Here is a 102900-nt window from a genome sequence, read left to right on the forward strand (position 1 = left end):
CGCTCTGGCCGGTGACGGAACGCTGATGTTTCCGCTGGTGGGACAGGTTGAGGCGGCCGGGCTGACCACGCTGGAACTGTCGCAGATGTTGGAGCTTGAGCTGAGCAGCCAGACCGGCATGGCCGAGCCGCCCAAGGTCGCGCTTGAAGTGATCAGCCATCTTCCGGTCTTTGTTCTTGGAGACGTCAATTCGCCGGGCGCTTATGCCTACCATCCCGGGATGACTGCCCAGCAGGTTCTGGCCCTTGCAGGTGGTCCGATCCGTCCTCCGATCCAGTTTGGGGCAAACAATGATTTTCAGATCATGCGGATGGGCGGCGAAATGCGGCTGCTCTCCACTCAGATCGATGAGTTGGAAGATGAGAGGCAGCGGCTGAAAGCTGACCTTGCGAGCCTGCAGGAAGAAGGGATTGAGACCGGCACCGACGCGGCGCCTGACGCTCCCGGAGGGCTCGAGGGTGAAATCCTCGAGGCGACAATGAACGCCCGCGAGGGTTTGGGTGAACGAATTCGGGATCTGCAGGAGATGCTCAAAGAGCAGATCTCGAGCCTGACCATCCAATTGGAGCTTCGCAAAACCCAGATCGAGAATGTCAGCCGGGAGTTGGAGAACCTGAACCAGCTCAAGGAAAAGGGTCTGACCGTATCGAACCGGGTGACGACCATGACCAATCTTCTGAACGATCTGGAATCCAAGCGTCTGGATCAGGAGGTTGCGCTGATGCTGGCTCGTCAGGAGCTGAACCGCGCCGAGCGCGACGAGTTGGAACTGGATGACAAGGCGCGCTCGGATGCTCTGGTCCAGTTGAACGCGGTCGAACGCGAGTTGGCCTCGCTTCGGACGCGTCTTGATACCGCGGCAAGCCTGCACGGAGAACTGGCTGCCGCTGGTTTGCTCAGCGACGATGATATCGCCAGTGAAGTTGTGATTGACTATATCGTCACACGGGCAGGTGGCACGGCGCCACGCAAGATGGACAGGACCGAGGCGGTTCAGCCCGGGGACACCATAGAAGTCGTACGAAGAACCATTGTCACGTCGAATTGAGTTTTCCGGCGCGGGGTTTGCCGGGTTTGTTTTTAATAGTCTGTTCGCAAGGTCACGAGTATTCCCATGTCTCTCCCTGACGGTCGTCCGGTCGACTTTCTGATTTTCGGTGCCGCGAAATGTGCAACCACCTGGTTGCAAAAGTCGCTGATGCAGACGCCGGCCATCCATATGCCGGGGCCCGAGTTGCATTTCTTTTCTCGGAATTATGCAAACGGATTGGACTGGTATCGTGACCAGTTCGGAGACTGCGATGGCGCAGATCTGATCGGTGAAAAATCGAATTCGTACCTGACTGAACCCCTGGCTGCGCAACGCATTCGGGAGCATTTCCCTGAAACTCGGTTGATCCTGCAGATGCGGGACCCGGTTCAGCGCGCCTATTCCGACTATTGCATGTTGTTCCGCCGCGGCGAGGTCTCGGGAAGGATCGAAGATTATCTGGATCCGGCGGTCGCGGCCGACCAGCGTTTTCTGTCCGATGGGCGATATGGCCACCATCTGAAGCGGTTCTACGACTTGTTCCCAGAGGACCAGATCCTGCTGTTGGCCTATGAGGATGTCCGCGTGAACCCTCATGGGAACCTGAAGAAGGTGGCCGGCCATATTGGATATGACGGACAGCTGGAGCCGCCGGTGCAGCAGAAAGTCAAAGATAAGAATACACCCATGGTGCCACTGTCGCTGCGTCGTATGCTGAAGCCGGTTCGAGCTGTTCTGGACCCTGTACGTCACACCTGGCCGGTACAGTCCATCCGAAACGCTGTCGCTCGAAAGGTGACCTACCCGGCCCTGTCGCCCGAGTTAGAGGCGAAGATGGCCGAGTTCTATGCGGCCGACGTGGAATGGCTTGCCCGCCGCAATCCGGGACTCTGCCGGAATTGGACGGTTTCGGATGCAGTTCACAGAAGCGAATCGCAGGCTATGTCATGATCGCAGGCGAAATTTGGTTTCCATTCAGGAAACAAAAGCACCTTAGGGCTTTGTGCGTGCACGATGAACCGAGGCTATCGGGCCCTGAGGATACAACAATTGAAACTGCGACGGCGGTCGTCTGCTGCAAAAAAAGGCATTTCTGTGATTTTATGGTGTCCAAGTGGTGGAAAGGGGATTTTGATACCCTTGTTGGTGTGGTAGCGTTGAAGACGTAGGTTCTTGGTCGGGACCGTGTGATGGGCCAGACCACGCGTAGTGTAACGAGTTGACGAGTTAACAGGGGGTTTAGTTCAGGGCGGAGGTTTCTAGGCGCCCGGAATCACGTGGGGGACTTTTAGCGAAGCAATGTGTTTTCCGGCCGGCGCCATGTGGTGTCGATCGGGAATTGAGGCTTTTTAGTGGTGGAGCGGGTGTGTTTGGCCCGTCTCATTTCAGTCGAGTGGTAAGTGGCAATTTTTGCCGGGGGTTCTTATGAGTATGTACGAGCAAGAGTTGGTTAAGCTCAAAAGTGGACCGGATGCAGACAGCACGATCGAACAGGATCGCGCCTTTGGAGACGTCCAGTCGAAGCTGCGACAGAAGCTGACCGAAATGAGCGCCAACCGGCGCTTGCTGATCGGAGATGTATTCGCATCCGCCGGAGCCGTGGCCGTGGCTGTCGTTCTGGCCAATGGTGGCATCGTTCCTGAACAGTTCGGGTCCGTTCTGTTGCCGTTGGTGGTGATGACCTGCCTAGTGGCATTGGCGGTTTTGCCGCTTTCCGGCATCTACAAACGCCACACGCGGTCGACTTCGCTGCGCGATGTCACGTTGATCGTCCGGGCTGCGGGTCTGTCGGTTGTTTTGCTTGCATTGCTGGGCGCTGCCCTGCCGGTTACCGCGCAAGTGCCGCTGGCGGTCTATGTCATTCAGTTCCTGCTGCTGGTGCCCGCCTTTGGTACCCTGCGCGTTCTGGCGCGCAGCACCGAGTTGACGAGCGATCCGGCGCGCCGTTGCCCGGATGCGTCCAACGGGAAAATCCCGGTTATTCTGGTCGGTACCGGCGCCAGCTGCGACCTGTTCGTGCGGTCTTTGCACAATCAGGAATCCAAGTATGAACCCGTCGGCATCATCGATGATGCGCGGAACACGCAAGGCCTGTATTTCCACGATGTGAAGATCATCGGATCACTGTTGGATGCAGACGCCGTCATCGAGCGTCTGAAGTACTATGACCAACTGCCGCAGCGCGTTCTATTGACCGAGCCCGTTACCCATTTTGAAAGTGATGGCATTCGCAAGCTGACTCGTTGGGCTGAAGCCAACAGCATTCCGGTATCGCGTCTGGCGGGACTCGAAGAACTTGGCACCGACAGCAACGGCATCCGGACCGTCAATCCTGAAGACATCCTGGACCGTCCGCAGAAAGCGGTCGAACGTTCGATGCTGCGCGAGATGTTCAAGGGCCGCCGCGTCCTGATCACCGGCGCCGGAGGGTCGATCGGTAGCGAGCTGACACGCCAGATCGCCTCGTTCGAGCCGGCCGAGCTGGTGATGATCGAGAACACGGAATACAACGCCTATTCCATTGACATGGATCTGGGTCAAAACTTCCCGGATGTCGCACGCCGGATCTACGTGGCCGACATTCGCAATGCGTCCCGCGTGAACGCGATCTTTGAACGTCATCGCCCCGAGTTGGTCTTCAATGCTGCTGCGCTGAAGCATGTGCCGATGGTTGAGCTGAACCCTTGCGAAGGCGTTCTGACCAACGTGATCGGAACCCGGAATGTTGCGGACGCGGCCCGCAATGTGGGTGCAATCGCCATGGTGCAAGTCTCGACGGACAAGGCCGTGAACAGCACCAGCGTCATGGGTGCAACCAAGCGCGTGGCCGAGTTCTACGTTCAGGCGCAGGACCGTGTGACAAACGAAACCGATGAGAAGACCCGGTTCTTCTCGGTTCGGTTCGGTAACGTGCTGGGGTCGTCCGGTTCGCTGATCCCGCTGTTCCAGCGCCAGATCTCGGAAGGTGGCCCGCTGACGGTGACTGATTCGAAGATGGAGCGGTACTTCATGACCATCCGTGAAGCCGTGCAGCTGACACTGGTTGCCGCCGCGCGGGGTCTGAACCTTGAAGACAGCCACGGCGAGATTTTCGTTCTGGATATGGGTCGGCCGGTCAAGATCGTGGACCTGGCCGAGCGCATGATCCGTCTGGCCGGCCTCGAGCCCTATCAGGACATCGACATCAAATTCATCGGTATCCGTCAGGGTGAAAAGCTGTACGAAGAGCTGTTCGACGTGACCGAAGAGCGTCGCGAAAGCGGTATTCCTGGCGTTTCCTCTGCAATTCCCGAAGGCGTCTCTGCCGCGCGTTTGCGGGCGCTGATCCTCAAGCTGGAACAGGCTGCTCAGGACGGCAATGATCTTGGGGTCAAAAAGCTGCTCAAGGATCTGGTGCCGGGTTACGGTGCAAACGGTCTGCGCCCGATCGATGGCAAAGAGCTGGCCGCGCGTACCGGCAAGCCGCAAATCAAACCTGTGCCGACGCCCAAGCGGATTGCAAACTTCGCACCGCAGAAAAACCTGGAGACGATTAACGCCGGTCGCTAAAATTTTGTCAAAAGTACATTTAAGTAAGCGGCATTTTCAACCGCGGGTTACGATTTCAAAAGGGCTCTTCGGAGCATATCGTTGATGTTTATTTGCGACCTTGGCGGGCCCGTCCCAACGGGCAAAGCGAGAGGGATATGACGGCTGAGGCCGAACATATGCGTGACCGGGCCGTTTCTCAGGCCGGGTCTGGTCGTCGTCGCGCGGTGCTGTGGCTCTTGTTTGGGGGGCTGCTGGCCGTGATGTTGGCGGCTCTGTTCGGCCGGATCATGTCGTTTGGTTTGCGTCGGGACGAACTGATGTTCGTGGCACCGGCAGAATTGTTGGGCCAATGGCGCCTGTACCAGGACTTCTTCTACAATCACGTTCCGGATTCGGCGTGGTATTTCCGCGGTCTCTATTTGATCACGGGTCAGGAGGGTCTGCTGGGCTCAGCGCGCCTTGGTGTGTTTCTTGGCTGGATTGCGTTGATCGGCGGTACCGGTTGGGTGACCTGGCGCCTGTCCGGATCGGCTCTGCTTGCGGCATTCTTCATCACGGTCTTGATGGTTGACGGAACACTTCTGGCCCAGGCCGGAATGGCCGCAAGCAACAACCTGCTACCATTGCCCTTCGTCGTATGGGGTGTCGGGGGTTTTCTGCTGGAAACCCAGCGCGACCATCCGCGGCCAGTTGTTTTTGTACTGATTGGAGTCTGCCTGTCGATCGCCGCGGGGATGAAAGTCAGCGCGGTGGTTTTCATTCCGCCCGTCGCGATTGCCACTTTTCTGATGCCGGGGCATATGGCGTTTGCAGAACGTGTTCGACGGGTGACCCTGCCGATGCTGGCGGGTGGGCTGCTGGGGGCCTTGCCGCTGTTCTGGTACATGGCCGTTGATCCCGCGGTTTTCATCGCGCATGTCCTCAAGTTCCATACGGGTCCGCACGTGGCCTACTGGCAGGCCAACGCCGCCTCTGAACCCGATCTGGCTCTGGGCCTTGGGGGCAAAGTTCAGTTGGCCTATTCGGTCTGGTTGGGTGGAGCGGCACTGGTTTGCCTGTTCGTTGTTGCCTATCTGACAGTTTTGGCCAGATCGGGCGGCATGCTGCTCTCCGAGCTCGGCGCGGTTCTGTTGGTTTTGGTTCTGATCGCCGTGACAGCCGCGTTCAGCTTTGTACCTTCGCCCGGGTTTCCGCAGTACTACATTCAGCCCTTGGTCATGATCCCTCTGCTGGGCGCATTGGTCTTCCGAAAGGTCGGGTCAGAGCAGCGCTCGCAGGTCACCCCGGTCCTTGCGGCCGGTTTCGTTCTGCTGGCAGTGCTTGGCGCGCCGCGCCTCGTTCCTGGTCTGGCAGCAGTGAGCGATCCCAGCGGCTTCACGACCACCCGAGTGGCGCAGGGTGCCGAGGCTTTGAAGACCGCACTTGCCGAGAGTGCCCATCCGGACGGACCCGTAGCGACGATCATGCCGATCTATCCGCTTGAAGCGCAACTGCCGGTCTATCCCGAACTGTCTACTGGCCCCTTTGCCTATCGGATCGCGCCTTACACGGAACCTGACTTGGCCTCGAAATACGTGATGGCGGATGCGGCCGGGTTGCAGGCAGTGTTTGATTCCAATCCTCCCTCCGCTTTCCTGCTGGGATATGATCCGGCTCTTGAGCAGCCATTGTTGCGCTATGCGGAAACAAACGGCTACCAGCCCGTGGAAATTTCGGGATTGGGCAACCGCTACGGGCAAGGTGTGGTATACTTGAAGCCATCGGGAGCAACGGAATGAGCCCAATTCGATCCGCGGTCTCTGGTGGTCGGTTCGTCAAGCGGCCGGTGTGAGGCCCACGCAGACATGCAGATTTTAGTAACAAGTATTTTGAGGGAGTGGCACGAATGAAAACGATACTGCTTGCTGGCGGTCTGGGGTCTCGGCTGGCCGAGGAAACAGTCTCGATCCCCAAGCCGATGGTCGAAATCGGCGGCCGGCCGATCATCGCGCGCGTCATGGATATCTACAGCCATTTCGGGCACCGCGATTTCGTCGTAGCCGCCGGATACAAGGCGCTTTTGCTCAAGCAGTTCTTCGCGAATTACCACCTCATCGCCAACAATATCTCGGTCGCTCTGGATACGGGCGAGCTCAAGCTGGTGCCTTCGGCGCCCGGCGGTTGGAACGTATCGGTGGTCGATACCGGGGCTCATACCATGACAAGCGGGCGCATCCGGCGTCTGAAGGAATGGCTGGATCCGGGCGAGACCTTCATGTGCACTTATTCTGATGGCCTGGGGAGCATCGACATCAACGCGCTGATCGATTTTCACAAGTCGCACGGCAAGCTGGCGACTGTCACGGCGGTTCAGCCGCCAGCGCGTTTCGGCAACATCGAGTTAAAGGGCGACCGCGTGGATGCGTTCACCGAAAAGGTGCGCCGCCGCGAAACCTGGATCAACGGTGGGTATTTCGTATTCGAGCCGGGGGTCATGGATTACATGGTCGACGATATGGAGCCGCTGGAACAGTCGCCGCTGTCTCAGATGGCCCGCGACGGTGAACTGATGGCCTATCGCCACGAGGGTTTCTGGCATCCGATGGATACGATCCGTGACCGCAACGCGTTGGAGGCCCTCTGCGAGGATGATACGCCGCCTTGGCTGCAATTTGATGCCAAGCCCTCCTCTGATTACCCCGCCATAGCGATCTGAGGAACCAATGACTGGTCAGTCCGATCAGATCTTCGGCGGTCAATTCACCGGCCGCCGGGTGCTTGTGACAGGGCATAGCGGGTTCAAGGGCGGGTGGATTTCGACCTGGCTGAACCGGCTGGGTGCGCAGGTCACAGGCATTGCCTTGCCGCCCGAGCCCGGGCCTTCCTTCTATCAGGCGTGCGGACTTGATCGGACCGTGGACAGCCGCTTTGCCGATATCCGCGATCCGGCGGCCTTGGCACGGGCGACCGAGGGTCTGGATCCCGAAGTGGTGTTTCACATGGCTGCGCAACCTCTGGTGCGCAAATCCTACCGCGAACCGGCCGAGACATTTGCGACCAATGTCCAAGGTACGGTCAACGTTCTGGAGGCCGTGCGTCGAATGCCATCGCTGAAGGCCGTGGTCGTGATCACCAGCGACAAGTGTTATGACAATCGGGAATGGCTGTGGGGTTATCGCGAAAACGACCCTTTGGGCGGGAAGGATCCGTACAGTGCCTCCAAGGCGGCAACCGAGCTTGTGGCTCAGTCCTATGCGCATTCTTTCTTTTCTGACGCGAATGGCCCTCAGCTTTCGACGGTTCGGGCGGGAAATGTCTTTGGCGGAGGAGACTGGGGCGAAGACCGGTTGATACCGGACATCATTCGAGCATGGAATGATGGCCAGCCGGTGACCATCAGAAACCCGGATAGCGTTCGGCCATGGCAGCATGTGCTGGAGCCGGTCGCAGGGTATTTGCTGCTGGCCCAGAAGATTCTGAGCGACGGACAGCGTTTTGCCGGGGCATGGAATTTCGGGCCAAACGTTTCGGGCACCGTCAATGTCCGGGATCTGGCGGATATGATGTGGCGCGCCTGGGGGGCAGGCGCGCCCGGGTTCCGGTTCCCGGATGAGTCCGCAACGGCGCCCCACGAAGCTGGCATACTTCGGTTGGACAGCACCAAGGCGCAGACCCGTTTGGGCTGGCGGCCTCGGCTTGAACTGTCTCAAGCCGTTGAACTGACAACCGACTGGTACAAGGCCCACGCAACGGGCGACGACATGGGTAAGGTCACCCAGTCGCAGATCGCCGCGTACCAAGACCTCATGTCCGGCACGGGTTGCGACCAAACCGGGCTGGCCGCACAGTAGATTTTCAGGAGATTATTTGATGAGAGTGAATTACGGACAGACAGTCCACGGCCAGGACGAGATCGACGCCGTCGTCGAGGTTCTGAAAACATCCACCCAAATGGGACCCAAAGTCCGGGAGATGCAGCAGAAAGTTGCCGCGCTGTTTTCGAAGGCACATGGGATCATGGTCAATTCCGGGTCCTCGGCGAACTATCTGGCCGTCGAAATCCTGGATCTTCCCAAAGGATCCGAGGTGATCACCCCGGCATTGACGTTTGCCACCACGGTCGCTCCGCTGGTGCGGCAAGGGCTTGTGCCCGCATTCGTTGATGCGGCCGAGGGAACCTACAACATAGATGTCGAACAGATCGAGCGGATGATTTCGCCCAAGACCTCGGCGATGATGATCCCCTCGTTGATTGGCAACCTCCCGGACTGGCGTCGGATCCGGGAACTGGCCGACGCACATGGCCTGAAGGTCATCGAAGACAGCGCCGACACATTGGGTGCCACGATCGACGGTACCAGCACGGGCGTCTGGTCGGATGTTTCGACCACCAGCTTCTACGGCAGCCATGTCATCAACGGCGCAGGAAATGGCGGAATGCTGTGCGTCAATGATGACGAGTTGGCACGCAAGGCATTGCTGATGCGGTCGTGGGGCCGCAGCTCGTCGCTGTTCGTCGAATCCGAGGCAATCGAGAACCGCTTCAACGTTCAGCTGGATGGGATCGAATATGATGCCAAGTTCCTGTTTGAGGCGCTCGGCTACAATCTTGAACCGTCCGAGATCAGCGCCGCTTTCGGCCTGGTGCAACTGGGCAAGCTTGAGAACAACATTCGGGTCCGCGAGGAAGCCTTTGCAGCCCATCGCGCGTTCTTTGCGCAATATGAGGAATGGTTCATTCTGCCCGAACAGCTGCCGGGCGCACGCACCGGATGGCTGGCGTTTCCGCTGACTCTGCGAGAAGGCGCTCCGTTTACCCGTCGCGAGATGCAGATTTTCCTGGAGAAGGCGGACATCCAGACCCGGCCGGTCTTTACCGGCAACATTTTGCGCCAGCCGGCCATGAAAGATGTTGAGTATCGTGCGGATACCGCAGGTTATCCCGTGTCCGATGCCGTGATGCGCGGCGGCATTCTGTTGGCATGCCATCACGGGCTGACTCAGGCTCATATCGACTATATGCATGAAAAGACGCAGGAATTCCTCAAGCCGTATATGACCGGGATGCCGCGCAAGGCGTCTTGATCCGAGGTCTTCCAGTGGCCGCTTTCCGTCTGCGGTTGGTGGGTGCGGAGTGATCGGTGTTGGCGCAACTATCCCAATGGTCCCAAATTCCATAGTATCGAAGGGACCGGCCAGGGCGCAGGAATGAAACTGATGACAACTGATCATGATACGGGTGACCCGCAAAGCGCGGTTTTCACCAATCCGGCCCAGAACATGGCCGGGGGCGGTTTGTCATGACGAGGCGCGTTCTGATCACCGGGGCCGGAGGGTTCATCGGACAGCATCTGCTCCGAGCCTGTTTGGACAGGGGGCATCAGGTCGTGGCCTTGGTCCGACCCGGATTCCTCTCTGATGGAATGCCCGATGTCGAACTGCAGCGTGTCGACCTGAGCGACAGGGATGCTTTGCGCCGCGTGTTTGACATGTCCCGGCCAGAGGTTGTGTTTCATGCGGCGGCAAACACCCGGGTTGTAACGCGCCCCGGCCTCAAAGATGCCGAAGCCAGCGTGAGCGACAATCTTGTGCCATTGATGGCTGTGTTGGGCGCCGCTGCGACCTGCGACGCACCGCCGGATGTATTCATCCGTCTTGGAACCATTGCCGAATACGGTGAGGTTCCTTCTCCCTACACTGAAACCCAATGCGAAATGCCGCGCGACAGCTATGGGGCATCTATGCTGGCAGGGACCAAGTACTTGACCATGCTTCGGCCGCGCCTGCCATTCAAGGCTATGACGGCACGGCTTTCGCTGACTTATGGTCCGGGTCAGACCGGGCCCCAGTTGGTCCCGTATCTGATCCGCACGTTGCTGAACGGGGATGCCGCGCGCATCGGACGCCCCGATGATATCCGGGATTTTCTGCATGTCGGCGATGCCGTGCGTGCCCTTCTGATGTTGGCCGATGCACCGCGGGATGACGTTCCGCTGGTGAATGTCAGTACCGGAGTGGCTACTCGAGTCCGTGACGCGGCCGCGATCCTGGCTGAGCTGACCGGTTCCGGACCCGGTCAGCTCGACTATGCCGACCCGCCAAGTGAGCCGATGCACCTGGTCAACGATCCCGGACTTATCCATTCCCTTTATCCCTGGACCGCGCGGATCGGGTTGGAGGACGGCCTGCGGGATACAGTCGATTGGGCCATCTCTTTGGATGCGCGGAAGAACATGGCAGGACAAAACGCATGACGGTCATTTCCATTCTGATCCCCGCCTACAACGAGGAAGACAACGTCCGTATGGCCTATGAGCGCGTGCTGGCGGTGTTCGACAAACTGGATGGGTACGAGCCTGAAATCATCTTCACCGACAACCATTCCGAGGATCGGACGTTTGAAATCCTGTCCGAAATCGCGGGGGAGGATCCTCGGGTCCGTGTGATCCGCTTTGCGCGGAACATGGGGTACCAGGCTTCGGTTCTGACAGCATACAGGTCGGCGACCGGGGCCTGCGCGGTGCAGCTCGATTGCGATATGCAGGACCCGCCCGAGTTGATCCCTCAGATGTTGGATCTGTGGCGGCAGGGGAATCAGGTCGTCTATGGTATTCGCCGCAGCCTGCCCGATGGCCCTGTCGTTGCCGCTGCACGGCGGGGGTTCTATGCACTGATCGACTTGATCAGCAACGATAATCTGCCGCGAAACGCGGGTGAGTTTCGTCTGACTGACAGGCGGATATTGGACGAATTGCGCCGGGTTGATGACCGCTCGCCCTATGTTCGTGGACTGATCAGCGGCATGGGGTTTTCGCAGGTCGGATTCGAATATGATCGCGCGGCCCGGACAGCGGGTGAATCCAAGTTTCCGGTCCGGGCGATGTTGGCGCTGGCTGTGGACGGGTTGATCAACCATTCCCTGCTCCCGCTGCGCCTGGCTTCGCTGATCAGCCTTACAGTAGGGCTGTCGATGTTCCTGTTGATGATCGGCTACCTTGTCGGCAAGCTGTTCTTTGGCCAGGATTGGCCCGCAGGTTTTGCAACCACGACAATCCTGCTGCTCTTGTCGATGACCCTGAATGCGATGTTCCTTGGCATCCTTGGGGAATATGTCGGCCGGATTTTTCTGCAGGCCAAAAACCTTAACCAGCCCGTGGTCGAAACCGAGTTGAATGGCCCGGTGGAACAATTGAACACGTCTGGGAAACAGAACCGTGCCGACAGCACGCAAATGGTGGAGCGGGCGCAGTGAAGATACTGATCGTTCAGGGTGGGTTCGGAGCTGGCGGTGCCGAAAAGATCGTCTCGGTTCTTGCAGCCCATCGGATCGGCCTTGGCGATCAGGTCTCGGTTGCGGGCATGACCATGCCCGAGGACGGGTCGTATTTTTCTTTCCCTGACGGCGTCAGCCTGCTGGTAGCCGAAGGCGGAAACGACGGGTTCAGGGGGCTGAAACAGCTGGCCCGCCTGCGCCGGATTCGTCGCTTCATCCGGGACGAGAACCCCGACGTGGTGGTATCCTTTCTGACTAAAATCAATGTCCTGACGCTCGCTGCAGCCCTGGGGCGGGATGTTCCGGTGATCGTTTCAGAGCGGAACAACCCGATCGTGCAAAACGCCAACCCTGTCTGGCGCCACGCTCAAAACATCCTTGGACATCGAGCCAGCACCGTGGTCATGCAGACTGAGCGGGTGCGCCAGGACCTGCCGCCATCATTGCGGAGCAAGGCGCGGGTCATTCCAAATCCCTGTGCGCCAATCGATGGTGCAGCCACGCTCCTTGGCTCGGGTGGCAATCGGCTGGTCGCGGTGGGGCGATTGGATCCGCAAAAGGGGTTCGATCTGTTGATCGACGCAATGTCGGAAATCATCCAGAACAACCCGGACGCGCGCCTGACGATTTTCGGGGAAGGCCCGGAACGTGCCGCGCTCGAGGCGCAGAGGGACCGGTTGGGTCTGCAGGACGTCATCTCCCTGCCGGGCGCAAGCGACACACCCGGAGCGTGGATGGATGGCGCAGACATACTGGTGTTTTCCTCCCGCTTCGAGGGGTTTCCCAATGTGGTGGCAGAGGCGACCGTCGCAGGCTTGCCGGTTGTGTCTTTTGATTGCCCCTACGGACCACGAGAATTGATCCGACACGGTGAGAATGGATTGCTTGTTGCGCCTGAAGACACGGAGGAACTGGCCCGCGCAGTGCTGCAGCTGAGCGACGATCCGGAATTGCTGGACAAGATGCGTCAAGGATACCAACACAACAGGGACTGGCTGGCTCCCGGCAGTATTCTTGAGAAATGGGACCGGATCATTGCCGATGCCGCTCATCGCAGGGTTGGAGCGGGGGTCGAACATGGCCATAGCAGCTGCCGCCGGGAAAGTTGAACCAAACCAGGCGGGCCGCAGCGCCTGCTCTGCCATCAGGAGTTGGCATTGTTGCAAAAGTTGAAACCGCAGGTCTCCCTCCCCACGCGGGCGCGACCACGGATCGTGGTTGTCGCCAATCTGACTGCGTCTTTGCTGAATTTTCGCTATGACCTGCTGAAGGAGTTGTCGGAGCGGGCTGAGGTCGTCGCCTGCGGTCCCGAGCGCCATGAAGCGACGGAAACTGCGCTCGCAGAAATCGGTGTGGAGTTCGTGCAGTTTCCGCTGTCACGTGCCGGGATGAACCCGGTTGAGGACATGCGCACGCTGCGTGCTCTTGTGCGCGTTTTTAAGGAATTCAAACCCGACATTGTCTTTGCCTACACCATGAAGCCAATCATCTATGGTTGCCTGGCTGCAAAATGGGCGGGAGTGGACCGGATCTATGCCATGAACACCGGGTTGGGCTATGTCTACAGCACCCATGGCCTGACTTTTCGGAGGCGTGCGGTTCGCGCTGTGTCATCGGTTCTGTATCGTATTGCGCTGAAAGGTGTGGACGAGGTGCTGGTCTACAACCGCGCAGATGCCGAAGAGTTCCGAGAAAGGCGCCTTGTTGCACCAGATGCCAAGCTCAGCATCGTGCCCGGGTCTGGTGTAAATCTGGATCGCTACGGATTTACCGATCCGCCAGCTGGGCCGCCTGTATTTCTGATGATCTCGCGCCTGCTGCGCGAGAAGGGCGTGTTTGATTTCGTTCAGGCTGCCCGTTTACTGAAAGAAACGCACCCCCAAGCAAGATGCCAATTGCTTGGTCCGATGGACGCCAACCCGGATTCCATCGGCCAAAGCGAGATCGACGAATGGACGCGCGAAGGCGTGATCGAATACTTGGGAGAAACTTCGGACGTCCGGCCCTATCTGACGGCGTGTTCGGTCTTTGTGCTGCCGTCGGCCTACCGCGAAGGGGTACCGCGCACGATTCTCGAGGCGATGTCCGCGGGGCGGGCTGTCATCACGTCGGATGCGCCGGGTTGCGCTGATCCGGTCATCAGCGGCGAGACTGGCTACGTCGTGCCGGTCCGGAACCCCGAGGCCCTGAGCCGCGCCATGGCCTCGTTTGTCGAGAGTCCTGATCTGGTGGCCCGAATGGGTCAGGCATCGCGGAAACGTGCCGAGGATTCGTTCGACGTCCGTCGGATCAATTCGATCCTTCTCGGCAAGATGGGATTTTCGGCCAATACCCGAGAGGATAAGGCAAATTGAGGGTTGGGTGGCTCTGCCAAGCATTTGTTATTTAATGATAAACGGGAATATTTGAGAGAATTCGCAGAAACTACGGGAAACCCCTAATTCCCAGGCCGCCTGAGACTGGCTAACCTTATTTCAACAACGAAATTCGACCGGTGGGGCCGTCGGCCCGACCACTCACTCGACAAATGACCAGCATATGGGGTGCTGGTCATTTTGTTTTTTTGGGGGGCAGAAAAGCGCAGTTCAGACTGCGGTTATGGTCGAAGGCAGCTGATACCCGAACTGACCTAAATCGAGGCCAGTCAAGGATTGGAGTTCAGCGTTGGAGTCAGCAAAGGCACCGTCAAATCGGGACTGAATTTTGCCGATCAGCCGGTTTTTGAGCATCTGATCCAGCTTGTCGGGAAAGATGCGCCCGATCGGTCGGTTCAATTTTCCGAATCTGCGCGTTGCGTTCGGAAATGGCAACAATGCGCCCTTGCTCAGTTGGTTGTCGCTGAGTGTGAAATTAACAAATCGCTGCAGAATCTGAAAACACTCCGATCTCTTCTCGTTCGTGACTTCAAATTCGCGCTTCTTGTGCTCGACGCCGACGAAATTGCACAGGGTTTCCACAAAAGAATCCGGCTCGGAAATGAACTGTTCGTAGGCCAATCCAAGCACACGATCCTTGCCGAACTTGTCCTGGTAGAATTTGAACAAGCGGTGGTACCGGTAGAACTCCTCCGAGAACATCGGCGCGCGTCGCAGGTTCGGTTCAGGTTCGGACAGATATGTCTTCAGCGATCCGTGGCCGCCATCGGTGATGTACTGGCTGTACATCGACAGGATCGACGACAGTTGCTCGCGGAATACGACCAGGATGTAGGCGTCGGGAAAAGTGCGTTTCAGACGGTCGGCAATGATGGTGCTGTCGAACCCGCCGCTGGCGGGGTAACCCGAGAATCTCTCGTGAGAGAACACCGGAACCTGCCCGTTATCCTGCGATTTTTTCAGGAAACTCTCGTACATCTCGCGAGTTTCTCCGGGATCATAGGTCATCGGCTGCGGCAGTACGATCCGGTTTGAAAGAATGTATTTGCGATCGCCATGCGGAGTCGCGAACGGTGCGTCCGGCGCCGAGAACAGCTGCTGTTGCAGGGACGACGTAGCGGTTTTGTGATAGCCGATATGGACAAGAACGGGTGCACGGGTCATGACGGGGTATTCAGCCTTCGGACCGAGTATTTTCGGTCTGGCTTCGGGCGCGGTCGGCATCCGAGCCGGACCGGTTGGCACACCGACAGGTGTTCCGAACAAGAATTGGTTTCTGTCGCAACTTCAAAAGCCCTTTCAACAATCAGTACTGGATTCAATCGGCAAACTGCGCTTTCGTAAAACGATATAATCCAAGACAACTAAATGATAGGAACGGAAACAACCGGAAACATGACTTAACCCGCCACAAATTTTGGAAACGTATTGAATTGTACCGAGTGCATGGGTGAATTGATGACCCGCTTCCTGAACACTGCGTGGATAGCGCCGCGTGGTTTCGCGTGAACCGATGAGTGAGCCAAGCTCGAAGCCGCTGTTGAAGCGGCTGGCCAAGAACATGTCATGGATGTTTTTGTCGCAGATTTTGGTTGGTCTGTTCGGTTTGGCCAGCCTCATCTTTACGGCTCGCGCAATCGGGCCGGCTGCGGTTGGGATTCTGGCGCTGGTGGACGCGTACATTCAGGTGATGGACAGGTTGTTCCGGCTCGAGCCATGGCAGGCAACCATCAAGTACGGCAGCGAGGCTCTGATCGAAGAGGATCCGAACAGATTCCGACAATTGATCAAGATGTCTGTGGTGACCGATTGCCTTGGCGGGTTGCTGGCTGGTTTGGTGGCGATAATGCTGGCGCCAAAGTTTGCTCCGTTCATCGGGCTGTCTGAACCTGAAGGCGCGTCCTATATCACGCTTGTTGCCTTTGGGTTGTTTCTATCGCTCCGACCAACCGGCATTGGAGTTCTTCGAATTTTCGACCGGTTCGACGTGCTGGCGATCTCGGACATGGTAATCGCCGGCCTTCGGCTTGTCGGAGTCATCATCGCCTTTCTGCTGGACTTGGGCATCTGGGCATTTGTGGCTTTGTTGCTGATGCATCAGATCCTGACCGGGCTGGTTGCGTTCTTTCTGGCTTTGGCCGAATTAAAGAAACGCAACTTGCACAGGTTTTTGTCCCAGCCGCTGCGGCAGGCTTTTGCCCATAATCCCGGGTATCTGCGGTTCCTTTGGAACTCGAATTTCAACGTGATCCTGCGGCAATCGACTCAGCGGCTGGACATTCTTGTCGTCGGCGCCTTGCTGGACGTGACATCGGTGGGCTTCTATCAGGTGGGCAAGCGCATCATGGCCAATGTTGTTCGGATTGGCGGCCCCGTCAGGCAAGTCCTGTACCCCGAGATGACCCGCCTATGGGCCGTCGGCGATTTCGGCCGGTTCTGGCGTCTTGTACGGCTGGTGTCGCTCTCGGTTTGCGGGGTGTCGATCCTGGTCTCCATTCCGTTGGCGCTGAAGATGCCAGAGTTGGCCGTTCTGCTGTTCGGGCCAGAGTTCCGTGGCGCAGCGCCCGTCATGACGATCTTGATGTATGCCGCGATCGTGTATCTGGGGGGCTTGGTGTTGAACCCCGCCTTGCTGAGCATGGGGCTGGACAGCGCGCTTGTGCGCACGACGATTGTTGCGACGGTGATCTTTACGGCCTCATTTCTGCCGTTGCTGTATTGGATGGGGATCGAGGGGATTGCCCTGGCCCATTTGTTGTTCAATGTGATCTGGACGGTGGGCTGCATATTCGCCATCCGGTCTTATCTGGCCAGAAAACACGAAACATGATGGGTTGGTGATCTTCCGGCCCTGTCCCTAAATTCCTTGAGTCACGAGTATTTTGAGACCATCCATGCCAAGACGTATTCTATTTCCCTTCGAAGGTGACACCGTTATTGGCGGCAGTCACGTGTCAGCCTTGAAACTTGCGGCGGCGTTGGACCGGTCGAAGTATGTGCCCCATATCCTGGTCCACTACGAGGCCGGCCCGGCGGCGGAGTATGCCCGATCGCTGGGATTGGACGTCGAAATCCTGCACGATCCCAGCCTAATGTCTCCGGGCGGGCTCAGCTATCCGCGCGATTGTGGCCCGGGGCGATACCTGACTTCTAGCGCATGGAGGCTGGCAAGTGTCCTAAAGCGCATCGATGCCGACATCGTTCACACAAACGAAGGTCGGATGCATGCCAACTGGGTGCTGCCGGCCCGTCTGGCGGGCAGGAAACACATCTGGCACCACCGGCAGGATCCGACCGCGTTCGGGATCAACAAACTGGCGCCGCTATTTTCCGACCACATTATCAGCGTTTCGCATTTTTCGAAGCCCAGCAACCCGGTGCGGTCGGTCGACAAGAAGTTCACCGTGATCCGCAGCCCATTTGATTTCAACCCTGACCCACCGGATAGGTCCGAAGCCCGAGCAGCCGTAATCGCCGAGATGGGATTGCCCGATGACGCGCTGCTTCTCGGGTATTTCGGAAACTTCGTCACGCGCAAGCGTCCCGACCATTTTGTAAGGGTCATCGCGGCTGTGCAAAATGCGATGCCCGACACTCCGGTGCATGGTCTTCTGTTCGGCAGCGCGGCCGAGCGGGACGAACCGTTGCGCCAGACCTGCCTTCGCATCGCAAATGAGGCGGGGATCAGCGAGCATATCCATATGATGGGTTTCCGACAGCCGATCGATGGGTACATGGCTGCAATGGATGCCAATCTGGTGACCGCTCTGGACGAACCGTTTGGCCGTACGTTGATCGAAGCGATGTATTTGGGAACTCCAGTCATCGCGACCCGTCACGGCGGCAACATCGAAGCGATCACGGACTGGGAAACCGGTGTGCTGGTCGACCCGGACGACCCTCAGGCATTCGTGGAACCTGTGCGCAAGTTGCATCAGGACAGAGCGTTGTTCGAGGAGATTTCACAAGCGTCAAAGAACTATGCCCGTGCAAATTTCGGCTTGGATATTCATGTGAACGGGGTTTGCGAGATCTATGATCGGTTGCTCGCTTGATAGCTTGTTCGGTCAACAGCGCGGGTTGTCGAATGTGTAATAGGTATTGCCCGCGACGAATCCATCCAACCCGACGTGGCGGGCATAATGTGCCAGATCCCGAGTTGTATTAATGAAGCCGGAGTTCTTGAAATTGAGCGAGGTGTTGCAGAGCACGCCCACCCCCGACACCGCCTTGAACGCGGCCAGAAGGTCGTAAAAATAGGGGTTCTGGTTGCGGTTGACTGTCTGTACCCGCGCCGAACCGTCGACATGGGTTACTGCGGCCAGGTCCGGATTGGTAACGCGGTAAAAGTCCATCATGTATGGCGAGGGCGCGCTGATGTCGAAGTGCAGTGCAGCATCCTCTTCCAGGCAAGACGGCGCCACTGGACTGTTGCTGGCCCGTCCCTTGATCCGGTTCAGTCGCGTACGTGTCTCCGGGGAAAACGGCGCGGTTAGGATCGACCGGTTTCCCAAAGCGCGCGGCCCAATCTCGCAATTGCCGCGGGTCCAGCCAATGATCTTTCCGTCCAGCAGGTCTTTGGCGATCGTGTTTAGGTTCAGTTCGGTTGCGGTCATGCCCTGCGTGTCGATGCGGTCGTCGCAGAAGGACTGGCCGGAATAGACCGACCATTCCAGTTTGGCTTGGCCGGTATAGTGGCGCATCGCGTCCACGGCGGTTCCGATAGCACATCCCGAGTCGCCGGTCGTCGGCGGTACGAAGACCTCACGGAACAGCCCGCTTTGCTTCCACGCGGTATTCCAGTGTCCATTCAGGCCACACCCGCCGGCGATCAGCAGCGGATGCTTTTCAGGCAGGTTCTGTTCCGCATAGTCGCGAAACTTCTGGAATATCGCTTTGGACAACTTGGTGGCCATGTTCTTCAGCTTTTGGCTGTCCGTTCCAATGTTGAAGAAGGGTGAATTCACATAATCGCTTTTGCGAAGTGCGTCGCCGCCCAGGTCCGAGGAAAGCACCCGGTTGATCAGTTCCGTCTCATCCGCATCTGGTGGACCGTCTTCGCCAAATGCGCAGGCTGCCATCAGGCGGCCGGGATCCTGTGGCCGGGGTGAGTTGCCCGTGACCGGAAAGTCGGGGTCGGCGAGGGCATTGAGAAACGCAAAGCGTGTGCCTGGGGCCGTCATCACCTGCCCTCGGTGATGAATGGTCAGGTCGCTGTCGATCTCGTAGAAATCTCCCAATGCGCCTTCCCACAGAAGTACATAACAGGGCTCGCCCTGACGAAAGGGGGAGATGGCATAGCTGCACCAGATATGCGCCCGTTCGTGAGTTGAAGAGTAATAATCGACCGACTTGCCAAAAAAGGTTCGTTTGCCAACTGTTTCAGACCCCGCGCCGATGCCGAAGTATCCGGCCCCCGAAGTTGTAACGTGGTCGGCCCCGTTGCTTGACCACCCGCTGAGGGCCAGAACATCAGGCAAATCTTTGAACCATAGACCCGCGTCAATGAACGTGTCGGGCGTAACCGGCGTAAACCGGGGGAAGCTGTTCTTTTCCGCCTCGTAGGAAAACAGCAGACGCCCGTCGGTGCTATCGACACCCGCAACTGTGCCGTCATGTCCAGATTTGAAAGACAGGATTTTCATGAATAGCCCTTCCTTCGACACATCACGGTCCAAAGACCAGGTGCCTCGCAAACAGATGTGACAGTCCGTCGGGTCAAAAATGCCGGGGCGCTGACGGATCGAATTAACCGCAAATCCATTCCACGAATACCAAAACAAATGCCACGATTAAGCCTAGCAGAAGCTCGGTGTTTGGGGGAACCCAAGTTCGCAACCGGCTGCCGTCGGGCTTAACGCAGTGGCTATTCGTGAACGAAAGAGCACTTTTGGCACGATTGTTCACTGGGTGGGTGTTGCGTACCCTGCGCAGTGCCCGGCACCAGACCTTTGCAACAGGCTGACAAGTCCGGTGAATCACACTTGCATGGCTTCCGGGTGGCCGTGAAAGGCTGAAATTTGATCGAGCAGCACCTTCATCCGGGTTGCACCTACCAGCCTCTGACCGTTAACGTGGCCGCGTTATCAGGCAAGTTTTTTGGCCAAGGGTGTTTTAGGTTATGTCAGTAATTTTGGGTTTGGCTACAATGAGCAACAGCGCCGCTGCGCTGTTCAAGGACGGCAAGCTGGTTGCCGCAATCGAAGAAGAGCGGCTGACGCGGGTCAAGAATGACGGGGCATTTCCCCATCAGTCGATCGCCGAAGTTCTGCGCATTGCCGGGCTGAAGTTCTCGGACATCGACGAGGTTGCGGTCTATTGGCAGCCGTGGCGTATGGTCGGCCGAGGTATGGGCACGATGCGCAAGATTTTGCAGCGACCCTCAGCCGCCAAAAGCGTAACGGCGCGGATCGGGGCACTGTTCGTGTCAGATGCCTCGTCGGACGAGTCACAGGACAGCGGCTGGATGGACCTGTTCCGCATCCGCAAGATCCTGACGGCTGTGCATGGTCCGGCTGATTTCAAGTTGCACTACATCAACCACCATCTGACCCATCAACTGTACGCCGAGGCGATGCGTGACTGGGACAGCTTCGTTTCCCTGTCCTATGACGGTGGAGGCGAGGAAAGCTCGACCATCGTGTCAGTTGTGCGGAACGGCAAGCGGGAAGGTCTGGCGGATCATCGCTGGCCAAACTCGCTGGGTCATTTCTACTCGACCTTCACCGGTTTTCTTGGCTTCAAGATGCTGGAAGGTGAATACAAGATGATGGGCTTGGCGCCGTATGGCAAACCCATCTATCGCGACGCCATCCTGCGCGAAATTCTGATCCTGGACGAAGACGGCGGTTACCGCGTGAACACCGCGCTGTGCGACTATCACTCAGCCCTGCGCGGTGAGTTCCATCCACGTATGGAAGAACTGTTCGGCACCCGGCGCGAGCCTGGCACTGCGCCGAACGAACGCCACGTGGACCTGGCGGCATCCGTGCAAGCAGCGTTCGAGGCAGCCCTGCACCATATTTTGGAACCGGTCCGCAAAGCCAATCCGGACCTGCGCAAATTGGTAATTTCCGGCGGCTGCGCGTTGAATGTCACGGCGAATGGAACGCTGATCGCGGATGGCACGTTTGACGAGGTCATCATTCCACCGGCTCCACATGATGCTGGCTGTGCAGTTGGCGCAGCGCTGGCCTGCATTCCGAGCGAGCAGGTCGATTTGCCCTCGGTCCGCAGCCCTTATCAGGGTGCCGATTGGGCGGATGCCGACATCACCGCTGCCTTGGATCAGTTTTGTGCGGAACCGCAGCAGGCCCTGCCTGTCGATCAGTTTCTGGACCGTGTGTCCGACCTGCTGGCCGAGGGCAAGATCATCGCCTGGTTCCAGGGGCGGGCAGAGTTTGGCCCGCGTGCCCTGGGTGCCCGATCCTTCCTTGCAGACCCACGCAAGGACAGCATTCGCGACGATCTGAACGTCAAGATCAAGAAACGTGAGCATTTCCGGCCCTTTGCGCCCAGCGTTGCAGAGGAGGCGGCCTCGACCTTTTTCGAGATCGATCAGACCAGCCCATACATGAACATCGTTGCTCGTGTGCGTGATGATCGGGCGGCAGACATTCCGGCGATCACCCATACTGACCAAACGGCACGCGTACATACGGTGTCGCAGTCGGCGAACCCGCTGTACCACGCCTTGTTGACCCGGTTTGGCGAAAAGACCGGAGTGCCTGTGTTGTTGAACACCTCGTTCAATATCCAGGAGCCCATCGTCTATTCGCCTCTGGATGCTTGCGCGACATTTGCGGCATCCGGAGTGGATGCGTTGGTGATCGGTGACTACGTCGTGCTGCGCGAAGCGCTGAAGGATGACAGCGCCCGGGCCCAAGCTGTCGCGTGACCCGGCTGTTTCTCAGCGTCGATTTCGAAGACTTTGCGCATGATCTGAAACGACTTCTGGGGGTCTGGGAAACCGGACCCCTCAGAGTTGAAGAGCTGTGGCAAAGCTTTGAAACCATTGATGGCTTCCTTCGCTCACATGGCGGATCGACGAGTTGCGCCGCAACGTTCTTCTGCACGGGGGTCGTGGCACGCGACGCGCCTGATCTGGTGGCCGAAATCGCAAAACGGGGCCACGAGGTTGCCTGCCATTACTATTTTCATGACAGCATGGACCTGCAGTCTGCGGAAACCATAGATCGTATGCTGGGTCAGGCGCGGCATGCTTTGGAAGAGGCCGGGAACACCTCTGTTCGAGGGTTTCGCGCCCCGCGCTTTCGATTGAACCGCGCAACGCCTGAACAGTACCGCCTGATTGAACGTCATTTCGACTACGACTGTTCGTCATTCTTCGCCTCGGCGCAGGAATGTGATCGGTTTTCCCGGGAAATGGGGCTGACCACGCTCCGGATCTTGCCGTTGTTCATGACGCCATTGGCGGTCAAGGGGCCGATGGTGCGTCTGGGAGGCAGCTATCTGAAGTTCATGACTTCGGATCTGGCGAGGAAACTGATCGAACGGTCCGAACAGGCCAGCATCCCGCCGCAAGTCTATCTGCATCCCTACGAGATCGTGGAACCTCAGTCATTCATGGTTTCAAGGGACGAGCTCGCGGCCTTGGGATCTGCCAAAGCCGCTTACTGGGCGTTGCGGCAGTCACAGTGGCTGAACTTTGGCGGCGCGCGACTTCTGCGCAAGGTCGAGGGTTTGATACCCGCAGGCGGCCTTGCGGGTCGGCTGGATCAGTTGATCGGAGAATAAAAAAGGGGCCGGTCAGTCGACCAGCCCCAGTCATTCGCGGAACCGAGGGATCAGTTCGACGCGGCCATCAGTTTGTCGTTGTGCTCGCGCAGCGAGTCCGAAACGATCGCGTACCATTCGCCGGATTCACGCATTTCGTTCAGGCCCTTGTTCAGCATGGCCAGGTACTGCTTGCCGAACGGGTTCGAACGGTGCGCAATGAAACGCAGCGACGACAGCGAGGTCACGAAGGGGTTCTCGATCAGGTCGTTCTGGTTCAGACCCATTTCAACCATGGTGTCCGAGAACAGCTGAACCTCGAAGGTTGCAACATCTGCAGTGCCGGTCAGAACGGCATCCAGGCATTCCCGCGCGGTGATAGGCTGCATCAAGGTGATGGTGTCGCCATTGATCAGACCTTGCTGTTCCAGATCGTGGATGAACCAGCCGTCCATGCGGCAGATGGTCGACCCTTTTAGCTCGTCAAAAGTGGTCGCATTGGCAAACTGGCTTTCGGGCAGGGTGTAGAAACCGACCACGATGTCATAGACCGGGACCGACGAGTCGAACTGCGTGCAGCGCACCTCGGTTTCCCAGGACCATTCGTAGCTGCGGTTGGTGCAGTCCGGCATGTTCCATGCCATCGACACGTCGAACGCGCCCAGCGGCAGAAGGGTTTCCAGGTGCGAGTTCCAGTCGTCAACAAAGCTGACCGAATAGTCGCGGGCGTTGCCGCCCCGCTGCAACGAGGTGGTTGCCAGACGCGGGATGATACCACCGCCATTCAGCGATTCATCTGCGAAGGGCGCCCAGCCGTTACCCGTGACCAGTTTGATCGGCGGCTCATAGACGCTCGAGCGTTTCACGCTTGCAGCGCGCTGCTCTTCCGCGGCGATGATTTCCTGCGCGCTGCGGCCATTCGGCAGGCTGCCGTCTTCACAGGGCAGGGCCAGAACGATGCCCGGCTCAAGCGAGTTCGGGTTGGTGATGACGTTGCGGTTTGCGTTGAAGATCGGCTGGTAGTTCGATGTGCCGTAGGCCGCGATGGCGATGGTTGCCATCGTGTCACCGTCCTGAACCGTATAGTTGGTACAGGCCTCCTGAGCGGCGGCGGCGCCGGCGCTGAGGGCGGTTGCTGCGGTGGCTGCCGCCACCAGTTTCTTCAGATTGATTTCAAACATGTCCACTTCCTCCAGACTTTTGTTTTGTCAGACCTTTCCGGCCCTTATCCGTTTTCCATTTGGTACCGCAGGGCGGTCGAGACGATGTCGCGCCATTCGCCCGATTGCTGCATGATCGCCAGACCCTGATTGAGCGTCTCGAGGATCGCTTCCCCATCCGGATTGTCCTTGTGGGTCATGACGTTGAGCGACTTGATCGCCGCCAGGTTGGGGTTTTCGATGATCTTGTGTTCATAGCCCAGCCGACCGATGGCCTCGACGGCCAGATGCGCTTCGATGGCGACCAGGTCAGCCCGCCCGTCCATGACTGCGTGGAAACACTCGTCCGGATCGACGGGGCGCAAGATGGTGATCGCAGGCTCATAAAGACCTACAGCGTCCATGTGCGAGGTTGACCAGCCCTCGGGGCGGCAGATCGTGGTGCCGACGAATTCCGCGTAGCTGAGCGAGGTTTCGTAGCCTGAGCCATCCTTCGCGAAGAACGTATCGACCACTTCATAGAACGGGTTCGAGAAGTTGTAGGTCTCGCACCGGTTCCGGTCGCTTTCCGAAAGTGTCTCGGCTTCTTCGCAATTCGGGCGCGACCAAGGGAACGTGGCATCGAAGGCCAGGGTGGGCATCAGCAGGTCCAGATGCGACGACCAGTCGTTCACGAACTGGATCTTGTAGGCCTGTTCCGGCGCCGCCCGCAGCATCGCGGTTTCGACTAGGTTCGTGTACAGACCGCGATTGGGCAGGGCTTCGTCCGTAAACGGCGCGTAGTTGCCCCCGGTGATCAGCAGCAACTGCCGGTCGCGGATCTCGGGGCGGGTGCCGTCACCGGCGTTGCGGATCAACGCGGCACCTTCTGCGCGGGCGGCCTCGATTTCCTTCTTCGCAGCGGCCTTGGCTTCGATGACAGCCTTGTCGCTGGCCTGCTGGGCCTCCGCAACGCGGGCTTCGGCCTCGGCGATGGCCTTGGCGGCACGTTCTTCCGCGGCCTTGACCAGTTCGGCTGCCATCTCGGCGGCCATGCGCTCGGCCTCGGTTTCCGGTTCAGGCGCGGCGCGGCCGACATCCTCGAGGCAGGGGAAGGTCAGAACGTCGCCGACGCGGATGATGTTGGGGTTGGACCCGATCGTGTCGCGGTTGGCGTCGTAGATGATGCGATAATCTTCGGTCGCATAGACCTTGATGGCCAGTTCACGCAGGCTGTCGCCGCGCTGGATCTCGTAGGTCGAGCATGCCTCTTGCGCCGAGGCTGCCCCCGTTGCTGCCGCCAGGGCAATGCTGGATATGATCAGGTGTGTTCTCATGGGTCCTGTTGCTTTGCTTTTGTTATTGTCGGGCCGTTTTGATGACGGCGATTGAAATGTTGTCCTGATCCGGATCACCTTTGGCGATCAGTGCCTTGAGGAGGCTGTCGGCGATGTCCTGAGAGAGGGCCGAAGCGTTGTCCTGAAGGATGGACTGGATGTCGTGGTTGCCCAAATACTGCAGCCCGTCACTGCCGAGGATGAGGATGTCATCGGTCGTCAGTTCCAGCGCGTCTTCGGGGCAGTCGACCTTGGGGATCGCCGCGCCCATGATGACCGAGGTCAGCTGGTTGCGGTCGGGATGGGACTGCGCTTCGGCTTCGGACAGCTCCCCTCGGGTTACCTGTGCGTCGATGACCGGTGCCATCGAGTGATCTTCGTTGATCTGAGACAGAACGCCGTTGCGGAACAGGTACAAAGGGCTGTCGCCGATCGAGATCCAGAACACTTTGTTGCCCAGCAGCATAACTCCCAGCAGGGTCGAGCCCATGTTGAAGCCTTGGTGCTGGTCGTCGCCATACCCCGCCACGGCCGCGTTGGCCTGCATTGCGGCCATGGGCAGCGCATCCAGCAGCGTATTCTCGGTCAATTCCGGATTTTCCAGAACTGCGTCGAGCACTTCGCACCAGGACTTGACCACCAGATCCGAAGCCACTTCGCCCGCGGCGTGACCGCCCATACCGTCTGCCACCACGACATAACCGGCGTTGGCGGCATCAAAGACCCGCGAGGCAACCGCGTCTTCCTGCGTGTCGCGCTGACCCTGATCCAGGATCAGTGCAATGTCATATGCCGGAGTAGCCAGCATCCGTTATGCGTCCCGCCAGTCGAAGTTTTCGTCACAGAAGGCCACGAACCGCAGCGATGTTTCGCTGATGCGGATCAGGTCGCCGCTGGACAGCGGCACGGTGCTGAGGACGGGTTTGCCGTTCAGGCGCACAAGGTTTGCCTTGCCGCCATGGCCCAGATAGCATTTGCGGTCTTCGGGGTCATAAGCAATGACGGCGTGGTTCGACCGTGAAATCCCGGTGTCGCCAAAATCCAATTGGATCGCCTGGTCATCGTTGCGGCCAATCTGCATCAGCCCTTCGGTCAGCGTGATGCTGGACCCCCGCCCGGGGCCACTGGTTACTGCCAGCCAACCGACCGGGAATGTCGCGCCTGCGGTTTCGCTCTTGGCCACCGGCTCGGCTGTTTCGATCAGTTCCTGCACATGTGTGTCAGGGCGCTCGAACCCGAGGAAGGTGGTCTTGACGCGCGACCGACGATCCGAGGCCGGCGCTTCGGCGACTTCCGGGGCGGCTTCGGGTTCTTCGGGCTCGGTGGCCACAGGTTCGGCATCTGCCGCTGCTTCGTCCGGGGCAGTTTCGATTGCAATGGGTTCCGGCAACTCGAACGGGGTCGGCGCCGAGGCCTCTTCCTCTTGGACTTCCTCCAGATCGGGTTCGGCAGTTTCGGCCATGACCGACTGGATGGTCTCTTCTTCTTCGGTTGCCGCAACGTGCAGCGTCACGACCTGTTCGGCTTCTTCCGGCGCTTCAGGCGCGGCTTCGGCTGTTTCTTCGTTCTCTGTTGCCTCTTCCACCGTCTGTTCGGTCTCGGCGAAATCGGGCATCTTCTCTTCAGGGATCAGCTCGTCGGTTTCCTCGTAGCTGTCCGTGCTCAGGTTTCCACCAGCCAGAGCCTGGCGCAGTGCATTGAAGTCCGCAATCGGCTCGGCCTTGTCTGTCGTTTCGACTTCGGCTTCTTTGGTTTTGCCGGCACCCTCGAGAAGCCGGCTGAGTGGGCTTTTGTATTTGAACATGGTGTCGACACCTTTTGACTACTTGCACGGGCTTAGGTGACCCGTGGGGCTGCTACGAACCTCTGCGCATGGCGCAGCGGCACTTATGAAGTTGGAAACCTGAAACACTCTTACCTTTCGCGGCGGGCCGGCCCCCACCAGGAGGGCCAAAACACGGCATCCTCCTCAGCAAACACAAACTGGCGGATCAAATACGTACCGGTATGATCACTCCTGCGCCAAAGGCATCACGGCGGTTGTTTCCGACCCGTTTCTAAGCACAACCAACCGTGCTTCGGGCTTGTTTTCGGAAACCAACGCGTTCAGCGCGGTATCCAGACTGTCGGCAGCAATCATCTCAGTTCCCGAGACAGTCTCGCGGACAAGAATGTCGCCGGTCTGCAGGCCGCCTGCCGTTGCGGCCGGTGCTCCGGCAACAACCGTCTGCCATTCGGGCAAATCGGCGCCGCGGGCTTCGAACGAGTAACCGTTGGTCAGCCCGAACTCGCGGATTGCGGGCAGGGCCAGGAGGCCGTTCTGCGCGCGGGTCTGTCCGATGGGGCGATACCGCGCCGCGACACGGATATAGCCGTCAGGGTCAACCTGAAGGTTGTCCAGAACCTGCGCGGCAAGCGTCGTTCCGGCGCGCACAGGGTTGCCGTTCAGGGTATAGATCGCCGCGCCTCGCTGCACCCATTCACCGATCGTGGACATGTCCTGGTCGGCGTCCACACCGGTGATGGCGATGATGTTTCCGGTCGAGGCGCGCCGTTGCGAGGTTGAGAACGGGATTTTGACATCCCAATGGGCATAGCTGACTTGGGTCTCGGCCAGATTGACAGGAGCGCTTGGTGCGACCGTCGCCACCTCCGCGGGTTCTTCGGGCCGAGCCACTTCTTCCTGTGTTTCCACCGCCAGCGGTGTAACAGCCGCTGCGGTCTGCTCGACAGGCTGGTCTTCTGCCACCTGCTGTTCTGTTTCGGTTGCTGCTGCGGTTTCTTCTGCCTTGGTTGCTTCGGGCGCGATCACTGGTTCGGCCGTCTGCGTTTCGGCAGGTTCGGCCGTCTCGGTGGGCGTCGCGGTCTGGATCGGTGTCGGGTCCGTCTCGGTCGAGCCGCCGGACATCACGAAGAAGCCACCAGCGGCCAAAATCGCGATTGCGGCGACACCCGCGATCAACTTGCCGTTGCCGCCCGATCCTTTTTGGACAACCGTGTCCACTGCCGCTGCGGGCTCGTCCTTCTGGGCAAAACTTGCCGGTCCGTCGTCGTTTTTTTCGCCATGCCCAAGAGCCAGATCGGAATTGCCGGCCAGCAGGGCTGTTACCACCGCTTCGGCGTTTTCGCTTTCGGCCTTGATGCGGGCCTTTTCGGCCTCTTCGTCCTTGCGGTCCAAGGCCACGATTACCGAAACGGGACGATAGGCAAAGCTGTCGAATTCGACACCGGGGCCGCGGAACATCCGCAACCAGTCCAGTGCGGATTGAAGGCGGTCGGTCGCGTGGACCTCCATGGCCTTGTCGATCGCCTCAAGGAAGCCATCCGGGTAACCCTGGAAGCGACTGGTCAGCGGCTGATAGGGATCTTTCTGGCCGTTGTTGAAGGCATTCAGGCGCGATTGGCCGTCGATCGGGCGCTCGCCGCTGATCGCGTGGTAGAGCGTTGCCGCCAACACATACAAGTCGCTGCTGGGACCCTGCTCCGAGCCGCGCACGTAGAACTCGTGCGGCGAGTACCCGTCTTTGATCACCCGAAGCGTCAACAGGGCCGCCGATTGGTTGGCAGCCTGTTCGCGCGCGGCGCCGAAATCGATCAGGATCGGTTCGCCGTTTTCGTCGATCAGGATGTTGTCGGGCGAAATGTCCCGATGCAGCATCCCGCTTTGGTGGATGAATGAAACCGCGGACAGCATCTTTTCGGTGACTTGGACGATAAAGTCCGGGCCGGTTTCGGTCTTGGGGTCCTCGATGTAATCCAGCAGATCGCATCCACGGATCAGGTCCATTGCGATATACGCAGTATCGTTGTCTTCGAAGACCTGGTGCACGTCGACGATATTGGGGTGGACCAGGCGGGCATGGTTGCGGGCTTCCTGAATGAACAGGTCGATGATCGCGCGCAGGTCGTCCTTGAAGGCCGGATCATTGGGTTCGACCAGGTCACCGTTGCGGCGGCACAAGGCACCCGGATAGCATTCCTTGATGACCACATCGCGTTCCAGGCTGTCACGCGCCAAATACGTGATGCCGAACCCGCCATTGCTGAGGAAGCGAAGAATTTCGTACTGGCCGCGCAGCAGTTTCGCGCCCGGTTGCAGACCTTGAATTTGAGGTTCGTCGTGCGATGCACCGACAGCCTGGTTGTGGTTCATTTCTTCCCGCCCATCATTCCAAAAACTTGCGGCCAAAATAACCGGGCAATCAGCCCGCGAACACACAACCAACACAACCGCAGGACACTTGAGAACGGTTAGACGTTTCAAATTTGACTTTAATGGGGCCGCCTCGTGGCTTCACTGAGAACGGTTTCGGACACAGATCAATATATTGATGCAAGGGCTGATAATGAACATATATGTAGTATCGCCCGGCGAACAAAAAGGATTCAGTCCGGGCGCCAGACGACCCATGGTCCACGGATTCGAAACAATGGAATCATGATTCCAGTGTTAACGATTCGCCGCGCCGCGGCTCAATCTTTGCGGGAATGACTCAGGTTCCGGTCTTCGGAGGGGCCGAAGCGACCGTGCTGCCGGCCCACGCCAAGTTGTCGCTGAGCTGCGCCAGTATGCTGATCGCATCCTTGAGCGGCCCTTCGCCGCTCTCGAATTGAAGCAGCAGAAGCAGGTCGGTTGCCTTTTCGAACTCGCCCGGAATCCAGTCGGCTTCGGGGTCGATCTCGGACCCGTTTTCCAGCCGTTCAGCAAAATCCTCGACAATTTCCTGACAGCTTTGCAGGAAGGCGGCCGGTTCGATGTCCGAACTGTCGCGCAGGTCCTCGTAAATGCTGGCGATCGCCGCCAGCCAGTCTTCTAGGATCGGGTTGTCCAGCGGCGGCAGCGCAGATTCCAGACTGGGCTGTACCGTTCTGGTGTCCGAGGCTGCGGCTTCGCCCGCGCCGGTCAATGTCTCCAAGAACGGCAGGAAGTCAGCGGCAAGGTCCTGCCGCGCGGCCTCCAGATCCGTTCGGCGGCGATGCGACGCAATTTCAAGCACCTTCTCCGCAAGGTTCTGGCCGCCGCAGGTTTCCCACAAGGCGAAGTCCGGTTCCGGCTCTTGCGCCATGGCGCGAACGGCAATCGGTGTCCCGATCGGTACGATCGCGCGGAACATGCCCGACTTCTCCTTCTCCAACCGCGACAGAACGCGATCGAGGGCGTCTCGGACAGGGGGCAGGTCCGTGTGAGTGACGGCCAGCAAGCTGTTGTCGCGCAGGTTTTGCGGGACCTGTGCCCACAAATGGCGCTCGGTTTCACGCCAGGCGTTGGTTCCGTTTGTGCACCAGATGGCGCAATCGACGAATTTCAACAAATCAAGCGTTTGTTTGTAAGTGTCGTCCAGCGCGCCCGAGCCAGGCAGGTCGAACAACGAGATTTCGCGCAGGGCAGGGGTGTTCAGTCCCACCGAAATGAAATCAGGATTGTCGGCCGCAGCCTTTTCCAGCGCGATGCCGGAATAAACCTTTGGCTCGCGATCCCACCACCCAACGGTCGTTTCAGGCGTGTCCGCATAGGTGACAATCACCAAAGGCAATTTCAGATGTTGCGGACCCGTGGGCAGGATGTCAGCTCCGGCGAGCATGTTGGCAAGACTGGACTTCCCGGCGCCGAATTCCCCGGCAAAACCGATTGAGACCGCGTTTGACAAACGCTCGGCGTGGGACTGTGCCCGCGCGCGCATGTCGTCCAGCTCGGGCGTGGACGGAAGGCGTTCGGTTGCGGTCAGAAAACGGTCAAGCTGACGCACTTCCGTCTCGGTTCCGGGAAATTCAATCACTCGGCGGCCTCCGCTTGTCGTTCGTCGCTGTGTTCAGCACCAAAGGTCGATTGCAATTCGTCCACGATCCGGCGTGCGCGGTCGAAATCGACCTGCGCCTGGGTGCGCTCACACGTCTCGCCCGTCGCGGTGCGGTTTTCAAGATGCCCGGCGAGCAGGGCCAGGAAATGGTCCAGAGCGGTGTTCAAGCGCTCCAGCAGGTTCTCGCGTGCGGTATCGATCAGATCATCTCCGATCATTTCGAATTCCTGCACGATCATGCGCTCGGCGCGAGAGACGACGGATTTCCGCGAAATCAGACGCGACAACCAGTTCACCCGCAACTCGACCGTAATCCCCCGGGTCAATGCGGTGGTGTCCGGACGGAACCAGCGCACGGCACTGGTGTTCATACGGCTGTCGGTCGGCTCCTGCCAGCCCGGCAGGGACCGCAGAGACGCGTTGGCCTGCATGTCGATGGAATAGAGTTCGCTGAGCATCCGCTGGCGAATGACCTGAGTCGCACCCTGCACCAGTTCGCGCATGCGTTCGCGCAACGGCGTAAAGTTCAGTTCGGTTGCGCCACCTTTGGCAAGCAACGGGGATTGCCCGTCGGGTCCGCGCACAACCGATACGACGGCTTCGGCCACGGTGTCGTCCATCACACCACGCAAGTTGGCCAGAACATCATCCATGTCGCGGGTGATTTCCGCGGTTTTGTCCGATACCAGCTTGCGCAACTCGGCGAGGGTCTTGTCATTCTCGCCAGCCGCATCGTCCGAAGGTTGGCCATCTTCTTCCAGCGCGCGGAGGCGGGCCTTGCTGCGCTCCAGCTCGCCCTGAGCAAAGCCGTTCAGATGTTGCCACGCCATACGCAGTTGTTCGTTGCGCGGGCCGTCGGTCAGCGCGGTGGTGACATGTCGGCGCAGGTCGGGCAAGCCCGAGGCGATCATCGCAGCATACCGCAGAACCGCCTCGCGACTGATGGGGCCGGGGCCACGTTTTATCTCTTCGACGCCGGCAAGGTACTGCTTCATCTGTTCGGGATGCGCCCGCAGCCAGGCGAGGATGTGATCGTGGTTGACGCCGGTTTCGTCCCCGGTCAGTGCGTAATGCGCCCACTGAGCGCTGCCCATCAGAACGTCGATGCTGGACTTCCCCAGCGCCTTTTCCAACCCGTCCAAAACGTCGGCGCGTACTTTCGCCGCGTCTTCCGCACCGCCGCCCAATTCGTCGACCCGGTTGATGAAAACCACGATCTGACCCAGCTCAAGCGCCTGCATCAGCCGGAACAGTTTCAAATCGGCGCGCGACAGGGCCTGGTGCGCGGACAGAACCACGACGAAAAAGTCGGATTCCTTGAGGTACTGGCGCGAGATTTCTTCGCGGATCAACAGCGGATCATTGACGCCGGGCGTGTCGGTCACGGTCAGCGGGAACGGGAAATGGCCCAGATCAAAATACACCTCGGCCTTGCGGGTGATGTCGCTGTACAAACCCCGGTCCGAGCCCGGATCATGTTCGGCTTCGTCGGTCGGATCATCCCCGGCACAGACATAGCGGGCAAGGTCATCCGACGTCAGTTCTTCGAGGTCGTGATGCTGGCCCATCAGCTGTTCGAAACTGTCACCCAGGCGCAGACGAGCGCGGTTTTTCATCGCCTCGACCTGCTCCTCGATCATCTCGCGCTTATAGCTGTCCTCATCGTCGGGGAACATGTTGCGCAGTTCTTCGCCTTCGGCGATCAGCGCCTGCCATTGGCGGTTGTCGAAGAAATGGAATTCCGCCCCCGATGTGCGCCCGGAGGGATGTCCGAAATGCATGTCGGTGATCACGGTCGTCCACGGGTTCACGTCCGACGGCAGAAATTCTGCCTGTCCCGTAAAGCCGTTGATCAGACGGGACTTCCCGGCCTTGATCTGCCCGACGAATGCAATCGATGGTTTCAGGCCGCTGAGATCGTCAACGATGCGAGAGATGAACTGACAGGTCTCGTCATTGCTCACCTCTTTCATTTCGCTGGCGATCCGGATCAATTCCCGGCGGTTGGTTTCACTCATAACACTACCCTAAAAACTGGTACCCAAGATTTGCTTAAAACTTAACTTCAACTGTCGCGAAAGCGGTGTCATCAGACCGACTCCCGCAGAGATTTCCACAGGTTGACGACGGCACCCAGCTTGCGCGCGTCATGTACGGCGGCGGCTGTATTGCGACCATCCCGGACCAGAGCGACACCCGCGCCCTTGCCACCTGACGGCCGCATGACGATCAGTTGCGGCTGTTCGAGCAGCCCGGTATTGTCCGCATCCCATCCCGCCAGGTCCTGTGCGAACCGGGTCAACAGATCATCCGAAGGGTGAAGAGGCTGGCCATCGGCGCACAGGCCATCGAACTGGTGGGTCGCCCCCTCGGCACTTGTCAGCAGACGTCCCATGGCGAACCGCTCGGCGCCGTCGAAGAAAGCCGCGGCTACACTGAGTTCTGCACTTTCAGCGCTGTCCTGCTCTTTCGTGTCCTCGACGGGATCCGGGACAACCGAAACCCGCGGCTCTGACGGCAGAACGAGCTCGGCACAGGCTTTCTGCATCTCGCTGAAAGTGATGCCGACGTCATCCGCCTCCAGCGGCCCGTCCGGTTTCAGAGACACCACTTCGATCGGAGGGGCGATCGCTGCCAGGTCGGACACGAGCCGCGCCAGCTTTTCGATCAGCGCTTCGCGCGGTTCGGTTTCGAAATCCGGAAGGGCGCCGGTGCTTGCCGAATAAACATCCGTGATCCGTGAGCTGTTCACCTCGATCGCCAGGATCGTTCCGTTCTGGGCGTTGAACTCCAAGCGTCTTGGAAGAACCGTTCCCCGGATCAGGTTCAGTATGCTGGCCCGCCGGGCCTCGGCCGTGTCCCCGGTTAACCGAACGGCCGGCGACAAACGGGGCGTCGCAGACCGCCCGATGTTTTCGAGCATGTCGATTATGTCTGTCGCCATCATGCCGTGACCCCCTCTGGTCCCGTCTAAACTGCGGCCGCTACCGGCCCCAGGCTGAGATGTGATTTCGTAAGCGTCAGCCCGATATTCGCGCTGTCGCGGCAGATGTAGCAGACCACGTGTTCCGGATAGGCCCGGGTCCGCATGAAGATGTGTAGCCGGTCGTTCGAAAACACCGAGATTTCCCCAAATCCCGGGTTCTCCGGATCCTGTAGTCCGGCCGAGGCCAACAGCGCTTCGAATGCTTGAACGCCCCGGCCCTGAAACAGATTTGCCACCGCAATGGCGAGGGTTTCCAAGGCTGCACCATCCTCGGTCCCGGTTGCCGACATGCCCAGAAGCATGCCCGTTTCCATGTCGACATATCCCGCTGCGATGCAGTCGGGAATGGATTCCATGGCGGTGGTCAATGCGGCGTCAATCGTCATCTAAAGCTCTGTTATCCCTTATTAAGCCCAAAGGCGCAGCGGTTCGAAACCGTCGCGCCGCTGAGTAGCATTGCCGTTCGGGATGGGAAACGGTTTACCGTTTCCAACGTGTCCCATGAGGCCCGGTTACAACACATGCCACTCCGCCCTGTCTTTCGGATTTGGCACCGGTTGAATCCTGTCCTGTTCGTCGCGCCCGGTGTGCTCGTGAGCGATCTTGTCGAACTCCTCAAGAAAGGCCTGGAACACGGCGTGCAGCCCGTCCACGTCTTGGGGGATATCTTCACTGGCCGCGATTTCCCGCCACATCGCCGCCGCGCTGAGCGGAGCTCCTGCCGGCACGCTCAAAAGGTGTTCCAGCGAGGTTTCGCCTTCGCCGACCTGCTCACAAGGCACTTCGGGTTCCTGGTCTTCAGGGGTCTGGGCCGAAATCAAGCCGTTCGATTCCGGCTCAGGTTCATAGGTCGTGGCATCGTCACCCTGTTGCTGGGACAACAGCGAAGCAATGGACGAGACCGAGTCTTCGACACTGGGTGCCGGGGTCTCGTCCTGTTCGTCTGCTGCCGGCGCGGGGGACTCGCCAACCAAACGTTCTGACAGCGTGGCCAGCAGGTCTTCGTCCTGGGCACCCTGATCGTTGGTCTGGTCATCGGCGTCTGCGACCAGCATTTCGTCGTCCTCGAAATCGAGCGTATCGTCATCGACCTCGTCAAAGTCTTCGTCGTCCAGCTGAGTCACCGCAGTCGAAGTTGCGGCGACGCTGAGCCGATCCTCATCCTCGTCCCGGAACAAGGCCCGCAAATCGTCATCGGGCACCGGCGTCATTTCGGCGCGCAAGCGGTCGGCGTCATCCGGGTTGATCCGCTCGCGTTCGGTCGACTCGCCGCGGCGCTCCACCCGGGCCGGTCGAACCGGGAAGGTTGCGATCACATCGTCCGAGTTCCGGACCGCCTCGAATCCATCATCCTGATCCAGCGGGTTGGTCAACTTGAAAGGCGCGGGCTCTTCGGCTGCGGTCTGGCGATCGGATCGTTCGGGACGCACCGGTTGAACCGGGGGCGTGCCGGCGAGGCTCTTGTCGATCTGGTAGCGGGCAAGTTTTTCCGCACGGCTGTCCATGATCTGCTCGGTGATCTCAAGAAAGCTGTCGATCATCTTGCCGCCGCCGCTGCGCGACCACAGCTCGGCGTCGCCCGTTTTGTCACGCGCGATGATCGCGTCACGGGCGGAAAACAGGATTGTCCGATTGAACAGGTGCCCCGCTTCGCGGTTGATGCGGCGGAGCACTTTCTGGCGGTCTTTCAGATCCAGTGCGTCCGCGCGCGTGACCAACAGAAGCGAGTTGTGCTGAAGCCGTTCCGGCAACGAAACCCACGTGGCGCGTTCGGTCTCGCGCCAGGCCTGCGTCGAGTGCGTACACCATAGCACCCCGTTGGCTTGACCTACCGCACGGCGCCAGACATCGGCCTGAATTTTGGGGTCCGAAATGCCGGGCGTGTCGATCAGGTCGACGGCCTCGAGAATGTCCGCTTCAAGATAGATGCGGATGAACTGCGCGTCGTTGACGCCCACCTTGTCCAATTCGTCCAAACCAATCGGAGAAGTGGTCCCGTCATGGCGCTGGACGTAAGCCGGTTTGTTGCCCCAACTGAACCAGACCGGCGGCAGCTGGGTGGCCGTCACCTGCGTCGGTAGGGCCTGCTTGCGCAGCAGGAAGTTCATGAGCGTGGACTTTCCGGCGCTGAACTCTCCCATCAGCGCAAAAACCGGTTTGCGGCGGGACCACTGCTCGATGCGTTCCCATGCCCGAGGAGAGACGAAGCGGATTTGTGAATCTTTTGCCATGGCTTTCTTACGCTGCTTCGTTGCTGAGGTCTTTGAGGATGTCGCCGAGGATTTCGTCACGTGACTTCTTCGGCTCGAGCCCGGCCATCAGGTCTGGGGCGGTCCCCGGTGCCTTTTCGGCGGATTGCGAGATGCTCAGAAGGGTTTCCTGCTGCTCGCGCATGAAATCCGACAGGACGGCCCGAACATTTTCCAGAACGGCTGCGATCTGGGTTTCTTCGAGATCCTTGGTGATCGAATTGGCTTCTGATGCGATCAGGCGGGTGTAGTCCGCCGCATAGGCTTCAAACCCTTTCCGGCGTTGCCACCAGCGACGCCACCATGTGCTTTGAAGGTCCAGCGCGATCGTTCTGCCAATGCCCAATGGCGGCGGTACGCGCGGCACAATGGGCGCCTCGATGCTGAATTCGCCCAAGTGGTTACCCAGAAGCTTCTGATACAGGGCCTCGACATCCGCTGCGGCTGCGGAATACAGCGCGCCGGCATCCTTGCGCATTGCGCGGGCAAAGCTGAAATAGGCGGCCTTCTGAAGGGTACGAAGCCCGGCCGGGTCGTATTGCCAGGTGCCCTGTTCGCCGTTCTGCTCGAGATGCGCGATCAACGAGTCCGTTGCACGTTTGACGAAGTTTGCCTCGGCCGAAGCCAGACGTTCCAACACCTTGTCGCGCAGGGAAGTCGTCAGGGCGGCAGCTTTCTTGTCATATTCGGCCGCGACGGTGGCGATCGCATCTTCGGGTGACACGCCGTCAAGATCGCGAACAACGCCGTCTCCGCCCGACAGGCTCTTGGCGACCGAGGTGGCGCGAATCTGACTTGCGATGTTGCGGGCGCGGTGACGGACACGGTCCAAAAGACGCGTTCCTGCGCCTTGGGCGATACGTTCGTTCATGGCCAACAGCAGGTCAGGCAGACCAGAAAGGGCCCAGATCTTGTCCAGCGATGCGGCCTGATCTCCAAAGCCGGCGGCCAGATAGAACGTGTTGAGGGCCTGGCGGGAATCGTCGGTGAGAATGTCCGGGTTGCCGGTCAGCGCGGCCTCGGCCCACAACGCACTGCCGAAAACAACGCTGGTGCTTGTGTCGATTCCGTTTTGCTTGAGTGTATCCTGAATTCGGTCGCGAATTTCGGGGACTTGCTTGACCGGGTCGGTCAGCTCGTCGATCCGGTTGACGAACAGGACGATCTGCCGGTTCTCGAACTGCGCGATGATCCGCATCAGCGCCATGTCCATAGTGGTCAGCGCCTGGCTTGCCGCCAGAACCACGACGCAGACCTCCGATCCGCGCAGGCTGCGCAGAGTGATCTGTTCGCGCACCATGAACGTGTCGTTGACGCCCGGCGTGTCGCACAATTTCAGCGCGATCGGGTACTGCGGAATGTCCATGTACAATTCCGCGGCTTTGGTCACGTCGGCGAACCGGCCCGTTTTCGGGTTGATGTCCGGATCGTCTTCGTCACCCAGGCAGACATAGCGCTGGATCAGCTCTTCGTCGAAGTAATCGTATTGGTGGCTTTGGCCCAGGATCAGGTCAAAATGCTTGCCAAGGCGTTCCTCGGACTTGGCCTTCATCTGCGCGATCTGACGGCGGATGTCCTCCATCTCGTCGTCGGCGCCTGCGCGATTGGCCAGTTCGCCCAAACGGCCACCGCCGACCATAAGATTGTCCCATTCTTCCTGCTCGAAGAAGGTGAACTTGGATCTGTATTCACCGGGCATGCGGGTGTTGATGTTCAGCGTGGTCACAACCGAGGTCCACGGGTTCACATCCGACGGCAGCAGACCGGGCCGACCGGCCAGAATGTTGACGATCGAAGATTTGCCCGCCTTCACCTGGCCGACGAAAGTGACGCTGGCGGTGAAGTTTTCCATACGGGTCTTGAGCGTGGCCAGCCGCGCAGTCGAGCGCGCATCCGCCACCTCTGTCAGTTGGTCGATCTGTGTCGTCAGTGCGGACATGGCTTCCGACATCGGCGCCAATGCCTCGTTTCCTACGGACAAAAGGTGGTCGTTGCGGGCCATGTTCAGCCTCCGGTTCCGGTTGCAGCGATTTGGGTATGCCCGGATTCCGTCAAACTGGCAGGCGCCATGCCTGAAAAGCTGTCGATCCGGGCGATCAGTTCGAGAGCGTTGCCCAGCATCTCGGCCTCGGTTCCGGGCGAGATGGTATCGAAGGCGCGCGAATCGGCCAGCACTTCGATCGAGCTGAACCGGGTTCCATTGTCCAGGCGCGCGACCCGACGTCCGGTCGGAAATCCATTTGATTTGGCCGATGGAAGGGGCATTCGCGCATTTGCCAACAGGTATTCGTTGCCCTCATGCGTCTTCAGGGCAATGCCGAAACCTGTGTTCGGGAATTGCTGGTTGAGGTTTTTGAGCTCGCCGACAAAGCTTTCTCTTGCAAGAAAGACGACGTCTTGCTCGGTGGCAGCGGAGTTGATCTGTTCGGTCACGACTGAGACCCTTGTACTGGAGTTGAGCAAAAAACTCGTACGGTGCCGAAAAGGCGAAAAAGACTCATTAACTCCTTGGTAGACAGAATTACCTTCATCGCGGTGTTATTTTGACGTGATTGAGATATTTTGGCGTTTGAAATGTGGCGCAATTATGGTGACCGTTGCATGACAATGCCGCAACTTCAGGATGTAATAATCAAAATGGGTAAGGCCGCGGGGTCTGAATTCGGGACAAGTTAACGCGTGCGATTTGGTTTTTTGTGATGTCCTCGAATGATAGGTAGAGGTCTGTAAAGTAAACGGAAATAAGGAAGCGGGACTGGAGGTTGAGCGTGTGTCTCGGGAGAAGGCGAGGGGACCGCATTGCTTTGGGTGCAGGGTGGGGTTGATAACGGTGGTCTAGGCGCCCCGATGTGATCCACAACGTCAGCGAGAATTTTGTTTTTTTCGAATAATTGTGAATGTGTCCAAAAACAGAACAATTATGGCGTTTTGTTTCGTTCCGAAAACGACGGGTTTCTGCGTTAAGAATTCCATTTGGCGATAAAAATAAACCGGGAAGCCGGATGCCGCACATTCTGGCGCCGTTGCGCGGGTCGATCTCCCCCTCGCCTAGTTCATTTCCATTGTTTCCGAACGGGGGTCAATATTCCGCCGCAGACGGCAAGATTTCCTCTCGCGCTTGTCCAAAAGGTTTGTTATCAGCCCTTCCATTCGGCGCGTCGGCGCCGTGTTGCGGGTGTGGCGAAATTGGTAGACGCACCAGATTTAGGTTCTGGCGCCGCAAGGCGTGGGGGTTCAAGTCCCTCCACCCGCACCATTTTCTTTCTTACCGATCATGCTGCGTGGGCGGATGCTGAGGCGCTACAAAGACGCCGCCGCGCGGCTGGCCTGGTCATAGTGGCCGGACAGGGCCCGCAGGTCGCGGGCCAGGTCCCTCAGATCCGGGCCCGACAGGTCTGTGGCTGACAGCCCCTCCAACAGGCATTGCTGGCGAACTTTCCGGTAGGCGTCGCATAGCTCTACGCCCTCGGGCGAGGTGCGGTAGAACACCTCTTTGCCACGCTTCTCCGACGTCAGCAGCCCGGCCTTTAGCAGTTTCCGCAGGGCGTAGTTCACGGTGTGGCTGTCCTCGATGTTCAGAAGAAAGCAGATGTCGGTCAGACGCTTGTCGCGTCCGCGGTGATTGACATTGTGCAGGATCAGGATGTCGAGCGGTCCCAGATCGGCCTGCCCGGCTGCGGCCATACAGCGGGTCATCCAGCGTGAGAACGCATTGTAGACAATGATCAGGCCGAATTCGAGTTCGGAAAGTTCCCAACCTTCGCCCTCGGCCAGGTGGCGAGAGGAAACGATGCGGCGTGTGTCGGGGGAAGAATCGATCATATTGCGGCCTTTTGATCTGCAAAACGCTGAGAAATTATCAGTGTTTTGGCATGAAGCGCGTGTGTTTTCAACGTGCTGACCTTTGGACTCTGCAGTGTTGTGGTTAAAACGATAACAAAACGTTGACAAATCGCTAACGTTGAGTCAGCTTCTGCGCCAGTACTCAAGCAGGGAGAGCCAAAATGAAACTGATGAAGATTGCCGGTGGCGCGGTTGCCGCGCTGGCCGGGTTGGCCATGCAGGTGCAGGCCGAGACCTGGGACATGCCGACGCCCTATCCGGACGCCACCTTCCATACCGTGAACATCCACGACTTCGCCAAGGACGTGACCGCGGCCACCGACGGCGCCCTTGAAATCAAGGTCCATTCCGCAGGTTCGCTGTTCAAGCACCCCGAGATCAGCAAGGCAGTCCGCAGCGGCCAGGTGCCCGTGGGAGAGTTTTTCCTGTCGTTGCTGGCCAACGACAACCCGGCCTTCGGCGCGGACTCGCTGCCGTTCCTGGCCACCAACTATGACGACGCCCAAAAGCTGTGGGCGGCACAGAAAGACGTGATAAACGCTTTGCTGGACGAGCAAGGCATGATGGTGCTGTACGCCGTGCCGTGGCCGCCGCAGGGCCTGTACACGACCAAGGAAATCAACAGCGTGGATGACCTGGCGGGCCTGAAGTTCCGCACCTACAACGCCACGCTGGAAGAATTCGCCAACCTGGCGGGCGCCGCGCCCACGCAGGTCGAGGTTCCGGACATTCCGCAGGCCTTCAGCACCGGCCGGGTCGAAGCTATGATCACCTCGCCCTCGACCGGGGTGAACTCGAAGGCGTGGGACTTCCTGACCCACTACACCGACATCCAGGCGTGGATTCCCAAAAACGTCGTCGTGGTGAACAAGCGTGCTTTCCGCCGTCTGGATGACGCGACCCAGGCCGCCGTGTTGGAGGCCGCCGCCGCCGCCGAAGCCCGCGGCTGGGAAATGAGCCAGGCCGAGACCGCCAAGCAGACCGCGGTTCTGCAGGAAAACGGCATCACCGTAGTGCAGCCGTCCGAAGAACTGATGGCTGGCCTGCGCGCGATCGGTGCGCAGATGCTCGAGAACTGGACCGCCGAGGCCGGTGACTCGGGCGCTGCGTTGCTGCAGGCCTATCAGCAGTAAACGATCCGATCCGGCCGGGTGCGACACGTCCGGCCGGGTTTGACAAAAAGGGGAGGGGATGGCGATGCTGCGGCGCAGTCTTGATTTCATCTATCGTGCGGCCGGTGGATTGGCGGCGCTGTTCATTCTGGCCATCGTCGTGCTGGTCTTTGCGCAGGTTGGGTTGAACCTGGCCGACAAGATCTGGGCCGCGTTGACCGGGCAGGGCGTGGGCCTGACCATCCCGTCCTATGCCGATTTCACCGGATTCTTTCTGGCCGCATCCAGCTTTCTGGCGCTGGCCTATGCGCTGCGCGCCGGCGGGCATATCCGGGTGACGCTTCTGATCGGGCGAATGCCCAAGGGACCGCGCCGCCTGACCGAGATCTGCGTGGTCACGATTGCCCTGGCCATGAGTGCCTATGCCACCTGGTATCTGGGCCTGCTGGTTCTGGAGTCGCTGGAATATGGCGACCGCAGCCCGGGCATGGTCTCGGTGCCGTTGTGGATCGTGCAGATGCCGGTCCTGCTGGGGCTGGCCATCCTGACTCTTGCCCTGTTCGACGAACTTGTCGGCCTGCTGGCGGGCCGCGCGCCCAGCTGGGACGGCAAGGGCGAAAACCTTCTGAGCGAATAGGGTCAGCAGATGTCGATTGCCACGCTTTCCATCATTCTTCTTGTTCTGCTGTTCGCCTTTCTGGGGTCGGGGCTGTGGGTGGCGTTTTCGCTGCTGGGGGTCGGGATCGCGGCGATGGCGCTGTTCTCAGATGCGCCGCTGGGGCTGGTTATGGCCACCACCTTGTGGGGGCACAGCAATTCCTGGGCGTTGGCGGCACTGCCGTTGTTCATCTGGATGGGCGAGATCCTGTTCCGCTCGCGCCTGTCCGAAGACATGTTCACCGGCCTGTCGCCCTGGATGAACCGGCTGCCGGGGCAGTTGCTGCATGTGAACGTCTTTGCCTGCGGGATCTTTGCGGCTGTGTCGGGGTCGTCTGCGGCCACCGCGGCCACGATCGGCAAGCTGTCGATTCCGGAACTCTCGCGCCGCGGCTATCCCGAGAAGATGATCATCGGTACGCTGGCCGGCTCGGCCACGCTGGGCCTGCTGATCCCGCCGTCGATCATCCTGATCGTCTATGGCGTGGCGACCGAGCAATCCATCGCCCGTCTGTTCGTGGCCGGAGTTCTGCCGGGACTGCTGCTGGTGGGGCTGTTCGTGGGCTATGTCGCAATCTGGGCGCTGATCAACCGCGCCAACCTGCCCACCGAGGACATCCAGGCGAGTTTCGCGGAAAAACTGCGTCGCTCGCGCCGACTGGTGCCGGTGATCCTGCTGATCGTCGGTGTGATCGGCTCGATCTATGCCGGGATCGCCTCGCCCACCGATGCGGCCGCCGTGGGCGTGGTGCTGGCGCTGCTTCTGTCCTGGCGCGAGGGCACGTTGACCCGGGCCAGCTTCGTCGACGGGTTGATGGGGGCCACCGTGACCTCGTGCATGATCGCCTTCATTCTTGCAGGAGCCTCGTTCCTGACCGTGGCGATGGGCTTTACCGGCATCCCGCGCGTTCTTGCGGAATGGATCGGGTCGCTGGGCCTGTCCACCTTCACGCTGCTGGCAGCGCTGACAGTGTTCTTCGTGATCATGGGATGCTTTCTGGACGGGATCTCGGTCGTGGTGCTGACGGCTTCGGTCATCATGCCGATGGTGATGCAGGCGGGGATCGACCCGCTGTGGTTCGGCATCTTCCTGGTGATCGTGGTCGAGATGTCGCAGATCACCCCGCCCGTTGGCTTCAACCTGTTCGTGCTGCAATCGCTGACCGGGCGCGACATCCTGCGGGTGGCGCATGCGGCGCTGCCGTTCTTCTTCCTAATGATCGTGGCGCTGGTGATCATCGTGGTTTTTCCCGGCATCGTGACCTATCTGCCGAACCAGATGTGACGGGGGCGATGCAGGATTTTCCAATCATACGTACCGCCGGCGTGGACGGGCTGTTGATCAGCTTTGCCGCCGCACTCAGCGAACCGGCCAACCGCGCAGCGCTCGCCTTTCGCGCCGCGCTCGAGGCGGAGGGCTGGGCGGGGGTCGAGGAAACCTCGTCCTCGCTGGTCTCGGCCTTCGTCCGGTTCGATCCGCTGCGCCTGACACACGCCACGTTGCACCGGCAGGTGCAGACGCTGTTGGACCAGCGCGACTGGTACGCTGCCGACCTGCCCGGCGGGCGCAGGTTCTGGTGGGTGCCCACCGTCTTTGGCACGGATCTGGCGCCGCAGCTGGGGCAGGCGGCGCAGGCGGCGGGCCTGTCCGAGGCCGAGGCGGTCCGGTCGCTGTCCGAGGCGCGGGTACGGGTGCAGACCATCGGCTTTGCTCCCGGTCAGCCATATCTGGGTGAGTTGCCGCCCGCCTGGGACATCCCCCGGCAAAAGGAGTTGACCCCGCGCGTACCCGAAGGCGCGCTGGTGGTGGCGCTGCGGCAGCTTGTGCTGTTTTCGGTCACCACGCCGACCGGATGGCAACATGTGGGCCAGACCGCCATCCGTTTGTTCCAGCCTGATATGCCCCAACCCTTCCTGCTGCGCCCCGGGGATGAGGTGCAGTTCACCCCCACCGACCCGGAAACGCTGGCGCGGATGCGCAGCGATCCGCGCGGCGGCGCCAGTTGCGAGCCGTTGGCATGAGCGCGCATCTGACCATATTGCGCGCGGGGCCCGGCCTGACGGTGCAGGACATGGGGCGACCCGGGTATCTGGACATGGGCCTGTCGCGCGGTGGTGCGATGGACCGGCTTGCATTGGCCGAAGGCGCAGCGCTGCTGGGACAGGCCGACAGTCTTGCCGCCCTGGAAATGGCCGGTATGGGCGGCGAATTTCAGGCTGATCAGGACCTGCGCATCGCCCTGACTGGCGCGCGGATGCGGGCGCAGATCGACGGCGCGACCGCAGTCTGGAACGCCTCGCACCTCCTGCCTGCGGGCGCCCGGCTCAGCATTGGGCCGGCCGTAGCCGGCAGCTATGGATACCTCAGCATCGGCGGCGGGGTGCAGGGCGACCCGGTTCTTGGCGCCCGTTCGGCGCATCTGACGGCTGGGATCGGAGCCGTGCTGAAGGCGGGGGACCGGCTGGCGATCGGCCTGGACGCGGGCGGTGCAACCGGCATGACCTTTGACCCCGAGGACCGGTTCTCGGGCGGGGAAATCCGCATCGTGGCCAGTTTCCAGACCGACCTGTTCGCCGGCGACGTTCTGGAGCGGCTGCAAACCACTACGTTCCGCCGGGACGCGCGCGCCAACCGCATGGGCGTGCGGCTGGAAAGCGACGGACCAGGCTTTCATGTCTCGGGCGGGCGCAGCGTGCTGTCGGAAACCATCGTGCCGGGTGACATCCAGGTCACCGGCGACGGCACGCCCTTCGTGCTGTTGGCCGAGTGCCAGACTACCGGCGGTTATCCCCGCATCGGCACCGTTCTGCCCTGCGACCTGCCCAAGGTGGCGCAGGCCCCGGCCGGGGCCGACCTGCGGTTCCGCTTCGTGCCGCTGGACGAGGCGGTGGCCGCCGAGCGCGCCGCCGCCCAGGCTCGCGCCGCGCTGCCCCGGGCGCTGCGCCTGCTGATCCGCGATCCGCGCAGCATGTCCGACCTGCTATCCTATCAACTGATCAGCGGCGCCATCGCCCGCGAAGAGGACGTTTTGTAGATAAGGAGCTTGTGCAATGGCACATCAAGTCGATCTGAACGCCGATATGGGCGAAAGCTTTGGCCCCTGGAAAATGGGCGATGACGCGGCGCTGCTGAAGATCGTGACGTCGGCCAACGTGGCCTGTGGGTTTCATGCGGGCGACTGGGACGTGATGGCCACGACGATGGCGCAGGCGGTCGAAAACGGCGTGGGCATCGGCGCGCATCCCGGCTTTGCCGATCTGCACGGCTTTGGGCGTCAGCGGATGCACTATCCCCTGCCGTCGCTGCAGAACCTGATCCGCTATCAGGTCGGCGCGGCGCAGGCGATGGCGCGGGCGGCCGGCGGACAGGTGCGCCATCTGAAATTGCACGGCGCGCTGGCCAACATGGCGTCCGAGGATCAGGCGATGGCACGTGCCTGCTACGAGGCGGCGCTGTCGGTGGCTCCGGATCTTATCATCATGGTTCTGGCCGGAACCGCCCAGCAACGCGCCGCGCGCGAACTGGGCTGTCCGGTGGCCTGCGAGATCTTTGCCGATCGCGCCTACAACGACGACGCCACGCTGGTTGATCGCAGTCTGCCCGGCGCGGTGATCCATGACCCCGACCGCGCCGCCGCCCGCATGGTCGAGATGGTCAAGGCCGGGGCGATCATCACCGAAAGCGGCAAGCATATTCCCACTCGGATCGACACGATCTGCCTGCATGGAGACACGCCCACGGCGGTGTCGATTGCGGCCGGTGTCCGCCATGCCCTGCAGAAGAGCGGGGTGGAGCTCAAGCAGTTCGCCGGTGGCCCTGCCTAGGCTTCTCGATCGACGCGGCTGTTCAATGCGTCTCGCGTTCGATGACGCTGGGGTCCAAAAAGATACTCTCTTCGGGACGTCCGGGATCGACGAGCCTACGCTCCAGCAACGCGATGATCGCGTCAACGGCGGCGTCGATGGGGTTCCGGACTGTCGTCAGGCGGAATGTCGGCCATTTCGCCATGGCGATGTCGTCGAAACCAACAATCGCCAAATCGCCCGGTACGTTCAGAGACAGATCGCGCGCAGCCGATAGCGCCCCGATCGCCGTGGCGTCATTGGCGCAGACAAGCGCATCCAGAGAGGCGCGGGACAACAGACTGCGCGCGGCGCCGTATCCGCTGTCGACCGAGTAATCAGTCGGGTGTTCGGCCACGAGGTCAAGCCCCGCCCGATCCAGCGCCTGGAGGACCCCGGCGCGTCGCCGTGAAGACGAATAGAACTCCTCGGGTCCGCTGAGAAACCCGAACCGGCGCCGCCCCCGGCTGATCAGCAAGTCGGTGATCATGGTCATGCCATCGGCATTGCGGCAGCAGACATTGTCGACACGGGGCCCTTGAACGGGACGGCCTGACGAGATCATCGGGATGCCGAACCGCGCACATCTGTCCACGATCTCTTCGGACATGCTGCCGCCGCGCAGAATCAATGCGTCCAACGGATAGCGCAGCAGCTCTCGCAGCGCCTGATCCGTGTTGGCGCCGGTTCGGTCGATCAGAATGGGCCATTTCTTCAACCCGCTCAGGGCCTGGGCCAGTTCACCTACAAAGGCCGAGTCGTAGGGGCTGCGCATGTTGCCGACGAAGACGGCGACCAAATTTGATTGCCCGGCCTTGAGGCCAGCGGCCAGGGCATTCGGCTGATACCCGGTATCGGCTGCGATCTTGAGGATCCGTCTACGCTTCTCGGAATCGACATAGGCACCGGGCGTGAAAGCGCGCGAAACAGCTGAACGCGAGACGCCCGCAAGGTCCGCAACGGTCTGGGCCGTTGCGCGCCGGGGGCGTTTTGCGTCCTTGTTTCTCTCGCTACACATGCGGTTTGCGTTTCGCCTGTTCTGAGGGTTTCAACATTCTTGCAATGAATCGAATCTTTCATCAAACTGTCACGGTTGGAAGCTAGTGAACACGTGTGCACATTTTGCGAAAGGTGTCAGCCTTTTTCTGGATGTGAAATATGTCATCGGGGAAAATACCCCATAGTTTCCAGGGCTTTGGCCCGCCCGTAGGGGCGCAACATGAATCGGAGGAACTACATGATAAACGTCAAAACAGGTGCTGCTGCTGCCGCGTTCGCGATGATAGCGAATACGGTCTCGGCCGAAGTCGAGATTACGTGGTGGCACGCCATGGGAGGAGCCCTGGGTGACACCGTCAACCAGATTGCCGAGGATTTCAACGCGTCCCAGGACGACTACAAGATCACGCCGGTTTTCAAGGGCACATATGAAGAGACCCTGACCGCCGGCATCGCCGCATTCCGTGCGGGTGAACAGCCCAACGTTCTGCAGGTATTCGACGCCGGCGCCGCCACCGTGATTGGCGCTAAGGGCGCGACCGTTCCGGTTCAGGACCTGCTGGAGCAGAACGGCGTTGCGTTCGACATCGAGGACTATATCTCGGGCGTTCGCTACTTCTATGCCGACAGCGACGGCAAGATGATCGGGATGCCGTTCAACTCGTCCTCGCCCATCATGTATTACAACGTCGATGCGCTGGAAAAAGCGGGTGTGACGCCGCCGAAAACCTGGGAAGAGTTCCAGACCGTGACGGCGCCGGCGCTGAAAGAGGCCGGTTATATCGGCCTGTCGCAGTCGCATCTGCCCTGGATCTTCACCGAGAACTTCCATTCGCGCCACGACCTGCCGTTTGCCACCAACGACAACGGCTATGAAGGCGCTGACGGCACCAAGATTCTTGTCAACAACGAGGCGATCAAGGCACACTTCACCGCCGTCAAAGACTGGAAGGACAACGGGTTCTTCGAATGGTACGGCACCGGCTGGAGCGACAACCAGACTCCGTTCGAAGAAGGCAAGGTTGCCATCTGGCTGGGCTCGTCCGGTTCGTTCGGCGGCCTGTCCAAGAAGGACCTGCCGTTCGAGTTTTCGGCCACCTTCCTGCCCTATTGGGAAGCTGTGACCAAAGAACCCAAGCAGACCTTCATCGGTGGCGCGGCCCTGTTCGCGATGGCCGGCAAGAGCGACGAGGAAAACAAGGCCACCGCGGCGTTCTTCGAGTTCCTGACCAAGCCCGAAACCCAGTACATGTGGCACCGCGAGACCGGCTATGTTCCGATCACCACCGCCGCCTATGAAATGGCGAAGGGCGATGGTCACTATGACCGTGCTCCGGCCGCCGAAGTCGGCATCAAGCAGCTGTCGCTGCCTGCTGGTGAAAACACCAAGGGCTATCGCATGGGCTTCTACGTCCAGATCCGCGACGTGATGAACCGCGAATATGGCCGCATCCTGACGGGTGAAACCTCGGTCGAGGACGCCTTCAAGGCAATCGAGGACGAAGCCAACGGTCTGCTCGAGCGTTTCGCAAAGACCCAGAGCTGATCCCACTCGCCAAGAAACGGGCGGTCGCAGAAGTGCGACCGTCCTCCCTTTTTCGGAGTTTTTATGAAACGCGCTGGTTTTTCCACTCGCTGGCTGCCGGTTCTTCTGCTGTTGCCGCAGCTGTTGATCATCGCGGTCTTTTTCTACTGGCCTGCCGCTCACGCGGTGCAGTCTTCGTTCTTCCTGCAGGATCCGTTCGGGTTTGGGTCGACCTTCGTCGGGCTGGACAACTACAGCGACCTTGCCGGGAATTCCGAGTATCTCAGCATTGCCTGGTTCACGGTGATCTTCACCGTTTTGGTCACGTTCTTTTCGCTGTCGATCGCGTTGTTGCTGGCCGTGAAGGCCGACAATGTGCTGCGCGGCGCCAAGACCTATCGCACGCTGCTGATGTGGGTTTACGCCGTGGCGCCGCCGGTGGCGGGGTTCATCGGCCTGATCCTGTTCAACCAGAGCTGGGGGCCATTGACCGAACTGGCGCGCTCGATCGGGTGGGATTTCAAACTGGGCGTGAATTTCAATGACACCGCCACCGCGATGGTTATCGTTTCGGTCTGGAAACAGGTTCCGGTGAACTTCATCTTCTTTCTGTCTGGCCTGCAATCGATCCCGCGATCGGTGCGTGAGGCGGCTTTGATCGACAACCGCTCATCCACGGGTCGGTTCTGGGACGTGACTTTCCCCCTGCTGGCGCCGACCGGGTTTTTCCTGCTGATCATCAATATCACCTACGCATTGTTTGATACTTTCGGTGTGATCGACACGATGGTGAAGGGTGAGCCGGGCAACAACCCGATGACGTTGGTCTACAAGGTCTATGTGGACGGCTTCCGCGGCAACGACCTGGGTGGCAGCTCGGCGCAGTCGGTCGTTCTGATGGTTCTGGTTCTGGCCCTGACGGTGTTCCAGTTCCGGCTGGTCGAGCGCCGCATCCACTACACGTAAGGAGGGCAGACAATGACCGAAGCACATACCCCTGCGATGGCGTCCGCCACTTCACCCACCCAAACACGAAAGCGCGGCATCCGACTGTCCACGATCCTTGATCACACGATCCTGATCGTCGGATCGTTGTTCATGATGCTGCCGCTGCTGATGATCTTCCAGATGACGACCGTTCCGGATGTCGAGGTGATCAAAACCGGACCCAGCCTGACGATCGGGGACGAACTTGGCCCCAACTTCCAGAAGGCAATGTTCGAGGCCTCGGGCTTTTCCGGCCAGAACACGGGCATGAACATGCTCAAAAACTCGTTCATCCTGGGCATCGGTTTTGCCCTCGGCAAGATCATCATCGGCATGATGGCGGCCTATGCGATCGTCTATTTCCGGCTGCGCTTTGCCACGCTGGCTTTCTGGGTGATCTTCACCACGTTGTTGCTGCCGCTCGAGGTGCGCATTCTGCCTTCGTACGAAGTGGTGCAGAAACTGGGGATGCTGAACACCTATCAGGGCCTCATCATCCCGCTGATCGCCTCGGCCACGGCCACGTTCTTCTTCCGGCAATTCTTCCGCTCGGTCCCCGAAGAACTGGTCGAGGCCGCGCGTATCGATGGCGCCGGCCCGGTGAAATTCTTCATCGACATCCTGGTGCCGCTGTCGCGTACCATGATTGCGGCGATGTTCATCATCATGTTCGTGTTCGGGTGGAACCAGTACCTGTGGCCCACCATGATCACCACCGAAGAGGACATGTTCACCCTGGTGCGCGGGATCAAGCAGATCACGCAGGTGCTGGAGGGCAACCGCATTCCCGAATACGGCCGGGCCAATCTGCTGGCGATCATCGCCATCATCCCCCCGGTCATGGTCGTCATCTTTTTCCAAAGCTGGTTCGTCAAGGGCCTGACGGAATCCGACAAGTAAGGCAGAATCAATGGCTCAGGTATCCCTGAAGAACATCCGAAAAATCTATCCCAACGGCGCCGAGGCGCTGACCCCGTCCAGTTTCGACATCGGTGACGGCGAGTTCGTGGTTCTTGTCGGCCCGTCGGGCTGCGGCAAGTCCACACTGCTGCGCATGGTGGCCGGGCTGGAAGAAATCACCGAAGGCGAATTGACGATCAATGGCCGCGTCATGAATGATGTTGACCCGGCCGATCGCGATATCGCCATGGTGTTCCAGAACTATGCGCTGTACCCGCATATGACCGTGCGCAAGAATATCGCCTATGGTCTGAAAAATCGAAAGACGCCCAAGGACGAAATCGAACGCAAGGTGGCCGAAGCCGCTTCGATGCTGAACCTGAACGAATTTCTGGATCGCAAGCCCTCGCAGCTGTCGGGCGGTCAGCGCCAGCGGGTCGCCATGGGGCGGGCCATCGTGCGCGATCCGGCGCTGTTCCTGTTCGACGAGCCGCTGTCGAACCTCGATGCCAAGCTGCGCAACCAGATGCGCATCGAGATCAAGGCGTTGCAGAGGCGTCTGGGCGTGACCTCGATCTACGTCACCCATGATCAGGTCGAGGCGATGACCATGGCTGACCGCATCATCGTGATGAACGCGGGCCGGATCGAACAGATCGGCACCCCGGCCGAGATCTATCACCGCCCGGCCTCGACCTTCGTGGCCAGCTTTATGGGTGCTCCGCCGATGAATCTGATCGGCGCACGTCTGGAGGGAGGCCGCGTGATGATCAACGGCGACACGGTGCTTGCCACGGCCGAAGGGTCCGGCGCGGTGACTGTAGGTGTGCGGCCCGAAGATGTACTGATCGGGGCGGAGGGCTCGATCGCCTTTCACGTCGACATCATCGAAGAGCTTGGCGCGCACCGTCTGTTGCACGGGCGTCTGGCAGATCAGGAGTTCACGATCCACGTGGGCAAGGATGTCGAAGCCGCGCCCGGAGAAACGCGGATCGCACTCAAGCCCGATGCGATCAGCCTGTTCCACCCGGAAACCGGAAAAGCCCTGTGATCACGGACATCGTGTCGTCTTTGCCGCCGGTCTCGGATGATGTTCGAGACCGCATATTGGCGGCGCCGCGAACGGCCGAGGCGCACCGCGCCCTAATGGCGCAGACACCGGCGATGAAAGCGGTGCAACTGGGCGGAAACGCAACCCGGGACGTTCTGGGTGCGCGTTTCTCGGCTGCGGCTTGGAATGTGGAACGCTGCCTTTTCCCCGAAGAGAGCGCAGCCCACCTAGCGGCTGTGACTCCGGACATCGTTTTGCTGTCCGAGGTGGACCACGGTATGTCCCGTACCGGTCAACGTCACACGACGGCCGAAATGGCCGACAAGCTGGGTATGGCCTACGCTTTTGGGGTCGAGTTCCACGAACTGGATCTGGGCGGTCCGACCGAGCGCGCCTTTTGCAAGGATGATTTCAACACCCTCGGGTGGCATGGGAACGCGATTCTGTCCTCGGTTCCGTTCAAACGCGTGGCCATGATCCGTCTTGACGACCATGGCCACTGGTTTGCGGCCGAGTCCGGGGCGTCGGATCCGCAACAACCGCGGCTGGGTGGCCGAATGGCGATTGCAGCAGAAGTCGCGACCGAGAACGGGCCTGTATGCGTGGTCTCCACCCATCTGGAAAGCAACGCCGCGGCCGCGCATCGCCATGCGCAGTTTCAGCTACTGCTGGATACGCTCGATGAGTTTGCGCCCGGGATGCCGGTGCTGATCGGTGGCGATCTGAATACCGGCAACCACCTGCCACCGGATTTCGACTGGCGCCGGGAAACCCTGTTTGCTTTGGCGGAGCAGCGCGGCTTTTCCTGGGAGTTCACGACCGAAGGCCACACCACCCGACCCAGCCTGATCACGCCGCACCCGGACCGGGTGATGAAGCTGGACTGGTTCGCCGGCAAGGGGCTGATCTGCCGCGACCGGGGTCTGCTGTCGTCGCTGACCGCTGACGCCAAGCCGCTCTCGGATCATGACTGTGTCTGGTGCGCGGTTGAAGTGCCTGACGCCGGGTGACTCCGGCCTGTCCGCGATATTTGGTCACGTGGCCAACGTCCCGATGAATTTCGGGGCGTTTTTTCGCGGTTCGACTGTGGAAAACGGTTTGGAAACCCCATAAGAACGAGGCCACCTATTCAACAGGCGGAAAACCAGTCCAGTGTTTGACCTCCCCGCGCAGCGCGCGCATCTTGCCGAGAAATTCGATCTGACCCCGTCGCCCGAGCTGGCCGCCAGCATGAGCGACATCTACGCCCGCATGTCGCGAGTCGTCACGCCAGCGGATTGGGCGATCTACGCGCCCTATGTCAAGGCGATCAACGATCTGAAAGCCGAACGCAACGCGGTGATCCTGGGCCACAACTACATGACGCCCGAAATCTATCACGGCATTTCGGACTTCGTCGGCGACAGCCTGCAGCTGGCCATCAAGGCGACCGAGGTCGAGGCCGACGTGATCGTGCAATGCGGTGTGCATTTCATGGCCGAGACCTCGAAGATCCTCAGCCCCGAAAAGACGGTTCTGATGCCAGACATGGAGGCCGGCTGTTCGCTGGCCGAGTCGATCACCGCCGAGGGCATCGCCGAGATGCGCCGCCGCTATCCCGGCGCGCCGGTCGTGTCCTATGTGAACACTACGGCCGAGGTGAAGGCGGCATCCGACATCTGCTGCACGTCGTCCAACGCGGCGCAGATCGTGGCGGCGATGGACAGCGACACGGTCATCATGACGCCCGACCAGTACCTGGCGCAGAACGTGGCCCGCGACGTGCCGCAGAAGAACGTGGTCTGGTGGGAAGGCTCGTGCATCGTGCATGAACAATACACGGCGCAGGACCTGCGTGAGTTCCGCGAATGGAACCCGGGCACCCGCCTGATTGCGCATCCCGAATGCCCGCCCGATGTTGTGGCCGAGGCCGATTTCTCGGGTTCGACCAGCGGCATCATCAAATATGTCACCGACGAACAGCCCGAAAAGGCGATGCTGATCACCGAGTGCTCGATGGCCTCGAACATCGCCGACGCGCTGCCGCAGGTCGATTTCGTCGGCCCCTGCAACATGTGCCCCTACATGAAGAAGATCACGTTGGAAAAGGTACTGTACGCACTGGACACCATGACCGGACAGGTCGAAGTTGACCCCGACGTGGCGGAAAAAGCGCGCCTTTCGGTGCAGCGGATGATCGACCTGTCGCGCAAGCTGGGAATTTGATCGGGGCGATGCAGACGGTCTCGACCCCTCGGGTGGTCATCATCGGCGGCGGTCTGGCGGCGGTCTATACCGCGCTCAAGCTCGACCCGCAGCCGGTGGTGATGATCTCGCCCGAGCCGCTGGGCTCTGGTGCCAGTTCGGCCTGGGCGCAGGGCGGGGTGGCGGCGGCAATGGACCCGTCCGACAGCCCAGAAGCCCATGCCCGCGACACGATGCGCGCCGGTGCAGGGTCCGTCCTGCAGGAGGTGGCCGAGTTCGTCACCCGCGCGGCGCGGGATCACATTCTGGACCTGTCCGATCTGGGCACCGGGTTCGACCGGGACGCCGATGGCGGGTTCATCCAATCGCAGGAAGCGGCCCATTCGGTGGCCCGTGTGGTGCGCGTCAAGGGCGACCAAGCCGGTGCCGAGATCATGCGCGCCCTGATCGCCGAGCTAAGGCGGCGTGCTTCGGTCCAGGTGATCGAAGGGGCGCTGGCGGTGGGGCTGGAAAGCGACGGGGCCAAGGTCTCGGGCGTGTATCTGGCGTCGACCGATGCGCCGGGGGCCGAACCGGTGCTACTGCGTGGGGCGGCGCATGTACTGGCCACGGGCGGGTCGGCAGGGCTCTATGCTCGCACCACCAACCCGGCGCGGATCCGCGGGCAGGGGATCGGCATGGCCGCACGGGCCGGGGCCCGGATCGCCGATGCCGAGTTCATCCAGTTTCACCCCACCGCGATCGACGTGGGCGAGGACCCGATGCCTCTGGCTACCGAGGCCTTGCGTGGCGAGGGCGCAATACTGATCAACCGCCACGGCGAACGGTTCATGCAAGGCATCCACCCGGATGCCGAGCTGGCCCCGCGCGATGTCGTGGCGCGCGCCGTCTATCTGGAAACCAAGGCCGGCAACCGGCCCACGCTGGATACCCGTGCGGCGATCGGCGCAGCGATCCGCAGTCAGTTTCCGGCGGTGACCGAGGCCTGCCTGCGCAACGGTGTCGACCCCGTAACCCAACCGATCCCGGTGGCGGCGGCGGCGCATTACCACATGGGCGGCGTGGCCACCGACCTGAACGGCCGCAGTTCGCTGGCCGGGCTGTGGGCCTGTGGCGAGGCGGCCTCGACCGGGTTGCACGGGGCGAACCGGCTGGCCTCGAACGGTCTGCTCGAGGCGCTGGTCTTTGCCCGCGCCTGCGCCCGTGACATTGCCGGCACCCTGACGGTGGCCGACGCGCCCGAGGTGCGGCTGCGCCTGCCATCGGGCGGCACCGAACCCGACCCCCAAGCCGTAGCCGAACTGCGCCAAGTCATGACCGATGGCGTGGGGGTGGTCCGCGACGCCGACGGGCTGCGCCGCGCCTTGGGCCGGATCGCCGTGTTGGAGTCGCTGCACGGCCAGTCGCACCTATTCCGTAACATGACCGCAACCGCCACGCTGATCGCGGCGGCTGCGCTGATGCGCACCGAAAGCCGCGGCGCGCACTACCGATCCGATTGTCCGGATGCGGCCGAAGGGCCGGGGCGACGGTCTGATCTGACACTGGAAGAGGCCGTGGCGCTGCGGTCGAAAATCATCAAGGAAACCGCAACATGCATTATGCCACTGTCCCCGACCTGATCCTCGAGCCGATGGTCCGCGCCGCGCTGACCGAGGATCTGGGCACCTGCGGTGACATCACCACCCGCACCGTAATCCCGGCGGGCGTGACCTATGCCGCGCGGCTGAACGCGCGCGAGGATGCGGTGGTGTCGGGCATGCAGGTGGCGGCCCTGGCGTTCCGGCTGGTGGACCCGACGTTGAAGATCATGCCGCTTGTGGTCGACGGGGACCGTTGCACCAAGGGCCAGACCCTGATGGAGATCACCGGCAGCGCGGCTTCGATCCTGTCCGGCGAACGCGTGGCGCTGAACTTTGCCGGTCGTCTGTCCGGGGTGGCGACCCTGACCGCCAAGCTGGTCGCGCAGACCGCAGGGACCAAGGCGCGCATCACCTGTACCCGCAAGACCACCCCGGGCCTGCGGATCGTCGAGAAACTTGCGGTGCTGCATGGCGGCGGGTTCAATCACCGCCATTCGCTGTCGGATGCGATTCTGATCAAGGACAACCACATCGCCGCCGCCGGCGGGGTGCGCGCGGTGCTCGAGGCGGTCAAGGCGCGTGCGTCGCACATGATGAAGGTCGAGATCGAAGTGGACCGGCTGGACCAGTTGGCCGAGGTTCTGGAAACCGGCGGCGCCGATGTGGTGCTGCTGGACAACATGACGCCTGACATGCTGGCCGAGGCCGTGGCGATGGTGGATGGGCGTCTGGTTACCGAGGCGTCGGGCAATGTCACCGTGGACACGGTGGCCGAGATCGCGGCCACCGGGGTCGATTACATCTCGTCCGGGGCGCTGACCCATTCCTATCGGACAGCCGATCTGGGTCTGGATTTCTGATCACGGATCACGAAGGTTTCGGCCATTCGATTGGATCCAGCCGGAAGTATCGGGACAGCTGTCCGTAGAATTCGGGCGCGGTTTCCCTGAGGGCCTCGGGGCGTTCGAAGAACAGCTCGACCGTGACGGCAAAGAACTCTTCGTGTCCCGTGGCGCCATAGGGGTCGATCACAGTGCGCCGGCCTGTCTCGACCGCGTGCAGATGCGCGTCATACGCGGCCAGAAAAACACGTTCCCACTCGGCATAGCTTTGACCCTTGGCCAGTACGGGCACGCCGTTGGTGCCGCCGGACAGATCATCCAACTGATGCGCGAATTCATGAAACACGACGTTGTGTCCGTCATGATCGTTTGCCGCGCCCTGCCGGCTGTGCGCCCAGGACAGGATCACCGGCCCCCGATCCCAGCTTTCGCCGGTTCGGATGACCTCTTGTTCGGTCACGACATAGCCGCTGTGCCGCTGTTGGCGGGACTTGAAGGCATTGGGATAGATCAGGACCGTCGTCAGATTGTCGTACCATTGGTCCGAGTTGACGACCAGAAGGCAGGCTTGTGCTGCGATCGACAGACGCATCTCGTCCGTGACCTCCAGCCCGTCGCAGCCGATGAAATCGACCTGATTCAGGAACAGGTTGATCTTGCCTTCCAAAGTGGCGCGCAGCTTGGCAGGCAACCGCTCGAGGATCGGCACCATCGCGTGGATGGTCCGCAGCTCCTCATCGCTCAGCGGTGTTTGCAACAGCTCGGCCTTGGCCCTGGACTTCGACCAGAAATACCAGACCACCAGACCGGCGATTGCCGCAAAAAGGCTCAGAAACAGCACCATGTGGCGACGGTATCTCTATTGCCCCACCTCGGAAAGCCGATTCATTCGGTCGAGGGTCGCGTGAAGTTCGCCAGCCAAGGCCGTTCGACATCCATGCCCTGATACAGCGCATGCAGCAGCAGATGTGCCGTCACCGGGTCCGGGGCAAGGGGGCGTCGGTCTAGTCGCCCCTCCTTGACCGCCGTATCGGCGTCGAAGATCACCGCATCCTCTTTGATGGTGGTCAGCACCCGAAGCTGGGCCAGCGTTTCGGGGTCGACCGCGGTCGGGTCATCCGAAAGGATCACGAAATCGGCCAGTTTGCCCACTTCGATCGAGCCCTTCTGGTCTTCTTCGAAATGCTGCCATGCCGGCCAGATCGTCATGGCCTTGAGCGCCGTCATCACATCGACCCGCTGGTGCGGGCCTAGGATGTCGCCCGACCTGGTGCGCCGGGTGACCGTTGCGGCCAGAACCCGCATGCTGTCGGGAAACGCTACAGGCGCGTCGTGATGCGTACCGAACATCATGTCGCGTTCGGTCACCCAGCCGGTGGGCGAGATGTTGTCGGCATTGGCCGGCCCAACCGTGTGGTCGCGGTGCCAGTCGCCCCAATAGAAGGTATGCATCGGAAACAGCGACGGGAACACGCCCAATCGTTTGAGGCTGGCCACCTGATCCTCGCGCAGGAACTGACCGTGCACCAGAACCGGCCGGTTGCCCGGATCGCCATAGGTCAGCCGCGCCTCGTCAATGGCGGCGATCAGCATGTCCGTGGCCCCCTCGCCATTGGAGTGAGTCAGGATCTGGAGACCGTTCTCGAAACACCAGTTCACCGCATCCTGCAACTGCTCGCGCGTGATGGCGGCGTATCCGGCATAGCCGGGCGGGTAATCCCCGACCGGATCGTAGTAGGGCCGATCCCGCAGCGCGGTAAATCCTTGCGGCGAGCCGTCGATTGTCAGCTTGCACCCGCCGACTCGCACCCGGTCGGCATAGATGCGCGAGGCGTCCGACGCGATGAAATCGCGCGATTCCAGAATGTCGGGAAAGGCCACGACGTCGATCGGAAGGTCGCCGTCTGCGGCCACCCGGCGCAGGGCCTGAACCACCGCGCCCGAGGAGCGCCCCTCTTGCGCGGTGGTGTAGCCAAAGCGCGCCCACATCCGGCTGCCGGCGCGCGCGAAAGTCTGCAGCCCGTCTTCGCCGACATTGCCAAGCAGAGGCACCAAGGCGCCGAAGAATGCGTATTCCTCCAGCACGCCGTTCGGCTCGCCAGCTTCGTCTCTTCGGATCACGCCTCCGGGCGGGTTCTCGGTTTCTGCGGTGATCCCGGCCAGTTCAAGCGCCTTGGAATTGCCCACCCCCAGATGGCCCGATTGGTGGATGATCATGATCGGAACATCGCGCGAGACCGCGTCCAGCTCGGTACGCGTGGGGTGGCGCAGTTCGGCCAGTTGCGCGTTGTCATAGCCAAAGCCGATGATCATCCCCATCGCTTCGACCGTGTCGTTATTGGCCTCGGCCCACGTGGACAACGCCGCCTGCAGGCTGGCAATGTCGGTGACCTTGCCATCCGGTGGGGCCAGCAGGTTCGCCGACAGGGCTTGCAAACCGCCCATGACGACGTGGCCGTGGCTGTCGACAAAACCGGGCAGCATCGCGCGCCCGTCCAGATCAAAGATCGTCGTGTCGTCGCCCTGATGGCTGCGTATCTCGGCCAGTTCACCTGCTGCGATGATCCGCCCATCCCTGACCGCGACCGCCTGTACCGTGGGCCGGGCGTCATCGATCGTCAAAATCGGACCGCCGGTATAGATCGTGTCCGCGAGCTGTTGGGCCAAAGAGATGTTGCCGAGGGTCAGACCCGCAGCAACGCTCACGGCAGACAGGGACAAAAGACGCATTCCGAACCTCCAGCAGCATATGGCAATGCGCTGGAGTCTAGCACGAAGTTGGCGTCCGGCCCGTGCAATGTTCAGTTGTCGATCCGACGTCGGCGTTCACTTGAGCGCGCGCGACAGGAATTGCCGTGTGTCGTCCTGCTGCGGGTGATCGAACAGCTGCTCGGGCGGGCCTTCCTCGACGATGCGGCCGTTCTGCAGGAAACACACCTTGTCGGCGGCCTGCCGGGCAAAGCCCATTTCGTGCGTAGCCATCACCATCGTCATGCCCTGCTGCTTGAGCATCAGCAAAACGTCCAGAACCTCGCCCACCAGTTGCGGATCCAGGGCCGAGGTAATCTCGTCGAACAGCATCACCTCGGGTTGCATGGCCAATGCGCGCACGATAGCGACGCGCTGCTGCTGTCCGCCAGATAGTTGGTCGGGATAGTTGTGCATACGGTCGGCAAGCCCGAAGCGTTCGAACATCTCTTCGATCTGGGGCAGCAGCTCGGCGCGCGTGCGACCGCGCACGCGGCGCGGCGCCAGCATCACGTTGTCCAGCGCCGTCATGTGCGGGAACAGGTTGAAGCTCTGGAACACGATGCCGATGCGCGCGCGCACAGATTGCGGATCCAGACCCGGCACCGAAATGTCGACCCCGTCCAGCAGGATCTCACCATCCTCGATCGGCTCAAGCAGGTTGATGCAGCGCAGAACGGTGGATTTGCCCGCCCCCGAGGCACCAATCAGGCAGACCATCTGACCCTCGTCCACGGTCAGGTCGATGCCGTCACAGACGGTGCGGTCGCCAAAGCGTTTGACGACGTTGCGCAGGTTCAGTTTCGACATCAGCGCCGCTCCCTCATCTGCTTGGCCATGAGGTGGTCGGCATAGCGCGTCGCCGGGATGGTCACGATCAGGAAGATGATCGCCGCGCCCACGTAAGGCGTGAAATTGGCCAGCAGCGATTTGAACACGCCCGCCTGGCGGAAAATCTCGACCGGGCCGATGAAGCTGAGCAGCGACACGTCCTTTTGTAGCGCGATCAGCATGTTCATCTGCGACGGCACGACGTTGCGGACGGCCTGCGGCAGCACCACATCGCGCATCACCTGGCCTTCGGTCAGGCCCAGCGACAGGGCGGCGGCGCGCTGGCTGTGATGCACGCTGTCGATGCCCGAGCGGAAAATCTCGGCCACATAGGCCGAATAGGTCAGGATCAGCGCCAGCGACCCCCAGATATAGGGTGAGTTCCACGGTCGGGTCAGGCCCAGCCCGGGAATGCCGAAGCCGATCAGATAGACGGTCAGGATAACAGGCACGCCGCGGAAGATGTCGGTGAAAGCCGCGCCGAAGATGCGCAACGGGAACAGCGCGGGCGATTTGGTGTCGCGGGCCAGCGCGATCAGCAGCCCCAGCACCGCGATCGCGGGCGCCGACCAGGCAAAGATCATCACGTTGATCTTGAAGGCCTCGAGCAGCTTCGGGAAGGTCTTGACCAGAACCTCGCCGTTGAAAAAGCTCTGCTGGACCTTGACCCAGCCCGGCGCCAGCGGCACCAGCACGATCAGCGTCACGACGACCAGAATGGTGCTGGTCGCGGCGATCCGGATCGACCGCCGCCGCTGCTGCGCCTCAAAAAGTTCGCGGCGGGTCGGGCCCGCCGTTCTGTTCTGTGTCATGTCACTTGATCAGCGGAACGCCCGTCGTGTCCTGCAGCCATTTGGCCTCGATCTCGGCCAGCTTGCCGCTTTCAGTCAGCGCGGCGATGGCCGCATCCACGCAGGATTTCAGCGGGTTGCCTTCCTCCATCAACATGCCGAACTGGTCGGGGTTGTCGCCTTGATCGGCAGGGAACTGGCCAATCACCTTGGACCCTTCGATCATCACCGCGCTCAGGAACAGGGCGGTAGGCAGGTCGAACAGCGCGGCGTCGATCTGGTTCGCGGTCATGGCCGCGTTCACGTCGGCATTGTCGCCATAGAGCAGCGGGTCCGCATCCGGCTGGATCACGCTGGCCAGTTTCGGCACGGCGGTGGTCGACCCGACCGCGCCCCATTGCAGGCCCTTCAGCGCCTCGAGCGTGGGCGGAGTGTCAACGGCGTTTGCGCTGACCAGAACCGCCATCGGCGCGGTGTAGTAAGGGGCCGAGAAATCAACGACCTGATCGCGTTCGGGCGTGATCGAGTATTGCTGGATGTTCACGTCAAAGTTTTTGGCGCCGGGCTGGATCGCCTCGTCAAAGGACGACCGGACCCAGACCACGTCATCTGCGGCAAAGCCCATCTCTTCGGCCACGGCATAGGCGACGGCGGCTTCAAAGCCCTGGCCAGACTCGGGCGCGTCATCCATCACCCATGGGTAATAGGCCGGGTTTCCGGTGGCCACGGTGAACTTGCCCTCGGTCAGGGTCTTGCCCGCGGCGCACTGCCCGTCCGCAAGGGCCGAAGTTGCGGTGAACGCAAGGGTTGCGGCCGCGATCGAAAGCATCTTGGACATGAGTCTGGGTCTCCTGTTGGGAATGTCGGGCCCACGGTAGTGTTGCCCGCCGACCCTGTCCAGTTGGTCGCGGTCTATGCCAAACCCCGCAAGAAGTTCAAGCCGTCACGCGGGTGGAATGTTGTGGTTCACCCGGAACAGGTTGCCGGGATCGTACCGCCCTTTGATGCGCGACAGCTGCGTGGCATTGGCCCCGTAGGCGCCGGACAGATGATCGGCCTCGTCCGCTGGCATGAAATTGACATAGGCACTGCCGGTTGCATGCGGCGTCATGCGGTCATAGAGCGCGCGTGCCCAGGCGATGCAGGTGTCATCCTTGGCCGGATCTTCCCAACGGGTGTGCACGTTCATGATGAAATGGGCCGAGCGTTGCGGATAGGCTGTCGCCGCAGCCTCGACCCGGGCCATCGCACCGCCGACATGGGCAATGAATACCTCGCAGGACGGATCCGGAAGGGTCGAGATACTGTCCAGAAGCCCTGCGATTGCATCCGCGGGCAAGGCATCAAAATCGTGACTTTTCCAATAGTTTCGCGCGCCGGGGGTCAGCAGGGGGTCAAAAGCGGCCTGCCAGTCGACGAAGGCGTGCGGCGAGATTACGTCCACGATCGGGTCCCCGAGGGCGCGCAGCGGCTCCATCGCGGCTTCGCCGTTTTCGATGGGACCTGCATAGCAGGCGGCAAAGATCAGCACCTCGCGCCCGTGCCAGTCTTCGGGAAGGAAGGGCAGGGGAGGGGCCTTGCGCATCACCGTCCAGACCGTCAACTCGTCAGGCGCAGTGTCAGCGATCCGCGCGTATTCGGGCAGCAGAGCGGGGCCCTGCTCGATCGGATGCACCACAAGGCCGGACAACACCTGCGGCCCCAGCGGGTGCAGGCGGAACTCGAACGAGGTGACCACGCCGAAATTGCCGCCACCGCCGCGAATGGCCCAGAACAGGTCCGGGTGGCTGTTTTCCGATGCGGTCACGATCGAGCCATCGGCCAGCACCACCTCGGCCGAGATCAGGTTGTCGATGGTCATACCGAACTTGCGCGTGGTCCAGCCAAAGCCGCCGCCCAGTGTCAGCCCGGCGATCCCGGTGGTCGAGTTGATGCCCGTCGGAACCACCAACCCGTGCGCCTGCGTCTCTCGGTCCACGTCACCCAGAACCGCACCCGGCGCCACACGCGCGGTGCGCGCCTTCGGGTCGACATGCACCGATTTCATCTGCGACAGGTCCAGCATCACCGCATCATCGGCCACGGCATGTCCGGCGATTTGGTGCCCGCCCGAGCGGACGGACATGATCAGCCCCGCTTCGCGCACGAAATTCACGGCCTTTTGCACATCGCTGGCTCCGAGCGCCCGGATCACAAAGCCGGGTTTGCGGTCGACGATGCTGTTCCAGGTGGTGCGGGCACTATCGTATTCGGGGCTGCCGGGAAGAAAGACGGATCCACGCAGCGACGCGTCCAAAGCGTCCAGCGCGTCTTGGTCCACGGATTTGGTGCTGCCGTTCAGCGTTATCAGGTCAAACATGATCAGTCCTCCAGATCAGGTGGACAGGTTTCCTGCGGTGCTGCCTCGGGCAATGGGTTGCGCGCCCCATTCGAGCGAAGGGCGCGCAATGCAAATTTGGTCGTGTCAGGCGAAGATACCGGGATCGATCCGATCAACTGGCGTGATGACGTCAGCCGGAATGTTCAGACGCTTGGCCGCCTTGCGCAGGCTTTCCGCGTCCGGCGCCTCGTACAGGCAGTAGGTTTTTCGCTTGTCCGCGCTCAGGAACGAGAAAATCCACTCGATCCCTTCTTCGTCGTTGATTTCCTTGATCTTTACCTTGTCATCGTCGCCAAGCTCAAGCTGTTCGGCGAAGTTCCGTTCGATGATGTACCTTGGCATTATGCACCCCCCTGCGCATGTGCTCGGAGTCTAGGACGCGGATCCTTCAAGTTTTGACCTAAGGGAAACCATACCCAATTCCCGGGCAGTTGCCAACGCTTCGGCCTCAAGCGACAGGGCCGAGCGCAGATCCTGAGCGCGACCGCGACGGCGAAGAGCCCAAGCGCGCGCGGCTTTGCTGTGGGCGATCCACGGCGGTGCGGCCATCGCTGTGTCCACTTGGATCGCGGTTTCGAACAGTTCGTCGGCGGTGTCCCAATCACCCAACACGGCGGCCAGTGCTCCCAGCCGCCGGGCCGCGGATCCGGTGCAGACGGTTGTCGCGCCGGCCGTGATCGTCAGGTCCCGGTAGGGCAGCAGCTTGTCGATCAGCGTTTGGGCATGGTGTGTGTTCTCGACCGCGACGCAGATATCCGCTAGATAGGACAGGGTGGTCGAGTACATCGCGTCCTGAGGCAGGTCAAAACCGGTGTCCGCGATCTCATTGAGAATACGCTCGGCGGGCTCGCGAAACCCCAGTTCGGCGGCTATCAGGCCGAATCCGGGTTTCCAGCTGGTTTCGCCGGGACTGTCGGACATGAGCCGTTTGATCACAGGGGCCACTTCATGCAACCGGGCCTGCTCGCGCCGGATGGTGAACATCTGAACGCCGTAGACACCCTCGACATGGGCGCCGTGTGTCTGCCGCCCGATTTTGACGGCTTCGCTCGCATAGGTCTCGGCGCGTTCGAAATTGCCATCCAGGATGGCCACCATTGCACGGGCATGGATCTGGACCCAGTACAGCTGTCGGTGGTTGTCCTTGTCCGAAATCTCGGTCAGCAGTTTCAACGAGGTGTCGACCAACTGGCGGTCCGCCATCTCGGCACCGACAAACAGGCTGAGGGTACGGTCGCGACCCTGATCGATGTTTCCAAGCTTTTCCGCAACTTCGTGCATGGATTCGAGGTTCTTGCGCCAGTTCAGCCGATCTTCGCCCTGGCGCGCCACGAAAGGAGCGCCGAAGCGGGTCATCATGACGGCGAACCGGGATTTGTGATCCCCCAGCCGGGCGGCCAGTTCCATGCATTGCTGGCCATATTTGGTGCCCTCGGCAAAGTCGCCGATGAACATGTAGGCGCGGGCGATCTGGGCCATCAGACGACACCGCCGAACCTCATCTGTCGGCGGCAGGCTGTCCAATGCCTCGAGGCACAGGCTGATCGCCTGGCCGTGCCTTTGGCCGGCCATCATGCATGAATCGGCGAAGTGATGTGCCGCGTCGGCAGCAAGGTCCGTCCGGCCTGAGTGCCGGGCGGCGTCCGAAGCCTCCTTCAGTTTGGCGATGCCTTCCGGCAACCTGCCTGCGCTGTCGTAGCTGCGCCCAAGCAGAAGGTTCCCAACGATCGTCTGAGGACTTTTTTCGTCGCCCAGTTTTTGCGCGGCCTTCAGGGTTTCCGTCGCATTGGCCAGGGCTTCCTGGCTGGCCGACCGTGACAGGGCCATTTCTGTCGCCGCGCGCCACCGGTCATAGGCGGCAGCCCAGTCTTCGGCCTCGGTCAGGTGCCGGGCGGCCAACTCGGGGCGTCGTTCAATCTCGGCCGACCGCAACTGCATCAGCGCGTGGGCGACATTGGCGTGTTGGGCCTTGCGTGTGCTGCTGAGCATGGACTGATAGGCGGTGTCCCTGATCAACGCATGGCGGAATACATAGTGCCCTTTGTGGTGCCCGCTTTCAAAGACCAGACCAGCGCGACACAGCTCAGCCAAACAAGTGTCGAGCTCTGGCGGGGCTTCCGGCATCGACGCGGCAAGCAGAGCCGGTTCGAACTCGCGCCCGATAACCGACGCCGCAAGAGCCGTTTGTTTGGCGTCGGGCGATACGGCGTCCAACCGGGCCATCAACGCTCCGCTCAGGGACGAGGGCACATTCACACCGACCCCGCCGGTTTCGTGTATGGCGCGTGTCAGTTCCTCGACAAAAAGCGGCACGCCGTCGGTTTTTTCGACAATCAGGTCGACCAATTCCGGATCCGGATCGCGTCCCGAGACACGTTGCACCAGATGGGCGACCTGCTCGGCATCAAGTCGCCCCAGATGCAGGGTTTGGACATGGCTGTCCCCTTCGGTCTTCTGCATTTCCCAGCCGGGGCGATGCGTGATCACGATCAGAAGGGGAAGGTCGACGCACAACGCTTTGAAACGGTCCAGCAACGCGTGGGTCGAGGCGTCGATCCAATGGGCATCCTCGACAAACAGGATGACCGGACGTTGGACGGCCCGGGCCTTTACCGTGGTGATCAGCGCTTGGATCGTCAGGTCTCGCTGTTCCTGGGGCGACAGTTGCAGGACCTGCTGGGCCAAGGTGCTGCGCGGGGCGACCAAGGCGGCGAAGGCAGGAAGAACTAGGTCCAGATCCAGTCCTTGCCGCTGGGCTAGCATGTCGTGAACACTCTCCTGCACCCTGTCGTCGTCAAAATCCGGGTCGACGCCCGCATCCTGCGAAATCCGTTCGGCAACCGGGTGAAACGGGCTGCTGGTGAGATAGGGAGAGCAGTTCAGTCTGATGATGTCGGCCTGATGGACCACGCTTTCGTCTTGCAGAAACTCCTCGATCAGGCGCGACTTGCCGATTCCCGCTTCACCTGACAGCAGCACCACTTCACCTTTGCCGTCCTGCGCGTGTTTCCAGGATTGCAGAAGGATGCCCTTTTCAAAACTGCGGCCGATCAGGAACCCGTGGGCACCATCCCCGCGGACCGCGTGGAACCGGCTTTCGGCGCTGCGCTCAGCCAAGACCTGAACCAGGTCGTGCGCGACATCGAAGCCTTTCAAAGGCACGCTGCCCAAGGATGAAACCTCGAACACGCCATCCAGTGACCCTGTCAGGTCTGTTCGGGGCATGACGACGGCGTTTGCCGGTGCTTTTTCCTGCAACCTGGCGGCCAAGTTCAACACCGGTCCGGTCATGGCGCCTTCTTCGAACGAGTTTTCACCGATCGCGTCACCGACAACCACGTCGCCGCTGGCGATGCCGATGCGCACGGCGAGCGGGGTTCCGTCGGGCGTCGTCATCTGCCGGACCCTTCGCACGGCTTCGAGACCAGCTTTGACGGCCCGAATGGCGTGATCCTCATAGGCGCGGGGCCACCCGAAAAAGACCAGCAGCCCGTCGCCAAGGTATTTGGCGACATATCCTCCATACCGGCTGACGGCACCTGCGACAGAATCCTGGTATCGCTGCAACAGGATCCGCATGTCTTCGGGGTCGATCCGGTTGGTCAATTCGGTCGAGCCGACGAGATCGGCAAAAAAGACCGTCAGATGGCGCCGCTCGGCCGGAGCGCGCGACGGTTGCCCATCCGTGTCGGGCGGTATTTCGGCTGCGGCTGCTGCGATGTCAGATGTGGGTTGCTCGGGCGCCTGTTCATCAGACAGGACGCGCACGGCAGCCAGAATGACCTTGCGGTGTCCGAGGCTGACTCCAAGCTCTCGGAGATCGTCATTGGTCAGCAGAGGCAATACGCGTGCATCAACGTCATTTTCCGCAAAGGTCTCTGCGTATTGGCCCAGACCAAGATCGTTCAGCCATGTTTTGACCGTGAACCCCATTGACGGATCATGCGTGGTTGCAATTCGTCAATCAAGCGTCAGGAGAACACTTAACATAATCATAATTACGCGGGTAAAAATCAGAACTCATTCCGCGGCCCACGTGATCCGGTCAGGCGCGGTCAGTCTTTGCCAGGCGTCATATTGCGACAGAAACACCTGCCCGTTCAAAGCATCGAGGAAATGCGACTGCTTCAGTCGGTCCATGACCGGGCCTTTGACCTCGCTCAGATGCAGCCCGACACCCATGTCGCGCAGGCGGTGGTTGATCGCCTCAAGGCTTTCGAGCGCCGAGAAGTCGACCTCGTTCACCGCCGAGAACATCAGTACCACGTTGCGGATCTCGCAACCCTCGGTCACGCGGGACTGGATCAGATCCTCGAGGAAGCGGGCATTCACGAAATACAGGCTTTCATCCACCCGCAACGTGACCAGCGTGGGGTCGGTCTGGACCTTGTGGCGCAGGATGTTGCGGAAGTGTTGAGTGCCCGGCACCAGCCCCAGTTCGGCCACATGTGGACGTGAAGTCTTGTAGAGATGCAGAAGGATCGAGATTGCCACGCCGCTGGCAACACCCGCTTCGACACCGGCCATCAGGGTCAGGACGATTGTGGCAGCGACGGCGGTGAAATCAGCCCGTGAATAGCCCCAGGTCTTTTTGAGGATTGAAAAATCCACCAGGCTGAGCACCGCCACGATGATCGTCGCGGCCAGCGTCGCCTTGGGCAAGAAATAGACCAGCGGGGTCAGGAAGAGTGCGGCAACCGCCAGCCCAACGGCGGTGAAGGCACCGGCCGCCGGGGTCTCGGCGCCCGCGTCGAAGTTAACGACCGAACGCGAGAACCCGCCGGTGACCGGAAAGCCCCCGGTGAACGCCGCGCCCAGATTGGCCGCGCCCAGGCCGATCAGTTCCTGGTCGGGATCGACGCGCTGACGTTTCTTGGCCGCCAGCGTCTGCGCGACCGAGATGCTTTCGACGAAGCCGATGATCGAGATCAGGATGGCGGGCACCAGCAGCGCGCCGAACAGGTCCGAGGACAGCCCCGGCAGGGTCAGCGGAGGCAGGCTTTGGGGCACCTCGCCCACGATCTTGACGCCGCGCGCGTCCAGCCCGAAGGCCCAGACCGCCATCGTGGTTGCCACTACCGCCACCACAGGCCCGGCCTTGGTCAGCAAATCGGCCAAAAGCGGCGGTACGCCCATGCGCCGCAGCGCGGGTTTGAGGTTCTTGCGCACCCAGAACAGGAAGGCCGTGGCCAGTGCGCCGATCACCACCGTAATCCCGCTGGTCTGGTCCAGATGCGCAAAGATCGAGCCCAGCATCTCGGGCAGGGTATGGCCATGCGCGCTGACCCCCAGGATGTGTTTCAACTGGCTGGTGGCGATCAGAATGCCCGAGGCGGTGATGAAACCCGCGATCACCGGATGAGACAGGAAGTTGGCCAGAAAGCCCAGCCGGAACACACCCAGCAACACCAGGAACCCGCCCGACAGAAAGGCCAGTGTCAGCGCCGCCACCGCATAGCCGGCGGTGCCCTGTTCAGCCACCTGCCCCACGGCGGATGCGGTCAGCAGCGACACCACCGCCACCGGACCCACCGCCAGCGCCCGGCTGGTGCCGAAGATCGCATAGAGGATGATCGGCACGATCGAGGCATAGATACCCGCCTCGGGCGGCAGCCCCGCCAGCAGCGCATAGGCCAGCGATTGTGGGATCAGCATGATCGTCACGATCACCGCGGCGATCAGGTCATTGGACAGCGCCGCCCGGTCATACCGGCGACCCCAATCCAGAATTGGCAAGTATCGCAACAGGTTGTGCATCGGTTCCACGTTCAAGAGGGCACAGGGCGGGTGTTGGATGGCGCAGGGCAAGAAGCCCTAGCGACCTATTCGGCCGCCACGTTCAGCGGCTCGGGCTTGGCCATCCATTCCTTGCCCTTCAGCATCGCCGACCAATAGACCGGCGGCAGCAGCTTTTCCTTGAGGACCCAGGCCGCGCGGCTGGGTTTGGTGCCGTCGATCAGGAACTTAGGGAAGCTGGGCTTCAGGACACCGCCATAGCCGAACTCGGCCAGCACGATCTTGCCGCGTTCCACCGTCAGCGGGCACGAGCCGTAACCGTCATAGGCCGCCACCGGGCCGCGGCCCTCGATATCGGCCACGATGTTGTCGGCCACCACCGGCGCCTGCTTGCGGGCAGCGGCCGCGGTTTTCGCGTTCGGCGCGTTCATCACGTCGCCCAGCGACCAGATGTTGTCAAAGCTCTTGTGGCGCAGCGTGGACTGATCCACATCGACCCAACCCGCCGCATCTGCCAGCGGCGATACCCGGATGAAGTCCGGCGCCACCTGCGGCGGGCAGACATGCATCATGTCGAACTCGACCGTCACCTGCTCGGGCTGCTCGTCGGGCTTGGCGACCTTGAACGTGGCGGTTTTCGCCGCCCCGTCCACCGCCACCAGATTGTGGAAGAAGTTCAGCGTGGCGTCGTATTTCCTGACATACTCCATCAGCGCCGGGACATAGTCCTTGACCCCGAACAGCACCCCGCCCGCATTCATGAACTGGATGTCGATATCCTTCAGAACCCCGCTTCGGACCCACGCATCGCCCGACAGATACATCGCCTTTTGCGGCGCGCCCGCACATTTGATCGGCATCGGCGGCTGGGTGAACAGCGCCCGTCCCGCCTTCAGCCCTTCGACCAACTGCCAGGTATAGGGCGCCAGGTCATAGCGATAGTTCGAGGTCACGCCGTTGCGGCCCAGCGTTTCCTCCAGCCCTTCGACCGCACCCCAGTCCAGCTTGAGCCCCGGAGTCACCACCAGACGGTCGTATTTGACCACTCGGCAACCATCCAGAATGACGGCGTTGTTCTGTGGCTCGAACGCGGCCACGGCGGCCTTGATCCATTTGACCCCGCGCGGGATCAGCGCGCCCATGGTCTTGGCCGTCTGTTCCGGCGTGAACACGCCGCCGCCCACCAGGGTCCAGCCGGGTTGATAATAGTGCACGTCGGACGGGTCGATGATGGCAATCGACAGGTCGGATTTACGCGCATGCAGGCTGGCGGCGGTGGCGATGCCCCCTGCCCCGCCGCCCACGATCACCACGTCAAAGGACGCGTCGCCGGTGTCGGTGGGCGTCTTGCCGCCATTGGCGATGCGGCGGGCCACGCCGCTCATGTCATATCCGGCAGCCTTGGTTGAGGTCAGGATGTCAGGCAAGGCTCGGCCCTGCGCGGCCTCGTGCAGCGACCAAAGCGTGGCCGAGCGCGTGCCCGTCCGGCAATAGGCCAGGATCGGACCTGGCAGTTCGGTCAGGGCTTGACCGAAGGCCTGCGCGTCCTCATCCCGAACCAGGCCAGTCTGGACGGGAACGTACCGGGCTTCGATGCCAAGCTTTTCTGCAGCGGCCTCGATTTCCTCGAATGTCGGTTGGTCGGACCCTTCACCGTCGGGGCGATTGCAGATGATGGCGCGGAAGCCCGCGGCCTTGATCGCCGGGATATCGGCAAGCGTTACCTGTGGCGACACCGAGAGTGCGCCCGAAATCTTTCGGATTTCCATTGTTGTCTCCTGCGGTCAGATCTTGTTGACCGGAACCTTGAGCATCTGGTTGCCGTCCTTGTCGGTCGGGATGTCACCCGCCCGGATATTGACCTGGATCGACGGGATGATCAGGGTCGGCATCGCCAGCGTCGCGTCACGCTCGGTGCGCATCTTGATGAACTCGTCCCGCGACTTGCCGCCGCCCACGTGAATGTTGTGCGCCTTTTCCTCGGCCACCGTGGTTTCCCAGCGAATGTCGCGGCCGTTGGGGCCGTAATCGTGGCACATGAACAGGCGGGTTTCGTCCGGCAGGCTCAGCACCTTCTGGATCGAGTCATAAAGCGTTCCCGCATCTCCGCCCGGAAAGTCGGCTCGGGCCGAACCACCATCGGGCATGAACAGCGTGTCACCCACAAACGCCGCATCGCCCATCACATGCACCATGCAGGCCGGTGTATGGCCCGGTGTGTGCATGGTGAAGGCGGTCATGTTGCCGATCTTGTAGGTCATGCCATCGGTGAACAGTGCATCGAACTGGCTGCCGTCACGCTGGAACTCGGTGCCTTCGTTGAAGATCTTGCCGAAGACCTCCTGCACGATCTTGATGTTCTCGCCAATGCCGATCTTGCCGCCCAGCTTCTGCTGGATGTAGGGCGCCGCCGACAGGTGATCGGCATGGGCGTGGGTCTCGATGATCCACTCCAGTTTCAGGCCCTGCTTTTCGATCTCGGCGATCAGCAGGTCGGCATGTTCGAATGTGATCCGGCCAGCGGCATAGTCGATGTCCATCACGCTGTCGATGATCGCGCAGGCGTTGGATGTCGGGTCCGAAACGATGTAGCTGATCGTCGCCGTGGCCTCGTCGTAGAAGCCCTGAACCTTGGGTTTGACGCTCAGATCAACCGGATATGCGGAAATTGGTGTCGCGATTGCGTCAGCCATTTTCTGGTTGTGTGTGTCGATTGCCTTTTGGTCGGTCATGATCGTGCCTCCTCTCTGACGCTCAGGCCTTGGCCGAACGTGTAATCAATGGTTGCCCTTGCAGAATGCGCGCCAGGGCCAGCCCGGCGGCGACCGCGCCCAGAAACAGCAGAACCTCCCACCGTCCGGTGCCCAGGGCCGGAATTGCCGCGCCCGGGCAGAATCCTGCGATGCCCCAGCCCACGCCAAACAAGGCTGAGCCGCCGACAAGCTTCATGTCGATGTGCTTTGCGCCCGGAATCTGGAACCGGTCCGCAAAAAGCGGCGCGGCGCGTCGCCATATCAGGCGATAGCCGATGAATGTCACCACCAGCGCACCGCCCATAACGAAGGCGAGGCTGGGGTCCCAGGTTCCGGCCAGATCGAAGAAGTTCAACACCTTGGCCGGGTTCATCATGCCCGAGATCACGATGCCTGTGCCGAAGACAAGGCCGGTCAGGAACGTATGGAACAGTTTCATTGCCTCACCCTCCGAATACGTGGCGGATCACGAAAACCGTGATGGCGGCAGTTACCATGAAGGTCGGAACGGCAACCAGGGACCGGGTCGACAACCGCGACAGGCCGCATACGCCGTGACCCGAGGTGCACCCCGAGCCGAGGCTGGCGCCCAGACCGACGATGACTCCGCCGACCACGATCATCAGCGGGCTGATCGGTACCTCGATAGCCGGCATGGAGCCGGTCAGCACGTAGATCAGACCCGGCGCAACGATCATTCCGGCAACAAGCGCCAGACGCCAGGAAAACTCGGACCCGCTGTCAGGAAAGACCAGACCGGACATGATACCGGTGGCACCCATGATGCGGCCGAGGCCCAGCATCAACAACACTGCGCCCAAGCCTATCAGCAGGCCGCCGCCAAAGGATGCAAAAGGCGTGAATACGGTTTCCATATTATCTGGTCCTGCAGGTTTTGATGCCCAAAAGCGTGTACACCGGGCAGAATTTCATGGTCGCGGTCAACAGCATGATGATGCCAATGATCACAGCGCCATATTTGAACAGTGGTGCGGCGAACAGGGCCAGCCCGCTGAAGACTGCAAGGTACAGCAGGACCAACCCAAGAGCCGCGCGCAGCGTGCGGTCGATCGTTCCGACGTTGTTGGTCATATCGCCCTCCATATTCAGGTTTCTGAATGGCATATATGACGCCAGGAGCGTCTCTTCAGTGACAATGTCACGAATGCCGAAAAGATTCCCGAAAAATCAGGTGCTGTGGGCCAAAGCCTGCAAAGCCGTTGTGTCGGTGAGCGTAATCTTGCCCCGAGATTGCGAAACCAACTCGCGTTTCTGGAAGTCGTGCAGCACCCGCGAGACAACCTCACGCGCGGTTCCCAGTTCGCTGGCCAGTTGTTGGTGTGTCGCTTGCACCTCGTTCGCGGAATCGGCCAATGCAAGCAGACGTTCCGCCAGCCGGACATCGATCCGGCCGAAGGCGACGTCATCGACCACGCGCAGAAGGTCGATCAATCGGCGGGAATAGGCCTGGAACACGAAATCGCGAAACGCGTCCTCTTCCGCGGCAAGGCGGTCGAAGGCAGGCTTGGGCAGGACGATCGCGGTGACATCTGTTTCAGCAATGCCTTCGGCGTTATAGGCCTCTTCGGCCAGCATGCATGCCGTGGTCAGCACGCAGCTTTCGCCGGCTTCGACCCGATACAAGACGATTTCGCGCCCCGTATCCGAGCTTTGTGAAACGCGGATCCGGCCTTCGTACAGAAACATGAGGCTGTCCGGCACATTGTCGGGCCCGAACACCTGGGCCCCGTTCGGGAACTTCACGATCCGCGCGGCCGCGCGCAACCGGGCGCGTACCGCATCGGGCAGGTGGCTGGTTCCGTGGAACCGCTGGGTCCAGTCAGTGATTGTCATGTGGCTGCTTGCATGGGTGGCCCAAAGCCCTCGTAGATCATTACGGTTCTGCCGTCTTTCGCCCGGCCTAGACGATACGTTCGTAACAACGCGTCCTGTGCACCTGCCGCATGGCCTAGGACAGAACCGTGGTCGCGATCAAGGGAAAGCGCCCGAAGGTGCCTCGGGTCCATCCTGTCAGTCGCGACCCAGATCCTTGAGGATCGGACAATCCGGGCGGTCATCTCCGGCGCATTCCTGGATCAGGTGCGACAGTGTTTCGCGCATGGCTTTCAAATCTTCGATCTTGGCATCGATCTCTTCGAGGTTCTGTTTGGCGATCCGCTTGACGTCCGCGCTGGCGCGGTGCTTGTCCTCGTACAGCGCCAGAAGCGAGCGGCAGTCTTCGATGGTGAACCCCAGCGACCGCGCGCGTCCGATGAACGCCAGCTTGTGCAGCTCTTTCTCGTCGAAATGGCGGTATCCATTGGTCGAGCGTCTGGGTTTGATGAAACCGATATCCTCATAATACCGGATGGTCTTGGCCGGCAAACCCGAGCGTTCGGCGACGTCCCCGATATTCATGGCGGCTCCTTTCCTATTCGGCGGGTGTGGGTGCGTGTGCGATGGTCTGCGGTTTGCGGTCGGATCCGCTTGGTGGCCGGGCCGCCTTGACCCAGCGCAGCCGCAGTGCGTTTGACAAGACGAACACGCTGGACAGCGCCATGGCGCCAGCGGCCAAAACCGGGGACAGCAAGGGTCCGCCAAAGGGATAGAGGATCCCTGCGGCCACCGGGATCAGGAGCGTGTTGTAGCCAAAGGCCCAGAACAGGTTCTGTCGGATATTGCGCATTGTGCGCTGGCTGATGTCGAAAGCGTTGACCACGCCGATCAGATCGCCCGACATCAGCACCACGTCTGCGGCCTCGATCGCAACGTCGGTCCCGGTGCCGATGGCAATGCCGACATCCGCGGCCGCGAGCGCCGGAGCGTCGTTGATCCCATCACCGACAAAAGCCAACTTGCCGCCGTTCACGCGCAGGTTTTCCAGCGCAGCCACTTTGCCTTCGGGCAGGACTTCGGCGACGACTGTGTCGATCTCAAGCTGTGCGGCGATGGCATCGGCCGTCGCCCCGTTGTCGCCCGTGATCATCGCCACTTTGAGCCCCAGCGCGTGCAAGGCTTCAATCGCCTCCGGTGTGCTGGGCTTGATCGGATCGGCCACCGCGATTGCGGCGGCAGCGGTTCCGTCGATTGCGGCGTAGAGCGGTGTTCTGCCTTTGGCGGCCAGCGACGCGCCGTGATCTGACAGCGCGCTGATGTCGATGCCTTCACGCTCCATCAGACGATCGGCACCGATGAGGATGCTGTGCCCTTCGACGGCCGCTTGAACCCCATAGCCGGTGATCGACTTGAAATCCTCGGGCTTCGGCAGATTCAGGCCGCGTGTCTCGGCCGCGCGCACGATGGCGGTGGCGATCGGATGTTCCGAAGTGGCTTCGACGGCTGCGACCAGGCGCAGGACGGTGTCCTTATCCAGCCCTTGGGCGACCACAAGATCAGTCAGTTCCGGGCGGCCTTCCGTCAGGGTGCCGGTCTTGTCCACCGCTACAACAGTGGTCTCCTGCAACATCTGCAGCGCGTCGCCCTTGCGGAACAGAACGCCCATCTCCGCAGCGCGCCCCGTGCCCACCATGATCGATGTCGGCGTAGCCAGACCCATTGCGCAGGGGCAGGCAATGATAAGCACCGCGACCCCGGCAACCAGAGCCATGCTGAGTGCCGGGTCCGGTCCGAACAGCAACCAAACAAGGACTGTCACGACCGCCACCGCGATCACCGCGGGAACAAACCAAAGGGTGATACGGTCAACCAAGCCCTGAATGGGCAGCTTCGCGCCCTGAGCCTGTTCGACCATCTGAATGATCTGCGCCAGCATCGTATCCGCTCCGATCTTTTCGGCGCGGACGGTCAACGCTCCGGTACCGTTCACGGTGCCACCTACGACAGTTGCGTCAGAGGATTTTTCGACCGGAACGGGCTCACCCGTGATCATGCTTTCGTCGACATACGAAGTGCCGCTCAGAACTGAGCCATCAACCGGGATCTTTTCGCCGGGCCGCACGTGAACCAGATCGCCCACTGCGATCTGATCAATGGGCAGTTCGACGATGCGGTTCTCCCGTTCGACCCGCGCGGTTTTGGCTTGCAGGCCGACCAGCTTGCGGATCGCCTCGCCGGTTCGGCCTTTGGCGCGTGCTTCAAGGAAGCGGCCCAGCAGGATCAGAACCACGATGACCGCGGCCGCCTCGTAATAGACATTGGCCGTGCCGGTCGGAAGGATTTCGGGCGCAAAGGTCGAGATCAGCGAGAACCCATAAGCCGCCGACGTGCCCAAAGCGACCAGCGAATTCATGTCTGGCGCGCCTTTGGCAAGTGCTGGAAAGCCCTTGGTGTAGAATTGAAGACCGGGCCCGAACAGGACCAGCGTCGTCAAGACGAACTGAATGTAGTGGCTGGCTTGCAGGCCGATGGTGTTTGCAATCAGATGATGCATGCCGGGAATGACATGCGCGCCCATTTCAAGGATGAAAACCGGCAAGGCCAGGATTGCCGCAAACCCCGTTCGCAGTGCCAGTTTGCGGATTTCGTCAGTTTTGCGATTCTGCGCCGCTGCCTGAGCCGAGTTGCGCGGCGTCGCCGGGTACCCGGCCGCATTGGCCAGTGCAGCAATGGCTTCAGGTGTCGTGGCGCCCGCTGCAAACTGGACGGTCGCACTTTCCGAGGCGAGGTTGACCGACGCCGCCAGCACCCCCTGCCCGGCAAGCAAAGCCTTCTCGACCCGGCCGACGCATGAAGCACAGCTCATGCCCTGGATGTTGAGCGTGACGGTCTCGGTCACGGCTGGATAGCCCGCCGCCTCCATCGCCTGTGCGATGGATTTGACATCAGCCGGAGCATGGAAATCCACCTGGACGCTCTCATTCGCCAGGTTTACGGCAGCCGAGTCGACGCCCGGAACCGCGCTGAGCGCACGCTCAACCCGAGCCACGCAAGACGCGCAACTCATCCCCTGAACCTGAAATTTGGCATGTGAAATATTGGCCATGTCGTCACCACGATTATCCGGTCGACCCTGTACATAAGGGTTCCAGCAAGTGGAAGGTCAAGGCCCTCTGCGGAATATCCCTGCGCACCAAGCAAACCATCCCGTCAGGGCAAGAGCAGTTTGCTGCTGTGCTCCGTCGGCAACAGGGCAACGATGGATGGCGGCGGATCCTTGGTGAATTGAAGCAGGATCGCTTGGATGCGAGGGTATCACGCAAAGAGAATCACTTGGGAATCGGAAAGGTGCGGCATGACAACGAGGAAAGCATTGATTGGGCTATGCGCGCTGTCCCTGATTGCCGCCTGCACCGAGACCACGTCGATGTCCGGCGACAAAGCCCCCGGTGACCTTGCCAAAGTGCCCGAGGGCGTGGTCGAAATCGCCGCGCCGGGGCAGGACCTGACCGCCGTTCGGATCATGCCCGAAGACGGTTGTTACTGGTACCGGTACGTGGGTCCGGTCGAAACGACATACCTACCGCTGAGAACCACCGATGGCCGCCCGATCTGCGCCCGGGCGTAACGGATCAGCTGCTAGCAGTCGCAAATCTTTCGGGTGGGTATAGATGAGCCGTCGCACCCGGCTGCACCCGGTCATACAGGCCTATGATATGGGCCATGACCATGCGCACACAGCCTGAGCTTGCCCGCCCGCCGATAGACCGGGAATAGGGTGTTCCGTGGATGCGCAGATATGTGTCGCGATTGCCCTGAAACAGGTAGAAAGCGCGTGCGCCCAAGGGGTTGTTGGGTCCGCCGGGCATTCCGTCGGCAAACTGCGCATAGTCTTGCGGATCACGTTTGATCATGTCCGCGGTTGGGGTCCAACGCGGCCATTTGGCCTTGCGCCGGATGGTATAGGTCCCGGGTTCGTAGAGATTGCCACGGGCGATCGCCACGCCGTATCGCATCGCGGTTCCGCCCTCTTCGATGAAATACAGGTAGCGCGCGACCGCATCCACGTGAATGTCACCGGGCACCAGCGACCGATTGGTTTCGACCCGTTGCGGCAGAAACCGGGGATTCAACCCCCAAGGGTTCGAGGTGGCCGGGTCATAGTTGGCCGGCGTCACCTGCCTGTCCCAAGCCGCCCATTGAGATGCGGTCGACGCTTCGGCCGATGTCGCGCCAAGAATCGGTTGCGAGAAAACAGCAAGCGAAGTCGCAACAAAATGTCTTCTGGTCAGCATGTCTGCACCTCCAGTCGCCTTGCCGTGGCAGCAAGAAAAAAGATCGGACTAAACGATTCCCTGAAACAGACCCCGAGTCCATTCACTTGTTCGTTTGACGCAAAACCTTGTCGCAACTGGTGTTTTGAGGTCGTGCACAAACGGCTGCCGAAAGCCGCGCATCTGGATCAGACGAGTTTTTGAACCGCCCCGGGTGGGTTGTCATAAAACTGTTACGAAAGCGTTACATAAGCTTCGCACGCCCGGACTACTGCACTCAACAAGGCCGCAGGGGGCGGCCAAAGCTGATTCTCAGGAGTGACCATGACCACCATCAAACTGACCGCTTCGGTTCTGGCAATCACCGCGATCGCCGCGTCCGCTGCCTCGGCGCGCGACGCCATCCGTATCGTCGGATCGTCGACCGTATTCCCGTACACCCAAGCCGTGGCCGAGCAGTTCGCCAACAACACGGGCGCTGCTTCGCCCATCGTCGAATCGACCGGTACCGGCGGCGGCATGAAAATCTTCTGCGAAGGCATCGGCGAAAACACTGCCGACATCACCGGCGCATCGCGTGCCATGAAGGCCTCGGAATACGAGCTGTGCCAAAAGAACGGCGTGACCGACATCTCTGAAGCTCTGATCGGTTTCGACGGCCTGTCGATCGCCATCTCGCGCAGCAATGAACAGGATTGGGACCTGTCGCTGGCCGACATCTACATGGCTCTCGGCGCCCAGGTGCCGGTTGATGGCGAGTGGAAGGACAACCCGTACAAGACCTGGAACGAAATCAACCCCGACCTGCCGGCCGTAGAAATCCTGGCTTATGGACCGCCGCCGACCTCGGGCACCCGCGACGCGTTCGTCGAGCTGGCCATGCATGAAGGCTGCAAAGAGCTGGACTTCGTCAAGAGCGGTGACTTCGACAAGAAATGGGTCAAGGAAAACTGCTCGCGCATGCGTACCGATGGACCCTTCGTCGAAGCGGGCGAGAATGACAACCTGATCGTTCAGCGCCTTGAGGCGGACCCGAACGCCGTGGGCATCTTCGGCTACTCGTTCCTGTACGAGAACCTGGACAAGCTGAAGCCGGTCACGATCGAAGGCGTCGAGCCGAATGCCGACACCATCGCCGACAAATCCTATCCGGTGTCCCGCCCGCTGTACTTCTATGTAAAGAATGCGCATCGCGGCGTGATCCCGAACCTGAACGAGTTCCTGGAAGAATACATGTCGGATGATGCTTTGGCATCCGACGGCTACCTGGCCGAACGTGGTCTGGTTGGCCTGTCCGACGAGCGCCGTGAAGAGCTGCAGGACGCAATCCTGGACGGCCAGAACATGGAACCCAAGTCGTAAGACTTGCAATTAACAGGGCTGTCCGGCCGCGAAACCGGGCAGCCCATTTTTGTGCCTGGGGGGCAGATGACTACTTTCGTGTTTGCGGCGCTGTTGGGCGTCAGTATCCTTGGATATTTGCTGAACAGACGGGCTGCGGCCGGTCTGCGCGCAGATGGGACGTCCCTGCACTCCCTGCCCGGCTATCACGGGCTGTTTTCTTTTCTGTCCACGCTGGTTCCGGTCTTTGTGCTGATCGTACTTTGGCTGATCCTGCAGGGGCCGGTGATCGACCATGTGGTCATGTCGGGCCTGCCTGCCGGCAGCCTTGACGGATTGGACACTGGCGGGCGCCAGCTGGTGCTGGCCGAGATCAAGTCGATCTCGCGGGGGCAGATTTTCGGCGAGCCGGAACAGTGGAAGATGGACGCGGCCCAGCGGTATCTTGAACTGCATCAGATGTCGGGATGGGTTCTGCTGTCGATCGTTGTCATTTTGTCACTGGCCATCGTGGCATTTGCCCGGTCGCGCGTCGGTGTCGAATTCCGCGCCCGCCACAGTGTGGAACGCATCGTTTCCGGCCTGATGATCTTCTGTTCGACCGTCGCCATCTTTACGACCGTCGGCATCATTGCCGCGCTGCTGTTCGAATCCATCCGCTTTTTCGAGATGGTGCCGATCACCGAGTTCTTCTTCGGCCTGAACTGGGAACCGCAGATTCCTCTGCGCGAGGACCAGATTGCGGCCGAAGGTGCCTTTGGCTGGCTTCCGGTCATCCTCGGCACGATCGTCATTACCGTGGTCGCGTTGTTCCTGGCGGTGCCGGTGGGCCTGCTGTCGGCCATCTACCTGAACGAATTCGCGCCCGACCGCTTGCGGGCGGTGGCCAAGCCAGTGCTGGAGATTCTGGCCGGCGTGCCGACCGTGGTCTATGGCTTTTTCGCGATCCTGGTCGTGGCTCCGGCCATGCGCAGTTTCGGCGCATCGTTGGGCATCCCCGTGTCACCCAACACGGCGCTGGCCGCAGGCAGCGTGATGGGCATCATGCTGATCCCGTTCATCTCGTCCTTTACCGACGACGCCCTGTCAGCCGTGCCGAAATCTCTGCGCGACGGAGCGCTGGCACTGGGGGCGACACGGGCCGAGACGGTTCTGAACGTGCTGTTCCCCGCCGCCATTCCCGGCATCGTCGGAGGCATCCTGTTGGCCGTCAGCCGCGCGATCGGGGAAACCATGATCGTGGTGATGGCGGCGGGCCTGATCGCCTCTCTGACCATCAACCCGCTGGACAGCGTGACCACGGTGACCGTTCAGATCGTCACGCTTCTGATCGGCGACACCTCGTTCGACAACCCCAAGACGCTGGCAGCCTTTGCCCTGGGCATGATGCTGTTTGTCGTCACCCTGATCATCAACGTCTTCGCGCTGCGCATCGTGCGCAAGTACCGCGAAGCCTATGACTGAGGCCAAGAATCATGGCTGACCTGACCGCAGGACAAAACAATTCGCCCAAAGGCGGAGACACCGCCGACGCCGTGCGCGCCAGCTTGGCCCGCCGCAACCGCAAGCAGAAAATACTGCAGGGCCTTGGCCTGGGCGCCATCGGGTTTGCATTTCTGATGCTGTTCATCTTGGTGGCCTCGCTGGTGTCATCCGGATACCAGGCGTTCACCCAGACCAAGATCACGCTTGAGGTCTATGTCGACCCCGAGGAGATCAAGCCCGAAAAGCTGCCGCGGGGAGGTTTCAAGGACGTGCTGCAAGCCTCACTGTCCGAGTTGCTGCCCGAGGTGGACACCAGCGATCGGGCTACCCGCAAGGCCCTGTCGGGCATCCTCTCAAACGGAGCGCAGTTTGATCTGCGCGACCGGGTGGTGGCCGACCCTGCGCTGATCGGGCAGACCATCACAATGACCGTGCCGGTATCTGACCCGTATGACCAGCTGAACAAGGGCACCATCGACCGCGACACGCCCGAACAGAACCGCCGCTTGAACGATGCCGAGATCGCGTGGTTCGATCAGCTCAAGGCCGAAGGCGTGATCAGCAAGCCGCTGAACACTGGCCTTGTCACCAATGCCGACAGCCGATTTCCGGAACTGGCGGGCCTGAAGGGCGCGCTGATCGGGTCGTTCTGGGCGCTGTTCGTGTGTTTCGTGATTTCCTTCCCGCTGGGCATCGGCGCAGCGATCTACCTTGAAGAATTCGCGCCCAAGAACAAGGTCAGCGACTTCATCGAGGTCAACATCAACAACCTCGCTGCGGTGCCGTCGGTCGTTTTCGGCCTGTTGGCGTTGGCGGTGTTCATCGGCTGGTTCGGCCTGCCGCGCTCGGCCCCCTTTGTGGGTGGCATGACGCTGGCGCTGATGACCATGCCGACGATCATCATCGCCACCCGCGCGGCGCTGAAGGCCGTGCCGCCGTCGATCCGCGAGGCGGCCCTGGGCATCGGTGCGTCCAAGCACCAGGTGGTGTTCGGTCATGTGCTGCCGCTGGCGATGCCCGGCATCCTGACCGGTACGATCATCGGGCTGGCGCAGGCCTTGGGGGAAACTGCTCCGTTGCTGCTGATCGGGATGAACGCGTTCATCACCTCGGCCCCGGCTGGCCCGTTCGACAGTGCCACCGCCCTACCCACGCAGATCTTCATCTGGGCTGACAGCCCCGAGCGCGGCTTCGTCAGCCGGACCTCGGCCGCGATCCTGGTGCTGCTGGGGTTCCTGGTCACGATGAATGCAATCGCGATCTATCTTCGCAACAAATTCGAGCGCAGCTGGTAAGCGCAAAGGGGTCATCATGATGAACGACATGAGCAAGATCGAGCCGAGTACCGCCGTCGACGCCATCAAAATTCAGGCGAAGGGCGTCCAGGTCTTTTATGGCGACAACCAGGCAATCAAGGACGTATCGGTCGACATTCTCGACAAAACGGTAACCGCTTTCATCGGCCCGTCCGGATGCGGCAAGTCCACGTTCCTGCGCTGCCTGAACCGGATGAACGACACGATTGACGTCTGCCGCGTCGAAGGCGACATCCGGATCGACAACGAAGACATCTACGACAAACGGATCGACCCGGTGCAGCTGCGTGCCAAGGTGGGTATGGTGTTCCAAAAGCCGAACCCGTTCCCCAAGTCGATCTACGACAACGTAGCCTATGGTCCCCGGATCCACGGACTGGCCAGAACAAAAGCCGATCTGGATGAGATCGTTGAGAAATCCCTGCGCCGTGGCGCCATCTGGGATGAGGTGAAGGATCGCCTACACGAGCCTGGCACCGGCTTGTCCGGCGGTCAGCAGCAGCGCCTTTGCATTGCGCGCGCGGTTGCCACTGAACCCGAGGTCCTGTTGATGGACGAGCCGTGCTCGGCTTTGGATCCAATCGCAACCGCCCAGGTCGAGGAACTGATTGACGAGTTGAAGCTGAACTTCTCGGTGGTGATCGTCACGCACTCGATGCAGCAGGCGGCTCGGGTCAGCCAGAAAACGGCGTTCTTCCACCTCGGCAGCTTGGTGGAATACGGGGACACGGGGCACATCTTCACCAATCCCGAAGACCCGCGCACGGAATCCTACATCACCGGGAGAATCGGATGACCCAGGACGCCATGAAGGACAAGCACATCGTCCGATCTTTTGATCAGGAACTCGAGTCTGTTCAGGCGCATCTGATGCGCATGGGTGGGTTGGTCGAGAACTGCCTGTCGGACGCGATCCGGGCACTGTGCGACAAGGATGTCGAACTCGCCGCGCGCACCGTCAAGGCCGATCGCGCCATCGACGAGTTGGAAGAGATGGTCAAGAACGACAGCGCCAACATCATCGCGCGGCGCGCGCCTACGGCCATCGACCTGCGCGTGGTCCTGGCGACCTTCACCATCGCCAACCAGCTCGAGCGCAGTGGGGACCATGCAAAAAACATCGCCAAGCGTGCCGTGACCCTGGCGGACTCGGCGAGTTTGGACGAAGTCAAATCGGCCATAGCGCGTCAGGCCCAGCTGGTGCAGAGCATGATTGCGGATGCCCTGGATTGCTTCATCCAGCGGGACGCGGACAAGGCCCAGGCCATCCGTGAACGTGACGCTGATGTGGATGCGATGTACAATAACGTGTTTCGCGCTCTGCTGACCCATATGATGGAGAACCCGGGCAATATCACCCCGGGCATGCATCTGCATTTCGTGGCCAAAAACCTCGAGCGGATCGGTGATCATGCTACCGGGATCGCGGAGCAGACCATCTACCTTGTCAGTGGGCAGTTGCCTGATGATGACCGCCCGCGCCTCGACAAGACACCAACGGAAACCACCGAGGTCCTGTGATGCCAACGCCATCGATCCTTGTCGTCGAAGATGAGCCCGCACAGCGCGAGATCATCTGCTACAACCTCGAGGCCGAAGGCTTTGACGTGCGCCAGGCCGAAACCGGTGACGAGGCGCTGTTGCAGATCAAGGAAGTGCCGCCCGATCTGATCCTGCTGGACTGGATGCTGCCCGGCGTTTCCGGGATCGAAATTTGCCGCCAACTGAAGATGACGGCCGCGACCCGTGCCATTCCGGTGATCATGCTCTCGGCCAAATCCGAAGAGGTCGACAAGGTGCGCGGACTTGAGACAGGCGCCGACGATTATGTCACCAAGCCCTATTCGGTGATCGAACTGATGGCCCGGGTCAAATCCCAGTTCCGGAGGACCCGCCCCGCAGCCGTGGGCGAGCGGTTGGAATACGATGACATCGTCCTGGATGCCGAGACGCACCGCGTGACCCGCGCGGACGAGGACATCAAGCTGGGCCCGACAGAGTTCCGGCTGCTGTCGACCTTCATGGAAAAGCCAGGCCGGGTCTGGAGTCGCGAACAACTGCTCGACCGGGTCTGGGGGCGCGATATCTACGTGGATACCCGGACCGTCGACGTGCATATCGGGCGTTTGCGTAAAGCTTTGACGGTGCGTGGGGGAGATGACCCGATCCGCACCGTGCGCGGGGCCGGTTACGCGCTCGGCTGAGCACCGGTCCCTGTCATTTCGCGCAGGTGGCACCCCAGCATCAGCAGCGCAGGCCAGAGCAGATAGGCCTCGATCTCGATGTTTTCGCCGAAGGTCAGCAGCAGCAGGGTCATCAGCAGGCCCAGCGGCAAGCGTCCGCGCGCCGAGCGGACCGCGTCGGTGATCACCACGCCGAAATGCACGGCGAAGGGGACAAGAAACGCCATGAAGCCGGTGATGCCCTTGACGAACAGAAGGCCGTACCAGGTGTGGTGGCTTCCGATGGGCATGTACTCGACCAAATGCGCACCGGGCTGAACGGTTCCGTGACCAAACAGCACCGCGTCGGATTGCCAGCGCTCATAGGCGATGCGTTGAAGGGTTTCGCGCACGCGGGTGCTGTCGGTGCGGGCCGATTTGAAATTCTGCAGCGCCTGATTGCCCAGATCGATCGCGGCGGCCCCCCACGCCGCGGACGCCGTCGCCATGGCCGACACCAGAAACCATCCGATGCTGCGCGCCACCAGCGGCAAAAGGCGCGGCCCCAGCGTGCAGGCCACCAGCCCGACCAGCCCCATACGGGATTTTGACGCCAGGACCATGAGAATACCGGCGCTCAGCCCGACGGCCATCCATCCCCGGTGCCGCTCTTCGAGCGCGAACAGGACCATGCATACCCCCAGCAGGGCGGCAAATGGTGACCAGGGCGCGAAGAACTGCCACCGGGGCGTCCAACTGGCCGGGTCGATCGTGTAGAGATAGACCGAGAAATACTCGGGCCCCGGCCCACCGACCGCCTTGAGCGGTGAGGTGAAGATCTGGCTAGGCAGGCCCAGATAAGGTGCAGCCAACAGCGGGGGCGCAAGGCACAGGGTCCAAAGCCCCAGCTTGCACTGGCCCCGCACCAGAACCTCGCGCCGGATCGGCAGCACGGCCCCAGCCAGGATGAACAATGGAATAAGCGCCCAGCCCTTGGCCCAGCCGATCGAGGACTTGATGGTCTTGCCCAGCCCCAGCCCCCAATCCAGATGGCCGGCCCACAATGCAAACAGCATCAACAACATGCCGGCCATCCACAGCCAAGCCAGCGCCGGAACCGGCCCCGTGGCCCGCAGCTCCGGACGAATCGCCGGCCCCAGATACAAAGCCAACACCGCCAACCCCGCCAGGGACCATCCCAGTACCGGCCCGACGACATAGAGCGCGCCGATGGCATAGAACGGCCATGTCCAGACCAGCGCGCGCCAGACAAGCCGCTCGGCCGGGTTCTGCGGCGCGGCCTGGCTCATGCCTTGTTCTCGCCTGCGTCTTTCAACAGCCGCGAGATCAGCGGGTTGCGGACCCATGCCAGCGTCAGCCCGATCAGAAGCATCAACGTGGCGGCAATCCCGGCCGCGATCGACAGCTTCTTGTTGGGTGAAGACGGCCGTTCCGGCAGCGACGGATTTTCCAGCACCTGGATCAGCGGGTACGAGGCGTAGACATCGGTCTTTTTCGATTCCGACCGGGCGATGGCCGAGGCAAAGACGGCTTCGGCCACGGCAAAATCCCTTTGGCGGTCTTCAAGTTCAGCCGCCATCGACGCCAGCGCGGACAGGCGCGCAGTTTCGGCCGCGATCTGTGCGGCGAGGGTTTTTACGTGCTTTTCCTGCCCCGCGCGCAGGGCGTTTTCGCGGACAAGCTCGCTCAGCAACTGCGCACGCTCTCCCTCGGGGGCGCGGTCCAGACCCGAGAGCTGCTCGACCGACAGGCCGGTCACCTCGGCCGCGCGTTGGACGGCAACCTTCCGTGCGCCTTCATATTCGTCCCGCGCTGCGCGATAGACCGGATGGCGCGGCCCGTAATTGGCATCGGCCTGCGCCAGCTTGGCCGCGCCGGCCGAAACATCCTTGAGCAATGACATGTATTGCGCGTCGGCGTACAGCTTCAGCGTGACCGCGGCGGCATCCGGCGGCAGATCAAGCGCGACCTCAAGCGCCGCGACCCGCTCGGCCTGCCGGGCCAGCGTGCTTTCCTCGGCCCGCAGCGTTTGGCGCGCGCGGTCATTCGCGGCCACCTGCTCACGGTATTGGGCGGCCGAGAGCAGCCCACTCTGCCGCTGCAACTGCTCGATCGCAGCGCGGGTTTCACGAACCGAGCGCTGATAGGCGTCGATTGCGCCGCTGTTGCTGGCCTCGCGCGTGGCGATCTCGTCCGCGCGCAAGGCGTCAATCTCGGCAAAGAACGCAGCGACAAGGGCATCGCCGTGGCGTTGCGCGTCCCCCGGGCTGGCGGCCTCCATTTCGATATGGATCAAGCTGGTCTGGTCCACCAGGCGGATGCGCGGCTTGCCGAACGCATCGCGCTCAGCCCCGACGGCGCGTGCGGCCGCATCCAGAATGCGATCGGCCGACAACAGCCGCTTGTAGGTTTCGGTGGGGCTGATCGAGCCGTTGGCAAAGGCTGAATTGGCGTAGGACGAGGCCTGCCCGATATTGGCCAGATTAACCGAGGCCGACGCACCCGACCCCGGCAGGATCAACGAGGCGTGGGATGCGTATTTGACCGGCGCGGTTGCCAGATACCCGCTGATCGGGGCCCAGATGCAACTGGATCCCAGAAGAAACAACGCAACGTATCGCGGCAGCCGTCCCGCATCGGTCAGCCGCCCGCCCTTGAGAACGCGCCGCCAGCCCAGCGACCGGATGTCAGTGCGGCTGATGCGCGCCCAGTCCCAGGGGCGGTTTGGCGCAAGCGTTTGACGGTTGTCGGAAATCTGGTTCGGCATATCAAATCCTCTCTTACAGGATTGATATACGGATGCGGCTTGGGCTGTCCGCTGCGCAAGGGGTTAGGCCGGGGCGGGTTGGGACAGGCCCCCTATCCGAAAGGATGGGCGCGGGTCAGAACAGGCCCGCCTCGCGCGCGGCCATCGCGGCCTGGGTGCGGTTGCTGACACCCACTTTGCGATACAGCGTTTTCACATGCAGCTTGATCGTGGGCTCGGACAGGTCCAGATCGCGGGCGATCTCCTTGTTCGACTTGCCCTCGGTCAGACCTTTGAGGACCTGGCGCTCGCGCTCGGTCAGTTTCTTGGCCATCGGGTGCGCGTCGTTCGGCTGCTCGGCGCTCATGAAACCGACGGGCAGATATTGCTCGCCCATGGCCATGAAACGGATGGCGTTTACCAGAGACTTGGCCGGCAAAGTCTTGGGCACGAACCCGGCTGCCCCCAGCTCGAGTGCACGTTCAGCCAGATCGCGCGAGGCATCGCCGGTGAACAGCGCCACATGTCGCGCGCTATCCATGCCAATGCAGGTTTCCAACCCGCTCAGCCCGTTCATGCCGGGCATGTTCAGATCCAGCAGGACCAGATCAAACGGACCCTCGGATTCGATCTTTGCCTTTGCGGTCGCAAAATCCGGCGCGGTGGTGGGCTCGATCCCGCCTGCGGCCTCGATGAAGGCGACGAGCGTGTCCAGAACCAGTTCGTGATCGTCGGCGATAAGAACTTTCATCAATGAACTCCATGTGCCTCCACCCAGACCTGAAAAGGTTAATAAACCATTGATGATTGGCGGTGAAGCCTACCGAACGGACAGGCCGATACCCGATCGGATAGGAGCAACTGGCCCGATTTCCACGCGGTGCCGCATCCGGGCCGTGTCAGTCAGCCGATTTCTCCGCGTGCTCTCCCGATGCTCGTCTGTTGCGGTCCCGGCACAGCGGGCAGGTTCAGAGCAACAGTTCAGTTCATGTTCGGAGAGTTCCATGCACTTTCAAGCCGCTCACGCCCTTCTCGACGGCGCACACACCACGCCCGGCACCGCGCTGCCGATCACCGAAATCCTCGGGCAACCGGTGGTGAATGCAGAATCCGGGCCGGTCATCACCACGCTTTTGGATGGTCACCGCCGGACCGTCTTTTTCCTGAACGCCCATTGCGCAAATGTCCGGGCAAAGAATGACCAATACCGAGCAGCCCTGACGCAAGCCGACCTCGTCCTGCCCGACGGGATCGGGGTCGAGCTTGCCGCCGCGATGCAGGGCGAACACCTGGCCGAGAACTTGAACGGAACCGACTTTGTCCCGCGCCTGGTCCGGCGCGCGGCCAAGCTGGGCCAGACGGTCTATCTGCTGGGCGGAACGCCCGGCACCGCACAGGCCGCGGCAGCGCGCCTGCAAGACATGGCGCCCGGCCTGAGGATTGTCGGTTGCCGCGACGGGTTTGGGGGCATCGAACGGACGGACGAAGCCTTGGACGAGATCAACCAGTCCGGCGCAGACATCCTGCTGGTGGCCATGGGCGTTCCGCTGCAAGAACTGTGGATTACGCGGCACCGCGCACGGCTGAACCCGAATCTGGTTCTGGGTGTCGGCGCGTTGTTCGACTTTCTGGCGGGCAACGTCCGGCGGGCGCCCGGGATCGTACGGCGGGTCCGGATGGAATGGGCGTGGCGGTTGGCGATGGAGCCACGCCGCATGGCCCGCCGCTATCTGATCGGAAATTTCGAATTTCTGGGACGGTGCGTCGGCCAGGCTCTTGGCGGGCTGACGCCCAACCGTATTCTTGACCTGACCGTTGCGCTGGCGGCCATGACGGTTCTGGCCCTGCCGATGCTGGCCATTGCCGCCCTTGTCCGGCTGGACAGCCGCGGGCCGGCCCTGTTCCGGCAGACGCGGGTGGGCAGGAACGGGGTGCCTTTCACCGTCTACAAGTTCCGCTCGATGACCACCGACGCCGAAGCGCAAAGGGCAAGCCTCCTGGCGCAGTCCGACCGCGCAGGCGTGTGCTTCAAGGCCCGTCACGATCCGCGTGTCACACGGGTGGGCAAGGTTCTGCGCCGCTTTTCGCTGGATGAGCTGCCGCAGATCCTCAACGTGTTGAAGGGCGACATGTCGATCGTCGGACCGCGGCCTGCCCTGCCCGAGGAGGTCGCCAAATACCCGCCCCGCGCGCTTGAACGCCTGGCCGTCCGCCCCGGGATCACCGGCCTCTGGCAGGTGTCGGGCCGGGCTGCCATCGACTTTGACCGGATGATCGACCTGGACACGGCCTATGTGCGGTCCCGCTCGGCCCTTCTGGATCTGATGCTGATTGCCATGACCGTGCGGGCCGTCGTGTCCGGCCGCGGCGCCTACTGAGAAAACCCAAGGAGAATTGATATGACCAAGATTCGCAAAGCCGTCTTTCCTGTCGCCGGACTGGGCACAAGGTTTCTGCCCGCGACCAAGACCGTGGCCAAGGAAATGCTGCCCCTGATCGACCGCCCGCTGATCCAATATGCCGTCGACGAGGCGCGCGCGGCCGGGATTGAAGAATTCATCTTCATCACGTCACCCGAGAAAACCGCGCTCGAGGCCTATTTCGGGCGGAATACGGCGCTTGAACGCAAATTGAAGGATGGTGGCAAGACCGAGCTTTTGAACAACCTGCGCTGCGCCGATCTGGAGGATGGCAAATACTGCTTTGTCCGGCAGGACGCGCCCCGTGGATTGGGCCATGCGGTGTCGCTGGCGCGCGAGTGTGTGGGCAATGAGCCGTTTGCGGTGATCCTGCCCGATGACGTCATCAGCGCCCGACGCCCGGCCCTGTCACAGATGGTCCAAAGCTATTGTGACCAGAGCGGCCACATGGTTGCGACCCAATCCGTGCCGTCCGACAGGATCGGGTCCTACGGCGTCGTCGATATCGCCCTGCAGGCCGGGCGTGTGCAAAAGCTGCGCGGCCTGGTCGAAAAGCCCAGCCCCGAGCAGGCGCCGTCGAACTACGGCATCGTCGGGCGGTATATCCTGCAGCCGTCGATCTTTGATCGTCTGGCCGGCCAGGCACCGGGTGCGGGAAATGAAATCCAGCTGACCGACGCCATCGCTGCCGATATCGAAACCGCTGGCTGTTCGGGCTACGCCTTCGCGGGTGAACGCTTCGACTGCGGGTCAGTCGCCGGATATCTTGAGGCCACCGCGGTCTTTGCCCTGCAGCGGTCAGAGCTGCGCGAAGGGTTTGAGCGGATCATGGCACAGCGCATGGGCCACCTGCGCCCGGCCGCGTAACGGCGGGCACCTATCCGTTCGGATAGGTGCTTATCCCGATGCCCGTCTGTTGCCCGGTCACGCTTTCTGATCTTGTGCAGTTGGACACTAGGAGAATGACATGCGGATTTTACTTGCAGCCCTGGCAATGGTTCTGACCTTGGTCCAAGCACAGGCCCAGGATCTGGCCGAACCCACCGGAGAGGTGGTTCTGACGATCACCGGCAACCTGACCCAGTCCGGAGCCGAGGATGGTGCGCGGTTCGACATGGACATGTTGAAAGCCTTGCCCGCGCGGACTTTTGCGACCTCGACGATCTGGACCGAAGGTGAAAACACCTTTGTCGGCGTGCCGTTGTCTGTGGTGCTAAAGGCAGTCGGTGCCGATGGCAGCATGATCCGCGCCACGGCGATCAACGACTATGCGGTCGAAATCCCCATGGACTCGGTCACCGAAAGCGACCCGATCGTGGCCTATGAGATGGACGGTGCCGAGATGTCGCGCCGGCAGAAGGGCCCGCTGTGGATCGTCTACCCCTATGACAGCGACCCGAAATACCAGACCGAGGTGACCTATTCGCGCAGCATCTGGCAACTCGATCGTCTTGAGGTCGTTAAATAGCTTGCAACCGGAATGAGTGCAGTAATGAGTAAAGCGCAGTGAACAATCGATGAGGCTCGGATTGAGCGATACCGATACGCAGGTTTTGCGCCGCCGATGGGTCTTCGGGCTCATCGGCTTCGGCGTTTTGTTGGGTCTGGTCGCGGTGGCGTGGTTGTCGGCGCAGGTGTTTACCGATTTCAACGACCGGCGAGCGGCGCCTTCGGACAATGTCCAATGGACGCTGTCGCAGGTCGAGGTCGACTATCTGTCATACCTGAACGCTCTGGAAACCGCGTCGGCGGCGCAGGACGCGCAAAATGGCACGTTGGATCTGGTGCGCCGGCGGTTCGATCTGTTTTACAGCCGTGTCGATACGCTGGCCCAATCACGCGTATTCCAGCCGTTGCGTCAGGATGACCGGTTCCGCCTGCCGTTGGAGCGGGTGACCCGGCACCTGAACGCCGCGATCCCCTTGATCGACGCGCCGGATGCGGAGCTGTCCGAAAAACTGGACGATCTGAAACGCGCCGCCCTTGAGATCGGTCCGCATGTCCGCACGTTGGCCGTTTCGGGCATCTCGTATTTTGCCACCGAGTCAGACCAGCAGCGCACCCAGACGGCGGCAAACCTGCTGCGGTTGGCGGTTCTGTCGGGGGCCTTGCTTCTGACCCTGGGCGCCGTCAGCGCCTATCTTCTGGTGGTCAACCGGCGCGCCACGCGGCGCGGGCGGGCGCTGCGGCAGGCGAATGAACGGATGAACACGATCCTCTCCACCTCGTTGGACGGGGTGATCGTGGTCGATGCCAAGGGCGACGTGATCGAGTTCAACCCGGCTGCCGAGGCAATATTCGGCTATACGGCGGATCAGGCTCGGGGGCGCTCGATCGGTGGCCTGATCGTGCCGCCGCATCTGCGTGAGGCACATCGCGCCGGCATGGTGCGAATGCAGTCTGGTGGAGAACGTCATGTCGTCGGCAAAGGCCGTGTCCAGTTGGAGGCGATGCGCGCGGATGGCGAACAGTTCCCGGTCGAACTGGCGCTGCAGTCGGCCCGGGCGGGCGATCAGGAAATCGTCATCGGCTTTGTCCGCGACATCTCGCAGCAGGTGGCGGCGCAGCAGGAACTGATCCATGCCCGCGACCAGGCCCTTGCCGGCGAAAAGGCCAAGGCCGATTTCCTGACCGTGATGAGCCACGAGATCCGCACGCCGCTCAACGGGCTGCTGGGCAACCTCACGCTGTTGAAAAACACCCGCACGACCCGGGAACAGGCACGGTTTGTCGAGAACATGGAAATCTCGGGCCAGATCCTCCTGAGCCACGTCGACACCGTTCTGGACATCGCCCGGTTCGAGGCCGGGAAACTGTCGGTGGCGTTGCAGCCCACCGACCTGAACGACATCCTGCAAGAGATTGTGGACGGTCAAAGCGGCAACGCTGCCTCGCGTGGGAACTCCATCTCGTGGCAATGGGTGGGCGAGGCGCGTCCCTGCGTTGCCGCCGATGCCCAAAGGTTGCGGCAGATTCTTCTGAACCTTGTCGGCAATGCCATCAAGTTCACCGAAAACGGCCGGATCTCGATCGAGGTCGAAGTGACCGAGCCTGGCCCCGCTGCAGGCGTCAACATCTTTGAATTCCGCATCATCGACACGGGTATCGGTATCGGCCCGGATGAGGTCGACGTCATCTTTGATGATTTTCACACCAGCGATCCAAGCATCGGTCGGGCCACCGGGGGCACCGGTCTGGGCCTGGGCATCGCACGTCGGTTTGCTGAGGCCATGGGCGGAGAGATCGGCGTTGAAAGCACGCCCGGCGAGGGCAGCGTGTTCTGGGTTCGTCTGCCGCTGCAGGACGCGGAATTGGACGCCAACGTTGACGGCGACCGGCCAGAGGTTCAGCACGCCCAGCCGTTGGACGTGCTGGTGGTTGAAGACAACGAGATCAACCGCGAAGTGATCTGCAACATGCTGAAACTGGACGGTCACCGGGTGACGGTTGCCGAGAACGGCCAACTGGGCGTGGATGCAGCGGCAGCACATCGGTTCGATGTGATCCTGATGGATATCAGCATGCCGGTCATGGACGGCCCGACGGCCACGCGCCACATCCGCAGCGGGGGCGGGCCTTCGGCGGAGATACCTATCATTGCCGTTTCGGCCAACGTGCTGCCTGATGCGGTCGACGCGTTCCGCGCCGCCGGTATGACAGCCTTTGTTGGCAAGCCGATTGCCCTGGATGCCTTGCGCAAGGCCTTGTCGGTGGTCACCGGCCTCGGAGCTTCGACCCGGTCCGAGGACGAAACGGATCATATCGGAGATCTGCGCGCCAGCCTCGGCGCCGACGTCTTTGACCGGTTGCTTGGCAAGTACCTGTCCGAAGGGGATGCCGTCGTCGCGCAGCTTGCCCAGTTGGAGGCCGGTGAAGCCGATCTGGACCAGGTTGCGCAGGAGTGTCACAGGCTGGCGGGAAGCGCGGCGACCTTCGGCGCGATGGGGTTCCGCGATGCGCTGATTGCGATCGAGATGGCCGCAAAATCCGCAGACCGCAAGCAGGTCGCCCTTCTGTTGAACGGTCTGCGCGAGGTTTGGGAGCGGGCAAAGGCTGCCCTGCCCGCCCCCGGTGCGATCAAGGGATGAGCAGCGCGGCGGCCCCGACGATGCCCAAAGACCGGGCGATTTCGGTCACTCCGGTGACCTTGCTGTCATAGCAGGCCACGGCATCACCCGGCAGAACATAGGGATCGAAGTCGTCGCGGTCTCCGCGCCGCAGCAGCTTTTCGATATTGCGCTCGATCACGACCGAGGATCCGGTCACGGGGTTGCGCGTGAACAGCACTGCGCTGCGGTTGGCGTTTGTCGTCTTCGACCCGCCGACGCAGTTGCTGTCGACCACGGCCTGCAGGAAACGGGTGCCATAAGGCACTTCACGCACGTCGCGCCCGATGGCGGATTCTGCATTGCCCGCAGCGGGTTGGGTCAGGTTCGACATGTACATTGTCACGCCGGGCGGGCTGATCGGGCTGGGACGCATCAGCGCGTCTTGGAAACACCCACGGCTGTTGACCACGATCTGGTCGCCGGTCAGCAGCATGATGTCGGTCGGGTCCGATCCTTCGAACACACCACGCAGATCCATGCGATAGATGCGCCCCTGGCGGTGCAGCTCGACCGCTGACAGGTCGGCATCCGGCCGCACCCCGCCCGCGGCCCGCAGCGCCACCGACAGGTTGCGCCCCTCGGTCGAGGCCCCCAGCGCGCCCTGGCGCCGACGGTCGAGGGAATCGCCCGGAACACCGCCGATTTCGACCGAGTGCGGCTCGAACACCGCGCCACGCACACCTACTGTCACCGAGGCGAAATCGCTGACCCGTACGGTCACGCGGGGTTCGATGTCATAGAACTGGGCCGCAACCAGAACGCGGGCCACCTCTTGTTCGACCTGCTCGGTGGTGCGGCCCTGGGCGCGCACGGGCGGCAGGTAGGGCAGCTTGAGGTCTCCGTCACGTGAGACGACATAAGCGTCGCTCAGCAGGTCGTCCCCTTCGATTGTGATCTGGACCATGTCGTTGCGCGACAGTTTCTCGCCCAGCAAGGGGCTGAGCGCCGGTTGCGACCATTTCGCATAGGCATTTGCGCCCTGATCGCCGGCCTGCGGCATGCAGGTCTGGCCGTTCATCGCGGCGGCCTGCAGCAATTGCGTATCGCCCCGCCGACGACCGGGTTCGCGATATTGCGCCTGATAACTTTCGCCGCGCGATACGGCTTCGATGTTGCGCGGGGTCTGCATGCTGCTGCACCCCAGCAGGGTTGAGGCGCTGACGGCCGTAATAAGGAAGGTCTTGAAATTCATGGTCATTTTCATCTCCTGATCTGTCACAGAAGATAAACCGCGCCGCGCGCCCTGCGTCAGTCCGGCATCGGGATGGCGGTTTGTCCCATTCGGATAGGTCCCTCTCCGAACGGTCCCCTGCCCCGTCCGACCGCGTCCGGGACACAGACCCTGGCCACCCGTACAACAGAACCAACAACTGTTTTTCGGGATAACGGCGTCATGACGCACAGCTTTGCACGATCAGGCTTCCTACAGCATCTTTTGGCCTACACCGCCTCCGAAGTGGCGGCCAAGGCGTCGCGCCTGGTCGTCGTGGTGGCCGTTGCCCGTACCCTCAGCCCCGAAGCGATCGGTCTGGCCGCAGCAGCTCTGGCGGCGGGCGACATCCTCAAGGCGCTGACCGAGAATGGGGTGAACCAGCGTATCATTCAGGCTCCGTCCGAGGAGCTGGCGCGGCGGTGCAACACGGCGCACCGCATCTTCTGGGTCTGGTGCGCGGGGCTGTGCCTGCTGCAACTGGCGGTCGCGGCGGCGCTGTTCATCATGGGCCACACCATGCTGGCGATGCTGCTGGCGGTGCTGGCCGGGGAATACCTGTTCATGCCGGCGGGCCTGGTTCAGGCCGCACTGGCGATGCGCGAGGGCAAGCTGCAGCAGACCGCCGCGATCGCCGGCGGGCAAGTCGTGGGGGCCAACGCCCTGACGGCGCTGCTGGCGGTGGTCTGGGCTTCGCCCGTGGCGCTGGTCCTTCCGCGCCTGCTGACTGCACCTGTCTGGCTGGTGCTGATGCGCCGCCTGCGTCGGTGGTCGCCTGATCGTCAGGCCGGGTTTGCAGCCTTGAAACCTTTCGTGGTCTACGGCTGGGCCGTTCTGGGCGTCGAACTGGTCAAGGTTCTGCGCCTGCAGGCAGACAAGCTGGTGGTGGGCGCGATGATGGGCGCAGAGGCGCTTGGCATCTATTTCATGGCTTTCAATGCGGGGCTTGGGCTGGCCACTTCGTTCACGCAAGCCTTCTCGGTCGTTCTGTTCCCGCATCTGTGCGCGGCCGAGGACAAGCATGGGGCGCTGCGCCACGGGCTGGGCCTGTCGCTGCTGATCCTGACGCCGCTGGTTTTGCTGCAGGCGGCATTGGCCCCGGTCTATGTGCCGCTGCTTCTGGGACAGGGCTGGGCCGAGATCGCCCCGGTGGTGTCGGTTCTGTGCCTGGCGGCCCTGCCGACGGTGATCTGGTCGGCGGTCGCCGGATGGCTGCGGTCGGAAAACCGCCCCGTCACGGAATTGCGGGTCAGCACGGTTCTGGCCGTGGGCCTGATCGCGAATACCGCCCTGATGGCGCCGCTGGGCCTGATGCCCGTCGCCGTCGGGTATGTCTGCACCTGCACCGCCATCATGCTGGCCGCATCCTGGGCGCTGCTGCCGCGGGGTTCTGCAATCAACCAGGAGGCACGCGCCCAATGACCCGGTTTTCCATCATCGTTCCCTTCCACAATGACGCGGCAACCATTGCCGCCACCCTGAATAGCCTGCTGGGGCAGAGCTTTGCGGATTTCGAACTCATCTGCGTGGGCGACAAGCCCTCGCGCCAGACGACCGAAGTTGTCCGGCAAATCTGCGCGCGCGACGCCCGGGTGCGCGTTGAGGCCAACCCCAATCGCGGCCCCAGCTCTGCGCGCAACCATGGTGCAACTGTGGCCACCGGCGACATCCTCGCGTTCTGCGACGCGGATGACCTGTGGGTCACCGACAAGCTGGCCCAACTGGACCGGTTGTTTGCGGATATCAGCATTGATGCGGCCTTTGGCCGGATCGGGTTCTTTTCCGAAACCCCCGGCGATTGTCCGACGCGCTCAACGGTTCCCACCGATCCCCTGACCATTCCAGACCTGCTGGCGGAAAATGCGGTGTGCACGATGTCGAACCTTGCAGTGCGCCGCCAGGTGTTCGCTGCTGTCGGCGGGCTGAACCCGGCTGCGGTCCACAACGAAGATCTCGAGCTGCTGATCCGCTTGGCGGGCGAAGGCCACGTGATCATCGGGGTTGACCGCCTGCAGGTCTGGTACCGGACCAGCGGCAGCGGCCTGTCTTCGGACCTCGAGGCGATGCGGGCCGGGCGCGCTCGGGCGGTTGCAACGGCGGCCCGCTATGGAGTTGCGCCGTCGCCCGCATCCGAGGCGATCTACATGCGGTATCTGGCCCGGCGCGCACTGCGTCTGGGCGCGGAACCGTCGATGGCCCGCGCCTATGCCCGCGCCGGTCTGGCGCTGAGCGCGCGCAGTTTTCTCAATCCTATCCGGCGCGGTGTGCCCACTGCACTTGGCGCAGTGCTCGCCCCCGCCCTGCCACGCCCGATCCGGCAGGCGCTCTTTGCCCGCTGATCCCAACCAGGAGACCCAAAATGCCCGAGGCATCCATCATCGTTCCCGCCTACAACACCGCCGCGACCATGACCGAGACTCTGGCCTCGCTTCTGTCGCAGACCCATGATGATTTCGAAATCATCATCGTGGATGACGGCTCGCAGGACGAAACCCCCGCCATTGCCCGCGCCCATGCGACCGACCCCAAAGTGCGGGTGATCCGGCAGGAAAACCGCGGCTTGGCCGGGGCGCGCAATACTGGCATCGCGGCCGCGCGGGGAGAGTTCGTCGGCTTCTGCGACGCCGACGACTTGTGGCTGCCCGAAAAGCTGGCCACCCATGTGCGTCACCTGCAGGCCGAACCCGACCTTGCGATCAGCTATTCCGGCAGTGCCATGATCGACGAGGGTGGTCGGCTGATGCGCGTCCGTCAGTCGCCGCGCCTGCGGGACGTGACGGCGGCGCATGTCCTGAAACGCAACCCGATCGGCAATGGGTCGGCAGCGGTGATGCGCAAATCGGCGTTGCTGGATCTGGCCTACCGCCCCGCGTTCGAGACCAAGCGCGACTGGGTCTTTGACGAAACCTTTCGCCAGTCCGAGGACATCGAATGCTGGCTGCGGCTGATGTTGACGACGGATTGGCAAATCGCAGGCGTGCCGGGGTTGCTGACCCGCTACCGGATCCATGCGACCGGCCTGTCGGCGGCCTTGGACCGGCAGTTGCAGGCGTGGGAGAGGATGGCCGACAAGCTGCGTCCGCTGAACCCCGAATTTTTTGCCCGGCACGAGGCGGCGGCGCGTGCCTACCAGCTGCGTTATCTTGCGCGCCGCGCGGTCAGCAATCTGGATGCGCACAAGGCTTGGGAGCTTGCGCAGCGGTCGGCTTTAACCAGCGCCCGGCCCCTGATCGAAGAACCCGCCAAAACGTTGACCACCATCATCGCGGCCGCAGCCCTGCGCGCGGTCGGGCCAGCGCCTGTTGTTCAAGCCGGTCGCCTCATGCGCCGCCAGACTTCCAACTGAACCGAGGTTTCCAAATGTCCAAGATCACCGTTCTTCACCTTGTTGATGACACTACGGCCGGTGGGGTCATGCGTATGCTCGACCATCTTGCGCAGCTGCCCGAGCTGGCCGATGGAGTCCACCAAGAGGTTCGCCCGGTCAAGCGGACCGCCTTCAGCTGGGGCAGTTTCGACGCCGATGTCATCGTGTGCCACATCGCCCCCGGCTGGCGTTGCCTGCCGGCCTTCTCGGCCCTGCGGGCGATGCATCCCACCACGCGGCTGGTTCATGTCGAACACAGCTATACCCGGTCTTTCACCGCCTTGAACGTGCCGCACAAGCGGCGGTTCTTTGCGATGCTGCGCGTGACCTATTCGTTGTTCGATCAGGTCATCGCCGTCAGCAAGGCGCAGGCCGGCTGGATGGCCGAACGTCGGTTGGCCCCCGCATCGAAGCTGAGCGTGATCTCGCCGCAGGTTGACCTGAGCGCAGTTGCGCGCGCAGCCGGGCCGGTCGAGGCGGCCCGGGTCATCGGTGCGATCGGACGGCTCGAGCCGCAGAAAGGCTTCGATCTGCTGATCGAAGGATTTCGCATGTGCCCCAACCCCGATACGCGGCTTGTGATCTTTGGCGAAGGCAGCCAGCGCGACCGCCTTGCAGCCTTGGCCGCAGGTGACCGGCGGATCGAGTTTCGGGGCCACGCCGACGACCCGGCCGAAGCCTATCGGGTCGTGGACGTGGTGGCGATGCCCTCGCGATGGGAGGCCTACGGGCTGGTGGCGGATGAGGCGCGCGCGGCGCGGCGTCCGGTCATCGTCAGCATAGTCGACGGTCTGCGTGACCGGATCGGGGCAAGCGGCGTGATCCCGTGCGGGTCCGATCCCAAGGCGTGGTGCAAGTCGATCGAGGCGGTTCTGGCGGGTACGCCTCCGGTGGTTCCCGTCCTGGCGCCCAAGGCTGATAGATCCCGCTATGCACAGCGGTGGCAGCAGGTGTTCGACCCGGCCAAACGGTTGTGAGGGCGGCGTGGCCACGGCTACGGCAAGGGGCGCCACAAGAACCAGCGGCAATGTCCGGGCGGGTTTTGCGTGTGCGTGTTGGCCAGGCGACCAAAGGGCTCGAAGCCCGAAGCCTGATAGAACCGTGTGGCGGCCGGGTTGGATGTGTCCAGCCACGCAGAATGACACCCGCGTCGGCGCGCCTCGTCAAAGGCGTGGTCCAGCAACTGCCGACCCAAACCGCGGCGTCGATGGGCCGGGTCGATCCATAAGGTCTTGATCAGCAGCCACCCATAGGAGGTGGCGCCATGCAGGCCGCCAACCCGGCCCGCACCGTCCTGTGCAATCAGCGTGATGCTGGCATTGACCCCTTGCGGCGCGGTTGTCCGCAATTCCGCAAGAAGGGCTTGCTCGACCCAGTTCGCCTGACCGGGGGCGGAAACAATGGATGGGCGCGCCATCGGTCAGGCCGGTATCCATCGGGCGGGGACCGGTGCAGCACCGCTCATGCCGGGGCGGTTTCCGCGTTCAGGATCTCGATCACCATCGCGGCCGTCCAGGTAAAGCTGCTGCCGCCGCAGGGTTCGGCGGTGACCGGGTCGTAATACTCGGCAAAGCCGCTTTGTTCGATCAGGCGCAGGCTGTCGTCGACGATCCGCTGCACGATCCGGGTCTGGCCCGCGCGTTTCAGACCATCGGCGATCATGTAGTTCACGATCAGCCAGACCGGCCCGCGCCAGTACCTCAGTCCGTCGAATTCAGGGGCCGCCGGGTCATGGCTGGGCACCAGATACGGGACTGCGGCACCGATGGCGTCCAACCGCTGCGCGATGGCCTGCGCGCGGCGCTCGGGGATGGGACAGAACGCCGCCAACAAGCCGCCGATCGAGGGGCTGTCGATCAGCGCGCCGGTGACCCGATCAAAGCACAGATATTGCGCGCGGGTCTCACTCCACAGGGCGTCCATAGCCGCGATGCCCGCCTGCGCAAAGGCGCGTGAGGCGCTTGCGATCTCGGCTTCGCCCAAGTCGTCGGCCAGCGCGGCAAGGTCGAGGCACGAGCGGATCAGGATCGCGTTGAACCCCGGATCGACGACCCGGAACGGCGAGGCGTCATGCAGCCTGGAATTGTCCCAGCCAAGGTCGCGGAAATGTTGCACCAGCCAGATATAGCGGCGGTATTCTTCATCGGTCGGCCTGTGGGCCGGGTTGGCATGGGCTACGTCGCGACGCTGGAACGGGCCCACGCCCTCGGTCGGGACACGGGCCAGCGCCGCGTCCCAATCGACCGAGTTGTCGCGCCCAGACTCCCACGGGTGGATGATGGCGACCAGACCGGTGCCCTGCGGGTCGCGGTTGGTATAGAACCATTGGTGCCAGGCGTGGATCTTGGGCAGCAGGTTGCGGGCCTGCGCATCGGCCAGCGCCCGGTTTTTTGCCCGCGCATGGATCCGGCGCACGGCGAACCCGGCCACCGCTGGCTGCGTGATGCCCGAGGTGGGAACCGCGCGGCTCGTGGCCCAGACATCCGGCCCCGGGAAATAGCCGTCATTCATCTCGTGGAAGATGATATGCGGCACCAAGCCGTCATCCCACTGATGCCGAAACAAGGTCTCGATCTCGCGCCAGGCGCGGGCTTCGTCGAAATGCGAGAACCCAAGGGCGCTGAGCGCGCTATCCCAGTTCCACTGGAACGGATAGAGGCCGTGAGTGGGCACCGTGTAGTCGCCCCGGTCGTTTCGGGCCAGAACGGCGCGGGCCTGTTCGATCAGATCCTGTTTCATTGCGCGCTCCTCAGGCCACGGCCAGGGTTGTTTCGGGGTCGAACCAGCGCACCCGGTCGGGCTGCGGGGCCAGGGTCAGGGTGTCGCCGCGGCGGACGGTCAGATCGCTGTCCAGAACCGCGCGGAACAGGGCGCCATCCACGCTGCAGGTGACCAGAAGGTGCGCGCCCAAGGGCTCGACCACCTTGACCGTGGCGGCCAGGCCCGTGTCGGCCGGGCGCAGATCCTCGGGGCGGATGGCGAAATGCAGCGGCGTGGTCCGGGACGGCCCGTCGAGGATCTGGCCCGCGACTGTCCATTTGCCGTCTCTGGTCGGAGTGGCGGGCAGGAAGTTCATCGGCGGATTGCCGATGAATCCGGCCACGAACTCGGCCGCCGGGTTGCGGTAGACCTCGATCGGCGAGGCCGCCTGAACGATCTTGCCCTGATGCATCACGCTGATCCGGTCGGCCATGCTCATGGCTTCGACCTGGTCGTGGGTGACATAGATGGCGGTGGTGTTGCTTTCGGCCAGAACGCCTTTGAGCTCGGCCCGCATCTCCATCCGCAGCAGCGCGTCCAGGTTCGACAGGGGCTCGTCCATCAGGATCACGTCGGGCTCCATCGCCAGGGCGCGGGCCACGGCGACGCGCTGGCGCTGACCGCCGGACAGCTCGCCCGAATAGCGCCCCAGCAGCTGGTCGATATGCATCAGACCCGCCGTGCGCTCGACCCGGCGCTTGACCTCGTCATTGGGCAGTTTCTGCATCCGCAGGCCGAACCCGATGTTTTCGAACACGGTCAGATGCGGGAATACGGCATAGTTCTGGAACACCATGGCGATGCCCCGATCCTTGGGCGGCAGGTGATCCACCCGACGCCCGCCGATCCAGACCTCGCCCTCGGTCGCGGTCTCCAGCCCGGCGATGATCCGCAGCAGCGTGGTCTTGCCGCAGCCCGAGGCCCCCAGCAGAACCATGAATTCCTGGTCCTGGATGGTCAGGTTGATGTCGTGCAGCGCCTGGTAGCTGCCAAAGCGTTTCGCGACATTCTTGATTTGAATTTCTGCCATTATTCCAACTCCTTGGGGCTGTCAGCGGTTGGCGATGCCCCACATGGCGAACAGGTATTTGCGCACGGCGAAGATGAAGATCAGTGCCGGAACGACAAGGATGAAACCGCCCGCGAATTTCAGATGCAGCGGCGAGGTGTCGAGGTTCTGCAGCAAAAAGGCCGTCAGGGTCCGGTTCTCGATCGTCAGGACGGCGGCGGCGAACACCTCGTTCCACGAGATCACGAAGGCGAAGATGGCCGAGGCCGTGATCCCCGGCAGGATCAACGGCAGCACCACCTTGGTGAAGGCGGTCAGCCGGGTGCAGCCCAGCGTCCAGGCGGCCTCTTCCAGTTCCAGCGGGATGCCGGAAAACAGCGAGAATGTGATCAGCACCGCAAACGGGATGGCCAACGTGGTGTGCACCAGCGACAGGCCGAATACCGTGTCATCCAGCCCGGTCTGGATGAACATCACCGCCAAGGGCAGTGCCAGCAGCGGCAGCGGAAAGGCGCGGGTCAGCAGGATCAGCAGGCGGAACGCCTCTTTCCCGCGAAAGTCGAACCGCGACAGGGCATAGCCTGCCGGCGCGCCGATCAGGATCGACATGATCATCGTCAGCCCGGCCACCAGGATCGAGTTTTTGAGCGCGGTCAGGATGCCCGCGAAGCCTGCAAAGAACCCCAGGCTGCCCAGGTCGAATTCGGGGATGAAGGGCTTGGGGAAGCTGTTCACCGTTTCCGGCGAGGACAAGGTGTTGATCAGCAGGAAATACAGCGGCACCAGCACCCAGGCGCACAGCAGCACCACCGCGGCGATGTAGACATATCGTCCGGCCCGGCGTGTATCGGGCGCGGCGACATCGGTCGTGACGGTCGTCATATCGTGGCTCCTTTCGGGACACGCAGGGCGCGCAGGATGATCAGGGTGAACCCGATCGAGATGGCGAGGATGATCAGCGCCATCGCCGCCGCTGCGCCGCTGTCAAGCAGGTCGAATTGATAGGCGTAGGTTTCGCTCATGAGGACGGGGAACAGGGTGCCGCCCAGGGCCAGCACCACGGCGAAGACCTCGAAGGCCAGGATCACGCGCAGCACCAGTGCCGTCTGCAGCGACGGGCGCAGCAGCGGCAGCGTGATGCGGGTGAAGCGTTTCCAGGGTGAGGCGCCAAAGACCTCGGCCGCCTCGTAGTATTCCTTGGGGATCAGGCCGATCCCGGCCACCAGGATTACCAGCATGATCGCCGTAGCGCGCCAGATCTCGGCCAGGGCGATGGCCAGGAACACCACGCCGGGGTGCTGATAGCTGAGGAAATTCACCGGCCGGTCCACTACGCCCAGCCCAGAAAGCATGGAGTTCAGGAAGCCCGACTGTTCGAAGATCGCCAGCCAGATGATGCCCGCGGCCAGATCCGAGATACCCAGTGGGATGGTCCAGACATACAGCACCAGGTCGCGCCCTCGCTGCATCTTGTTGACCATCGTGGCCATCAGCAGCGCCAGCGCCAGTTGCACCGGAACCACCGCCGCCGCCAGCAGCAGCGTATTCTGCAGCGAGATCGGGAATTTCCAGTACCCGACCACCTGCCGGAAATTGTCCAGCGTGAATCCGTCGCCGGTGTTGAAAGCCTGCTTGGCGACCAGGAC

General features: G+C 61.5%; 88 protein-coding genes and 1 tRNA gene (1 of these 89 running past the window's edge). 45 read left to right on the top strand and 44 right to left on the bottom strand.

Annotated features, from left to right (window positions below):
- The 11 genes from ACR0EF_RS14360 to ACR0EF_RS14410 all read left to right on the top strand — a co-directional run.
- On the top strand, positions 1-1048 hold the 3' portion of the coding sequence (locus ACR0EF_RS14360; protein ID WP_170372655.1) for a polysaccharide biosynthesis/export family protein. The gene continues 173 nt to the left of window position 1, outside the view; only the last 1048 of its 1221 coding nucleotides appear in the window; its start codon lies off the left edge, out of view; its stop codon occupies positions 1046-1048.
- Positions 1049-1114: 66 nt separating this feature from the next.
- Entirely contained in the window at positions 1115-1981 is an 867-nt protein-coding gene (locus ACR0EF_RS14365; RefSeq protein WP_170341719.1) for a sulfotransferase family protein, read from the top strand.
- Between the two features lie 474 nt (positions 1982-2455).
- On the top strand, positions 2456-4579 hold the full coding sequence (locus ACR0EF_RS14370; RefSeq protein ID WP_170372653.1) for a polysaccharide biosynthesis protein: 2124 nt from the start codon (positions 2456-2458) through the stop codon (positions 4577-4579).
- Between the two features lie 137 nt (positions 4580-4716).
- Positions 4717-6339, top strand: coding sequence for a hypothetical protein (locus ACR0EF_RS14375; RefSeq protein ID WP_170372651.1), 1623 nt, complete (start codon positions 4717-4719; stop codon positions 6337-6339).
- A 107-nt stretch (positions 6340-6446) separates the two neighbouring features.
- Positions 6447-7256: a glucose-1-phosphate cytidylyltransferase gene (rfbF, locus tag ACR0EF_RS14380; protein ID WP_170371847.1), complete on the top strand. Its 810-nt coding sequence runs from the start codon at positions 6447-6449 to the stop codon at positions 7254-7256.
- A gap of 7 nt (positions 7257-7263) precedes the next feature.
- The gene (gene rfbG / locus ACR0EF_RS14385) at positions 7264-8391 is read left to right on the top strand and encodes a CDP-glucose 4,6-dehydratase (RefSeq protein WP_170372649.1); all 1128 of its coding nucleotides are present in this window, start codon (positions 7264-7266) and stop codon (positions 8389-8391) included.
- Between the two features lie 19 nt (positions 8392-8410).
- Entirely contained in the window at positions 8411-9625 is a 1215-nt protein-coding gene (locus ACR0EF_RS14390; RefSeq protein ID WP_170372647.1) for a DegT/DnrJ/EryC1/StrS family aminotransferase, read from the top strand.
- 215 nt (positions 9626-9840) lie between these two features.
- Positions 9841-10794, top strand: a complete 954-nt coding sequence (locus ACR0EF_RS14395; protein ID WP_170371841.1) for an NAD-dependent epimerase/dehydratase family protein — start codon at positions 9841-9843, stop codon at positions 10792-10794.
- Positions 10791-11792, top strand: coding sequence for a glycosyltransferase family 2 protein (locus ACR0EF_RS14400; protein ID WP_170371839.1), 1002 nt, complete (start codon positions 10791-10793; stop codon positions 11790-11792). Before ACR0EF_RS14395 ends, ACR0EF_RS14400 begins: the two co-directional genes overlap by 4 nt.
- Positions 11789-12922 (top strand): glycosyltransferase family 4 protein, encoded by a 1134-nt coding sequence (locus tag ACR0EF_RS14405; protein WP_170372645.1) that lies wholly within the window; start codon positions 11789-11791, stop codon positions 12920-12922. The genes ACR0EF_RS14400 and ACR0EF_RS14405 overlap by 4 nt, the downstream gene beginning before the upstream one ends.
- A 51-nt stretch (positions 12923-12973) precedes the next feature.
- Positions 12974-14167, top strand: coding sequence for a glycosyltransferase family 4 protein (locus ACR0EF_RS14410; protein ID WP_217353690.1), 1194 nt, complete (start codon positions 12974-12976; stop codon positions 14165-14167).
- Between the two features lie 231 nt (positions 14168-14398).
- Here ACR0EF_RS14410 and ACR0EF_RS14415 read toward each other — a convergent pair whose 3' ends face one another.
- Positions 14399-15352 carry a sulfotransferase gene (locus ACR0EF_RS14415; protein WP_170371835.1) on the bottom strand — a complete coding sequence of 318 codons (954 nt, stop codon included), beginning with the start codon at positions 15350-15352 and terminating at the stop codon, positions 14399-14401.
- Positions 15353-15487: 135 nt separating this feature from the next.
- On the bottom strand, positions 15488-15751 hold the full coding sequence (locus tag ACR0EF_RS14420) for a hypothetical protein (protein ID WP_170372643.1): 264 nt from the start codon (positions 15749-15751) through the stop codon (positions 15488-15490).
- Positions 15752-15758: 7 nt separating this feature from the next.
- Between ACR0EF_RS14420 and ACR0EF_RS14425 the strand changes: the two genes are divergently transcribed.
- Together ACR0EF_RS14425 and ACR0EF_RS14430 are read left to right on the top strand one after the other, a co-directional pair.
- On the top strand, positions 15759-17018 hold the full coding sequence (locus tag ACR0EF_RS14425) for an oligosaccharide flippase family protein (protein WP_170372642.1): 1260 nt from the start codon (positions 15759-15761) through the stop codon (positions 17016-17018).
- A gap of 64 nt (positions 17019-17082) precedes the next feature.
- Positions 17083-18243 (top strand): glycosyltransferase, encoded by a 1161-nt coding sequence (locus tag ACR0EF_RS14430; RefSeq protein WP_170371831.1) that lies wholly within the window; start codon positions 17083-17085, stop codon positions 18241-18243.
- 12 nt (positions 18244-18255) lie between these two features.
- On the opposite strand, the gene ACR0EF_RS14435 is transcribed toward ACR0EF_RS14430, so the two are convergent.
- Positions 18256-19833 carry a carbamoyltransferase C-terminal domain-containing protein gene (locus tag ACR0EF_RS14435; protein WP_170372641.1) on the bottom strand — a complete coding sequence of 526 codons (1578 nt, stop codon included), beginning with the start codon at positions 19831-19833 and terminating at the stop codon, positions 18256-18258.
- 476 nt (positions 19834-20309) lie between these two features.
- Here ACR0EF_RS14435 and ACR0EF_RS14440 point away from each other — a divergent pair, with 476 nt between their 5' ends.
- Positions 20310-22085, top strand: a complete 1776-nt coding sequence (locus ACR0EF_RS14440) for a carbamoyltransferase family protein (protein ID WP_302476751.1) — start codon at positions 20310-20312, stop codon at positions 22083-22085.
- A complete protein-coding gene (locus ACR0EF_RS14445) occupies positions 22082-22945 on the top strand; it encodes a polysaccharide deacetylase family protein (RefSeq protein WP_170371825.1) in 864 nt (287 codons plus the stop codon). Before ACR0EF_RS14440 ends, ACR0EF_RS14445 begins: the two co-directional genes overlap by 4 nt.
- 50 nt (positions 22946-22995) lie before the next feature.
- On the opposite strand, the gene ACR0EF_RS14450 is transcribed toward ACR0EF_RS14445, so the two are convergent.
- The 12 genes from ACR0EF_RS14450 to ACR0EF_RS14505 all read right to left on the bottom strand — a co-directional run bounded on the left by ACR0EF_RS14450 (position 22996) and on the right by ACR0EF_RS14505 (position 38866).
- The gene (locus ACR0EF_RS14450) at positions 22996-24105 is read right to left on the bottom strand and encodes a transporter substrate-binding domain-containing protein (RefSeq protein ID WP_170365726.1); all 1110 of its coding nucleotides are present in this window, start codon (positions 24103-24105) and stop codon (positions 22996-22998) included.
- A gap of 44 nt (positions 24106-24149) precedes the next feature.
- Entirely contained in the window at positions 24150-25400 is a 1251-nt protein-coding gene (locus ACR0EF_RS14455) for a transporter substrate-binding domain-containing protein (RefSeq protein ID WP_170341687.1), read from the bottom strand.
- A gap of 22 nt (positions 25401-25422) precedes the next feature.
- Positions 25423-26208 (bottom strand): PP2C family protein-serine/threonine phosphatase, encoded by a 786-nt coding sequence (locus ACR0EF_RS14460; RefSeq protein ID WP_170371823.1) that lies wholly within the window; start codon positions 26206-26208, stop codon positions 25423-25425.
- Positions 26209-26211: 3 nt separating this feature from the next.
- On the bottom strand, positions 26212-27204 hold the full coding sequence (locus ACR0EF_RS14465; protein ID WP_170372640.1) for an FHA domain-containing protein: 993 nt from the start codon (positions 27202-27204) through the stop codon (positions 26212-26214).
- Positions 27205-27411: 207 nt separating this feature from the next.
- Complete coding sequence (locus ACR0EF_RS14470) at positions 27412-29553, bottom strand: serine/threonine protein kinase (protein ID WP_170371819.1); 2142 nt, start codon at positions 29551-29553, stop codon at positions 27412-27414.
- Positions 29554-29893: 340 nt separating this feature from the next.
- Positions 29894-31177, bottom strand: coding sequence for a dynamin family protein (locus tag ACR0EF_RS14475; protein WP_170341679.1), 1284 nt, complete (start codon positions 31175-31177; stop codon positions 29894-29896).
- Positions 31174-33216, bottom strand: a complete 2043-nt coding sequence (locus ACR0EF_RS14480) for a dynamin family protein (protein WP_170372639.1) — start codon at positions 33214-33216, stop codon at positions 31174-31176. Before ACR0EF_RS14480 ends, ACR0EF_RS14475 begins: the two co-directional genes overlap by 4 nt.
- Positions 33217-33287: 71 nt before the next feature.
- The gene (locus tag ACR0EF_RS14485; RefSeq protein ID WP_254438866.1) at positions 33288-34142 is read right to left on the bottom strand and encodes a hypothetical protein; all 855 of its coding nucleotides are present in this window, start codon (positions 34140-34142) and stop codon (positions 33288-33290) included.
- A 26-nt stretch (positions 34143-34168) separates the two neighbouring features.
- Positions 34169-34570, bottom strand: a complete 402-nt coding sequence (locus ACR0EF_RS14490) for a hypothetical protein (protein WP_170372637.1) — start codon at positions 34568-34570, stop codon at positions 34169-34171.
- Between the two features lie 126 nt (positions 34571-34696).
- Positions 34697-36415, bottom strand: coding sequence for a dynamin family protein (locus ACR0EF_RS14495; RefSeq protein ID WP_170372636.1), 1719 nt, complete (start codon positions 36413-36415; stop codon positions 34697-34699).
- Between the two features lie 7 nt (positions 36416-36422).
- Positions 36423-38435 (bottom strand): dynamin family protein, encoded by a 2013-nt coding sequence (locus tag ACR0EF_RS14500; protein ID WP_170365740.1) that lies wholly within the window; start codon positions 38433-38435, stop codon positions 36423-36425.
- 2 nt (positions 38436-38437) lie between these two features.
- Positions 38438-38866, bottom strand: coding sequence for a hypothetical protein (locus tag ACR0EF_RS14505; protein WP_093963272.1), 429 nt, complete (start codon positions 38864-38866; stop codon positions 38438-38440).
- A 738-nt stretch (positions 38867-39604) separates the two neighbouring features.
- Here ACR0EF_RS14505 and ACR0EF_RS14510 point away from each other — a divergent pair.
- Positions 39605-39689, top strand: a tRNA-Leu gene (locus ACR0EF_RS14510).
- Positions 39690-39733: 44 nt separating this feature from the next.
- On the opposite strand, the gene ACR0EF_RS14515 is transcribed toward ACR0EF_RS14510, so the two are convergent.
- Positions 39734-40255, bottom strand: a complete 522-nt coding sequence (locus ACR0EF_RS14515) for a winged helix DNA-binding protein (protein ID WP_170371808.1) — start codon at positions 40253-40255, stop codon at positions 39734-39736.
- Between the two features lie 182 nt (positions 40256-40437).
- Between ACR0EF_RS14515 and ACR0EF_RS14520 the strand changes: the two genes are divergently transcribed.
- From ACR0EF_RS14520 to ACR0EF_RS14545, 6 genes are all read left to right on the top strand, one after another.
- Positions 40438-41409, top strand: a complete 972-nt coding sequence (locus ACR0EF_RS14520) for a TRAP transporter substrate-binding protein (RefSeq protein WP_170371806.1) — start codon at positions 40438-40440, stop codon at positions 41407-41409.
- Between the two features lie 64 nt (positions 41410-41473).
- Complete coding sequence (locus ACR0EF_RS14525) at positions 41474-42025, top strand: TRAP transporter small permease (protein WP_342355384.1); 552 nt, start codon at positions 41474-41476, stop codon at positions 42023-42025.
- 9 nt (positions 42026-42034) lie between these two features.
- On the top strand, positions 42035-43330 hold the full coding sequence (locus ACR0EF_RS14530; protein ID WP_170371804.1) for a TRAP transporter large permease: 1296 nt from the start codon (positions 42035-42037) through the stop codon (positions 43328-43330).
- Between the two features lie 8 nt (positions 43331-43338).
- Positions 43339-44067, top strand: coding sequence for a 5-oxoprolinase subunit B family protein (locus ACR0EF_RS14535; protein WP_170372635.1), 729 nt, complete (start codon positions 43339-43341; stop codon positions 44065-44067).
- Positions 44064-45080 (top strand): 5-oxoprolinase subunit C family protein, encoded by a 1017-nt coding sequence (locus ACR0EF_RS14540; protein ID WP_170372634.1) that lies wholly within the window; start codon positions 44064-44066, stop codon positions 45078-45080. The genes ACR0EF_RS14535 and ACR0EF_RS14540 overlap by 4 nt, the downstream gene beginning before the upstream one ends.
- Positions 45081-45096: 16 nt before the next feature.
- Entirely contained in the window at positions 45097-45870 is a 774-nt protein-coding gene (locus ACR0EF_RS14545) for a LamB/YcsF family protein (RefSeq protein ID WP_170372633.1), read from the top strand.
- Positions 45871-45892: 22 nt separating this feature from the next.
- Here the strand turns inward: ACR0EF_RS14545 and ACR0EF_RS14550 are convergent, their stop codons facing one another.
- Positions 45893-46906 carry a LacI family DNA-binding transcriptional regulator gene (locus ACR0EF_RS14550; RefSeq protein WP_170359559.1) on the bottom strand — a complete coding sequence of 338 codons (1014 nt, stop codon included), beginning with the start codon at positions 46904-46906 and terminating at the stop codon, positions 45893-45895.
- Positions 46907-47125: 219 nt separating this feature from the next.
- On the opposite strand from ACR0EF_RS14550, the gene ACR0EF_RS14555 reads away from it, so the two are divergent.
- The 8 genes from ACR0EF_RS14555 to nadC all read left to right on the top strand — a co-directional run bounded on the left by ACR0EF_RS14555 (position 47126) and on the right by nadC (position 55977).
- Positions 47126-48433, top strand: coding sequence for an extracellular solute-binding protein (locus tag ACR0EF_RS14555; protein WP_437342730.1), 1308 nt, complete (start codon positions 47126-47128; stop codon positions 48431-48433).
- A 63-nt stretch (positions 48434-48496) separates the two neighbouring features.
- Positions 48497-49378 (top strand): ABC transporter permease subunit, encoded by an 882-nt coding sequence (locus tag ACR0EF_RS14560; RefSeq protein WP_093963282.1) that lies wholly within the window; start codon positions 48497-48499, stop codon positions 49376-49378.
- A 36-nt stretch (positions 49379-49414) separates the two neighbouring features.
- Entirely contained in the window at positions 49415-50299 is an 885-nt protein-coding gene (locus ACR0EF_RS14565; RefSeq protein ID WP_170341801.1) for an ABC transporter permease subunit, read from the top strand.
- 10 nt (positions 50300-50309) lie between these two features.
- Positions 50310-51350, top strand: coding sequence for an ABC transporter ATP-binding protein (locus ACR0EF_RS14570; RefSeq protein ID WP_093963284.1), 1041 nt, complete (start codon positions 50310-50312; stop codon positions 51348-51350).
- Positions 51350-52360: an endonuclease/exonuclease/phosphatase family protein gene (locus tag ACR0EF_RS14575; RefSeq protein WP_170372061.1), complete on the top strand. Its 1011-nt coding sequence runs from the start codon at positions 51350-51352 to the stop codon at positions 52358-52360. Before ACR0EF_RS14570 ends, ACR0EF_RS14575 begins: the two co-directional genes overlap by 1 nt.
- Positions 52361-52502: 142 nt before the next feature.
- On the top strand, positions 52503-53555 hold the full coding sequence (gene nadA / locus ACR0EF_RS14580; RefSeq protein WP_170372632.1) for a quinolinate synthase NadA: 1053 nt from the start codon (positions 52503-52505) through the stop codon (positions 53553-53555).
- 8 nt (positions 53556-53563) lie between these two features.
- Positions 53564-55156 carry an L-aspartate oxidase gene (locus tag ACR0EF_RS14585; protein ID WP_170372631.1) on the top strand — a complete coding sequence of 531 codons (1593 nt, stop codon included), beginning with the start codon at positions 53564-53566 and terminating at the stop codon, positions 55154-55156.
- A complete protein-coding gene (nadC, locus tag ACR0EF_RS14590; protein ID WP_170372630.1) occupies positions 55129-55977 on the top strand; it encodes a carboxylating nicotinate-nucleotide diphosphorylase in 849 nt (282 codons plus the stop codon). Before ACR0EF_RS14585 ends, nadC begins: the two co-directional genes overlap by 28 nt.
- Positions 55978-55984: 7 nt before the next feature.
- Here the strand turns inward: nadC and ACR0EF_RS14595 are convergent, their stop codons facing one another.
- The 17 genes from ACR0EF_RS14595 to ACR0EF_RS14675 all read right to left on the bottom strand — a co-directional run bounded on the left by ACR0EF_RS14595 (position 55985) and on the right by ACR0EF_RS14675 (position 76140).
- On the bottom strand, positions 55985-56803 hold the full coding sequence (locus ACR0EF_RS14595) for a M90 family metallopeptidase (protein WP_170371789.1): 819 nt from the start codon (positions 56801-56803) through the stop codon (positions 55985-55987).
- A 41-nt stretch (positions 56804-56844) separates the two neighbouring features.
- The gene (locus ACR0EF_RS14600; protein ID WP_170372629.1) at positions 56845-58689 is read right to left on the bottom strand and encodes an amidohydrolase; all 1845 of its coding nucleotides are present in this window, start codon (positions 58687-58689) and stop codon (positions 56845-56847) included.
- A gap of 96 nt (positions 58690-58785) precedes the next feature.
- On the bottom strand, positions 58786-59517 hold the full coding sequence (locus ACR0EF_RS14605; RefSeq protein WP_170367250.1) for an amino acid ABC transporter ATP-binding protein: 732 nt from the start codon (positions 59515-59517) through the stop codon (positions 58786-58788).
- Positions 59517-60350 (bottom strand): amino acid ABC transporter permease, encoded by an 834-nt coding sequence (locus tag ACR0EF_RS14610; RefSeq protein WP_170371785.1) that lies wholly within the window; start codon positions 60348-60350, stop codon positions 59517-59519. Before ACR0EF_RS14610 ends, ACR0EF_RS14605 begins: the two co-directional genes overlap by 1 nt.
- Before the next feature lies 1 nt (position 60351).
- On the bottom strand, positions 60352-61167 hold the full coding sequence (locus ACR0EF_RS14615) for an ABC transporter substrate-binding protein (protein ID WP_170341637.1): 816 nt from the start codon (positions 61165-61167) through the stop codon (positions 60352-60354).
- A 105-nt stretch (positions 61168-61272) separates the two neighbouring features.
- The gene (locus tag ACR0EF_RS14620; RefSeq protein WP_170371783.1) at positions 61273-62688 is read right to left on the bottom strand and encodes an FAD-binding oxidoreductase; all 1416 of its coding nucleotides are present in this window, start codon (positions 62686-62688) and stop codon (positions 61273-61275) included.
- A gap of 105 nt (positions 62689-62793) precedes the next feature.
- Positions 62794-63051, bottom strand: a complete 258-nt coding sequence (locus ACR0EF_RS14625; RefSeq protein ID WP_093963294.1) for a DUF4242 domain-containing protein — start codon at positions 63049-63051, stop codon at positions 62794-62796.
- A gap of 30 nt (positions 63052-63081) precedes the next feature.
- Positions 63082-66642, bottom strand: a complete 3561-nt coding sequence (locus ACR0EF_RS14630) for an AAA family ATPase (protein WP_170372628.1) — start codon at positions 66640-66642, stop codon at positions 63082-63084.
- Between the two features lie 87 nt (positions 66643-66729).
- A complete protein-coding gene (locus ACR0EF_RS14635; protein ID WP_170372800.1) occupies positions 66730-68466 on the bottom strand; it encodes a SulP family inorganic anion transporter in 1737 nt (578 codons plus the stop codon).
- A gap of 65 nt (positions 68467-68531) precedes the next feature.
- Entirely contained in the window at positions 68532-70214 is a 1683-nt protein-coding gene (locus ACR0EF_RS14640) for a bifunctional protein tyrosine phosphatase family protein/NAD(P)/FAD-dependent oxidoreductase (protein WP_170372627.1), read from the bottom strand.
- A 15-nt stretch (positions 70215-70229) separates the two neighbouring features.
- Positions 70230-71114, bottom strand: coding sequence for an MBL fold metallo-hydrolase (locus ACR0EF_RS14645; RefSeq protein ID WP_170341794.1), 885 nt, complete (start codon positions 71112-71114; stop codon positions 70230-70232).
- A gap of 85 nt (positions 71115-71199) precedes the next feature.
- Positions 71200-71637, bottom strand: coding sequence for a DUF6691 family protein (locus ACR0EF_RS14650; RefSeq protein WP_170372626.1), 438 nt, complete (start codon positions 71635-71637; stop codon positions 71200-71202).
- Positions 71638-71641: 4 nt separating this feature from the next.
- Positions 71642-72073, bottom strand: coding sequence for a YeeE/YedE family protein (locus tag ACR0EF_RS14655; protein WP_170341626.1), 432 nt, complete (start codon positions 72071-72073; stop codon positions 71642-71644).
- Position 72074: 1 nt separating this feature from the next.
- Positions 72075-72290, bottom strand: a complete 216-nt coding sequence (locus ACR0EF_RS14660) for a YgaP family membrane protein (protein ID WP_170341624.1) — start codon at positions 72288-72290, stop codon at positions 72075-72077.
- Between the two features lie 96 nt (positions 72291-72386).
- Positions 72387-73052, bottom strand: a complete 666-nt coding sequence (locus tag ACR0EF_RS14665; RefSeq protein ID WP_170341623.1) for a Crp/Fnr family transcriptional regulator — start codon at positions 73050-73052, stop codon at positions 72387-72389.
- Positions 73053-73229: 177 nt separating this feature from the next.
- A complete protein-coding gene (gene cueR, locus ACR0EF_RS14670; protein WP_170341589.1) occupies positions 73230-73616 on the bottom strand; it encodes a Cu(I)-responsive transcriptional regulator in 387 nt (128 codons plus the stop codon).
- 13 nt (positions 73617-73629) lie between these two features.
- Positions 73630-76140 carry a heavy metal translocating P-type ATPase gene (locus ACR0EF_RS14675; RefSeq protein WP_170372624.1) on the bottom strand — a complete coding sequence of 837 codons (2511 nt, stop codon included), beginning with the start codon at positions 76138-76140 and terminating at the stop codon, positions 73630-73632.
- A gap of 249 nt (positions 76141-76389) precedes the next feature.
- On the opposite strand from ACR0EF_RS14675, the gene ACR0EF_RS14680 reads away from it, so the two are divergent.
- Entirely contained in the window at positions 76390-76662 is a 273-nt protein-coding gene (locus ACR0EF_RS14680) for a hypothetical protein (RefSeq protein ID WP_170372622.1), read from the top strand.
- Between the two features lie 4 nt (positions 76663-76666).
- Here the strand turns inward: ACR0EF_RS14680 and ACR0EF_RS14685 are convergent, their stop codons facing one another.
- The gene (locus ACR0EF_RS14685) at positions 76667-77329 is read right to left on the bottom strand and encodes a L,D-transpeptidase (RefSeq protein WP_093963303.1); all 663 of its coding nucleotides are present in this window, start codon (positions 77327-77329) and stop codon (positions 76667-76669) included.
- A 303-nt stretch (positions 77330-77632) separates the two neighbouring features.
- On the opposite strand from ACR0EF_RS14685, the gene ACR0EF_RS14690 reads away from it, so the two are divergent.
- From ACR0EF_RS14690 to phoB, 6 genes are all read left to right on the top strand, one after another.
- A complete protein-coding gene (locus ACR0EF_RS14690; protein ID WP_170372620.1) occupies positions 77633-78670 on the top strand; it encodes a substrate-binding domain-containing protein in 1038 nt (345 codons plus the stop codon).
- 66 nt (positions 78671-78736) lie between these two features.
- Positions 78737-80113 (top strand): phosphate ABC transporter permease subunit PstC, encoded by a 1377-nt coding sequence (pstC, locus tag ACR0EF_RS14695; RefSeq protein WP_244952436.1) that lies wholly within the window; start codon positions 78737-78739, stop codon positions 80111-80113.
- An 11-nt stretch (positions 80114-80124) separates the two neighbouring features.
- Entirely contained in the window at positions 80125-81429 is a 1305-nt protein-coding gene (gene pstA, locus ACR0EF_RS14700; RefSeq protein ID WP_093963306.1) for a phosphate ABC transporter permease PstA, read from the top strand.
- 19 nt (positions 81430-81448) lie between these two features.
- Positions 81449-82246 (top strand): phosphate ABC transporter ATP-binding protein PstB, encoded by a 798-nt coding sequence (pstB, locus tag ACR0EF_RS14705; RefSeq protein ID WP_093963750.1) that lies wholly within the window; start codon positions 81449-81451, stop codon positions 82244-82246.
- On the top strand, positions 82243-82971 hold the full coding sequence (gene phoU, locus ACR0EF_RS14710; protein WP_254433987.1) for a phosphate signaling complex protein PhoU: 729 nt from the start codon (positions 82243-82245) through the stop codon (positions 82969-82971). Before pstB ends, phoU begins: the two co-directional genes overlap by 4 nt.
- Positions 82971-83654, top strand: coding sequence for a phosphate regulon transcriptional regulator PhoB (phoB, locus tag ACR0EF_RS14715; protein WP_170341606.1), 684 nt, complete (start codon positions 82971-82973; stop codon positions 83652-83654). The genes phoU and phoB overlap by 1 nt, the downstream gene beginning before the upstream one ends.
- On the opposite strand, the gene ACR0EF_RS14720 is transcribed toward phoB, so the two are convergent.
- From ACR0EF_RS14720 to ACR0EF_RS14730, 3 genes are all read right to left on the bottom strand, one after another.
- Entirely contained in the window at positions 83639-84922 is a 1284-nt protein-coding gene (locus ACR0EF_RS14720; RefSeq protein WP_170372616.1) for an O-antigen ligase domain-containing protein, read from the bottom strand. The two genes, phoB and ACR0EF_RS14720, sit on opposite strands and share 16 nt — an antisense overlap.
- Positions 84919-86400 carry a GumC family protein gene (locus tag ACR0EF_RS14725; protein ID WP_170372614.1) on the bottom strand — a complete coding sequence of 494 codons (1482 nt, stop codon included), beginning with the start codon at positions 86398-86400 and terminating at the stop codon, positions 84919-84921. The genes ACR0EF_RS14720 and ACR0EF_RS14725 overlap by 4 nt, the downstream gene beginning before the upstream one ends.
- A gap of 115 nt (positions 86401-86515) precedes the next feature.
- On the bottom strand, positions 86516-87130 hold the full coding sequence (locus tag ACR0EF_RS14730) for a response regulator transcription factor (protein ID WP_170372612.1): 615 nt from the start codon (positions 87128-87130) through the stop codon (positions 86516-86518).
- A 253-nt stretch (positions 87131-87383) separates the two neighbouring features.
- On the opposite strand from ACR0EF_RS14730, the gene ACR0EF_RS14735 reads away from it, so the two are divergent.
- The 4 genes from ACR0EF_RS14735 (at position 87384) to ACR0EF_RS14750 (ending at position 92887) form a co-directional block, all read left to right on the top strand.
- Entirely contained in the window at positions 87384-88757 is a 1374-nt protein-coding gene (locus ACR0EF_RS14735; RefSeq protein WP_170372610.1) for a WecB/TagA/CpsF family glycosyltransferase, read from the top strand.
- Between the two features lie 21 nt (positions 88758-88778).
- The gene (locus ACR0EF_RS14740; protein WP_170372608.1) at positions 88779-89666 is read left to right on the top strand and encodes a UTP--glucose-1-phosphate uridylyltransferase; all 888 of its coding nucleotides are present in this window, start codon (positions 88779-88781) and stop codon (positions 89664-89666) included.
- A gap of 100 nt (positions 89667-89766) precedes the next feature.
- Positions 89767-90267 (top strand): putative pterin-binding protein, encoded by a 501-nt coding sequence (locus ACR0EF_RS14745; protein ID WP_254438865.1) that lies wholly within the window; start codon positions 89767-89769, stop codon positions 90265-90267.
- Between the two features lie 61 nt (positions 90268-90328).
- Entirely contained in the window at positions 90329-92887 is a 2559-nt protein-coding gene (locus ACR0EF_RS14750; RefSeq protein WP_170372606.1) for a hybrid sensor histidine kinase/response regulator, read from the top strand.
- On the opposite strand, the gene ACR0EF_RS14755 is transcribed toward ACR0EF_RS14750, so the two are convergent.
- Positions 92877-94106: a polysaccharide biosynthesis/export family protein gene (locus ACR0EF_RS14755; RefSeq protein ID WP_170372604.1), complete on the bottom strand. Its 1230-nt coding sequence runs from the start codon at positions 94104-94106 to the stop codon at positions 92877-92879. The two genes, ACR0EF_RS14750 and ACR0EF_RS14755, sit on opposite strands and share 11 nt — an antisense overlap.
- A 195-nt stretch (positions 94107-94301) precedes the next feature.
- Here ACR0EF_RS14755 and ACR0EF_RS14760 point away from each other — a divergent pair, with 195 nt between their 5' ends.
- The 4 genes from ACR0EF_RS14760 to ACR0EF_RS14775 are packed head-to-tail and all read left to right on the top strand — an operon-like array spanning position 94302 to position 98462.
- Positions 94302-95540 carry an oligosaccharide flippase family protein gene (locus ACR0EF_RS14760; protein WP_170372602.1) on the top strand — a complete coding sequence of 413 codons (1239 nt, stop codon included), beginning with the start codon at positions 94302-94304 and terminating at the stop codon, positions 95538-95540.
- Entirely contained in the window at positions 95537-96457 is a 921-nt protein-coding gene (locus ACR0EF_RS14765; protein WP_170372600.1) for a glycosyltransferase family 2 protein, read from the top strand. The genes ACR0EF_RS14760 and ACR0EF_RS14765 overlap by 4 nt, the downstream gene beginning before the upstream one ends.
- 20 nt (positions 96458-96477) lie before the next feature.
- Positions 96478-97464, top strand: a complete 987-nt coding sequence (locus ACR0EF_RS14770; RefSeq protein ID WP_170371758.1) for a glycosyltransferase family 2 protein — start codon at positions 96478-96480, stop codon at positions 97462-97464.
- Positions 97465-97478: 14 nt separating this feature from the next.
- A complete protein-coding gene (locus ACR0EF_RS14775) occupies positions 97479-98462 on the top strand; it encodes a glycosyltransferase family 4 protein (protein WP_170371756.1) in 984 nt (327 codons plus the stop codon).
- 17 nt (positions 98463-98479) lie between these two features.
- Here the strand turns inward: ACR0EF_RS14775 and ACR0EF_RS14780 are convergent, their stop codons facing one another.
- From ACR0EF_RS14780 to ACR0EF_RS14800, 5 genes are all read right to left on the bottom strand, one after another.
- Positions 98480-98902, bottom strand: coding sequence for a GNAT family N-acetyltransferase (locus tag ACR0EF_RS14780; RefSeq protein WP_170372598.1), 423 nt, complete (start codon positions 98900-98902; stop codon positions 98480-98482).
- Positions 98903-98946: 44 nt separating this feature from the next.
- The gene (locus tag ACR0EF_RS14785) at positions 98947-100224 is read right to left on the bottom strand and encodes an MGH1-like glycoside hydrolase domain-containing protein (protein ID WP_170372596.1); all 1278 of its coding nucleotides are present in this window, start codon (positions 100222-100224) and stop codon (positions 98947-98949) included.
- Between the two features lie 10 nt (positions 100225-100234).
- Positions 100235-101275 carry an ABC transporter ATP-binding protein gene (locus ACR0EF_RS14790; RefSeq protein ID WP_170341571.1) on the bottom strand — a complete coding sequence of 347 codons (1041 nt, stop codon included), beginning with the start codon at positions 101273-101275 and terminating at the stop codon, positions 100235-100237.
- A 21-nt stretch (positions 101276-101296) separates the two neighbouring features.
- Positions 101297-102136 (bottom strand): carbohydrate ABC transporter permease, encoded by an 840-nt coding sequence (locus tag ACR0EF_RS14795; RefSeq protein WP_170341552.1) that lies wholly within the window; start codon positions 102134-102136, stop codon positions 101297-101299.
- The coding region (locus ACR0EF_RS14800; protein WP_480771327.1) for a carbohydrate ABC transporter permease at positions 102133-102900 on the bottom strand (768 nt) is incomplete at its 5' end. The genes ACR0EF_RS14800 and ACR0EF_RS14795, both read right to left, overlap by 4 nt.

The sequence above is a fragment of the Ruegeria sp. CG8 genome (assembly GCF_056537165.1).

Bases quoted from the DNA above. Each gene is read 5' to 3' on its own strand.
- ACR0EF_RS14495 (WP_170372636.1), bottom strand. From the start codon at position 36,415: ATGGCAAAAGATTCACAAATCCGCTTCGTCTCTCCTCGGGCATGGGAA.
- ACR0EF_RS14465 (WP_170372640.1), bottom strand. From the start codon at position 27,204: ATGTTCAAATACAAAAGCCCACTCAGCCGGCTTCTCGAGGGTGCCGGC.
- nadC (WP_170372630.1), top strand. From the start codon at position 55,129: ATGCATTATGCCACTGTCCCCGACCTGATCCTCGAGCCGATGGTCCGC.
- ACR0EF_RS14490 (WP_170372637.1), bottom strand. From the start codon at position 34,570: ATGACGATTGACGCCGCATTGACCACCGCCATGGAATCCATTCCCGAC.
- ACR0EF_RS14480 (WP_170372639.1), bottom strand. From the start codon at position 33,216: ATGAGTGAAACCAACCGCCGGGAATTGATCCGGATCGCCAGCGAAATG.
- ACR0EF_RS14650 (WP_170372626.1), bottom strand. From the start codon at position 71,637: ATGAAACTGTTCCATACGTTCCTGACCGGCCTTGTCTTCGGCACAGGC.
- ACR0EF_RS14745 (WP_254438865.1), top strand. From the start codon at position 89,767: ATGCGGATTTTACTTGCAGCCCTGGCAATGGTTCTGACCTTGGTCCAA.
- ACR0EF_RS14680 (WP_170372622.1), top strand. From the start codon at position 76,390: ATGACAACGAGGAAAGCATTGATTGGGCTATGCGCGCTGTCCCTGATT.
- ACR0EF_RS14730 (WP_170372612.1), bottom strand. From the start codon at position 87,130: ATGAAAGTTCTTATCGCCGACGATCACGAACTGGTTCTGGACACGCTC.
- pstC (WP_244952436.1), top strand. From the start codon at position 78,737: ATGACTACTTTCGTGTTTGCGGCGCTGTTGGGCGTCAGTATCCTTGGA.
- ACR0EF_RS14470 (WP_170371819.1), bottom strand. From the start codon at position 29,553: ATGAACCACAACCAGGCTGTCGGTGCATCGCACGACGAACCTCAAATT.
- pstA (WP_093963306.1), top strand. From the start codon at position 80,125: ATGGCTGACCTGACCGCAGGACAAAACAATTCGCCCAAAGGCGGAGAC.
- ACR0EF_RS14785 (WP_170372596.1), bottom strand. From the start codon at position 100,224: ATGAAACAGGATCTGATCGAACAGGCCCGCGCCGTTCTGGCCCGAAAC.
- ACR0EF_RS14760 (WP_170372602.1), top strand. From the start codon at position 94,302: ATGACGCACAGCTTTGCACGATCAGGCTTCCTACAGCATCTTTTGGCC.
- ACR0EF_RS14790 (WP_170341571.1), bottom strand. From the start codon at position 101,275: ATGGCAGAAATTCAAATCAAGAATGTCGCGAAACGCTTTGGCAGCTAC.
- rfbG (WP_170372649.1), top strand. From the start codon at position 7,264: ATGACTGGTCAGTCCGATCAGATCTTCGGCGGTCAATTCACCGGCCGC.
- ACR0EF_RS14615 (WP_170341637.1), bottom strand. From the start codon at position 61,167: ATGTCCAAGATGCTTTCGATCGCGGCCGCAACCCTTGCGTTCACCGCA.
- ACR0EF_RS14795 (WP_170341552.1), bottom strand. From the start codon at position 102,136: ATGACGACCGTCACGACCGATGTCGCCGCGCCCGATACACGCCGGGCC.
- ACR0EF_RS14630 (WP_170372628.1), bottom strand. From the start codon at position 66,642: ATGGGGTTCACGGTCAAAACATGGCTGAACGATCTTGGTCTGGGCCAA.
- ACR0EF_RS14780 (WP_170372598.1), bottom strand. From the start codon at position 98,902: ATGGCGCGCCCATCCATTGTTTCCGCCCCCGGTCAGGCGAACTGGGTC.
- ACR0EF_RS14600 (WP_170372629.1), bottom strand. From the start codon at position 58,689: ATGCGTCTTTTGTCCCTGTCTGCCGTGAGCGTTGCTGCGGGTCTGACC.
- ACR0EF_RS14550 (WP_170359559.1), bottom strand. From the start codon at position 46,906: ATGTGTAGCGAGAGAAACAAGGACGCAAAACGCCCCCGGCGCGCAACG.
- cueR (WP_170341589.1), bottom strand. From the start codon at position 73,616: ATGAATATCGGGGACGTCGCCGAACGCTCGGGTTTGCCGGCCAAGACC.
- ACR0EF_RS14665 (WP_170341623.1), bottom strand. From the start codon at position 73,052: ATGACAATCACTGACTGGACCCAGCGGTTCCACGGAACCAGCCACCTG.
- ACR0EF_RS14370 (WP_170372653.1), top strand. From the start codon at position 2,456: ATGAGTATGTACGAGCAAGAGTTGGTTAAGCTCAAAAGTGGACCGGAT.
- ACR0EF_RS14390 (WP_170372647.1), top strand. From the start codon at position 8,411: ATGAGAGTGAATTACGGACAGACAGTCCACGGCCAGGACGAGATCGAC.
- ACR0EF_RS14685 (WP_093963303.1), bottom strand. From the start codon at position 77,329: ATGCTGACCAGAAGACATTTTGTTGCGACTTCGCTTGCTGTTTTCTCG.
- ACR0EF_RS14520 (WP_170371806.1), top strand. From the start codon at position 40,438: ATGAAACTGATGAAGATTGCCGGTGGCGCGGTTGCCGCGCTGGCCGGG.
- ACR0EF_RS14440 (WP_302476751.1), top strand. From the start codon at position 20,310: ATGTCAGTAATTTTGGGTTTGGCTACAATGAGCAACAGCGCCGCTGCG.
- ACR0EF_RS14435 (WP_170372641.1), bottom strand. From the start codon at position 19,833: ATGAAAATCCTGTCTTTCAAATCTGGACATGACGGCACAGTTGCGGGT.
- ACR0EF_RS14500 (WP_170365740.1), bottom strand. From the start codon at position 38,435: ATGGCCCGCAACGACCACCTTTTGTCCGTAGGAAACGAGGCATTGGCG.
- ACR0EF_RS14725 (WP_170372614.1), bottom strand. From the start codon at position 86,400: ATGCCGAACCAGATTTCCGACAACCGTCAAACGCTTGCGCCAAACCGC.
- phoB (WP_170341606.1), top strand. From the start codon at position 82,971: ATGCCAACGCCATCGATCCTTGTCGTCGAAGATGAGCCCGCACAGCGC.
- ACR0EF_RS14585 (WP_170372631.1), top strand. From the start codon at position 53,564: ATGCAGACGGTCTCGACCCCTCGGGTGGTCATCATCGGCGGCGGTCTG.
- ACR0EF_RS14775 (WP_170371756.1), top strand. From the start codon at position 97,479: ATGTCCAAGATCACCGTTCTTCACCTTGTTGATGACACTACGGCCGGT.
- ACR0EF_RS14420 (WP_170372643.1), bottom strand. From the start codon at position 15,751: ATGTTCTTGGCCAGCCGCTTCAACAGCGGCTTCGAGCTTGGCTCACTC.
- ACR0EF_RS14455 (WP_170341687.1), bottom strand. From the start codon at position 25,400: ATGAGAACACACCTGATCATATCCAGCATTGCCCTGGCGGCAGCAACG.
- ACR0EF_RS14545 (WP_170372633.1), top strand. From the start codon at position 45,097: ATGGCACATCAAGTCGATCTGAACGCCGATATGGGCGAAAGCTTTGGC.
- ACR0EF_RS14620 (WP_170371783.1), bottom strand. From the start codon at position 62,688: ATGTTTGACCTGATAACGCTGAACGGCAGCACCAAATCCGTGGACCAA.
- ACR0EF_RS14425 (WP_170372642.1), top strand. From the start codon at position 15,759: ATGTTTTTGTCGCAGATTTTGGTTGGTCTGTTCGGTTTGGCCAGCCTC.
- ACR0EF_RS14675 (WP_170372624.1), bottom strand. From the start codon at position 76,140: ATGGCCAATATTTCACATGCCAAATTTCAGGTTCAGGGGATGAGTTGC.
- ACR0EF_RS14485 (WP_254438866.1), bottom strand. From the start codon at position 34,142: ATGGCGACAGACATAATCGACATGCTCGAAAACATCGGGCGGTCTGCG.
- ACR0EF_RS14610 (WP_170371785.1), bottom strand. From the start codon at position 60,350: ATGACACAGAACAGAACGGCGGGCCCGACCCGCCGCGAACTTTTTGAG.
- ACR0EF_RS14625 (WP_093963294.1), bottom strand. From the start codon at position 63,051: ATGCCAAGGTACATCATCGAACGGAACTTCGCCGAACAGCTTGAGCTT.
- rfbF (WP_170371847.1), top strand. From the start codon at position 6,447: ATGAAAACGATACTGCTTGCTGGCGGTCTGGGGTCTCGGCTGGCCGAG.
- phoU (WP_254433987.1), top strand. From the start codon at position 82,243: ATGACCCAGGACGCCATGAAGGACAAGCACATCGTCCGATCTTTTGAT.
- ACR0EF_RS14655 (WP_170341626.1), bottom strand. From the start codon at position 72,073: ATGGAAACCGTATTCACGCCTTTTGCATCCTTTGGCGGCGGCCTGCTG.
- ACR0EF_RS14555 (WP_437342730.1), top strand. From the start codon at position 47,126: ATGATAAACGTCAAAACAGGTGCTGCTGCTGCCGCGTTCGCGATGATA.
- ACR0EF_RS14565 (WP_170341801.1), top strand. From the start codon at position 49,415: ATGGCGTCCGCCACTTCACCCACCCAAACACGAAAGCGCGGCATCCGA.
- ACR0EF_RS14640 (WP_170372627.1), bottom strand. From the start codon at position 70,214: ATGGAAATCCGAAAGATTTCGGGCGCACTCTCGGTGTCGCCACAGGTA.
- ACR0EF_RS14525 (WP_342355384.1), top strand. From the start codon at position 41,474: ATGCTGCGGCGCAGTCTTGATTTCATCTATCGTGCGGCCGGTGGATTG.
- ACR0EF_RS14430 (WP_170371831.1), top strand. From the start codon at position 17,083: ATGCCAAGACGTATTCTATTTCCCTTCGAAGGTGACACCGTTATTGGC.
- ACR0EF_RS14720 (WP_170372616.1), bottom strand. From the start codon at position 84,922: ATGAGCCAGGCCGCGCCGCAGAACCCGGCCGAGCGGCTTGTCTGGCGC.
- ACR0EF_RS14375 (WP_170372651.1), top strand. From the start codon at position 4,717: ATGACGGCTGAGGCCGAACATATGCGTGACCGGGCCGTTTCTCAGGCC.
- ACR0EF_RS14540 (WP_170372634.1), top strand. From the start codon at position 44,064: ATGAGCGCGCATCTGACCATATTGCGCGCGGGGCCCGGCCTGACGGTG.
- pstB (WP_093963750.1), top strand. From the start codon at position 81,449: ATGAACGACATGAGCAAGATCGAGCCGAGTACCGCCGTCGACGCCATC.
- ACR0EF_RS14570 (WP_093963284.1), top strand. From the start codon at position 50,310: ATGGCTCAGGTATCCCTGAAGAACATCCGAAAAATCTATCCCAACGGC.
- ACR0EF_RS14635 (WP_170372800.1), bottom strand. From the start codon at position 68,466: ATGCACAACCTGTTGCGATACTTGCCAATTCTGGATTGGGGTCGCCGG.
- ACR0EF_RS14770 (WP_170371758.1), top strand. From the start codon at position 96,478: ATGCCCGAGGCATCCATCATCGTTCCCGCCTACAACACCGCCGCGACC.
- ACR0EF_RS14415 (WP_170371835.1), bottom strand. From the start codon at position 15,352: ATGACCCGTGCACCCGTTCTTGTCCATATCGGCTATCACAAAACCGCT.
- ACR0EF_RS14535 (WP_170372635.1), top strand. From the start codon at position 43,339: ATGCAGGATTTTCCAATCATACGTACCGCCGGCGTGGACGGGCTGTTG.
- ACR0EF_RS14515 (WP_170371808.1), bottom strand. From the start codon at position 40,255: ATGATCGATTCTTCCCCCGACACACGCCGCATCGTTTCCTCTCGCCAC.
- ACR0EF_RS14560 (WP_093963282.1), top strand. From the start codon at position 48,497: ATGAAACGCGCTGGTTTTTCCACTCGCTGGCTGCCGGTTCTTCTGCTG.
- ACR0EF_RS14595 (WP_170371789.1), bottom strand. From the start codon at position 56,803: ATGGTGCTGTTTCTGAGCCTTTTTGCGGCAATCGCCGGTCTGGTGGTC.
- ACR0EF_RS14400 (WP_170371839.1), top strand. From the start codon at position 10,791: ATGACGGTCATTTCCATTCTGATCCCCGCCTACAACGAGGAAGACAAC.
- ACR0EF_RS14765 (WP_170372600.1), top strand. From the start codon at position 95,537: ATGACCCGGTTTTCCATCATCGTTCCCTTCCACAATGACGCGGCAACC.
- ACR0EF_RS14740 (WP_170372608.1), top strand. From the start codon at position 88,779: ATGACCAAGATTCGCAAAGCCGTCTTTCCTGTCGCCGGACTGGGCACA.
- ACR0EF_RS14530 (WP_170371804.1), top strand. From the start codon at position 42,035: ATGTCGATTGCCACGCTTTCCATCATTCTTCTTGTTCTGCTGTTCGCC.
- ACR0EF_RS14690 (WP_170372620.1), top strand. From the start codon at position 77,633: ATGACCACCATCAAACTGACCGCTTCGGTTCTGGCAATCACCGCGATC.
- ACR0EF_RS14660 (WP_170341624.1), bottom strand. From the start codon at position 72,290: ATGACCAACAACGTCGGAACGATCGACCGCACGCTGCGCGCGGCTCTT.
- ACR0EF_RS14365 (WP_170341719.1), top strand. From the start codon at position 1,115: ATGTCTCTCCCTGACGGTCGTCCGGTCGACTTTCTGATTTTCGGTGCC.
- ACR0EF_RS14450 (WP_170365726.1), bottom strand. From the start codon at position 24,105: ATGTTTGAAATCAATCTGAAGAAACTGGTGGCGGCAGCCACCGCAGCA.
- ACR0EF_RS14395 (WP_170371841.1), top strand. From the start codon at position 9,841: ATGACGAGGCGCGTTCTGATCACCGGGGCCGGAGGGTTCATCGGACAG.
- ACR0EF_RS14735 (WP_170372610.1), top strand. From the start codon at position 87,384: ATGCACTTTCAAGCCGCTCACGCCCTTCTCGACGGCGCACACACCACG.
- ACR0EF_RS14605 (WP_170367250.1), bottom strand. From the start codon at position 59,517: ATGTCGAAACTGAACCTGCGCAACGTCGTCAAACGCTTTGGCGACCGC.
- ACR0EF_RS14755 (WP_170372604.1), bottom strand. From the start codon at position 94,106: ATGACCATGAATTTCAAGACCTTCCTTATTACGGCCGTCAGCGCCTCA.
- ACR0EF_RS14460 (WP_170371823.1), bottom strand. From the start codon at position 26,208: ATGCTGGCTACTCCGGCATATGACATTGCACTGATCCTGGATCAGGGT.